The following is a 115,343-nucleotide window of genomic DNA, read 5'->3' on the forward strand; positions in this document are numbered from 1 at the left end:
CATGGCCCATGCATTTCTCAAGCAAGGCAAGCGCGTGGCTGTGTGGAACCGATCACCTGGCAAAGCGGCGGCGCTGGTCGCCGCTGGTGCTCAGCTGTGCGACTCGGCTCACGCCGCGCTCAGCGCAAGCCCGGTCACGGTCTTCGTGCTGCTGGACGACCAGGCGACCCATGGCGTGCTCGGCATGCCGGGGGTGATGGCGGCGCTCGCAGGTCGCACAGTGGTCGATTACACCACCAACGGCCGCGACGAGGGCCTGGCGCTCCAGGCGCTGGTCAACGCCGCTGGCGGCCTGTACGTCAAAGGGATGATCGTGGCCTACCCGCGCAACGTCGGTCATCGCCAGAGCCACACCCTGCATACCGGCGATCGTGAGGGTTTCGAGCAGCATCGGACGCTGCTCGAAGCGCTGGCCGGGCAAACGATGTTCCTGCCATGGGACGAAGCACTGGCCTTTGCCACCGTGCTCCACGCCCAGGCATTCGCCACGATGGTGGCGTTCTTCGAGGCCGTGGGCGCGAGCGAGCGCTTCGGCCTGCCGGTGGCGGAGACGGCCCGGCTGCTGCTCGACACGTCACGGTTTTTCATCAGCGATGCGCTCGAGGAAGCGGTACGCCGACTCGAAGCGCAGGACTTCGCAGGCGATCAGGCCAGGCTCGATGTGCATGCCGGCGCCTTCGCCCACATCGCCCAGGCGCTGCACGCACAAGGGGCCTGGACGCCGGTCTTCGACGCCGTATGCGGGGTCGTGCAACGGGCTGAATCCATGGGCTACGGCGATCAGGACATCGTGGCGGCCACCCAGGTGTTCGCAGCGACCAACCCTCCCGAAACGGCCGCACAAAGGACCATTTAATGGCGCGCTTTATCAGGCTTTAGCCAACGCCACGGACCAGACTCGACGGTAATTACAAAAACAAAGCTGGAGGTTCCCATGCGTCTTTTTGCCTTACTAGTTGCCAGCGTGACACTTGCCCTGTTCCTGACGGCGGTCTACACCCCACGGTCTGCCATGGCCAATCGATCGGGAGCGCACGCGGCGCACCCGATCGCGAGCATTGGCGATATCTTCCGGGGTTACTAGGGCCATCCCTTTCAAGGTCTTTGAGTGCGAGGGCTATTAAGTGCCCGCCGCATCTCTTGCAGCGCCTATGAGATCGAGCGCCGCCCGCGCGGCGCATCGCTGGCAAGCCAGCTCCCACATCTGTTTCGGGCCAGTTATGCCTGCGCCGCCGCGGCTGTACGCCTTGTGGGTACGACACGGTCTCAGCGTGGGCACCACTGGCGTCCCACTTGTCTCAAGACATGCACCAAGGCGGACAGCGACAACTTCACAGGACAGACTGGCCCGAAACAGATGTGGGAGCTGGCTTGCCAGCGATGCGCCGCGCGGGCGGCGCTCGATCTGCCAGGCGCTGCAGAACTTGCGGCGGACACCTGGTGGCCCTATCACACAGGGCTGCGCAAGCAGCGATGACTCGAATACCAGGGCTCACCCTTCCGGTCGATCGCTGGCTGCAGCGGCCGCTTGCCGAGCCCATTCGCGCAGGACGAATTTCTGGATCTTGCCGGTGGCCGTCTTGGGCAACGCCACCAACGACACATGCCGCGGCGCCTTGAAGTGCGCCAGGCGCTCGCGACACCAGCGGATCAGCTCTTCGCCGGTGATACCCGCCTGTGCCTCGGCACACAGGGTGACGAAGGCATGCGGGGTTTCGCCCCAGCGCGAATCGGGCCGCGCCACCACGGCGGCCTCGAGCACCTCGGGATGCTGGTAGAGCACCTCCTCGATCTCCAGCGAACTGATGTTCTCGCCGCCCGAAATGATGATGTCCTTGGCCCGGTCCTTGATCTCCACATAGCCATCGGGATGCAGCACGGCGAGGTCGCCCGTGTGCAGCCAGCCGCCAGCCAGGGCGCTGCGGGTGGCTTCGGGGTTGTGCAGGTAGCCTTTCATCACCGTGTTGCCGCGCACCACCAGCTCGCCCAGGGTCGCGCCGTCGGCGGGCACCGGCTGGCCGGTTTCGCTATCCAGCACCGTGGCTTCCTCGAGCATCGGATGGGCCACGCCCTGGCGGCTCATGAACCGCGCGCGAGCCTCCAGCGGCAGCTCATCGACGCCTGGCTGCCACAGGCACAAGGTACTGGGGCCATAGCTTTCGGTCATGCCATAGGCGTGGGTGATGCTGAAACCGCGCGCCTCCATGGCGGCGATCACCGCGCTGGGCGGTGCGGCGCCGCCGGTGATCACCGACACCGCCTGGGACGGCGCGGCGCCTGCCGGAGCATGGATCAGCATCGACATCACCACCGGCGCGGCGCTCAGGTGGGTCACGCCATGCGCGGCGATGGCGGCGTGAATCGCCTCGGGCTGCACCTTGCGCAGGCACACATGGCAGCCGCCCGACAGGGTCACTGCCCAGGTATGGCTCCAGCCGTTGCAGTGGAACATCGGCAGAGTCCACAGGTAGACGCTGCGCGGGCCGAGCTGGAAGATCAGCGCTCCGGCGCAGGCATTGAGGTAGGCGCCGCGGTGATGCAGCACCACGCCCTTGGGATCGCCGGTGGTGCCGGAGGTGTAGTTGATGGCGATCGACTGCCATTCGTTGTGCGGCGCGCTCAACGGCCGGTTGCCATCGCCCTGGGCCAGGAAACTTTCGTAGTCCAGGTTCGGCGCCAGGTCGGTGCCCTCGGCCTGGGCATCATCGATGCCAACCAGCAGCGGCGGCGTGTCCAGCATCGCCAGCGCCTGGTGGACCACCGCGCCGAATTCGCGATCGCACAACAGTACCCTGGCCGCGCAATGGCGCAGGATGAACGCGATGCTGCGCGCCTCCAGGCGGATATTGATGCACACCAGCACGGCACCCGCGCCGGGCACGCCATAGTGCGCCTCGAGCATCTCGGGGATGTTCGGCGCCAGGATCGCCACGCGCTCGCCCGGCTGCACGCCAACCCGCTCCAGGGCGCTGGCCAGGGCCCGGCTGCGCTGGTGCAACTGCTGGTAGGTGTAGCGACGGTTGCCGTACACCACTGCGTCGCGCTGCGGATAGACCTGCGCGGCGCGCTTGAGGAACGACAGTGGCGACAGCGGCACGTGGTTGGCCGCATTCGGGGCCAGTTCGTGTTCCAGGGTCGGGTTCATCATGACGGGTCCCTCGTCCATGGGCAGTTCAACGGTTGCACGCACATAACTACCTCTGTTTCTTGTTGTTCTTGACCGGCACAGCCGGTGCCATTCATCGCGGGATTTGCAAGGCTGGGCGGTGTGTCTACAGGCTGCTGCACAGGTGGCCGCCATCGACCACGATCTCGCTGCCGCTCATGCCGCGGCCGGCGTCACTGGCGAGCAGCAGCAAGGCGCCGTCCAGATCCGCCGGCTGGCTGAAGCGCCGGCTCGGAATACGCGCGCGCAATTTCTGCCCCGCGTCGCTGGCCAGGAACGCCTCGTTCAGGTCGGTCATCACGTATCCCGGCGCCAGGGCGTTCACGCGGATGCCATGGCGCGCCAGCTCCAGGGCCATGGCGCGGGTCAGGTGCGCCAGGCCGGCCTTGGCCGCCAGATAAGGGCCGACGGCGCCGGCCACCCGGCTGGCGAGGATCGAGGTGACGTTGATCAGGCTACCGCCCTGCCCTGCGGCGACCATGCGCCGCGCACTTTCCTGGGCCACCGTCCAGGCGCCCTTGAGGTTGGTGTCGAGCACGCGGTCCCAACTGCCATCGTCGCAGTCGAGCAGCGCCTGGCTGTCGCTCACCCCGGCATTGTTGACCAGTACATCCAGCGGGCCGGCGGCATCGAGCACCCGGCAGACATCGTCGCGGCTGGTCACATCGAGGGCAAAGGCGCGGGCACGGCCGCCGCTGGCCTGGATGGTCTCGACCAGGGCCAGCAACGGCGCCTCGCGCCGGGCGGTGACCAGCACCTCGGCGCCGGCGGCCGCCAGGGTCTGGGCAAAGTGCCGGCCCAGGCCACTGGAGGCCCCGGTCACCAGGGCGCGACGGCCATCGAGAGAGAACAGTCGAGCAAGCTGCGGCTGCATCAGTGACCTCCCGGGCGCTGGTCGAGAAGTTTTTTCGCCAGGCTCATGCGGTGCACTTCGCTCGGACCGTCATAGATGCGGAACGGCCGGATATCGCGGAAGATCCGCTCCACCACCGTGTCCCCGGTCACACCGCGCCCGCCCAGCACCTGCATCGAGCGATCGACCACCCGCCACAGCGCCTCGGAGCTGATCACCTTGGCCATGCTCGAGTCGACATTGCCCCGCTCGCCCTGGTCGAGTACCCAGGCGCAGTGCCATACCGCCAGGCGCACCACATGCAGGTCCATCTGGTTGTCGGCGAGCATGAAACCGACACCCTGGTGCTCGCCCAGCGATTTGCCGAAGGCGTCGCGGGTGCGCGCATGGTCGCAGGCAATGTCGTGGGCGCGACGCGCGGCGCCGAGCCAGCGCATGCAGTGGGTCAGCCGTGCCGGTGCCAGACGCACCTGGGCATAGCGGAAGCCCTTGCCGATCTCGCCGAGCACATCGCTCGCCGGGATGCGCAGGTTGTCGAAACGCAGTTGCCCGTGGCCACCGGTGAAGCAGCTGTCCAGCGAGTCCAGCTGCCGTTCGTGGACGATGCCCTCACGCCGCATGTCGCTCAGGAACATGGTCGCCGTGCCGTCTTCCATGCGCGCCATGATGATCGCGAAATCGGCGCCGTCAGCGCCGGTTATCAACCACTTGCGGCCGTTGATCAGGTAATCGTCGCCATCGCGGGTGGCGGTGGTGCGCAGCATCGACGGATCCGAGCCCGAGCCCGGCGCAGGCTCGGTCATGGCGAAGCACGAGCGCGCCCGGCCCTGGACCAGCGGGCGCAGCCAGCGGTCCTTCTGCGCCTCGGTGGCGACCACGTCCATCAGGTGGATATTGCCTTCGTCGGGTGCGTGGATGTTCAGCGCCACCGGCCCCAAGGGCGAATAGCCGGCCTCTTCGAAGACGATCGCCTTGGCCACATGGCTCAGGCCCATGCCGCCCATCTCGGGGCTGGCATGCGGGGTCAGCAGCCCGGCGATGCGGGCTTTTTCCAGCAGGTCCTGACGCAAGTCGTCGCTGGGGCCGTGGCGGTCCTGGCGCGGGTCTTTCTCGAACGGAATCACGTAGTTGGCGATGAAGTCTCGCGTTTTCGCCTGCAAGGCCAGCAGGTCGTCCGACAGGGTGAAGTTCATGGTTGTCCTTCTATGCGTTTTCAGTCTTGAAAATCGGGCAGTGGCTACCGGCGTTCAAGGCATGGCCTTGGGGTTGCTGATAGACAGGCGGGCAAGCGTCGTCTGGCGCAGCGCCTCGACCAGGGTGCGACGGGCCTGCGGCGCGTCGTAGCTACCTTCGCGGATGGCCTGGGCCAGCTGCTGTCGCGTGCCGGCCAGGGTCGCTGGCGGCGCCTCGAGCAAGGCGCCCAGACGGGCGTGCTCCTGGGCGTCCAGCTCGCCTTGCAGGCGGCTTTCACGCGCGGCGACGGCCATGGCGTTGGCGATCATCAGCGCCGGGTAGCGCAGCTCGCCGGACAGCGCGGGCAACACCTGCTCCAGCAAGGTCTGGCGGGCGATGTCGAGCAGTTGCGCGGCATTGGGTTGGGTCATGGCGCCTCGGCTCCGGTCATGTTCAGGATGTCGAGCTCCAGCTCCGGCAGCAGGCGCGCGGTCAGAGCCAGTTCGAGGGAGGGTTCTTCGCCGGACAGGTGGCGTTGCCCTTGTTGCAGGGCGATCACCGCCCAGCGCAGGGTGGCCATGACCTGCCAGTAGTGCAGTTGGCTGGGTTCGATGGCCAGGGTGGACACTTCGTGATAACCGCGCAGAAAGTCCGCGAGCAGGCCGATGCCGCCCGCTTCCAGGTCGGGGCGGGTGAAGCGCCAGCAACGGGCGCTGAACCAGCCGAGGTCCTCGCAGGGGTCGCCCCAGCCACTGAATTCCCAGTCGAGCACCGCCTCCAGCCCCTGTTCGCTGGCCAGGTAGTTGCCGGTGCGGTAGTCGCGGTGCAGCAGGCACAGGGCCTGACTGCGCGGCGCATGCAGCTCGCACCAGCGCAGGCCCCACTCCAGGGCCGGGTAGGCCTGGTCGAGGGTGTCGAGGTAGCGCCGGTAGGCCCTGAGGGTGGCCAGGGCGGGTGAGCCCTGGGGTATCGGCAAAAAATCCAGCGCCGCGCACGGGGGGCGCACCTGATGCAGGCGCGCCAGGTTGGCGCCCAACTGCGCCGCCAGCCCGCCCTGCCCTTGCGCACCAGCCTGGGCGCTGAGCAGGCGCCCGGCGGCGATGCCCGGCACGTACTCCATGAGGAAGAACACCCGCCCATGCACCCGCGTGTCACGGCATAGCCAGAGCGGTCGCGGTACCTTGACCCCGGCCTGGTAGACCACCTGCAGCACGGCGAACTCCTGTTCGCGACCGAGGCTGGCCGGCAGCGCCGACAGTGCGTCACTGCGCAGGACCCAGCGCCGGTTACCGGCCCAGGGACCACCCTCGATCAACAGGTCGAGCCGCCAGTTTTCCTGGATGGCGCCACCGCTCAAGCGCTTGCGCGCGGTGATGTGTACCCGCTCGGCGGCGGCGCGTTCGCGGATGAAGTCGACCAGCTGCTGGTCGTTGCCGCTGGCCGCGATCGGATCGCTGGCCAGGGACGTCGTGGAGGAGCTGCTCATGGGTCGATGGGCCCTGCCTTCGCTGTTGAATTGGCAACAGGGCCAGAGCAAAGCCTGGGCCAAGTGTCGACCATCCACCTGCGAGCCCCATGACGCCTGGGTTTGGGCATGTCCTGGCAGTGTCCGGTTGGACAATCTTCATTTCACTTGTGCAATGCGTTCATTCACTATTGAAACATTGCAACCATGAACAGGGTCCGCCATGCATTCCTCCGACTCCAAGGTCGTCGTGCTGATCAGCCACCTGCAACGCCCTCGGCAGCGCAGCCGTCTCGCCCAGGTCGTGAGCGGACTCACGGCGGATTACCCCGACACCCGTATCGAGGTGCTCGACACCTCGGTAGCCGAAGCGCTGCAGACCGCCCGCGAGCTGGAGCAGCGCGGCGAAGTCGATGTGTTCGTCTGCGCAGGGGCCACCGCCGCCTACCTGCGCAAGCACCTGGCCCGGCCGGTACTGGCAATGCGCGTCGGCGGCGGCGACTTGCTGCGCGCCCTGGGGCAGGCCAAGGCCCACGGCCGGCAAGTGGCCGTGCTCAGCTATGACCATATCAACCAGGACCTGCAGGCATTGGCAGCGCTGTTCACCGTGCAGATGCACCAGGCCGCCTACACCTCGCTGGAGCAAGCCCGCCAGGCCGTCGATCACGCCGCCCGGCTGGGCTGTGGCAGCATCATCGGCTCGTCTACCGTGGTGGAGCTGGCCGAACAGGCCGGGCTGCAGGGCGTGCTGTCGCTGAGCGAGGACACCGTGCGCAAGGCACTCGAAGAGGCCCTGGGCATCCTCGACAGCCAGCGCATCGAAATTGCCAAGCGCCGCCACCTCGATGCCGTGCTGCAACATATCCCCACCGGGGTCGCGGCCGTCGACAACCAAGGCCTGGTGCAGTCGCTCAACCCGGCCCTGGCACAGTTGCTGGGGTTGCCGGCCAGCGCGGCGCTCGGCCGCCCGTTGCAGGCCCTGTGCCCCGAGCTGGACCTGCAGCAGGCCTTGCAGGACGGCACGGGCGAGGACAACCGCGTCATCCGCCTGGGCGCGCAAGCCGTGGTCAGCAACCTGCTGCCGATCCTGGAGAGCGGCGAGCGCACCGGCCTGGTGCTGACCTGCCAGGACATCAGCGCCGTGCAGCGGGCCGACCAGCGCATCCGCGTCAGCCGTCGCCCCGGCGCCTTCACCGCGCGCTACCGACTGGAACAACTGAGCGGCAACAGCAGGGCCAACCGCGAGATGCTGCAGCTGGCCGAGCGCTTCGCCGCCAGCCACTCGACCATCCTGATCACCGGCGAGAGCGGTACCGGCAAGGAACTGCTGGCCCAGGGCATCCACAATGCAAGCCCGCGCCGGCAAGGCCCTTTCGTCGCCATCAACTGCGCGGCATTTCCCGAAACACTGCTGGAGAGTGAACTGTTCGGCTACGAGGAAGGCGCCTTCAGCGGTTCGCGCAAGGGCGGCAAGCCCGGTCTGTTCGAGGCCGCGCACCGCGGCACGCTGTTCCTCGATGAGATCGGTGACATGCCGGTGTCGTTGCAGACCCGCCTGCTGCGGGTGCTGCAGGAGCGCGAAGTGCTGCGCCTGGGCAGCACCGAACCGATCGCCATCGACGTGCGGATCATCGCCGCGACCCACCAGGACCTGGGCACGGCCATCGACCAAGGCAGGTTCCGCACCGACTTGTACTACCGGCTGAACATCCTCCGGCTGCAGACCACGCCCCTGCGCGAACGCCCCGAGGACATCGCCCTGATCTGCCGGAGCATCGGCCAGCGTCTGCTGGTCCAGGGGCAGCCACCAGGCGCCGCACAGGTGGTGACGGCGCTGCTGCCCTACCTGGTGCGCCATGCCTGGCCGGGCAATGTTCGTGAACTGGAGAACGTGATCGAGCGGGCGATGCTGTCGGCCCGCGAACTGCTGCGCGACGAGGGGCTGGACGAGCAGTACCTGGCGCGGGTGCTGCCCGAGCTGTGCCAGGAGGGCCAGTTGCCATCCCGGCGCGCCAAGGCGCCGCAAGCGTCCGACCTGCAAACGGTGGGCAAGGCCGCGCAACTGCGCCACGTGCGGGAAACCCTGGACAGTTGCCAGGGCGACCTCGACGAAGCCGCGCGCCGCCTCGGCATCAGCCGCACCACCTTGTGGCGGCGCCTGCGGGCTGCGCGTTGAGCCTCGCCATCCGCCACCGGCCAGCGCTGGCCGGGGCGGATAAGGGACAGATCAGAAATCGCGCTTGTAGAAGATATCCAGCGAACTGGCCAGGCCGCTGGCGGCCTCCAGGTAGACCTTCTTGCTGAGCTTGTAGCGCAAGGCGATGGTGTTGGCCGGCTCGAACACGCCCACGCCATAGCGCAGGCTCAGGCGCTCGGTGAGGTTGCCGCTGGCCACCACGCTGGTCTTGTTGCCCGTGCCCTGGGTGTCGAGCTGGAAATCGTCGATGCCCAGGTTCGAGGCCAGGCCGCCAGTCAGGCCGGCGCTGCCCATCAAGCCCAGCCCCAGCGCCGCCTCGGCGAGCATGTTGTTGTCCTCGCCGGAGCTATTCAGCGGCCGGCCCAGCACCAGGTAGGACAGAGCCTGCTCCTGGCTCATCGCCGGCTCCGAGAACACCTTGGTGGTCGGCTGTTCGGCGCTGCCGCTCAGGCGGATGCCGGCGATCACGTCGTCGACCTTGCGGATCGCCTCGATGTCCAGGTACGGCTGGTCGATGGGCCCGGCGAACAGCAGCCGCGCGCGGCGAATGGTCAGATTCTGCCCATACTGCCGATAGCGTCCGTCGGCCAGGCTGAGCTCGCCACGGGTGTCGAGGTTGTTGCCGATATGCACGTGGCCTAACAGGTTGGCGGTCAGGCCGAAGCCCTTGAACGACAGTTTTTCGCTGCCGACATCGACATCGATGTCCATCGCCACGGCCATCGGCGGCTTGCCCTGCTCGGTCTGGTGGCCGACGATCACCGTGTCGTCCGAGACCTTGACCGTCGACGGCGGCAGCTCGCGCACGGTGATCTTGCCCTTGGGCACCTGCACCTTGCCGGTCACCGCCAGTTTATCGTCCAGCAGGCGAATGCTCAGGTCGGGCGCCACTTCCAGCGCCGCGTAGGGCTCGACGTTGACCGGCAACTGCTGGCCTTGCAGGCGCAGGTCCATGCCCAGCGCCTGGCCCCAGGTCATGTGCCCGCTCAGTTGCCCACGCCCTGCCGCGCCACTGCGCCAGTTGCCGTTCAGTTGCACCTGTTCACCGGCGATCAGCGCCTGCAGCGACAGGTCCTCCAGGCTCACCGGCAACTCCGCGCCGCTGACCTCGCCACCGCTCAAGGCCAGGCTGCCATTGACCTGGGGCGCAATCAGGCTGCCGGACAGACGCCCGCTGCCGTTGAGCTGGCCAGCCAGGCGCTCGACCATCGGCAGGAACGGCCGGATGACCGAAAGCTCAAGCCCGGCCAGGCGGAAATCACCGGACAACGGCTTGTTGCGGCCCAGCGGATCAAGGCGGGTGTTCACATTCAACTCGCCCAGGCGCTCGCCCCGGAAGTCCAGGCGGGTATCGACCCGACGTGGCGCCAGGGTGCTGTCCAGGCGCAGCACCTGATAGGGAAAGTCGACCCAGCGGTCCTTGTCGCGTACCCGCAAGGTGCCGCCGCCGGCATCGACGCGGATGCTGCCCTTGGGGCCGCTGGCCGGGATGTCGAGGTTGATGTCGGCGTTGAGCAGGCCCTGCCAGGCGAAGTCCTTGGGCAACCACTGCGCCAGGCTGTCCAGCGGGAACTGCTTGAGGTGGTAGCGCAGACGCGGCTCTGGTGCCAAGCGCTGGTCCTCGCCGCACAGGCTGGCCTGGCCGGAACGCCAGCAATGGGCGCCGAAATCCAGCTGGCCGCTGGCCAGGCGCTGCAGGCGCGCCGGCGCCTGCAACTGCCAGTCCTGCCCGCCGGCCTGGATACGCCCGCTGGCCAGGCGACCGCGCCAGTCGCCCTTGGCCAAGGCGCCATCCAGCGCCAGGTCGAGCTTGAGTTGCGGGCCATCGAGGGCCAGGGTGGCAGCCTGCTGGCGAAGATCGCCCTTGCCTTGCACATCAAGGCTGCCCAGGGCGGTATCACCGACACGGATACCGCCGGCCTTGAGCGTCACCTGGCCGCGCTGGGCATTGTCCAGCCGGGCATCCAGGTCCAGCCGCTGCACGCGGTTGTCGGCCTGGCCCAGCTGTTGCCCCTGCAGGGTCAGGGTGCCTTGCGGCGCGGCCAGGGTGCCGGCCAGGTCCAAGCGCCCCTTGACCTGCCCTTGCAACTGCGGCCAGAGCTGGCCCAGGCGCGGCAGGTCGAGGTCGACACGCCCGGCCAGGCGCTGCTGCACGCTGGCGCTGCCATTGATGCGGTTGTCGCCCAGCTGCACCGCCAGGCTGCCCAGGGTCCAACGCTCGCCCGCGCCTTCGGCGTCGACCTTGACCAGCGCCGGCTGGCCGCGCAGGCGCCCTTTGAGGTCCAACTGAGCCTTGAGCGTCAGCTGCTCGTGCTTCAATTCGCCCTGGCTGCGCAGCGGGCCGGCCAGGGTGCCGGGCAGCTCCGCCAGCCAGTAGGCCGGGTCCAGGGCCGACAGTTGCAGGTCGACATCCCAGGCCAGGGTGTCGGCAAAACGCAGGGCGACACTACCGGCGGCCTTGCCCTGCCCGGCGTTGAGCACCAGCTGCGGCAGGCGTACCTGGCCGAGGTCGCCGTCGAACGGGCTGGCCAGGCTGAAGGCGCCGGCCGGGCCGTCCAGATCGCCGTTGAACACCCCTTTGTAGCTGCCGTCGCGGTACTGCACCTGGGCGTTGAAGCGCTTGAGCGTGACCTGCGGTGCCGTCTCCAGCGGGTACAGACGCAACCAGGGGAAGTCCAGCCAGTCGAGGCTGGCATCGGCGCTCAGACCCTGCTGCCAGTCGGCGTTGGCCTGCAGCTTGAGGCGCTGCTGGTCGCTGGCGTTCAGGTCCAGGGCGTCGAGCCGGGCGCCCTTGGCATCGACCTTGCCGGCCAGCACCAGGCCGATCGGCCCTTGTTCGGCGGGCAGCGTGGCCGAGCCGGACAGTTGATAACCCTTGAGCAAGTCACCCTGGGCATCGAGCCGCAGCTGGTCGAGTTGCAGGGTGTCGGGCAGCTCGGCGGCGGGTTTGAAGCTGTCCGCGCGAATGCTCAGATGGGCCGGCAGGTGCTCGGCCAGGGCCTGCAGCTCGCCGCTCAGGCGTGCGTCCAGGTAGCCACTGCTGGTGGCGTCGATGGCAAGCGACTTCTGTAACTCGCCCTTGGCGCTCAAGGCCAGCTGCCAGGGCTTGCCATCGACCGCGGGCAGTTGCAGCGTGCCTTGCAGCTGCAGCGGCCAGTCGCCCTGGGGCGTCAGGTCGCCCTGCACGTCCAGGTGCAGGTCGTCACGGCGCAGTTGCAGGCTGTCCACGCGCAGGCCGCTCGCGGTCCAGTGCGCGGCCAAGCTAAGGTCGCCCAGCAGGTCGCTGCCATCCAGGCGCAGTTGACCCAGCTTGACCTCGCCCAGCTCGATGGCCAACGGCAGATTCAGCGCCGGCAGTTGCAGCGGGCCGCTATCGGGCTTGTCCTCGCCCGGGGCGAAGGCCATGTCGATACGCTCGGCCTGCAGACGCTCGACGCACAAGGTGGCGCGCAGCAGGCAGGTTGGCGACCAGTCCAGTTGCGGGGCCTGCACCTCGACACGGTCTTCGCCCGCCGTCCAGCGCAGTTGACTGGCCTGCCAACTGCCGCCAAGTCGCCCGCTGAAATCGCTGACTTGCAGCCCCGGCACCAGGCCTAGCACCCAGCGGCTGCCGCCCTGGGTACCCAGCACCAGGCCCAGCGCCAGGACGATCAGCAACAGCAGGCCCAGCAGTGCCAGCAGGATGGGTTTGACTACACGCGTCACAGCTCAGGCCCCATGGAGAAGTGCAAACGAAAACCACCGTCGTCATCCAGGGCGCGGGCCAGGTCCAGGCGCAGCGGCCCCACCGGCGACACCCAGCGCACGCCGATGCCGACGCCGGTCTTGAGGCTAGGCAGTTCCAGCGAGTTGAACGAATTGCCCTGGTCGATAAAGGTCGCCAGGCGCCATTTTTCGGCAACCGAGTACTGGTACTCGGCGCTGCCGGCCACCAGGTAACGCCCACCGATGCGGTCGCCCTGGTTGTTCTTCGGCGACAGCGACTGGTAGTCGTAGCCGCGCACGCTCTGGTCGCCACCGGCAAAGAAGCGCAGTGACGGTGGGATGTTCTGCTGGTAGCCATTGGTGGCACTGCCGCCGAACTGCACGCGGCCAAGGAAGCGATGGTTCTGGCCCAGGGTGGTCAGGCCCTTGAGCAGCACGTTGCCGTGGATCAGGTTGGTGTCCGAGCCCAGGCCTTCCTTGGCCGCCTGCAGGTCGAACTGCAGACGGTAGCCATTGTGCGGGTCGATGCGGTTGTCGCTGCGCAGGTAGGAGAAGCTGACGCCCGGCATCAGCAGGTTGCTCAGCCCCGAGTCATCACCCAGGCGATACTCCTCGCGCTGGTACTTGAGCGAGATCACCCGCTGCCAGCCGCTGGGCAGCTTGCTGTGCCACTCCGGGCCGACGGTGAGCAGCTTACTCAAGGTATCGGTGCCGGAAATCTCCTCGTTCTGGTAGCCACCGGCGAAGCGCAGCTTATCGGTGAGCGGCGGATCCAGCGGGATGTCATACCACAAGCCGACGTTCTGCCGGGGTGCCGACAGCTCGGTTTCCCAGCCGTAGCTGTGCCCTTGCGGGTTGACCCAGTGGCGGGTCCAGTTGGCCTTGCCGCGCGCGCCGACGTCGGTGGAGAAACCCAGACCCAGGCCAAGGGTACGTGGCTTGCGGGTGTCGAGGTGGACGTCCACCGGGATGTCCTCGCCCACTGCGGCGGTGGGCGCGGCGTCCACGCGCACGCTGTCGAAGTAGCCGCTGGACTGCAGGTCGTTGTTAAGTTCGGCGATCAGTTCCGAGTCGTACGGGGTGCCGGGCTTGAACCCCACCATGCGCTGCAGCAGGTCGTTGTCCAGCGGCGCATCGCCACCGAAGCTCACCGCGCCAAGGCGGTAGCGCGGGCCACTCTGGTAGACCAGTTCGATGTCGGCCACACCGGCCTGCGGATCGACCGCCAGGCGCTGGCGCTCGAAGCGCCCGGCGAAGAAGCCGTAGCGCGAGGCCTGGTTCTGGATCAGCCGCTTGGCATCCTCGTAGGTGCCATGGTTGAGCTGCTCGCCCGGGCGCAGGGCCTTGCTGTCGGGAATGCGAAACAACCTGAGCTCGCTGGCCGGCCCCTCGATACGCACGGTCACGTTGCGCAGCCGCACCGGCTCGCCGGGCTCGACCTGGATGATCAGTTGCGGTGGTTTGTCTTTATCGGCCGGCGCCTTGACCTCGGTCTCGACCCGCGCCTGGTAATAGCCCAGGGCCTGGGCCGCCTTGCGCGCCTGCTCCTCGGCGCCCCGGCTGAAGCGCAGCAAGGCCTCTTCGTCGCGATCGCCCAGGCTGCCGATATACCCTTCGATATTGGACTTGAGCGCCTTGTTGGCGGGTTTGACCCGCACCAGCAATTCGCTCTGCGCCCATGCCATGGAGCTGGCGGCCAGCAACAGCAGGCCCCAGCCAAGTCTTCCTGAATACGTCATGGGCGGCATGCTACCAGAGCGCAAAGGTCAAGAGTGCTGCGAGTGAACACCTGTCACAGGTTCGCTACCCTCGACGAGCGCGGGTTGGGGTGGAAGAACACCCGCTCACGGATCGGCCCCACGGCGATCTCACCGATCTCTTCATAACCCTGGCGCTGGTAGAACGCCAGGTAGTGCGCATTACCGGTGTCCAGCACGACGCCCTCGGTGCCGGCGTCCTCGGCGCACCAGTCATGCACGGCCTGCAGCAATTGCTCGCCGTAGTGCTGCCCCTGGAACTGCGGATGCACACCCAACAGCGGCAGCACATGCACCTTGTCCCCCGGCAGGCACCCGGCCAGCGCGGCCTGGTAATCCAGGTAGCGGCGGGTGCAGCGCAGGCCGGTACCGAGGATCATGCGCAGACGCCAGGCCCAGCTGTCGGCCACGCCAAGCCGGCGCAACGGCGGCACGATCAGCGCCAGGCCGATCAGGCGATCCTCCAGCAACAGGCCGATCGCCGGCAGTTGCAGGTAGAAGTGCTGGCGTACCCACTCACGCACCATCACTCGCAGGCGGCGCTCATAGCCCGGGCGCTGGGCCTCGAACAGCCAGGCGAAGGTAGGCTCGTGGCGGTAGGCATGGTAGAGCAGCGAACGCGCCTCGCGGGCGTAGCCGGCGTCGAGCAGGCAGATCCGGGCCGGGGCGATGATGTCATCGGGCATTGCGGGCAGTCCTCCTGGAATGGGCGTACAGGGCCTTGGAACCAGATTCCGGCGCTGGGTTCACCTCCTCCAGCACGTTAGCAGCGCCCGTCACGCGGCGCCATGCTGGCCGTGGCCGGCGATGTCGGCTAGCATCCGTGGCTTTTACCAGGATCGTCTTTCCATGAAGATCGTCTCGTTCAACATCAACGGCCTGCGCGCCCGCCCGCACCAGCTGGCGGCGCTGATCGACAAACACCAGCCGGACGTGATCGGCCTGCAGGAAACCAAGGTCAGCGACGATCAGTTCCCGTTGGCCGACGTCGAGGCACTCGGCTACCACGTGCACTACCACGGCCAGAAGGGCCACTATGGCGTCGCCCTGCTCTCGCGACAAAAACCGCTGTCGCTGTCCAAGGGCTTCGCCAGTGACGAGGAAGACGCCCAGCGCCGCTTCATCTGGGGCACCTTCGCCGATGCCGACGGCACGCCGATCACCATCATGAACGGCTACTTCCCCCAAGGCGAAAGCCGCGACCACCCCACCAAGTTCCCGGCCAAGCAGCGCTTCTACAGCGACCTGCAGACCCTGCTCGAAGGGCAGTTCAAGAACGACCAGCCTGTGGTGGTGATGGGCGACCTGAACATCTCGCCCCAGGACTGCGATATCGGCATCGGCCCGGACAACGCCAAGCGCTGGCTGAAGACCGGCAAGTGCAGCTTCCTGCCCGAAGAGCGCGAGTGGATGGAGCGTCTCAAGGGCTGGGGCCTGGTCGACAGCTTCCGCCACCTGTACCCGGACGTGGCCGACCGCTTCAGCTGGTTCGACTACCGCAGCCGCGGTTTCGAGGACGAGCCCAAGCGCGGCCTGCGCATCGACCTGATTATGGCCTCCCATGGGCTGCTGCCGCGAGTCAAGGCTGCCGGGGTCGACTATGACCTGCGCGGGATGGAAAAGCCTTCGGATCATGCGCCGATCTGGCTTGAGTTGAGCTGATTGCGGGCGGGCTGCGCGATCACAGGCGCAGCCCTTGCCACACCCGGACACAAATCCCCTCTTAAACATCGCCTCGTTCAGTTCGTTCAACAGCACGAACTCCCGCTGTCTGCCCAGCAACCCTGAACAAGGCTTCCCCATGACCGCACCCCTGAATCGCCTCACCCTGGCCGCCCTGCTGGTCGCCTGCAGCCTGCCGGCCCTGGCCGCGGCGCCCGCGCACAAACCTGGCAGCGTGTTCCGCGACTGCGCCAAGACCTGCCCGGAAATGGTGGTGCTGCCCGCCGGCAGCTTCATGATGGGCACCCCGGAGGACGAAAAGGGCCGCCAGGACGATGAAGGCCCGCTGCACCAGGTCACCTTCAAAAATGCCTTTGCCGTCAGCCAATACCAGATCACCAATGGGGAGTGGAAGGCCTACCTCAAGGCCACCGGCTACAAGGTTCCCAACGGCGATACCCGCCCGGGCCGTGAGTGCATCGCTGGCGTGCCGCGCTACCAGCAAGGCGACCGCCAGCCCGCCGTGTGCCTGAACTTCCACGAAGCCGAGGCCTATGCCGGCTGGCTGTCGAAGAAGACCGGCAAGGTCTACAAGGTGCTCAGCGAATCCCAGCGCGAGTACGCCGTACGCGGCGGCAGCACCGGACCGTTCCCCTTCCCGCTCGATGACAACGACGAGCAGAAGTACCAGATCTCCAAGCACGCCAATACCTACGGTCCTACCGACGGTTTCTCCTTCACCTCGCCGGTCGGCAGCTTCCCGCCCAACGCCTTCGGCGTCTACGACGGCCACGGCAACGTCTACGAATGGACCCGCGACTGCTACGTCGACAGCTACGCCACCGCCCCAACCGACGGCAGCCCGCAGACCAACAGCAGCGAATGCGAGGATCGCCGGGTGATTCGCGGCAACGACTACACCGAGGCGCCGATCTTCTCGCGCTCGGGCAACCGCAACGAGCGCAGCTCCACCCTGCGCGGCGACTGGATCGGTTTCCGCGTCGCCCGCGAGCTGTAAGCCCTGCCCCGCCCCGGCGCCCTCGGCGCCGGGCGACTAAATCCGCGCAAAACCCTCTCGTCTACCAAGATCAGGACCTGCTCCTGCCCGGCGCCAACGAATACTCACGAGATGCCCCCATGACGCTCAAGACACCCAGCCTCGCCCAGGAAACCCTGCGCATACTCAAGCCGTTCTGGATGCTGGTCGCGCTTTCGGCGGCCCTTGGCGTGGTCAGCGGCCTGAGCGTCACCGCCCTGCTGGCCACCATCAACAGTGCGATGAATGCCGCCGGCGGGCCGGACACCCATACCGCCCTGCTTTTCGGCGGCCTATGCGTGCTGACCCTGGCCTGCTCCACCGGCTCGAACCTGCTGACCAACTACGTGGGCCAGAAGGTGGTGGCGCGGCTGCGCCGCGAATTGTCCGCCAAAGTGCTGGTGGCACCGATCGCGCAACTTGAGCGCTACCGTGCCCACCGCCTGATCCCGGTGCTGCTCAACGATGTCAGCACCATCAGCGCCTTCGCCCTGTCCGTGGCGCCGATGGTCATCGCCTTTACCGTCACCTTGGGCTGCCTCGCCTACCTGGCGCTGCTGTCCTGGCAGATCCTGCTGATTACCGCCCTGACCGTGGTGATCGGCACTGGCGCGCAGTTCCTCGCCCACCGCTTCGGCATGAAGAACATCCTCACCGCCCGCAACGGCGAAGACGAGTTGCAGAAGCACTACCAGGCCCTCTCCGGCGGCGCCAAGGAGCTGCGTATCCAGCGCAAGCGCCGCCAGCACATGCATGACCAGCTGATCCACGGTGCCACCGAGCGCATCTGCAAGGCCAACATCCGCGCGGCGAACATCTTTGTCAGCGCCGAGACCTTCGGTTCGATGCTGTTCTTCGCCGTCATCGGCGTGGCCATCGCCTTCCAGGCGCTGTGGCCGAGCACCGACCGCACCGTGCTCGGTGGTTTCGTGCTGGTGATGCTGTACATGAAGGGGCCGCTGGAGCAGTTGATCACCAACCTGCCGAGCATCAGCCGCGCGCAGATCGCCCTGCGCCGCATCGCCGAGCTGTCGGCGCGCTTCTCGTCGCCCGAGCCGCACCTGCTGGTGAGCGACCGCGCCCCGGCCGTGTCCAGCGTCGAGTCCATCGAGCTGCGCCAGCTGCGCTATGACTACCCGCAGGTCGAGGGCAGCCAGCCGTTCCACCTGGGGCCGGTGAACCTGAGCATCCGCCAGGGCGACATCGTCTTCATCGTCGGCGAGAACGGCTGCGGCAAGACCACCCTGATCAAGCTGCTGCTGGGCCTGTACAGCCCGCAACAGGGCGAAGTGCGGCTCAATGGCGAAACGGTCACCCCAGAGCGCCTGGACGACTACCGCCAGCTGTTCACCACCATCTTCGCCGACTACTACCTGTTCGACGAGCCGCTGCCCGGCCAGGCCGAACTGCCGCCCGAGGCCGGCAAGTACCTCGAACGCCTGGACATCGCCCACAAAGTGAGCATCCGCGACGGCAGCTTCACCACCACCGACCTGTCCACCGGCCAGCGCAAGCGCCTGGCGCTGATCAATGCCTGGCTCGACCAGCGCCCGGTGCTGGTGTTCGACGAGTGGGCCGCCGACCAGGACCCGGCCTTCCGCCGCGTGTTCTACACCGAACTGCTGCCGGAGCTGAAACAGCAGGGCAAGACCATCATCGTCATATCCCACGACGACCGCTACTTCCCGGTGGCCGACCAACTGGTGCGCATGCACGGCGGCCAGATCGTCGTCGAGCGCAACCAGGAACCCGCCCTGCCCGCCTGACCCCGCCTCACGGGCGGTGGCTCCGCGCCACCGCCCGCACTTGGTAAATTCCCCGCCGCATCGCTCGTTCCCCTATTGCCGCACGCTGAATCAACCCTGCCCACAGGGAAGTCGCAGGTCAGGCCTCTGCCAACCGAAAATATTTTTCCGGTTTTGGCATGCGCATGCGTCCTACTCGCAACGGAATAATTTTCATTTACTTTGCGTACCTTGAGCCAGAGCATAAAAATGCCAATACCAGCCAACACACTGACCCCTTTGAGCAAGGCGCTGATGCTGCGCCGGATGCTGCGTTCCTCGCCGGCCATGGCCACCCTCGGCTTCGCCCTGTCCCTGCCGCTCGCCGCCCAAGTGCAAGCCCAGGAGCAGGATTTCGACATCCCGGCACAATCGCTGAGCAGCGCGCTGCAAGAGCTGGGTCGCCAGGGCAACCTGCAGGTGCTGTTCAGCCCCGAGACCGTACAGGGCCTGCGCAGCAGCCCGGTCAAGGGTCGCTTCTCGCCAAGCCAGGCAGCTGGGGAGCTGCTGAAGAACAGCGGGATTCGCTACAGCGTGCAGGACAACACCCTGATCATCAGCGGCGCGGCTGAATCCGGCTCAGCCATGACCCTGGACGCCACCACCATCAATGGCCAGGTACTGGGTGCCACCACCGAGGGCAGCAACTCCTACACCACTGGCGCGGTGACCATCGGCAAGACCGCGCAATCGCTGCGTGAGACCCCACAGTCGGTCACCGTGGTCACCCGCAAGCTGATGGACGACAAGAACCTGGTCTCGCTGGACCAGGTGATGGCCCAGACCACCGGTATCACCCGCGCCAACCGCGGCTACGGCAACCACCACTTCAGCTCCCGTGGCTTCGACCTCACCGACGAAAGCTACATGGTCGACGGCGTGCCCGGTCAAGCCTACGCCTACACCGGCTGGATGACCCCGGACATGGCGATCTTCGACCGCGTCGAAGTGCTGCGCGGCGCCTCCGGCCTGCTGGTGGGCGCGGGCAACCCGGGCGGCGCGGTGAACCTGGTGCGCAAGCGCCCGACCGCCGACCCGCGTTTCTCCGTCATCACCCGCGCCGGCTCCTGGGACAACTACCGCCTGGACCTGGATGCCAGCGGCCGCCTCAACCCCCAGGGCACCCTGCGCGGACGCATGGTCGCCTCCTATGAAGACCGTGGCTACTTCACCGACGTCACCAAGTCCAAGCGGCCGCTGCTGTACGGCATCGTCGAAGCCGACCTCAACGATGCCACCACCGTCGCTGTCGGCCTGCGCCGCCAGACCTCGCGCATCGACGGCTACAGCGTGCTGGGTATCCCCAACAACCCCGACGGCAGCAACCCGCACCTGAAGCGCTCGACCTACCTCGGGCAGGACTGGACCAAGCTGCAGACCAACATGGACGAGGTGTTCGCCGACCTCACCCACCGCTTCAACGACAACTGGACCGGCAAGCTGGCGCTGTCTCACTCCGAAGGCGGCTACAACCGTAGCGCCATCGAGTGGGGCGTGGATTTCAGAAATAATCCCACGCTGGAATACGGCGCCCCAGGTGGCCCCAGAGTCAACACTGTCAGCTATCACAAGTTTGACGTTACCTCCGACGCCGTCGACGGCCACTTGGACGGCACCTTCGAGGCATTCGGCCTGACCCATCAGGTCACGCTCGGTGCCAACTGGTCCAAGCGCAAAATGAACGACAAGGACAACACCATAGATCTACCTAAATCTATTCCGCTTAATGTATTTGATCCCAACCATAGCAATATCCCTGAGTTGCAGCGTGACGGCTGGAAGTCCATGGATGACACCATCGACACCCGATATGGCACCTACGTGAGCACACGTCTGCACGCAACCGAAGACCTGAGCTTCGTCCTCGGTGGTCGCCTGAGCTGGTACAAGAACGAAGCCTGGAACGGCCCGAAGGTGACGACCAGCCGGCAGGACGAGGAATTCACACCCTTCGTCGGTGCGATCTACGACCTGAACGACCAGTGGTCCTGGTACGCCAGCTATGCCGACATCTTCCTACCGCAGTCCAACTACCGCACCGTCAGCGGCAGCGTGCTGGATCCATCAGTCGGTTCGAACTACGAAACCGGTATAAAGGGTGAGCTTTTCGACAAACGTCTAAACGTGTCCTTCGCAGTGTTCTACATCGAGCAGGAGGACGTAGCCAAGCAAGATCCTGATCCCGCAAACCGTGGCAAGTGCCCAACGGACTCTGCCGGCCGCTGCTGGGTCAACGGCGACGGCATCAACCGCAGCAAGGGCTTCGAAGCCGAGGCCACCGGCGAACTGCTGCCGGGCCTGCAAGTGGCGGCTGGCTACACCTACAACACCACAAGCTCCTCCGAAGGTGGCCCGATCTCGGCGCAGACCCCGAAACACATGGTGCGCGTGAACACCAACTACACCTTCCCGGGCGAGTGGAACCGTCTGAGCGTCGGTGGTGGCGTTTCGGCGCAGAACTCCTACGTCGATGCCTACAACGAGGCGTACAACAGCGGCCGGGCGATCTTCGACGCGCGTGCCGCCTACAAGCTCGACGAGCACTGGACCGTGGGCGTGGACGTCGAGAACCTGTTCGACCGCAAGTACTTCGACTCGATGGGCTACTGGACCCGCGGCACCACCTACGGTACTCCGCGTAGCTACATGTTCACCCTGCGCGGCGACTTCTAAGTCCCGCCTGGCAACAACCGGCGCCCCCTCTCGAGGGGGCGCTGTGTTTTCAGCGACATCCAACGCCCTGTTGTCTTTCCCCCCGCCCCACCGCACACTCGACCCCGCCAGCCAGGAAGCGGAGTCCGCAGTGCCCACGCCACGTCAGTTCAGCAAAAAGACCAGCACCAGCAACATGCTGCGGCTCAAGTCCGGCGACGCCGGCAACCAGCGCCCCTATCGCGTCGACTTCGTCCTGCTCGAGCACTTCTCCATGGCCAGCTTCACCGTGGCGATGGACGTGCTGGTCACCGCCAACCTGCTGCGCGCCGACAGCTTCACCTCCACCCCGCTGTCGCTGGGCGGCGATCGCGTGCTCAGCGACCTGGGCCTGGAACTGATCGCCAGCCCGCTCGATCCCCGCAGCCTGCAAGACCTCGACCTGCTGGTGGTGTGCGGCGGCCTGCGCACGCCATTGAAATACCCCGACCTCGACCGCCTGCTGGGCGACTGCGCCAACCACGGCATGACCCTCGGCGGGCTGTGGAACGGCGCCTGGTTCCTCGGCCGCGCCGGGGTGCTCGACGACTACGGCTGCAGCGTACATCCCGAGCAGCGCGCCAGCCTGGCCGAGATCAGCCCGCAGACGCGCATCACCCCAGCCAGCTTCACCCTCGACCGTGACCGTCTGAGCGCCGCCAGCCCCAATGGCGCCATGGAGCTGATGCTTGGGCTGGTGCGGCGCCTGTACGGCGATGCCCTGGCCGAAGGCGTCGAGGAGATTTTGTCGTTCTCCGGCGCGCGCTATCGCCAGGTCGGGCCTGGGGCGAAGAAGTCCATGAGCCTGCACCTGCGCACCATCGTCGAGCTGATGGAAAACAACCTCGAGGAAACCCTCAGCCTCGACCAGCTGGCCGCCTACTCCGGGCGCTCGCGCCGGCAGATAGATCGCTTGTTCCAGGCCCAGTTGGGCACCTCGCCCAGGCGCTACTACATGGAGCTGCGCATCACCAAGAGCCGGCGGCTATTGCAGTATTCAGACCTGTCGGTGATGGAGGTAGCGGTGGCCTGCGGCTTCGTTTCGGTATCGCATTTCAGCAAGTGCTATGCGGCGTACTTCGGCTATCCGCCGTCGCGGGAGCAGCGGCTAGGCGAATGATGCTGCCTGGGCTTGCCCCGCGATAGGGCCGGAGCGGTCAACGGGTCAGCCCTGCTCATCGAGCAATGCCTGGATCACCCGCTCCTGCCCTGCATAATCGCCTTCGCCAAAGTGCACATGGCGCACCTGCCCCTTGCGGTCGACGAAGTAGTGCGCCGGCCAGAACTGGTTGCCCCAGGCGTTCCAGATCCGGTAGCCGTTATCGACCGCCACCGGATAGGCAATGCCCAACTGCTGCACCTGCGCCCGCACACTGCCGATGTCATGCTCGTAGTCGTACTCCGGCGTATGCACCCCGACCACCACCAACCCCTGCTCGCCGTAGCGCCGCGCCCAGTCGTTGACATGCGGCAGGCTGCGCCGGCAGTTGATGCAGTCGTAGGTCCAGAAATCCACCAGCACCACCTTGCCCTTGAGGGCCGGGCCGTCCAGCGGCGGCGAGTTGAGCCACTGCTCGGCGCCGGCCAGCGAAGGCATGGGGCCATAGCTGTCACGGGCCAGCAGGTGGCCGGCCAGGCCCAGCCCGAGCAGGGCCAGGGCCACGCCGCCGGCCTTGAGCAGGCGGCGCTTGCCGCGCGCCTCAGTTGTCATGGCAGCCACTGGTGGCGTAGGAACGGTACTCGACGCTCTGCGGCTTGCCCTGGGAGTCGAGGTAGTCCATGCGGGTGTTGACCACGCCACAGGTGTTGCTGCGGTCATCCTTCACCGACAACACCTTCTTTACATCCAGCTTGTCGCCGTAGCGGTACTGCATCACGCTGGCGTCGTTGAGCGAGGTGCTGCTGGCCTGGGCGGTGATGGCGCCGAGGCCGAGAGCGGCGAACAGGGCGGCGCTGGCGAGGGTCTTGAAAGTCATGATGGTTCTCCTGATGCGAGGTCTTGGCTTGGGGAGACGTTGCTCCCCGGTCGAGAGCCATTTCACCCCTGCCAGGTATCGCGCTTGTGTCCACCCAGGCTGTGACGTGCTTCCTCCTGTATCCACGGCGGTGCCAGATACACTGCAATACAAAGCGTGGCAGGCAAGCCCGGATTCGCTCGGTACACTGCGCCCAACCCTCACCTACAAGGACACCCCGATGGAGCATGTCGATCACATCCTGGTCGTCGACGACGACCGCGAAATCCGCGAACTGGTCGGCAACTACCTGAAGAAGAACGGCCTGCGCACCAGCATCGTCGCCGATGGCCGGCAGATGCGCGCCTTCCTGGAAAACAACATGGTCGACCTGATCGTCCTCGACATCATGATGCCCGGCGACGACGGCCTGCTGCTGTGCCGCGAATTGCGCGCCGGGAAGCACCGCAACACGCCGGTGCTGATGCTGACCGCGCGCAACGACGAGACCGACCGCATCATCGGCCTGGAAATGGGCGCCGACGACTACCTGACCAAGCCGTTCTCCGCCCGTGAACTGCTGGCACGGATCAACGCCGTGCTACGCCGCACGCGCATGCTGCCGCCCAATCTGACCATCAGCGAAAGCGGGCGCCTGATCGCCTTCGGCCCCTGGCGCCTGGACACCACCGCGCGCCACCTGCTCGACAGCGAGGGCACCCTGGTGGCGCTGTCCGGCGCCGAGTACCGCCTGCTGCGGGTATTCCTCGACCATCCGCAGCGGGTACTCAGCCGTGAACAGCTGCTCAACCTCACCCAGGGCCGCGAGGCGGACATCTTCGACCGCTCCATCGACCTGCTGGTCAGCCGCCTGCGCCAGCGCCTGGGCGACGATGCCCGCGAACCCACCTGCATCAAGACCGTGCGCAGCGAGGGCTATGTATTCTCGCTGCCGGTGCAATTGCTGGAGTCGCCGGCATGAAGTGGCCGCGCACCCTGGCTTCACGCCTGGCGCTGATCTTCTTCACGGGATTGGTGCTGGCCTACGGCCTGTCGTTCAGCCTGCAGGCGTACGAGCGCTATGTCAGCAGCCGCTCGATGATGCTCAGCAACCTGGAGCTGGACGTGTCGACCTCTGTCGCCATCCTCGACCGCCTGCCCGCCGCCGAGCGCCCGGCCTGGCTGTCGCGCCTGGAGCGGCGCACCTACCGCTACCGGCTGGACGAGGGGCTGTCCGGCGAAGCCATGCCGAGCGAGAACCCGCCGATGGCCGCCGACTCGATCGTCAAGGCTATCGGCGACCGCTACCGTCTGACCTTCCAGGAAATTCCCGGCCCTAACGCGCATTTCCAGGCCCACCTGCGCCTCGCTGACGGCGCGCCGCTGACCATCGACGTCACCCCGGCCTCTATGCCTGTGGCTACCTGGCTGCCAGTGGTGCTGCTGATCCAATTGGCGGTGCTGCTGGCCTGCACCTGGCTCGCCGTGCGCCTGGCCATCGGCCCGCTGACCCGGCTGGTCCAGGCCGTGGACGACCTTGACCCGAACAGCCCCGGCCCGCTGCTCGACGAAAGCGGCCCACGCGAGGTGCGCTACGCCGCCGTGGCCTTCAATGCGCTGCAGGCGCGCATCGCTGCCTACCTCAAGGAACGCATGCAGTTGCTGGCCGCCATCTCCCACGACCTGCAAACGCCGATCACACGCATGAAGCTGCGCGTCGAGCAGATGGACGACGGGCTGGAGAAGGACAAGCTGTGGCACGACCTCGACGCCATGGAGCACCTGGTGCGCGAGGGCGTGGCCTATGCCCGCAGCATGGACAGCGGCACCGAGGCGCCGTGCCGGGTCAACCTCGACGCCTTCCTCGACAGCCTGGTGTTCGACTACCAGGACAGCGGCGCGCAGGTGAATCGCAGCGGCAGCGCCCAGACCACCTTGGAAACCCGCCCCCACGCCTTGCGCCGGGTGCTGGTGAACCTGGTGGACAATGCGCTGAAGTTCTCCGGTGCCGCGCAGCTGGAGGTCGGCTGCGAGCACGGCGTGACGCTGATCCGCGTGCTCGACGATGGCCCCGGGATCCCCGAGGCGGAGCTCGACGACGTGCTCAAGCCGTTCTACCGGGTCGAAAGCTCGCGCAACCGCAGCACCGGCGGCACCGGGCTGGGGCTGGCTATCGCCCAGCAGCTGACCCAGGCCATGGGCGGCAGTCTGACCTTGCACAACCGCGCCGAAGGCGGACTGTGCGCGCAGGTCGAGTTGCGTTGAATCGACAACCGCCGGGGCTGCCGTGCAGCCCTTTCGCCGGCACGGGCGGCAACGAAAGCAAGATCGTTCAAGCCACCTTCTGACCTGTCTGGCATGCTTGTCTGCCCTGTCGATTCGTTGCCGCTTCCATGCCCAGCCCACCCCTCGCCCGCCAAGCGTTCCTCCACGGCGCCATCGCCATCCTGCCGCTGTCCGTGGCCGTTGCCCCCTGGGGCCTGCTCGCAGGCAGCATGGCCATCGAGGCCAACCTCAGCGCCTGGCAAGGCCAGGGCCTGTCGGCCATCGTCTTCGCCGGCGCCGCGCAACTGGTGGCCATCGGCATGCTCAAGGGCGGTGCCAACCTGTTCTCGATCCTGCTCACCACCCTGCTGCTGACCTCACAGCACCTGCTCTACGGGCTGTCGATGCGCCCGGTGCTGTCGGGGCTGCCGACCCGCTGGCGGTTGGGCCTGGGCTTCCTGCTCACCGACGAGTTCTTCGCCCTCACCAGCCATCACGACCAGCAGCAGTTCAACCGCTGGTACGCCTTGGGCGTGGGCCTGACCTTCTACGTGGCGTGGAACCTGTTCACCCTGGCCGGCATCGTTCTCGGCCAGAACATCCCGCACCTGGACCAACTGGGCCTGGACTTCTCCATCGTCGCCACCTTCGTCGCACTGATCGCGCCGCTGGTGCGCAACCTGCCGACCGTGGTGTGCGTGGCGGTATCGCTGTTCTGCTCGGTGCTGTTCAGCTACTGGCACTGGGAAACCGCCTTGGTGGCTGCGGGCCTGCTGGGCATGGCCGCCGGCTTTATCTGCCAGAAATTCTCCGGGAGTCGCTCATGATCTGGCTGCTGATCTTCGCCATGGGCGCGGTGGTGTTCCTCAACCGCTACGCCTTCCTCGAACCGCGCCTGCCCCTGCGCCTTAGCTCCAACGCGCGACAGTTCCTCGGCTTTGCCGTGCCCGGCATGCTCACGGCGATCTGCGGGCCGATCATCTTCCTGCCCGAGCACCAGCTCGACCTAAGCCCGCTGAACCCCTACCTGCTCGGTTCGCTGGTGGCCATCGCCCTGGTGCTGTTGACCCGCAGCGTATTGCTGAGCATGCTGGCGAGCATGCTGATCTTCTTCCTCCTGCGCAGCTGGCTGGCATGACCACGCCCCTGCGCGAACAGGCCCACCTGTGGCAGGCGCCCGCCCTGGGCGACGTCGAGATGCTGCACGCCCGCTATATCCAGCAGCGCTTCGCCCCGCACGTTCACGAAGGCTATGTGTTCACCGTGATCGAGTCCGGCGCCCAGCGCTTCTGGCACCGAGGCAGCGAGCACCTGGCGCCGGTGGGCAGCATGGTGCTGATCAACCCCGACGAGCTGCACACCGGCGCCACCGCCCACGAGGCCGGCTGGCGCTACCGCGGCTTCTACCCTGAGCATGAACGGGTCACCGGCGTGCTCGACGAGCTGGAACTGGGCCGCCATGGCCTGCCCCGGTTCAAGGACAGCGTGATCCAAGACCCGGCCCTGGCCGCCTCGTTCAGCCACCTGCACCGGCTTTCGGAGTCCTGCGCCAGCGCCCTTGAGCAACAGACCGCCTGGCGCCAGGCGGTGCTGGCCCTGGTGCAGCGCCATGGTCATTGCGCCGAGCCCGTCGCCCCCGGCAACGAACCGCTGGCCGTGGCCCGCGCCCGCGAGCTGCTGGAGAGCCAGCTGGCCGATCCGCCATCGCTGGAGGCCTTGGCGGCTGCAGTAAACCTTTCGCCGTTCCATTTCGCCCGGGTCTTTCGCCAGGCCACCGGCCTGCCGCCCCATGCCTGGCTCAAGCAGCGCCGCCTGGCCCGCGCCCGGGAACTGCTCAAACGCGGTCAATCCGTCCTCGAAGTCGCCTTTACCCTGGGTTTTGCCGACCAGAGCCATCTGAGCCGGCAGTTCAAGCAGGCCTATGGTGTGCCCCCGGGCGCCTACCGCCAGGCCTGTCTCAACCTGGCGTAGCGGCGCGACTCCAGGCGCCCGGCGTCAGACCGGTCATGCCACGGAAAAACGCGATGAAGGCGCTGTCGCTGGCAAAGCCCAGCTCATCGGCTATCTCGCCCAGCGGCACGTTCAGCGCCAGGCGCTCGACCGCCCGCAGCAATCGCCACTGCTGGCGCCATTGCTGGTAGCTCATCCCGGTGTCGCGACGCAGCAGGCGGCCAATGGTCTTTTCACTGGCCCCGGCTTGTCGTGCCAATTCGCCCAGTACTGGCGGCAAGCGATCGAGGCCGTCCACCAGACGCGCCAGGCGTCGGTCGCGCGGCAGTGGGAGCAGCATCGGCTGGCGCTGCGCGCTTTGCAGTTCGGCGCGACACAAGCCCAGCAAATGATGATTGGCTCCATGTCGCCAGTCGCTGTCGAACGGTGCCTGGGCAATCCGCTCGAGCAGTTCGCGCAGCAATGGGTTGACGTCGAGGATGGTCACCTGCTCCGGCAGCCCCGCCGCCACCGTCGCATCCAGGTACACCGAGCGGTAATCCACCGTCTCGCGCATCCGCGCACGGTGCGCCAGGCCGCCCGGTATCCAGGCCGCGCGGCTCGGCGGCAACAGGCACAGCACACCGGGCGAGTCGATGCGCACACAGCCCTGGCGGGTGAACAGCACCTGGCCTCGGATATGCCAGTGGTTGCCGGAGTCATGGTCGCCCAGGGCCGAGCAGATGCCGATCACCGGTGCAGGGTAGGCGTCCGGGTCAAACGCGCTATCGGGTGCGAGCCATGCCATTGCAGCTTGTCCTGTTTCATTGGTTTTCTGGCCTGATCGCGATAATGGATCACGGCTGGCCAACCCTACCATGGGCCTCCAATAAACTGCAGAGGACAAGCCCATGCAAAATCGTTATTGGCTGGCTTTCGCCACTGCCATGCTCATGTTCCCGCAGATAGCCGAAACCCTGTACAGCCCGGCTCTGGTATCGCTGGCCGAAGGCTTCGCGGTTTCCGCTGCGCACGCTTCGTTGACCCTGTCGTTGTACTTCGTCGCATTCGCGGTCGGCGTGCTGTTCTGGGGTCGGTTGTGCGATATCAAAGGCCGGCGACCGACCATGCTCTTGGGCCTTGCCCTGTATACGCTAGCGGCACTGGCAGCACTACTGGCCAGCGACTTCAGCCAGTTGCTGGCGGCTCGGATGCTCGCCGCCTTCGCCGCCGCGGTCGGTTCGGTGGTGACCCAGACCGCATTGCGCGACCGCTACACCGGCGCGGAACTGGCCCGGGTGTTCTCGCTGATCGGCGCCTGCCTGGCCATCAGCCCCGCACTGGGCATGCTCGGTGGCGGCTGGCTGGACCAGGCATTCGGTTATCGCGGCGTGCTGGCCGCACAGCTGATCCTGGCCTCGATACTGCTGGCCTGGGGCTGGCAGGCGATGCCCGAGACCCAGGCCGCCGCGCCCACACTGACACCGTTGTGGCGGGTGCTGGCGCGCCTGCTGGCGGACCGCCGGGTGCTGCTGGCCAGTGCGCTGGTGGCCTTGTTCAATATCGCCGTGTTCGCCTGGTACGGCCTGGCACCGTTCGTCTTCGAACGCCTGGGGCAGGCACAGTGGATGGGCTATTCGGGTGTGGCACTGGCCTTCGGCTCGCTGGCTGGCGCCAGGCTCAACGCCCTGCTGCTCGGGCGCGCAGTCGCGGCCTCCACCCTGATGAAGGTTGCCACGCTGCTGCTCGTGCTCGGCGCGCTGGGCATGATGGCAATCGGTGAATCACCGTGGTTCGTCGCGCCAATGGCCTTGGTGATGGTCGCGTTCGCCATGGCCATCCCCTTGCTGCTCGGCTCGGCACTGGTGGCATACGCCGATTGCCGGGGTACGGCAGCAGCCTTGTTCGGCCTGTTGTATTACCTGCAGATCGGCGTGGGGCTGCTGCTGGTCGGCATGCTGCAGATGCTGGCGCCAGCGTTGCTGCTGATCGCGCTCGCCATCTGCGTGCTGAGCCTGGGCTATTTGCGCTATCTGCGCGGCTGACACCGTCGGGTGCAGGCGCTGCTACACTCACAAGGCTGAACGGAGGAACCCGCCATGTCCGAACGAGAAATCACCACGCTCCTGTCGCTGATGAGCCAGCGTCAGGCCTGCCTGAGCAGCGCCTGCAAGGAGATCGCCGACTGGATCGATCGCCAGGGCGACGTGCCCGCCGCCGGCAAGATCCGCGCCAGCCTCAAGGCACTCGAGGCCGAAGACGCCCAGGTGCGCAAGACGCTGACCTCGCTGAACATCGAACGGCCACTGCCACGTTTTCGTAGCTGATCGCCGAAAACCATCGCGGGCTTGCACCCGCGATGGGTGCTGTATCAGTGATTCATGTGCATGTGATCGTGGCCTGCGCCGGCCTCGGCATTGAGCGCACGCACCGGTGCCTGCACCTGCAGGGTTTCCTTGGCGCCCTTGGCATCCTCGATGGTCAGGGTCAGCGGTACCTGCTCACCCTCCTTCACCTGCTGGTTCAGACCCATCAGCATCACGTGGAAGCCGTTCGGGTCCAGCTTCACCGCCTTGCCGGCCGGCAACTCGACCGCCTTCACTTCGCGCATGCCCATCACGTCGCCGTTCATGGTCATCTCATGTACCTGCACGGTCTTGGCCACGGGCGAGGCGACGCTGACCAGCTTGCTGTCGCTGCTGGCGGTCAGGGTCATGAAGGCGCCGGTAGCGTGCTGTTGTGGCACGCTGGCGCGTACCCAAGCATCGCTTACGGTGGTCTGGGCCAGGGCTGGCAGGGCCAGGCTCATCAGCGCCAGGGCGGCCAGGCCGCGCTTGATCGGTTGCATCGACATTCAGCAAATCTCCATCAGGGTGACCAGGTCTTCGGCGCATTCCTGGGCGTTCAAGGAATGGCCCAGGCTCAGGCGCAGGGTGCCACGGGTATCGTAGACGTAGCTGGTGGACGAGTGAGAGATGGTGTAGGTATCGCCGGCCGGGACCTTCTCGTAGAACACCTTGAATTCACGGGCCACCGCGTCGATTTCCTCGGGGGTGCCGGTAAGGGCGACGATCGACGGGTCGAAGGCCTTGACGTAGGCGTCGAGCACCTCGGGGGTGTCGCGCTCCGGGTCCAGGGTGATGAACACCGGCTGGAACAGGTCGCGGTCACGGCCACGCAGGATCTTGCGGATCTGCGCCACACGCGCCATGGCAGTCGGACAGACAGCCGGGCACTGGGTAAAGCCGAAGAAGATCATCGGCATCGAGCCGTAGAAGCTCGACAAGGTGCGCTCGTTGCCTTGCGGATCCTTGAGCTTGAATTTGCGCCCGAGGATCTCGTTGCTCATGTTCTTGCCGTACTTGAAGTCCAGGCCCCGGGCCGGGCTGCAGCCCGCCAGCAGGCCAAGCCCCAGTACGCCCATCCCGGCGACAACCGCGCGCCGGGTCAACAGATCATTCATGGAACCGTCCTTTACAGGGAAGGTGCCGACCCCTGGGATGGGCCGGCCAGAAAACCGGGGCATTCTGTCACGCCACCCCCACCCCATCCACCCGACATCCGGCTGATCGGGCTGCAGCCCTTTGTTTACGGGGCGCGACCTGTTGTCGCAGGGGTTGAATTGGTAACAGTTTATTGCTACACGCCGATTCAGTTCTGCACTCTGTCCATGCGCCTGGCAATCGTGGGGCAGCCGTTGATGTCGACGGCCTTCTGCCAGAACTCCCGACGCAGCGGGCTGCGGCGATCAGCGGCAAAACCAAGCAGCCGGTAGAGTTCGGCCTGGTAGGACTGCGCGTCCCCCCGTTGCAACTGGATATCTTTGGGGTCCTGCTTTACACACTCCAGGGTCACCGACGGCTGCGGATAGTAGCCAGTGAACTGGGAAAAATCGGCAAGCGCCTTGCTCAACGCTGGCGCGTAGGCAGGCCCATCGACATAGCCAATGCATTGGTTGGCGATACGCAAAGCGGCTGGCGCGAAGCCTTGCTCCAGGCTCTTGACCAACAGCGTGCATTGGTCCGGGTCGTCGAGCACAGGCGCATCCGGCTGATAGGCGAACCGGTAGAGCGCCATTCGATACTGGGCCACGGCATGGCCTGCATCGACTGCGCGCTGCAACTGTTGCAGCGCCGGGCTCCATTCACCGCGCAATTGGCTCAGGCGGGGCTCCAGGTCCTGGGCGGCGGTGCCTTCGGCCAACTGTTGGATCATCCGCATCAGCTGTGGCTCGACCGCATCGAGACTGGCCACGGCCTGGCGGTAGTCGGCCTCGCTGTTGCCTGGGGGCTGGTAGGCCCCCAGGACGTGGGTCGAGAGCATCAGGGCAAACAGCGTGATACAGGAGCGGTTCATACCGAGCGTCCTTGTTCAGTCGAATGAAAGTAACCCAACGCATCGCGGGGCAAGCCCGCTCCCACATCTGGGCAGCAGCTGCATCCAGGCGTGGGAGCGGGCTTGCCCCGCGATGGCGTCACCACTGGCGATCAGTAGTACGCGTTTTCCTTCTGGCTGTGGTCGGTCACGTCACGCACGCCCTTGAGCTCGGGAATACGCTCGAGCAGGGTGCGCTCGATGCCTTCCTTCAGGGTCACGTCGGCCTGGCCGCAGCCCTGGCAGCCGCCGCCGAACTGCAGCACGGCGATGCCGTCGTCGACCACGTCCACCAGGCTCACGGCGCCGCCGTGGCTGGCCAGGCCCGGGTTGATCTCGGTCTGCAGGTAGTAGTTGATGCGCTCGTTGATCGGGCTGTCTTCGTTGACCATCGGCACCTTGGCGTTCGGCGCCTTGATGGTCAGCTGGCCGCCCATGCGGTCGGTGGCGTAGTCGACCAGCGCGTCCTCGAGGAACGGCACGCTGACCGCATCGAGGTAGGCGGTGAAGCTCTTCAGGCCCACCGGCTGGTCGTCGGGCTTTTCCTCGCCCGGCTTGCAGTAGGCAATGCAGGTCTCGGCGTAGGTAGTGCCCGGCTGGGTAATGAAAATACGGATGCCGATGCCAGGCGTGTTCTGCTTGGAGAGCAGATCGGCCAGGTAATCATGGGCGGCGTCGGTAATGGTTATAGCGCTCATGGAAGTTCCTCACAGACTTGCCGGCAGTGTACGCCAACCCGGCCGGGTAACAAAGTCCTAGCATTTGACTCGGGATAGCGCCAACGCCGGTTCCCGCGCCGCACCGGCGGCCAACCAGCCCTTGAGCCGCCAATACAGGCCACGTTCCAGCCATTGAAAGCTGAGCCACGACATTAGTCCGATTGACGGCACGCACAAGGCGAACACCAGGTAAGGGTTCAGGCGCAACCGTTCGCTGATGAACAGGCCGGCGTACAGCACCAGCACGTGTACCAGGTACACCGAATAGGAGCAGTCACCGAGTGCCTTGAGCACCTGGTTGCCCTTGAAGTACGGCTCCAGGGCAATGAACGCCAGCACCACCAGCGCGCTCGGCAGGCCCCAGTGCAACAGGCGCTGCGATGCGTCGAGGTGATAGAGCGCAAACCCTGCCAGGACGAGCAACCCCAGCGGCAACCACAGGCCTTCGCGGATCAGCCCGCGACGATAGAGCACGCCCAGGCCGATGCCCAGCAGGAACTCGTAGACGATGTCGTTGTTGTAGAAGCGGCTGAGCACACCCAGGCGCCCCAGCACTTCGCTCACCAGCAGCAATGCCGCCGTCACCAGCAACAGGTGATGTCGCTGGCGCACCAGGAAGGCCAGGCCGAACAGCAGGTAGAAGAACATCTCGAAATTCAGCGTCCAGCCGACGTTGAGCGTTGGATACAGCCCATAGCCACCGGGGTTTTCCGCCGGGATGAACAACAGCGACAGCAGCAGGTGCTGCCATTCGAACACCTGGTGCGGCATCCAGCGGCTGGCCGCCAGCATCAGCACTGCCATCAGCAGGGTGTAGAACCAATAGGCGGGCACGATGCGCAAGGCACGGTTGAGCAGGAACTGCCCTGGGGCGATGGTCTTGTCGCGGGTCGACAGGTAGATCACCAGGCCACTGATGACGAAGAAGATGTCCACCCCCACCGCGCCGCGATCAGCGAGCAGTTGGCCGATGGGGCCGGTGGCGTGGAAGTCGAAGAAGATCTGCCGGAAGTGGTGGCAGACCACCAGCCAGGCGGCGAATGCCCGGAGAGCCTGAAGCGAATACAGCATGAAATACCCTGTGATCGGCGGTGCATTGAGGCCCGGCGAGCCGGCTCCCACAGGGTTCGCGCACTTCTGTGGGAGCCGGCTTGCCGGCGATGGGCTGCAGAGCAGCCCAGGGCCTACCTACCGATTCCGACCGCAGGATGGCGGGAAAGTCCCAGCCAACCGATCAGAGGTTCTCGTAGCGGTTCATGTCCAGCACCCCGGCCTCCACCGGCTGGGTCTCCTTGATGTAGCTGTTCAGGTCATGGAAGTAGCGCCAGAACTCAGGATGGCTGCGGCGCACGCCCCAGCGCATGACGATGCGCTCGAACTTGTCGGTGTCGTCACGCGCCGCCTCCATGTCCTCGACGAACTCCGGCACATCGGCCGTCGGGATATTGAAGATGAAGTTGGGGTAGCTGCTGAGCACGCCCGGATACAAGGTCAGGGTGTCCAGCCCCGGCTGGTAGCGGTAGGCCTCGCCAAGCAGGAACGCCACGTTGCTGTGCGCACGGTTGCGCAGCAGGCTGTAGACCTGGCGCTGGCCGCCCTGCCCTTCGATGCGCAGCATGCTCGCCTCGGGCAGTTGGCCGATCACCTTAAGCCCCGCCGCCGGGCGCGACACCAGGCGGCTCAGCGACTGCTCGGCATCACGGAACTCTGCGGACAGGCCGGGCCGCGAGCAATAGGCGCCCTGGCAGCGGTTGATCGGGTCCGGCGCGGCGTTCAGGCTGCCGGTGCGTTGCAGCAGCTTGAGGCCGAAGTCACGCTTGGGGTCGTGCTTGTCCAGTTTCAGCGCGCTCGGAGTGCTGGTGTCGATGTCCTCGTAGTCCATCCACATCTTCACCTTGCCGCTGTTCTGGTACCAGTCGCCGAGGATCTCGCCACGCTTGCCCGCAGGCATCAGGCGCAGGAAGTTGACCTCGGCGCCATTGCGGATCAGGTCGAAGTACAGGCGCGTCTGCAACTGGTGCGAGACGTTGCCGAACACGTCGAAGTTCACCGCCAGCTGGTAGTAGGTGCGCTCGAACAGCGGGTAGTCGAACAGCCACATGGTCAGCGGCACGTCGCCAATCAGGCCCTTGGTTACCGAAGCGCTGTCGAAGTGGCGGAAGATGCTCAGCAACGCGTTGTCGTTGCCCGCCCACAGCGTCGACCAGCTCGGCGCCGGCTGTTCGGCATAGGCTTCACGGCGCAGCGCTTCGTACTCGTTGCGCTTGTCGCGGTAGGCGTGCCACAGGCTCAGCACGCTGCCCACGTCGTCGATCTGCCCCGGCATGGCCAGCAGCGGCGTGGCCTCACCCCGGTACTGGACATCGGTGATGTACAGGTCGTGAGCCGGCTCCTGGAACAGCGCCCAGAAGTTATCGCGGATCACGTCGGTGGCGATCTGCCCGCGGCACACCGGGCCACGGATGAAGGTACGGACGAAGTACTCGGCGTTGTCCAGCATGAACTGGTAGCGGGCCACCGCAGGGATCGCCTCGAAGGTCTCGAACGGGTTGGACCGGTGCCGCGGCCCATAGCCCGGCAATGCGCTGGCGTGCCAGTCGCCGCTGTAGAACAGCTGCTTGACCCGCTTGAGCTTCTGCGGCCCCATCGGGTAGGTGATGTGGGTCTTGTGCACGATCACGCCCTGCACCGGGATCAACCGATAGTAGAAGTCGGTGCCCGGCGGGTCGTTGGGGCGGCGGGTGGCGATCAGGTCCACCGGCTGGCCACTCGGGGTGCGCGAGCGCACCCACTGGAAGAAGTGGCCCTGCTCGCCGCCGACGAAATGGATGTGCGCCAGGAACAGGTGCTCGTACAGCCAACGGCCAACCAGTGCCTCGGTCGAACCGGGGCGATTGAGCAGTTCTTCCCAGTCGCCGATCTGCTTCACCTCTGCCGCGCTGGGCTGGATCGGGGTCTTCTCCACCGGCGCGCCAGCGGCCAGCCAGCGCTGCAGGGTCTGGTACTCCTGGTCGGTCAGCCCGGTGACCGCCAGCGGCATGCCCTCCTTGGGATGGGCGCCGGCATAGGCGTCGAATTCGTGCGGCAACGGGCACATGTTGTTGCGGTTGAGCCCCAGCACGATCTCTTCGGGCAGCTTGGCATTGGGCGTGAGCGGAGTCTTGTGGCCCAGCTCAAGCATGCGCGCCATCAGCGCCGCCTGGCTGCCCTGCTTGTCCAGCACCGAATAGAAGCCCTGCTTGCGCCAGCCCGCTTCGTCGCGGGCATCGTAGAACAGCCGTGTGGTGGGCACCGCCTGGCTGCGTTCGCCCTGGTAGACCGGCACCTTCGAGGCGCCGCGCTCGGCGCCCTCGGCGCTGCCCAGGTTGAGCTGGCAGGCAGCGTCGTTGCAGGCGTGGCAGGCCACGCACTTCTCGGTGAAGATCGGTTGGATATCCCGGGTGTATGAGATCGTCGGGCTCGATTGGGGGGCCTGCCCGAACGCCGCGCCACTGATGAGCAAGGCGAAGGCGCTGGCAAGTATGCGATGCAGCATGTGCCGAATGTCCTGGTTACTTGAAGCCATCACGATGTGCCTGGCGGGTCCTGAGGTGTTGGGGGCGCCGCACCAACATGAGGGAAATTCATGCAAATGGGCAGTACGCCTAAAATCCATGCAGCTTTGTTATTATTCGGCACCTTCTGATATTTGCCCGACCAGGTAGTTCCTATGTCCGACCGCAGCGCTCGTTACCAAGCACTCCAGAACGCACTCAAAGAGCGCATCCTGATCCTCGACGGCGGCATGGGTACTATGATCCAGAGTTACCGCCTCGAGGAACACGACTATCGTGGCACGCGCTTTGCCGATTGGCCAAGCGATGTCAAAGGCAACAACGATCTTTTGCTGCTCAGCCGCCCCGATGTAATCGCCGCGATCGAGAAAGCCTACCTGGACGCCGGCGCCGACATCCTCGAGACCAACACCTTCAACGCCACGCAGATTTCCCAGGCCGACTATGGCATGGAGGCACTGGTCTACGAGCTCAACGTCGAGGGCGCGCGCATCGCCCGCCAGGTGGCCGACGCCAAGACCCTGGAGACCCCGGACAAGCCGCGCTTCGTCGCCGGCGTGCTCGGCCCTACCAGTCGCACCTGCTCGATCTCCCCGGACGTCAACGACCCTGGCTACCGCAACGTCACCTTCGACGAGCTGGTGGAAAACTACATCGAGGCCACCCGCGGCCTGATCGAGGGCGGCGCCGACCTGATCCTGATCGAGACCATCTTCGACACCCTCAACGCCAAGGCGGCGATCTTCGCCGTGCAGCAGGTGTTCGAGGACGACGGCATCGAACTGCCGATCATGATCTCCGGCACCATCACCGACGCCTCCGGCCGCACCCTGTCGGGCCAGACCACCGAAGCGTTCTGGAACTCGGTACGCCACGCCAACCCGATTTCCGTGGGCCTGAACTGTGCCCTCGGCGCCAAGGACCTGCGCCCGTACCTGGAAGAGCTGTCGACCAAGGCCGACACCCACGTGTCCGCCCACCCCAACGCCGGCCTGCCCAACGCCTTCGGCGAATACGACGAGACCCCGGCCGAGATGGCCGCGGTGGTCGAGGAGTTCGCTGCCAGCGGCTTCCTCAACATCATCGGCGGCTGCTGCGGCACTACCCCGCCGCACATCCAGGCCATCGCCGAGGCCGTGGCCAAGTACAAGCCTCGGGCGATCCCGGACATCCCCAAGGCCTGCCGCCTGTCGGGCCTCGAGCCGTTCACCATCGATCGCCAGTCGCTGTTCGTCAACGTCGGCGAACGCACCAACATCACCGGTTCCGCCAAGTTCGCCCGGCTGATCCGCGAGGAAAACTACACCGAGGCGCTGGAAGTCGCCCTGCAGCAGGTCGAGGCCGGTGCCCAGGTGATCGACATCAACATGGACGAAGGGATGCTCGACTCCCAGGCCGCCATGGTCCGTTTCCTCAACCTGATCGCCGGCGAGCCGGACATCTCCCGGGTGCCGATCATGATCGACTCCTCCAAGTGGGAGGTGATCGAGGCGGGCCTGAAGTGCATCCAGGGCAAGGGCATCGTCAACTCCATCTCCATGAAGGAAGGCGTCGAGCCGTTCAAGCACCACGCCCGCCTGTGCAAGCGCTACGGCGCCGCCGTGGTGGTGATGGCCTTCGACGAGGTCGGCCAGGCCGATACCGCCGCGCGCAAGCGCGAGATCTGCCAGCGTAGCTACGACATCCTGGTCAACGAAGTCGGCTTCCCGCCGGAAGACATCATCTTTGACCCGAACATCTTCGCCGTCGCCACCGGCATCGAGGAGCACAACAACTACGCCGTCGACTTCATCGAGGCCTGCGCCTATATCCGCGACCACCTGCCCTACGCCCTGACCTCGGGCGGGGTGTCCAACGTGTCGTTCTCGTTCCGCGGCAACAACCCGGTACGCGAGGCGATCCACTCGGTGTTCCTCTACCACGCGATCAAGAACGGCCTGACCATGGGTATCGTCAACGCCGGCCAGCTGGAGATCTACGACGAGATCCCCGCCGCCCTGCGCGAAAAGGTCGAGGACGTGGTGCTCAACCGTACCCCGCATGGCACCGACGCCCTGCTGGCCATCGCCGATGACTACAAGGGCGGCGGCGCCACCAAGGAAGTCGAGAACGAAGAGTGGCGCTCGATGCCGGTCGACAAGCGCCTCGAGCATGCGCTGGTCAAGGGCATCACCGCCTACATCGTCGAAGACACCGAAGAGTGCCGCCAGCAGTCGGCGCGCCCCATCGAAGTCATCGAAGGCCCGCTGATGAGCGGCATGAACGTGGTCGGCGACCTGTTCGGCGCCGGCAAGATGTTCCTGCCCCAGGTGGTGAAGTCCGCCCGCGTGATGAAACAGGCCGTGGCCCACCTGATCCCGTTCATCGAGGCCGAGAAAGGCGACAAGCCCGAGGCCAAGGGCAAGATCCTCATGGCCACGGTCAAGGGCGACGTGCACGACATCGGCAAGAACATCGTCGGCGTGGTGCTCGGTTGCAACGGCTACGACATCGTCGACATGGGCGTGATGGTCCCGGCCGAAAAGATCCTACAGACCGCCCGTGAGCAGAAGTGCGACATCATCGGCCTGTCCGGGCTGATCACCCCATCGCTGGACGAAATGGTCCATGTCGCCCGCGAGATGCAGCGCCAGGACTTCCACCTGCCGCTGATGATCGGCGGCGCGACCACCTCCAAGGCGCACACGGCGGTGAAGATCGAACCCAAGTACTCCAACGATGCGGTGATCTACGTCACCGACGCCTCGCGCGCGGTGGGCGTGGCCACGCAGCTGCTGTCCAAGGAACTCAAGAGCGGTTTCGTCGAGAAGACCCGCCAGGAGTACGTCGAGGTGCGCGAGCGCACCGCCAACCGCAGCGCCCGCACCGAGCGCCTGAGCTACGCCCAGGCCATCGCCGCCAAGCCGCAGTACGACTGGGCCGCCTACCAGGCCGCGGTGCCCGCCTTCACCGGCGTCAAAGTGCTGGAGAACATCGACCTGCGCACCCTGGCCGAGTACATCGACTGGACGCCGTTCTTCATCTCCTGGGACCTGGCCGGCAAGTTCCCGCGCATCCTCACCGACGAAGTGGTCGGCGAGGCCGCCACGGCGCTGTACAAGGACGCCCGCGAGATGCTCGACAAGCTGATCGACGAGCAACTGATCAGCGCCCGCGCGGTGTTCGGCTTCTGGCCGGCCAACCAGGTGGCCGATGACGATATCGAGGTGTACGGCGACGCCGGCGAAACCCTGGCCACCCTGCACCACCTGCGCCAGCAGACCATCAAGCCCGACGGCAAGCCGAACTGGTCGCTGGCCGACTTCGTCGCGCCCAAGGCCAGCGGCGTGACCGACTATGTCGGCGGCTTCATCACCACCGCCGGCATCGGCGCCGAGGAAGTGGCCAAGGCCTACCAGGACAAGGGCGACGACTACAGCTCGATCATGGTCAAGGCCCTGGCCGACCGCCTGGCCGAGGCCTGCGCCGAGTGGCTGCACGAACAGGTGCGCAAGGAGCACTGGGGCTATGCCAAGGACGAGCACCTGGACAACGAGGCGCTGATCAAGGAGCAGTACAGCGGCATCCGCCCGGCGCCTGGCTACCCGGCGTGCCCGGACCACACCGAGAAGAAAACCCTGTTCCGCCTGCTCGACGGCACCGCGATCGGCGAGACCGGCCCCAGCGGCGTGTTCCTCACCGAGCACTTCGCCATGTTCCCGGCGGCGGCGGTCAGCGGTTGGTACTTCGCCCACCCCCAGGCGCAGTACTTCGCCGTGGGCAAGGTCGACAAGGACCAGATCGAGCAGTACAGCGCGCGCAAGGGCCAGGACATTGCCGTGAGCGAGCGCTGGCTGGCGCCGAACCTCGGCTACGACGCCTGACCCCACCGGGGCTGCCTTGCAGCCCATCGCCGCGGTTCGTCGCCACGACAAGCCGGCTCCCACAGGGTGACGACTGCACAGCACCTGTGGGAGCCGGCTTGCCGGCGATGGGCCGCAGAGCGGCCCCGCGTTCCCCCGACACATGCACAAGGACCCCAGCATGTCTCCCCGAATCCTGGTGATCGGCGCCTACGGCAACTTCGGCCGTATCATCTGCCGTCACCTGAGCCAGATGCCCGCCGTGCAACTGGTAATCGCCGGCCGCAATGCCGACAGCCTCGCGCAACTGGCCACCCAATTGAGCGGCAGCGAAAGCTGGTGCGGCGATGCGCTGGCCACAGGCTTTGCCGATGCCCTGCGTGCGCTGCGCATCGACTGGGTGATCCACACCGGCGGCCCGTTCCAGGGCCAGCCCTACCGCGTGGCCGAGGCCTGCATCGAAGCCGGCGTACACTACTGCGACCTGTCCGACTGCCGGCTGTTCGTCAATGGCATCGCCCAACTCGACGAGCGCGCCCGCCAGGCCCAGGTCACCCTGCTCAGTGGCTGCAGTTCGGTGCCGAGCCTGTCGTCGGCGATTCTCGACGAGCAGCGCCATCACTTCGGCCGTATCGACCGCATCGAGCACGGCATTTCTTCCTCGGCGAAGATGCCCGGCCTGTCCACCATCGAAGGCGTGCTGGCCTATGCCGGCAGGCCGATCCGTCAGTGGCGCGACGGCCGTCCGTACAGCGTGGACGGCTGGCTCGGCCTGCAGCTGCGCCATCTGCCCGGGCTCGGCTGGCGCTTGCTGAACAACGTCGACGTGCCGGACATGGACATCTTCGCCGAGCGCTACGGCGCCCGTGACCTGGCGTTCAAGGCCGGCTCCGGGCTGATGCTCGGCGGCCTGGCCAATGCGGCACTGGCGCGGTTGGTCAAGTTGGGCCTGGTGCGCGACCCGCTGCCCTGGGCGCGACGCCTGCATCGGCTGGGCAGCCGTTGCGAACGCTGGGGCGATGGCAAGAGCGCGATGTACCTCGACGTTCGCGGCCTGGACCCGCAAGGCCAGCCACTGCGCCTGCAGGCCCTGGTCAGCGCCAGCGACGACAAGGGCCCGGAGATCCCCAGCTGCGCGGCGGTGGCGCTGATGGCCAGGGTTGTCGAAGGTTACCGCCCTGCCCCGGGCGCCCGCCCCTGCGTCGGCGAGATCAGCGTCGAACAGTACCTGGCGGCCATCGGCGAGCCGGACAAGGTGAACTACAGCGTCGATTTAAGGTACGGGCGAGGCTGAGATGAGCTACCTGCTGCTCAAGTACCTGCACATCATCGCCGCGGTGTTTCTCTTCGGCTTCGGCATGGGCTCGTACCTGTACCTGATTGCCGCCAATCGCAGCCGCGACCCACGGGTAATCGCCGCGGTGGCGCGGATGGTGGTGCGCTTCGACGCCTGGATCACCACGCCGGCGGGGGTGCTGCAGCTGCTGACCGGCTACGCCATGGTCAGCATGGCCGGCATGCCGTGGTCCGCCGACTGGCTACGTGCCGCGCTGCTGATCTTTGTCGCGGTCGGCGCCTTGTGGCTGCCAGTGCTGCTGTTGCAAAAACGCCTGCACAGCCTCGCCGCCCACGCAGCCGAGAGCGGCACGGCGCTGGGGCAGGCCTACCAGCGGCTGTATCGCCCATGGTTGTGGATGGGAGTGGCGGGGTTCGCCGGGATGTTCCTGATCGTGCTGGTGATGGTCACCAAGCAGGCGCCGTGGCAGTGGTTCTGATCCATCGGGAAAATATTTCTACCTCTACGCACTTTATGCGTAGGATTTTTTTCCGCATTCCCGACAGATCGCGAAAAAGGGAAAACATTCATGTCGGCAGTTCCCTAGGATGATCTCCATGGATGCCGACAGGCGGCATCCACGCACGGACCCGCCCTCGATCATGCCCAGCACCCCGCTCTACTTCGACTACGCCGCCACTACCCCGGTCGATGACCAGGTCATCGCCGCCATGCTCACCTGCCTGGGCCGCGAGGCGAACTTCGGCAACCCGGCCTCCAGCGGCCATGCCCACGGCCAGGCGGCCCGCGAAGCCGTCGAGCAGGCCCGTTGCCAGGTGGCCGAACAAGTCGGCGCGCAGCCCGGCGACCTGGTCTGGACCTCCGGCGCCACCGAATCCAACAACCTCGCGCTCAAGGGCATCGCCCAAGGCTGCGCGCAGCCGGGGCATGTGATTACCAGTCAGCTCGAGCACAAGGCCATCCTCGACACCGCCACCGAACTGGAGCGCCTGGGCTGGGCGGTGACCCGCCTGGCCCCGGATGCCCAAGGGTTGATCCAGCCCGAAGCGGTCAGGGCCGCACTGCGCCCCGATACGCGCCTGGTGTCGCTGATGGCGGTGAACAACGAACTGGGCACGGTGACCGACTTTGCCGCTATCGGTGACATCGTCCGCGAGCACGGTGCGCTTCTGCACGTGGACGCGGCGCAGGCAGTGGGCAAGGTTCGGATCGACCTGGCGCAGCAGGCGGTCGACCTGATGTCGTTCTCGGCGCACAAGGTCTACGGCCCCAAGGGTATCGGTGCCCTCTACGTCGGTTCGCGCGCGCGCCCGGCGATGCGTGCGCAGATGCACGGCGGCGGCCATGAGCGCGGCCTGCGCTCTGGCACCCTGGCCACCCACCAGATCGTCGGCATGGGCAGCGCCTTCGCCCTGGCCGGCCAGCCCGGCGCGGCGGAGTATCAACGCCTGGAGCAACTCGCCTGGCGCTTGCGCGACGGCCTGCTGGCAATGCCCGGGGTCACGCTCAACGGCTGTGCGGTGCAGCGCATTCCTCACACCCTCAACCTGTGTATCGACGCCAAGGGCTTCAACAGCCTGGCCTTGGCCGGCGAGCTGGCGTTGTCCACCACTTCGGCATGCAACTCGGCGAGCAACGCCGCGTCCCACGTGCTGCTGGCCCTCGGCCTCGACGAGCGCCAGGCGCGCAACAGCGTGCGCCTGAGCATCGGGCGCTACACCAGCGAAGCGGACGTGGATACGGCGCTGGCGGTGTTTGGTCGGGTGATCGGCGCGGCGGCAGTAGCGCTCTGGTAGGGCAGCACTTTCGCAGGCGGGAACGGCGCCGCTGACGCGCCGCATCGCCGGCAAGCCGGCTCCCACAGATCTATGCATTCCCCTGTGGGAGCCGGCTTGCCGGCGATGAGGCCCGCACAGCCGACACACGTACCGTCTAGACCTCAGAAATCAATGCTCCCCGAGAACTTCACCAGCCTCGGGTCGCCTTGGGTCAAATACCCCCCATTGGCCGACGCCCAGTAGTTCTTGTCCGTCAGGTTCTCCACATTGACCCGCAGGGTCACCGCCTTTTCCTGCACCTTGAAGCGATAGCGCGCACCAACGTCGAAACGGTTCCAGGTCGGCAGGCTCAGGGTATTGGCCGGGTTGGCGTACTGCCCGCCGGTGCGCAGCATGCGCGCATTGAGCGCCACGCCTTCCAGCCCCGGCACATCCCAGTCGACACTGGCATTGAGCTGGAAGGTCGGCACGCCTACCGCGTGGTTGCCATCGGCCGTGCCGCCCTGGGTGTTCTTCAGCTCGGTGTCCATGCGCGTGCCACCGGCCATCAACCGCAGCCCCGGCAGCGGCTCGCCGAACACACTGAGCTCAAGCCCCTTGTTGACCTGCTCGCCATCCTGGACGAACACATTGCCGTCGACGAAGCCATCGGTAGGCCGTTCGATACGGAACACCGCCAGGTTGGCGCCGAAGGTCTGGTAATCGAGCTTGACCCCCGCCTCCACCTGCTTGGTCTTGGCCGGCGGGAACACTTCGCCGACGTTGATCACCTGCCCCGACGCCGTGGCGCCCTGGGCCAGGCCTTCGATACGGTTGGCATACAACGAGACCGATGGGTTTAGCTTGTAGACGATGCCGTACACCGGTGTGGTGACCGCTTCGTCATAGAAAGCGTTGCGCCCCAGGTCCGGGCCCGGCCCGTCGTAGGCATAGCCTTCCACCCGCAGTTGCTGGCGCCGCACACCCACGGTGAGTAGCAGGGTGTCATCGAACAGGCCCACGGTGTCGGACAGCGCGATGCTGCGGTTGCGAGTCTTGCCGGTCACGCCGGGGTCGTCCAGCTTGCCGCCGACGAAGGTCGGCGTGGTCGGCTTGGGCAACGGGTCGGTGCGGTAGATATTGGTGGCCTGCGAGTTGTAGAAGACGAAGGCGTTTTCCTGCTGGGTCCAGATGCTCGCCGCGCCGATGTTCAGCTGATGGCTGACCGGCCCGGTCTGGAAGCGGCCATTGATGCCGCCCATGAAGGTGGTGTTGTCTTCGTTGTGGGGGATTTTCGAGCCGCCGATGGTGGCGTCGCCGCTGGCCGCGTCGGTGAGGATCGGCGTGCCGTAGAAGCCGTTCTCGTGGGTGTGCTTGACGCCCCCGGCCAGGTAGCCGCTCCAGTTGTCGTTGAAGTCGTAGTCGCCGCGGAGCATGCCGAAGGTATCCTCGGTCTCGGTCCAGGCCCAGTCCTGGCCGTAGTTGTGGTCGGCGTCCGGCGCATGAGGGATATCGGTCAGGCCGGCACCCAGGCGCACTGAGTTGCGCATATGGTTGACCCTCTGCTTCTGGTAGCCAAAATCGCCCGACACCCGGAAGTTGTCGCCACGGTAGTCGAGCCCGGCGACGAACAGCTTGCTGCGCTGGTCCTGGTCGTCGACCGCCGTCTCGCCCTCGCGCTGCGAGAGGTTCAGGCGCACGCCGAAGCGATTGTCCGCGCCGAAGCGCTGGCCAATGTCCAGGTGCTCGCCAATGCGCCCGTCACTGCTGATGTCCTGGGTGTAGCGGCGGGTAGGTGTGTCGCCAGCGCGCTTGGGTTGCAGGTTGACGTTGCCGCCCAGGCCGGTGCCGGTCGGGCTGGCGCCGTTGAGAAAGGCATTGGGCCCCTTGAACACCTCGACCCGCTCCACCGCATCGGTGGAAATCATCTGCCGCGGCAGCACGCCGTACAGGCCATTGAACGCCACGTCGTCGCCATTGAGCGGCAGGCCACGGATGACGAAGACCTGGGACTGGTTGCCAAAACCGAACGACTGGCGCACCGACGGGTCATTGAGCAGCACATCGCCGATGTCCTCGGCCTGCTGCTCCTCGATCAGCTGCGCGGTATAGCTGGTCATGGTGAACGGCACGTCCATCATGTCCTGGTTGCCCAGCACGCCCATCTGCCCGCCACGGGCCACCTGGCCGCCGGCATAGGGTTCGGGCAGTTCGCCGGCAGGCGCCTTGAGCGCCTCGGCATTGATGGCGGTGGCATCCAACTCGATGGCGCCATCTGCGCCATGGGCGCTGACGGCAACGGAACAGCACAGCGCAAGGAGGGTCGATTGATACGGGCAGGCACGTGTCATGGAGGGCTCCCGGGGAGGATCAGGGCCGTCCTGGCGGATGAGAAACTTGAGGTGACTGAGTAGTGTTTCTAGCCGATAGTGCGAATTATTACCAAACAACCGCACTTTTTTACCGACCAGCGGTCTACCTCCTCTTTTGCCGACTGCAAGCGATTGCCAAGGCTTGGTTTTCATAGCGCACAGGGCCGGGCCAAAAGCCTTGCGCTTGTGTAGGATGGGCAGCGCAGATCCAGACGCTGCCAGTTACAGGGAGATCCACATGCGCGTCCCATCCGTTGCCTGCCTCGGCCTGACGCTGGGCCTGCTTGCCGCCACCGGCAGCCAGGCGTATGCCGGCGAAGAAGCGCAACTGATCGATACGATCAACGTCTACCGCAGCCAGGCCCAGCGCTGCGGTGGCGAGGCTTCGCTGGAGCTGCCGCCGCTCAACAGCGACACCCGCCTGGCGCTGTCGCCGGAGGGCACCCGCGATCTGCAGCAGGCCATGACCCGCGCGGCCTACCCGATGGTCAACGTGCAGGCCATCAGCCTGTCCGGCCCACGGGATGCCAAGTCGGCGATGAAAGCCATCGAAGAGAGCTTCTGCCAGGTGGTGCTCGACCCGCAGTTCGTCGATATCGGTGTCAGCCAGGAGGGTCGCGACTGGCGCATCGTCCTGGCCCGCCCGCTGCTCAGCGGGCGCCTGGGCGACTGGCAGGCCGAAGGGCAGAAGCTGTTGCAGGAGATCAACGCCGCGCGCAACCTGCCGCGCCAGTGCGGCGGCCAGCCCTACCCCGCCGCACCGGCGCTGGCCTGGAGCGCGACCCTGGCCGGCGTCGCCGCCAACCACACCCGGGCCATGGCCAACCAGAACTTCTTCGACCATATCGACCGCGATGGCCGCACCCCAGGCGACCGTGCGGAGCTGGCCGGCTACCTGTATCGGCAGATCGGCGAGAACATCGCCGCCGGGCGCGACACCGCGCGCAAGGTGGTCGATGGCTGGCTGGCCAGCCCTGGACACTGCGCCACACTGATGAACGCGGATTTCCGCGAGCTGGGGGCGGCGTATGCGGTGGACCCGAAGAGCGACGCGGGGATCTACTGGACGGGGTTGTTCGGTACGCCACAGTAGAGCGCTTCAGGCGGGCTACTGCCCTGCAGGAACAACTTACTTGTATTGGGGCCGCGCTGCGGCCCATCGCTGGCAAGCCAGCTCCCACAGGTACAGCGCAAGGCTTGAGGTCTGCGCGGCCCCGCGATCTCACGATCTGCGCAGCGCCAGCGCCGTGCAGCCAAACCGCCGCCGCACCCACTTGCCCAGGTAACTGGCATCGCCCATGCCCACTTCATCGGCGATCTGCGCCAGGCTGTGGCTGGAGTTGAGCAGCCGCCAACGCGCCTGCTGCAGGCGCAGCTCCTGCCACCAGGCCTTGGCGCTCATGCCATGGCAGGCCTGGAACTGACGGTCGAGCTGGCGCCGGCTGATCCCCAGCTCCGCTGCCAGCGCCTCCACCGGCAGCCGCGCCGCCAGGTGATGGCGCATCAGCGCCGTGGCCCGTTGCACCTGGCGCCCCTCCCCGGCGCCGGCCTCCAGCGAACGCAAGGCGTGGCGACTGTCGCGACTTTCGTCCACCAGCATGTCGGCCAGGCCCTTGAGCGCCCGGGCGCGGCCGCTGGCGCGGGCGATCAGCTCCACCGCCAGGTCGATGGCCGCCGTGCCACCGGCGCAGGTCACCCGGCTGCCGTCGAAGCAATACAACTGGCCGGTCAGCAGCCGCACACGGGGAAACGCCACACGAAACTCGGCCTCATGGCGCCAGTGCACCACCACCTGATGACCGTCCAGCAGGCCACAGGCCGCCAGCAGGAAGGCCGCATTGTCGACACAGACCAGCTTCACCCCCGCCTTGGCCGCCTGTTTCAGCAAGGCCCGGTAGCGCGGCGCCAAGGCCGCCGTGGCGCTGGCATTGCGCCCGCCGAACAGCACCAGATGGTCGTAGGCGCTCCAGTCGACCTGCGCGGGCGTCGCCTCCACCTGCACCATGGCCCCGCTGCTCGACGGCACAGGCGCCAGGTCCAGGCCGATCACGGTCCAGCGGCAGTAGCGCTGGCGACTGTAGTCCTCGTCGTCGGCGGAAAAGCGCAACTTGTCGAGGAAGGCGCCGAAGGGCAGCAAGGCGAATTCCGGCAGCGGCAGGATCAGCAGGCGCAGGTCGGGTGTCATGGCAATGTCCGGATATGACCATCGTTTGTCCGAATACTACCCTGTATTCCCACCACCCTGCCCTACACTGGCGCCCTCACCACCGACAAGGCACTTCCATGGCACTCGACACCTGGCTCATCTACCTGCTCGCGAGCATCGGCCTGTCGCTGACCCCAGGCCCCAACAGCCTGCTGGCCCTGACCCATGGCGCGCTGTACGGCGCCCGGCGCACGCTGTTCACCATTTGCGGCGGGGTGTTCGGTTTCTGCGCCCTGATCGCCCTGACCATGTTCGGCCTGAGCGCCCTGCTGCAGGCCTCGGCCTCGGTGCTGACGGTGCTCAAGTGGGTCGGCGGGGCCTATCTGGTCTGGCTGGGGATCCAGCTGTGGCGCACCCCGGCGCTGCATCTCGAGTTGCCCCGCGGCAGTACCGCGCTGAGCAATGCCGGGCTGTTCCGCCAGGGCTGCCTGTCGGCGCTGGCCAACCCTAAGGTGCTGTTGTTCTATGGCGCGTTCCTGCCGCAATTCATCGACCCACAGCGCGGCCTGCTGCTGCAGTTCGTGGTGATGGCGGCGACCTTCGCCAGTGTCGAGTGCCTGGTGGAATACCTGCTGGCGCGCCTGGCATTTCGCATACGGCCATGGCTGGCCAAGGGTGGCCGGGGGTTCAACCGCGCCTGTGGCGGCCTGTTCGCGCTGATCGGCGTGGCCCTGCCGTGGGGGCGATAAGCGAATCCACGGCAGCGGCCTTGCACCAGGCGCCAACACCTCGATCGCCGCAGCTTGTCGATCGCAGGTTCGCCTGGGGCAAGGCCGGGCACCTGCCTACAATGTCTCTGTGCAACCATCTGCCTGCGAGAACCTCATGCTCGACAACCTGTTCTCCGCCCTGCCCGCCTTGAACCCTCAAGCCGACGAGCAATTCGACGACCTGTTGCGCCGCCCCGGCCTGCGAATCGAGCGCATCGTCTCCAGCGGCCAGGCCAGTGCTCCAGGTTTCTGGTACGACCAGGCCGAAGGCGAATGGATAGTGCTGCTGGCCGGCAGCGCCGACGTGCGTCTGGAGCACGAGGCCCAGGCGCGTCGGCTCGCCGCCGGCGATTGCCTCGACATTGCGCCGCACTGCCGACACCGCGTCGAATGGACCGCCGCCGACGAGCCAACCATCTGGCTTGCCGTGTTCTATGACGCCGGGGCAACTACGACGCGCGACTGAAGCGAACGCACCGACACAACCATGGACCTGGCAATTCTGCCAGTTGCCCAGGCCTGCGCCGTTCGTCGAGAGTGCTGGTCAGCCTCCGAACAGCTACGGACAGCCCCAGATGAACCTTGTTCGCCATAGCCCACTCATCATCGCCGCGGTCGCGCTGGCAGGCTGCGCGACCGACAACGCCGATCATTCCGCCGCCGCCAGTACGCCACCGGCACAATTGAACATCGTCCAGCAACGCCTCGGGCCCTCGACGCTGCCCGCTAACCTGGGCACCCGCGGCCCTGAAGCCGCGCGCCAGCTCAAGGCCTGGTACGACGCCACCCCCAGCGACTGCGGCGGCGCCGACAAACCTTCACATATGTGCAGCGGCATCATGCTGCGCGGCACCGCGAGCAGGCCGGACTATCCCTCCTGGGATCCCAGCGAAAGTGCCATCGAACTGGGCGGCGTGTCGTTCTCGTGGTTGCGCCGCGACCACACCTTCGACAGCATCTGGGAGAATCGCAACGGACTGATCTTCTACCCCCACCAGCAGATTCCCGCCGGCAAGCTGCGCAACGTCCAGGTGCTGTGCTCGTTCCCGAGCAACGCCGACAGCTGGCGCCGTCCCACCCAGCAAGGGTGCGGGCCGATCGAGCACGACAGCCCGCTGACCGATCCCTGCGAGACTCAGGGTATCGTCAGCGCCGATGCCTGGCTGGACAAGTACACCGACCTGGTCACCACCAACCGCATCTGTGGCTGGAACCAACGCCCAGGCAGCGGCGCCGTCGCCGACTGGTTCGCTACGTCTGTCGATGCGCACCAACGGCTGCCCACCGTACGCTGGAGGATCTTCGACGAGCTGCTGCTGTCCGCCTGGCAACGTGGCCAGGGCGCCATCCTGCCAATCCAGTCGTTCTTCTATCCCGCCGACCAGCTGGAGTCGCGAGCCAAGGCTCAGCGCGACCAGACGACCTACTACGCGCAATACGGCCAGCTTCTGCCGCTGATTCGCCTGGCGTTGCCGAAAAGCAAGGATCATCCAGCGGTGATCAGTTACCTGGAGGGCGATCAGGCGGTAGGCCCTGGGGTGCCCAACTACCACGTCGGCTTCGAAGACCTGCCAACCGGGCCGCTGATCGATCTGGTTTCCGCTGGCCTGGGCTTCAATGTGCGCCATTCCACGCTCAAGGAAATCCGCGACAAGCCTGACAGCGATCACTTCACCGGCCGCTACCTGGCGGTGAACCTGCAGGCGGAGTTCCCGGTGGACGTCGCCGCCAATGCCCGACAGCCCCGCCGCGTGACATTGTCCTGGGGCTGCAATACCTATTGCATGGTTCGCCAGGCCAACAGCGGCGAGGTGATCGAGCTGGTCAGCGACGATGGCATCGGCCCGATGCGCCACGGGCGGTTGACACTCCAGGTACAGGCCCCGGAGGTGATCCAGCTGAATACAACGGGCGAAGACGGCTCACTGCTGTTGCTGGACAACCTGGACATCGACTGAGCACGCCCCTGGCGCAACGCGCTGCGGACGCTGCAGCCGGTAGAAGCGCCAGGGCAGCAACACCGCCGCCACCGCCAGGCCGCTGGCAAAGCCGACCCATACCCCCACCGCGCCCAGTGGCGAGTGGAAGGCCAGCCAGTAGCTCAGCGGCAAAGCCAGCAGCCAATAGCTGACCAAGGTCACCCCAACCGGCCAGCGGTAGTCCTGCAGACCACGCAAGGCGCCCAGCGCGGTGGACTGCAGGCCGTCGGCCACCTGCATCGCCGCGACCACCACGAACATCGGCACGGCGATGGCGATCACCTGCGGGTCGTCGCTCATGGCTTCGGCTATGCGCTGCCCGAACAGCGCCAGCAGCACGGTGGCCACCAGCATCCAGGCGGTAACGCTGGCGAAGGTGGCGCTACCGATGGCGCGGATGCGCGCCGTCTCGCCGCGGCCCTGGGCCTGGCTGATGCGAATGCTCACCGCCGCGGCCATGCCCAGCGGCAGCATGTACAGCAGCGCGCCGATCGACTGCACCACCTGGTTGGCCGCCAATGCGGCGTTGCCCAGCCAGCCGAGCATCCACGCCGCGACTACCACCGCGCCGGCCTCGGCCAGGTAGCCAAGACCCAGCGGCCACCCCTCGCCCAGCAGCGTGCGCCACCCCAACCGCCGCCCCTGTGGCGCCTGGCGATAGCGCGCCAAGGACGGCGCCATCCGCCAATAGGCCAGGGCCAGCACCACCGCCAGCGACTCGGCGATCACCCCAGCAACGCCCGCCCCCAGCAGGCCCAGCGCCGGCAAGCCGAAATGCCCATGGATCAGGCCGTAGGTCAGCGGCAGGTTGAACAGCACCGCGCTCATCACCAGCAGCACGGCCACCCAGGGCCGGCCGATGGCCTCCAGCACGTCCTTGAACACCACCGCCAGGCAGTACGGAATCAGAAACACCGCCATGGTCTGCCAGTACGGCGTCAACAGGGCCACGTCCGGCAGCGGCACGCCCAGCCATTGCACCAGCGGCAGCGTGGCAAGCATGGCCAGACAGCCGAGGATACCGACCAGCAGCCCATAGCCCAGGCCACCACGCAGCGTGCGCGCCACTTCGCCCGGATCGTCGGCGCCGAAGGCATGGCCGACGCGCACGCTGAGGGTGGCGAGCATGCCGTACAGCCCGGCATGGAAAATCAGCCCGGCGCTGCTGGTCAGCGCGACACAGGCCAGCACCAGCGTCCCCAACGATGCCAGCAGCATGGTGTCGGTCAGGCTGATCAGCCCGGCCGCCGACAGGCCCAACACCAGCGGCAGCGCCAGGCGCAGCAAGCCCGGCAGCTCGCCCAGCCAGGCAGTGGGTTTACGCGAAACGAGGGCAGACACGGTGACAATCTCCAATTGACATACGCTGCGTATGCTAATGCCATTTATTGACATACGCAACGTATGCTAATTTGCGCCCATCGTCTTTTTTCATCGGAGCCTCAATGCCCACCCCTCGCCGCAGCCGCGCCGCCATGAGCGCGGACACCACCGAACGGCTCATCGCTGTCGCCCGCCGCCAATTCGCCGAAAAAGGTTTTGCCGCCGTGGTGATGGACGAATTGTGCGCCGCAGCCGACCTCACCCGCGGTGCCCTGCACCACCACTTCGGCGGCAAGGCCGGGTTGTTCACTGCCGTGGTGCAACACCTGCTCGACGAGATCAACCAGGCCATCGACGCCCGCTACGCCACCCACACCGATCCGTGGGAGGGCTATATCGACACCTGCCTGCACTACTACGACCTGCTGCATGAACCGGCGCTGCGGCGCATCCTGCTGCAGGACGCCCCCGCGGTGCTCGGCCCGCGCCTGCGCGAGCTGGAAGAGGCCAGCTACATCGGTCCCATGGCCCAGGGCCTGGTCGAGCTGCAGCAGGCCGGCAGGTTGCGCGCGTTCGATGCCGTGGCCATGGCCCACCTGCTCAACGGCGCGATGGGCGACAGCGGGATCTGGGTGATTGCCCAGGACGATCCGCAGGCGGCCGCCGAGCGCGTGAAGGGTGCGTTGCGCTGCCTGTTGGAGGGGTTGCAGGCCTGAGTCCATTTTGTCGCGTGGCTGCGGATGGTTAATCACTTTCTGGACCTGCGACAGTCGGTCCCGATTTAAAATGTACTAACTTGTTAATTAGCTTGCTAAGGGACTAAACTGCCGGCATTCCACCTGCGAGATCCCTGGCATGAAAGACTCACCCCGCGCCTCTGGCGCCTCAACCTTCATCCTGGTCGGCCTGGGCGTTGTCATCGCCCTGCTCGGTCTGCTCCTGGCCGCCGGCGGCCTCAAGCTGGCCGGCCTGGGCGGTTCCTGGTACTTCCTGACCGGCGGCCTGGCCATGGCCCTCGCCGGCGTGCTCATCGCCCGAGGCAAACCCCTCGGCGCCTGGCTGTACGCCCTGTTCCTCGCCGGCACCGCGATCTGGGCCGTGGCCGACGCCGGGCTGGTGTTCTGGCCGCTGTTCTCGCGCCTGTTCATGTTCGCCGCCATCGGCCTGGTGGTCGCGCTGGTTTACCCGCAACTGGTACGCCGCAAGGCGCGTGGCGCCTATGGCATCGCCGGCTTGCTGGCCGTGGCCCTGGCCATTGCCGCCGGCAACATGTTCGTCGCCCACCCCAGCGTCGCCCCCACCGGCAACGGCCCGGGCCTGACCCCGGTCGAGCCAAGCCAGCAGCAGAAAGACTGGGCCCACTACGGCAACACCGAAGGCGGCAGCCGTTTCGCCGCCCTGGACCAGATCAACCGTGGCAACGTCGACAAGCTCAAGGTCGCCTGGACCTACCACACCGGCGACGTCGCCCTCAGCGACGGCAATGGCGCCGAAGACCAGCTCACCCCGCTGCAGGTCGGCGACAAGGTGTTCATCTGCACCCCGCACAACAACCTGATCGCGCTGGACGCCGACACCGGCAAGCAGCTGTGGAAGAACGCCATCAACGCCCAGTCCAAGGTCTGGCAGCGTTGCCGTGGCATGGCCTACTTCGACGCTACCACGCCAATCGCCCAGCCGAGCCAGCCGAACAGTTCACCGATCACCCTGGCCAGCGTGCCGGCCGGCGCCAACTGCCAGCGCCGCCTGCTGACCAACACCATCGATGGCCGCCTGATCGCCGTCGACGCCGACACCGGCGCGTTCTGCCAGGGCTTCGGTGACAATGGCCAGGTCGACCTGAAAGCCGGCCTGGGCGCTGTGCCCGACTCGTACTACCAGCTGTCCTCGGCACCGCTGATGGCCGGTACCACCGTGGTGGTCGGTGGCCGCGTGGCCGACAACGTGCAGACCGACATGCCCGGCGGTGTCATCCGTGGCTTCGACGTGATCAGCGGGGCCCAGCGCTGGGCCTTCGACCCCGGCAACCCAGAAGACCGCGCCGCCCCCCAAGGCGACGGCACCTACGTGCGCAGCACCCCGAACAGCTGGGCGCCGATGTCGTACGATCCGGCGATGAACACCGTGTTCCTGCCGATGGGTTCCTCGTCCACCGATATCTACGGCGTGGAGCGCAACAAGCTCGACCACACCTACGGCGCCTCGGTGCTGGCCCTGGACGCCACCACGGGCAATCAGAAGTGGGTCTACCAGACCGTGCATAACGACCTCTGGGACTTCGACCTGCCGATGCAGCCGAGCCTGATCGACTTCATCAAGGACGACGGCAGCAGCGTGCCAGCCGTGGTGATCGGCACCAAGGCCGGGCAGATCTACGTGCTCGACCGCGCCACCGGCAAGCCGCTCACGCAAGTCGATGAAGTGCCGGTCAAGCCAAGCAATATCCCCAACGAACCCTACTCGCCGACCCAGCCGAAATCGGTGGGCATGCCGCAGATCGGCGCGCAGACCCTGACCGAGTCGGACATGTGGGGCGCCACGCCCTATGACCAGCTGCTGTGCCGCATCGACTTCAAGAAGATGCGCTACGACGGCCTGTACACCGCACCCGGCACCGACCTGTCGCTGAGCTTCCCGGGCTCGCTGGGCGGGATGAACTGGGGCAGCATTTCCACCGACCCGGTACATGGTTTCATCTTCGTCAACGACATGCGCCTGGGCCTGTGGATCCAGATGATCCCGTCGCAGAACAAGGGTGATGCCGCCGCCGGTGGCGAAGCACTGAACACCGGCATGGGCGCGGTGCCGCTCAAGGGCACCCCGTATGCGGTGAACAAGAACCGCTTCCTGTCGGTGGCCGGCATCCCGTGCCAGGCGCCGCCGTTCGGCACCCTGACCGCCATCGACATGAAGACCCGCCAGGTCGCCTGGCAGGTGCCGGTCGGCACCGTCGAGGACACCGGCCCCCTGGGCATCCGCATGCACCTGCCAATCAAGATCGGCCTGCCGACCCTCGGCGGCACCCTGTCCACCCAGGGCGGCCTGGTGTTCATCGCCGGCACCCAGGACTTCTACCTGCGCGCCTACGACAGCAGCAACGGCAGCGAGATCTGGAAAGCCCGCCTGCCGGTCGGCAGCCAGGGCGGCCCGATGACCTATGTGTCGCCCAGGACCGGCAAGCAGTACGTGGTGATCACCGCCGGCGGTGCGCGCCAGTCGACCGACCGCGGTGACTATGTGATGGCGTACGCACTGCCATAAATCGCGTCGCCTGTATCGCCGGCAAGCCGGCTCCCACAGGGTCCGTGCCCTCACTGTGGGAGCCGGCTTGCCGGCGATGGGGCCCTTTCAGACCACCCGAGACTTCGCAATGTCATCCGTTTCACGCCTTACCCCCACCCTGTTTCTTGCCCTTGCCAGCACCACTGCATTCGCCGCCGACAACACCCTGACCGGTGACTGGGGCGGCCTGCGCCAGCAACTCGCGGCAGACGGCATCACCTTCACCGGCGACTACAGCGGCGAGACCGCCTATAACGCCCACGGCGGCCTGCACCGTTCGGCCCGCTACTCGCAGAACCTCAAGCTGGGCGCGCAGTTCGACCTGTCGAAACTGTACGGCCTCGACAACGGTGGCAAGGTCCAGCTGACCATCAACGACCGCCGCGGCAACAGCGCCTCGGAGGACCTGGTGGGCAACCGCCTGCCGATCCAGGAAAACTACGGCGGCCTCTACACCCGCCTCACCGAACTGAGCTACGAGCGCAACCTGTCGCCTGCGCTGAACCTCAAGCTCGGCTACATGGCCATGGGCAACGACCTCGGCGGGCTGGACAGCGGCATCCTGTGCAACTTCATGAACGCCGGCTTCTGCGGCCACCCGTTGAACATGTCCGGCGGCAGCGGCTGGACCAACTACCCCAACGCACACCTAGGTGCGCGGCTCAAGTACGACCTGGCGCCGGACTGGCAACTGCGCGTGGCGGCGTTCAACGTCGACCCCGAGAGCAACGGCAACTCCAGCCGTGCCTGGCACCTGGGGCCCAAGCACAGCACCGGCACCGTGCTCCCGCTGGAGCTGGTGTACAAGCTGCGTGGCGAGCTGCCGGGCGAGTACAAGGTCGGTTACTACTACGACAGCTCGAACGTGAAACGCATCGGCAGCAGCGAGGAAGTCGCCGGTCGCGGTGGCCATTACCTGCTGGTAGACCAGGCCGTGTGGAACGACCCGGCATTGCCGGGGCGCAGCCTGCACGCCTTCGGCCAGTACTCGGCGTCGAGAAAGGCCGCCTCGCCATTCACCAGGTGGTACGGTGCCGGCGTGGTGCTGTACCAGCCGTTCGCGAGCCGGCCTCGGGACACCGTGGCGCTGGGTTACGGGCGCGCAGTGCCGAACCCGCGCAGCCGCGACGTGCTCGAGGCTGCCGCATTCGATGCCGGCCAGCCATTCCCCGACATCGACAGCGCCGAGCAACTGATCGAGCTGAGCTACGGCTACCAGGCCACGCCGTGGCTGAACCTGCGCCCGGACGTGCAGTACATCGTCGAGCCAGGGGCGTTCTCCGGGAAGGATATCGACAACGCGCTGGTGCTTGGATTGCAGGTCAAGGCGACGTTCTGAAGCCCTGGGGCTGCGTGACAGCCCCAGTGTCGCTAACGGCTACGCATCAAGGTTAACCGCGCTTCTTTTTCACCCCACCCTGCCTTGCCTTGAAGCGCGGATTGGACTTGCAGATCACATAGATCCGGCCGCGGCGCTTGACCACCTGGCAATCACGATGACGGCGCTTGGCCTGCTTGAGTGAGGACAGTACTTGCATGAGAACCTCCAGATACGTAATAACATAACGTTAACGCAAATCATTCCCATCGCGCAACCGCCCCACCGCAGCTTCTTCTAGCGATGACTGGAACGATAATGTAATGTTATTACATATTTAACGGAGATCCCCCTTGAACCCTCGCGCTCCCCTTCTGGCCGGCCTTACCCTGGGCTTGTTCGGCCAACCGTTCGCTGCCGCCCAACCCCTGGTGCTGGACGAAACCTCGATCACCGACGCCTACCTCGAAGAGCGCGCCGACGGCCCGGTCCAGGGTTATCGAGCCACCCGCTCGGCCACCGCCACGCGCACCGACAGCGATATCCGCGACACCCCGCAGAGCATCGAAGTGGTGCCGGCCCAGGTACTCAAGGACCTCAACAGCACCCGCATCGACCGCGCCCTGGACTTTGCCGGCGGCGTGTCGCGGCAGAACAACTTCGGCGGCCTGACCTTTCTCAACTACAGCGTGCGCGGCTTCACCACGGGGGAGCTGTACAAGAACGGCTTCGCCGTCAACCGCGGCAGCTACAGCGCGCCCGACACCTCCAGCATCGAGCGCATCGAGGTGCTCAAGGGCCCGGCCGCGAGCCTCTATGGCCGCGGCGATCCCGGCGGCCTGGTCAACATCGTCAGCAAGCGACCCCAGGCCGAGACGTTCAGCACCGTGAACCTGAGCGCCGGCAGCTGGGACCGCTACCGCGGCACGCTGGACGCCAACGCGCCGCTGGACAGCCAAGGCAACCTGCTGGGCCGGGTCAACCTGGCGGTGGAGGACAACGGCAGCTTCCGCGATCACGTCAACAGCGAGCGACGGATCGTCAGCCCGTCGCTGAGCTGGCAGCTGTCGCCCGACACCCGCCTGCTGCTGGACACCGAGTTCTCTCGCACCGAATCGGTGTTCGACCGTGGCATCCCCGCGGTCAATGGCCAGATGGGCTCGGTGCAGCGCTCGGCGTTCATGGGCGAGCCCAACGACGGCAAGATCCGCAACGACAACCAGACCGTCGACCTGGCCCTGGAGCACTTCCTCGACGACAACTGGAAGCTGCGCCTGGCCACCCACTACACCCAGGGCACACTGAAGGGCAACAGCTCCGAGCCCCAGGCCCTGGTCGGCAACACCCTCACGCGCTTCTACCGCGAGCGCGACTTCGAGTGGAACGACAACATCACCCAAGCCGAACTGCACGGCCAGTTCGAGCTGCTTGGCTGGCAGCACCAGAGCCTGATCGGCCTGGAATACGAGAACTACCGCAACAGCCAGAAGTACCCGCAGAGCGCGACCCTGGCCAGCTACGGCCTGGACATCCGCAACCCGGTATACGGCAAGCCCAAGCCGGCCCTCACCCGCGCCAATGACTTCTTCGAACGCACCGAAAGCCATGCCCTCAACCTGCAGGACCAGATCGCCTTCAGCGAACGCCTGCGCGGCCTGCTCGGGGTACGCCTGGAGCGCATCGAGCAGACCTCGCAGAACCGCAGCAGCGGCATCAGCAACAGCCAGGCCAAGGATGTCGCCACGCCCCGCGTCGGCCTGCTGTACCAGCTGACGCCACAGGTCGGCGTGTTCGCCAACGCCTCGACCTCGTTCAAGCCCAACACCATCGGCACCCAGGGGCAGGTGTACAAGCCCGAGAAAGGCATCGGCTACGAGACCGGCCTGAAGCTCGACCTGTTCGACAGCCGCCTGGGCGCCACGATGGCGCTGTTCCATATCGACAAGGAAAACGTCATCACCACCGATGCCCTGGGCGAGAGCATCGCGGCCGGCAAGGCGCGCAGCCAGGGCCTGGACCTGCAGTTCAGCGGCCAGCTCAGCGAGGCGGTGCGGGTGATCGGCGCCTATGCCTACATCGATGCCGAGGTCACCAAGGGCGATGCCAGCCTGCCCAAGGGCAGCGACCTGCTGGGCATTGCCCGTAACAGCGGCAGCGTGATGGGCGTGTATGAGTTCCAGAATGGCGCCCTGCGCGGTTCGGACCTGGGCGCGGCGTTCAACTATGTCGGCGAGCGCTCCGGCCAGGCCGGCAGCGCCTTCACCCTGCCCTCGTACAGCACGGTCGACCTGCTGGCGCACTACAAGGCCAGCGAGCAGGTCACCGTGGGCCTGAACCTCAACAACCTGTTCGATCGCAAGTACTACGAGCGTTCATACAACAGTTCATGGGTGCTGCCGGGCGAGCCGCGCAATGTCAGTGTCAGCCTGACGCTCAGTCTCTGAGGCCAACGCAGTGGCGCGCGATGCCCCACGCACCGGGGCATCGCGATACACTGTGCGGACACCACCCAAGCAGCCCCTGGCATGATCCAGTCCGATCTCGATCTGTTCGACGCACACCCCCAGCAGCTGGCCGCGCACACCACGCTGCTGCCAGGTTTCGCCCTGGCGGAGCTCGAGCCCCTGCTCGATGCCTTGCGCCCGGTGCTCCGCGCGGCGCCGTTTCGCCATATGCAGACCCCCGGTGGCCTGCGCATGGCCGTGGCGCTGAGCAATTGCGGCGCGCTGGGTTGGGTCAGCGACGCAAGCGGCTATCGTTACTCCGCCACCGACCCGGTCAGTGGCAAGCCCTGGCCCGCCCTGCCCCGGGTGCTGGTCGAGCTGGCCTCACGCGCCGCCGCCCAGGCCGGTTTCGACGGCTTCGTGGCGGATGCCTGCCTGATCAACCACTACCTGCCGGGTACCCGCCTGAGCCTGCATCAGGACCGCGACGAGCAGGACTACGCCCATCCGATCGTCTCGATCTCGCTGGGCCTGCCCGCGGTGTTCCTGTTCGGCGGGCTGCAGCGCTCGGACCGTACCCGGCGCATCCCGCTGAACCACGGCGACGTGCTGGTGTGGGGCGGCGAGGACCGTCTGCGCTTCCATGGCGTGCTGCCGATCAAGCCTGGCGTGCATCCGCGCATGGGCGAGCGGCGGATCAATCTGACGCTACGCAAGGCCGGGTGATCGGTTAACGGCTGATAAACCATTCGCGGCGTTCCTCGAACGCGGCCCGGATCGCCCCCACCATCACCTGCACCAACGGATCGGCTTCGGTGCGCCCATCGACCGCCAGCCACACGCGCCGGCGCATCGGCTCGCGGAACAACCCCGGCAAGGCCAGCAGGCCACGATCCAGATGCGCTGCGTAGTGCGGCAGCAAACCGACACTGGCGCTGCACTTGATCAACTGGCAGTACATCTCGTAGTCCTGGATCTGCGTCACGCCGGCCGAGCGGGAGTTCAACAGCGCCTGCCAGGGCGTCAACGCCTGCACGCCAACCTCGCCTTGCCATTGCACCAGCATGTAGTCCTGCAGGTGCGCCAGGCTGGTCGGGCGGTTGGCCTCGCGGGCATAGCGCTTGGCGATATGCGGCAAGTACTCGAGGGTGGCCAGGGCTTCGGCGGTGCTGTCGGCAAAGCTGCCAACGCGGGCACCCTGGTCAAGGTCGCCCAGCCATAGCGCCACATCCGCGGCCTGCTCGGGTACCTGGCGACCATCGAGCGTGGCCACCTCCAAGCGCATGCCGGCATGCTGGCGCACGAAGTTGATCAGGTTGCGGCCCAGCAGGTCCTGCAACAGTGGTTCGGCCACGGCCAGGCGCACACTGGCGCTGGCTTCCCGCGGCGCTGGCACCACTGGTTCGCGGGCCTGGAGCACCTGCTGCAGGCGCTCGCCCTGCTGGCTGAGCACCGGGTTGTTGTTGCGGTTGACGAACAGGCTGTAGCCCAGGCGTGCCTCCAGCGCCGCCAGGCGCTTGCGCAAGGCTACCGGCTTGAGGTTGAGCCGCCGCGCCGCCTGCATGAAACAACCGCAGCGCGCGGTGACCAGAAAACAGTTCAGGGTCTGTTCGTCCAGGGCCAGCGGCACCTGGGGGCGAACGACGTGTACGCTGGTATCCGGGACTCGCCCCCGGGACAGATCGATAGGCATCCCTCGCCTCCTGCGGGCCTGACTGGGCAGGCCCGCTTCTTCCATGGTTGTTGGCGACTAGCGGCTGCTTTCCAGCACCTGGTTGAGCGCCGCGCCGTCGATGCTCAAGGTGGCAGTGTCGAACATGCCCTCGACATAGGCCTTGGCCACCTGCTCCTGGCGCTGGGCGCGCAGCACCTGGCGCAGGCGCGGGGCCACCTCGTCGAAGGTCGCCGCCCGGGCCGGCTGCTGTTCCACCAGCTTGATGATGTGATAGCCCGCCGCGCTCTGCACCGGTTCGCTGACGCTGCCCACCTTGAGTTTCGGCACCACCCCGCGCACCTCCGGCAACAGTTGCGCCAAGGCCTGCAGGCCGGTATCCCCGCCGTTGGCGGCGGTGCCGGCATCCTGCGAATGCTCGCGGGCCAATGCGCCAAAGTCCGCATCCGCGGCCTGGGCCTGCTTGGACAGGGCCGCGGCCTGCTTGCGCACGGCCTCGTCATCCTTGGGATTCTCCACCCGCAGGAATATCTGGCTCAGGCGATAGCGTGCCGGCAGTTGCAAACCAGCCTTGCCTGCCTCGTAGGCCTGCTTGAGCTCGGCATCAGTGGGGTAGTCATCGGGCACCTTGCTCACCGAGTCGAGGTAGTCGCGCAGGACGATCTGCTCGGTGGCTGCGCGGGTCTGCACCTGGATCTCCGGACGCTGCAGCCAGCCTTGGGCCTCGGCCTGCTGGTACAGGGCCTTTTCCGCCAAGCGGGCGCGGATCCAGGCCTCCAGTGCTGGCCGGTCGCCGCGCAGGCTGGCGCGGGACTCTTCGGGCAACTGGGCGAACAGCGCCTTGAGTTCGCCACTGCCCACCTGTTGCTCGCCCAGGCGCGCCAGCACCGGGCCGTTATCGGTGGCCACCAGGGTGGCGGGCGAAGCCGGGCGCGCCGCCGCCACCGGCTCGTCGCCCGGGCGCAAGGCCAGGGCGACCGCCACTGCGACAACGGCCAACGCGCCAGCGCCGGCCCACAGGGTTCGCGCCGTCACGAGGCGCTTACCGCATCGCTGCCGACTTGTTCGGGCGCGGTTTCGGCGACATTGCGGCTGTAGTCGCGCAGGTAGACGATGAACTCCTGCAGCAGGCGGTCCCACAACAACAGGCTGCCAAGCAGGTGTTTCTCGCTGACGCCGTCGGCAACCACCACGTCCTTTTCCATCACCAGGAACTCGCCCTGCACCGACAGGCGGGCGAAACGCCGCGTGGCATTCCAGCGCTCGGCCAGGCCCGCGGGCAGCTCGCCCTGGATACGCAGCGCGCAACTGAAGGTGAAATCGAGGAACTCGCCTTCCTGGTTCAGCGCCCGGTTACCGAAACGTACGGCGTAACCCACGCCCTGGCTGGCGCTGAGCAACTGCACCACGGCATTCTGCTCGGTGCGATTGACCCGGCAGCCGGCATCCTGCAGCAGCTTGGTCAGGGAGTCGGCGCTAACGGTTTCGATCAGGGTGACTTCGGTCATGTGCTTACTTCCTTGCGTTGAGAAAACGTCACTGGGTCACGCCCGTGGGGGCGTCGAACTGGCTTTCGTAGAGTCTGTCGCCATAGGCCTGGGCCAGCTCCTCGAAGCGGACCCGGGCCGAGCCGGCAAAGGGCTGGCGCATCTTCATCACATCGGCGATATCGACCTTCTCGTAGGCGGCCAGCATCTCCTTGGCCACCCCGTACATCTGCTGGTTGCGCGCCTGGCACTGCTGCACCTGGCCATCGCGCTCGGCCAGTTGTGCCTGCAGGCCGGCACGCTCGCTTTCCTTGGCGCGCGCCATGCCCAGCATTTCGTCATAGGCCTGCCTGTACTTGTGCAGTTGTTCGTTGCTGCTGGCCACCAGCGCCTGGGCCTGGCTATGCACGGCCTGCTGCTGGCCGGCGAGCTGTTCGCTCTGGCCGCGCGCCTTGGCCAGTTGCGCGGTCAGCTCGCGCACCTGGCCCAGGGCCGCGTCACGTTGCTGTTCCGCCGCCTGGCGGGCGGCGCTGGCCTGGGCCTGCTCGCTCTGCAGGGCCTGCAGCTGTTGGGTGGTGCTGCGCAGTTGGGTGCGCAGGCGCTCTTCGAGGGTTTCGGCCGACGCCGAGGCGGCCAGGCTTGCGCCCAGCGCCAGCATCAACCAGGCGCAACGCTGGCGATAGACTCCCTTGTTCATGCCCGTGCTCCTTCCCTAGAACCGCGTGTTGACTTCAAGTTGTAGCACATCGATGTCAAACGGCGCGCCGTAGACTGCCTCGCTGCTCAACCAACGGGCTGTAGCGTAGACGTTGTCGGCCAGGCCGTAGTTGCCACCGAGGAAATAGCCCTTGGCGTTGGTGCCGCCGAGGTGGAAGCTCGAGTCGTTGAAGCCGTCCGGCAGTGCGTCAGGCTCGATGCGCTTGTAACCGGCGAACAGGTTCCAGTCGCCGGCCTTGCGCATGTCCAGGGCGTTGCCCAGGGTGAACTGCAACATCCAGGCGTCGGCGCCGCTCTTGATGTTGCCGTTCTCGTCGATGTTGTTGGCCAACTGGCCGGCCGAACGCTTGCGCATGTCGCCCTCGTCGTAGGCCAGGTTGTGGATGTAGTTGGCCTGGCTGCGCAGCTTGAAGTCATGGGGCAGGTCGGCGTCCCATACCAGGTTCAGGTCGAGCAGCTCGAACTCCGAGGCGATGCCGACGAACTGCGGCTGCGGCGTCGCCGCCGGGTTGGCCGGATTGGGCGTGATATCGCGCAGCAGGAACACCGTGTTGCCCTTCTGCATGAAGGTCGGCCGGGTTTCGTCGCTGTCACAGGCCGGCTGGCCATCCCAGGGCGCGCAGGGGCTGGAGCGCTCGCCGGCGATGTCGTCGAAGCGGTAGTAGGCCATCGCGCCCTTGAGGCGGTGATGGTCGTTGAGCGCCCATTTCGCGCCCAGCTGCGCGCCGTACAGCCACTTGTTGTCGCTGTCCTCCTTGTCCAGGCCATTGCTGCTGGCGCTGTCGTCGCTGTACTGCACAGGGAACGCGCCAACGGTGCCGAACAGGCTGAGGTCGCGGTTCAGCGGCTGGTCGAAGATCGCCGCCACGCCATCGAAGTTGAGGTCATGGGAATAGAGGATATCGGTGGACATGAACGGATTGGCGATGCGCCCGCCGGTCAACGTCAGTCGCTCGCTGGGCGTCCAGGTGACATAGCCCTGGTCGAGCCAGATGTCCTTCTTGCCGAAGCCGCCACCGAGGTTCTGGGTGGTCGACACCGGATTGTTGTTGGAGCCGGTGGCGACGCGGATGCCGGCCACCCAGTTGTCCGCCAGCTGGGCCTTGAGGCCGAAGCGCGCGCGCAGGCGCAGGAGGCTGTCGCGGTCCTCGCGGGTGTTGAGCAGCGGCGGCAGGCTCGAGCCGCTGTTGGCGTTGACGTCGTACGGGCCCTTGTCGTTGAGCTTGGCGAAGTCGACGATCTCGTTGCTGTTGCCGTCGGCGTAGCCGCGCGATTCGTAGCGCAGGCGCAGGTCGCCGTCGAAGCTGATGCGCGAGGCCCAGTCGGGGAAGGTGTTGGGCGCGGCCCAGTTTTCCTGCTTGGCGGTGTTCATCACCTCGGCCTTGATTTCGTCGCGGATCTGCTGGCGGACGATGGCCGGCACATACTGCACGCGCACTTCACCGTTGGCCGCGGGGGCCTGAGCGACGATCGGCGCGGCGCTGCCAGCCCGCGCCTGCTGGGCCTCGCGCTCGGCCTGGGCGATCAGCGCGTCGGCCTTGTCCTGCTTGAGCACGCCCTGTTCCACCAGCAGGCGGATCAGGTTGACGGTCGCGTTCTCCGACGGCGCGGCGTGGGCGACGGCCGGACCGACCGCGGTGGCGGCGGCCAGCAGGCCGAGCGCCAGGGTCAATCGGTTGACTGGGCACTTCATGGGTTTGCAGCTCCTGTGGGTCAGTCGTGCTTCGTTGTTCATGGCCGGCGCCCCTGCAGGGCGATCTTCACCGGCAAGGTCAGGTTGGCCGGGGGGCGCTGGTCGAGGGCGCGGGCGCCGCGCAGGGCGGCGAGCACCTGGGCGTCCACCTCCGGCTCGCCGCTGCCGCGCAGCAGCTCGACCCGGGTGATCTCGCCGGCGGCGCTGAGCCAGATCTCGGCCTGCAGGTTGAACACCAGGTTGCGCAGCTCGGGGTTGTCGCGCAGCAGGCGCTGGAAGGCATAGGCCAGGTACTGGCTGTAGGTGCCGCTGCCCAGGCCGCCACCGCCGCCACCGGCCATGCCGCCGCCCTTGCCGGCCCCGACGTTGAAGCTGTCGCCGCCCGCTTGGGCGTCGCCGTCCATCTGCATGGGGTCGGCCAGGTCCTGGGCTGGGTCCGGCGCGTCCTCGGCGGGCTTGACCTCCTCGGCCTCGGGTACCGGCTGCGGCTCGACGATCTTTTCCTCGACCGGCGGTTCGGGCTCCTTGGGCGGCTCGGGCGGAGGCGGTGGTGGAGGCGGCGGCAGCGGGATGATCGCCGGCACCTTGGGCGCCTCGCGGCGCACCCCGGCCATGTCGTTGGCCCACTGCCACAGCAGCCAGGCCAGGCCCGCGCCAGCGACGGCGAGCACGGCCCAGGTCAGCAGGCGGCGCAAGTTGGCTTTAGGTTCCATGCCTGCCCTCACCCCTGGTTCGGCTTGCCGGTGACCAGCCCGACCTGGGCCAGTTCGAGACGGCGCAGCAGGTCGAGCACCTCGACCACCTTCTGGTACTGCACGCCCGCGTCACCGCGCACGATCAACGGGAAATCCGGGCTGCGCGCCTTTTCGCTGCGCAGGCGGTCCTCCAGCTCCTGCAGCGTCACCGGGTAGGCATCGAGGAATACCTGGCCGGCATCGTTGATCGAGATCGCCTTGGTCTTGGGCTGGGCCAGCGACACCGTGGCGCTGGCCTTGGGCAGTTGCACCTGGATCCCGGAGACCTGCGCGGTGGCGGTGAGGATGAACATCACCAGCACCACCATCAGCACATCCACCAGCGGGGTGATGTTGATGCTGTCGACTGCGGCGTCGGCGTCGTCGTCTTGGGCGTTGTTCACGGATGCCATGGCTGCGCCCTCACGCCGGAACCGATGGGTTGACAGTGCGCCCGGCAGTGCGGTGCGCCGCTTCACCGGCCTGGCCCTCGCCGTGCAGCTCGGCCAGGCGGGTGATGAACTCGTCGACGAACACCCGCATGTCGGCGCTGACTTCGCGGTTGCGCGTGGTCAGGCGGTTGTAGCCGAACAACGCGGGGATGGCGACGAACAGGCCCATGGCGGTGGCCAGCAGCGCCGCGGCCATGCCCGGGGCGATGGCATTGATGTTGACGTCGCCGGCCATGGCGGTGCCGAGGAACACCACCATGATCCCCAGCACCGTGCCCAGCAGGCCGATGTAGGGGCCGCCGGCGATGGCGTTGGACAGGGTCGACAGTTTCGCCGACAGCGCCTGGTTCTCGCGGGTACGCACGCCGTCCATGGAGCAGCGGATGGCTTCGATGGTGGCCGCGGACACTTCACTGGTGTCGGCGCCCTGGGCGCGGCGGGTGCGGATTTCCTGCACCGCCACCAGGTACAGACGCCACAGCGAGGAGTCGGTCAGCCGCTGATGCAGAACCTGATCATCGGCGAACTGCTCCAGGCGTGTACCGACCGTGGCGAAGTGCTCGCGGAACTGGGTGTTGGCGGCGGTGACGCGGTTGAGGGTGCGCTGCTTGCGCAGCATGATCACCCACGACTGCACCATCATCAGCACCAGGATGGCGATGATCACCCAGGCGTCCACCGGCACCGCCTTGAGCAGGAAGCCCAGGCCACCGAAGCCGAAGCCGGATTGTTCCTCGTCGACGCCATAGACCACCAGCCGCGACTCGGCACCCTGGGCCAGCACGTCGGCCTGCAGGCTGGCCTGGCTGCGGGCGACGCGGGAAACACGCAGCTCGTCCAGGGCACCGACAAAGGTCGCGTAGTGGCCGGCAGCCTCGCCCTCGCCCGCGGGAAGGTCGCCACCGATGCCGATGGCGCCGCTGAAAGCCGCCAGGCTCGCGGCCAGTCGCGCGACCGGCTGGCCTTCGACCAGCAGCGTGAGGTTGCCGCCCTCGCCCACCAGCGCCAGGTGCTGCCATTGGCCGGCGCCGAGCGCCTGATTGGCGCCGGCGCGCTGGCCGTCCACCTCGATGAAGGGCACGCCTTCGGCCAGGCCGAGCAGCAGGCTGTGGCCGGCCTCGCGGCGCGCCAGCAGCAGTTGCTCACCCACCGCCTGGTCCTGGCGCAGCCAGGTGCTGAAGCTGAACGCCGCGCCCGCCGGCAGTTGCAGCGAGGCGCTGGCGGGCAGTTGCAAGGCTTGGCCACCGATCTGGATGGCCCGGCCAATCACACCATCGACGCTGACCGTCGGCCCTTGCAGCTGGTTGCCATAAGGGCTGGCGTCGCGGGCGGTGGCACCGTCGAAGTGGTAGAGCGCGGTGTAGTCGGCATCGAAGCTCGGCTGCCCGGCAGGTGCCTGGGCCTTGGGGTTGCCGTAGTACATCCACAGGTCCTGGCGCTGGCCCGCTTCTATACGGGGTACGTCGACCCAGATCAGCGCCATGCCCATCAGTGGATCGAACTGCTCGACATGGTGGTTGAGCACCGTCTTGTCGTCGGCAGCGACGAAGCGGATATCCGCGCCGGTTTCGCTGACGCCGTCGAAGCTGAAGTTGCCGGTGTGCAGACGCACCAGCAGCGCGGTGCGGCCCAGGGCCTGGGTCAGGCCGGCGCCCTGGGGCGTGGTGTCCACGGCGATCTGCTTGCGGTACATCCAGTCGTCCTGCCACCAGGCACTGGCGCTGCCCGGCAGGGCGAAGCCCAGGCACAGCAGCAAGGTCAATATCAGGCGTTGCATGAGAGGTCTCCAGGCCGATGCCGGTCAGTAGGTCAATCGTTCAGAAAGTCGCCTGCACGCTGAAGTGCACGCGGGAAGCGTTCTTGTCGGTGTTGGGGCCGTCCTTGAGCGGCACGGCCCAGTCGAGGCTGCCGGACAACCAGTCGTTGAGCGTGGCGCGGGTACCGACGCCGACGCTGGCCAGGCTGTAGCTGTCGTCCTGTTCGGGCAGTGCGTCCTGCAGGCGCAACTGGGCGCCCTCGGCGAACAGGTAGAAGCGCCAGTCGCTGATGTAGCTGCCGACGTAGCGGCCAATGGAGGGGGTGCGCAGTTCCTGGGAGAACAGCAGGCCGTCGTCCCCGGTGCGTTCGGCGGCGAGATAGCCGCGTACCGAGGTGGCGCCACCGGCGGCGAACTGCTCGTTCGACACCAGCGGCCCCGAGGCCAGTTGGAAGGCCAATTTGGAAGCGCTCTGCCAGGCGCCGGCGAAGTCGAAGGTGTAGCTGCCGTCGCCCTTGAGCGCGGCGAAGCTGGAGTCGGCGCGGTAGCGCTTGTAATCGAACTCGGTATCGTCGCTGCCATAGCCCAGCAGGCTGCGCGTTCCGGCCACCAGGCTCAGGCCGAGGCTCAACTGGTCCTGTTCGGTAAAGCGGTAGCCGGTATAGCCCAGGGTGATCGGGGCGTACTTGAGCGGGACTTTGTCGCTACTGCCGCCCAGGCCGACCTGCTCGTCGAAGTCCTTGAAGTCCACGCCGATCGACAGGGCGTTGGCCCAGGCGCCGACGCCCGGCAGGTTGTAGATCGCCGAAACGCCGTAGGAATGGCCCTTGCCCAGCACATTGGTGCCGCCCACCGTGGCGACATTGCTGTCGGAGTGGTAGCCGGAGAACTGCACGGTCCAGCGCTCGTTCAGCGGCGCGGCGTAGGACCCGGACCAGACCTCGGCGTTGTCACGGTCCTGGGGCGCGGTGAACCAGGTCAGCGAGACGCTGTGGCCGGCCTGCCAGAGGTTGTTGTAGCCCAGGCTGACGACACTGCGCAGCTTCTCGGTGTCGGCGCTGTGGTCGTTGTTCAGGCCCAGGCTCAGGTTCCAGGGCTGCTTGTCCTCGACCTGCAGGTCGACGTCCATGGTGCCCGGGCGCTGGCCTTCGCGCACCAGCGGCATGACCTGTCGCCCTGGGGCACGGTTGAGGGTGGCCAGCTCGTTCTGTACCTGGGCGAAATCGGGCACCTTGCCCTCCTCCAGGGCCGGCACCTGTTCGCGGATCTCCAGTGGCGAATAGTGTTTGGCGCCGACCACGCGTACACGTCCGACCTTGGTTTCGCTGACTTGCAGGTAGACCACGCCACCTTCGACCTTCTGTTCGGGCAGCTCGACGAATACCGATTGGTAGCCACGGGCCTGATAGCTTTTCTGCAATGCCTCGCGGGCGCCTTCGAGGTCGGCCAGGGTCTTGTCCGGCCCCAGGTAGGGATAGACCGCCTCTTCGATGGCCTGGGCATCGAGCACGGTGTTGCCGCGCACCACGTACTCGTTGATCTCGACCCGGCGCTGCGCCTCGTCCGCGGCCACCTCGACCGCCAGCAGGCACAGCAGCGCCCCTGCGCCCATGCCGCATCGCTTGAAGAAAAAATGCTCCACACCGCCCCCTTGAGCGCCAGGAATTCGTTGGTTTGCTAGTGGTTGTCGCTGGTTGCGGGCTGGCCTTGGTGGCGGGCCAGCCAGCTGTGCAACAGGGCCAGGTTGAGGCTGAACTCGGGCATGGCCTGCAGGCTTGCGCCGAGTACCTCGTCGACCATGCGCTGCAACAGCGAAACGGCCATGGCGCTGCTCAGCAGGACGCCGAGGTCATGGCTGAACAGGCTGAAGTTCCACACCCGCGATTTCAGTTCGAGGCCTGCGAACCAGCGGAACAGCAGGTTGTAGTTGAGCTGCTCGTAGAGCTGCTTCTCGCTGGGCACCGAATACAGCAGCTGTAGCAGCAGCACGTGCATCAGCGTGCATGGGGCGATGATCATGCCCTGCTGCTCGGCCAGCAGCGCCAGGGCTGGCTGGTGCGCTTCCAGCAATGCCTCGATGCGCGGCTTGAGCAGCGCCAGCGAATGGCCGGGCGGCACGCAGCTGGCCACCTCGCGCAGGGCGCCCTGCCAGTCGTCCTGGGAGACGATCCATACCCAGGGGGCGCCGTAGCGGTAGACCGAGACGGGCTGCTTGCGCGCGGCCTCGACGATCTTGGCCAGACGCTGGTCGAGCTCCTGCATTCCCACTTTCGTGTAGCGTTCCATAGTGCCCATTGCCCCGCTCCCAGGCCGGTTCTCAAGGCTTGATTGGCCTGATGGCCAGGTGCCTTGTTGGTGTCCTTGGCTTTGACGGGGGTGGCGGATTGCTACCGAAGTTTTGTCATGAAAGGTTCATCAGGAGGGGGGTTCGAGGGGGCGGAGTCGGAGTGGGAGTCGGAAGTGATTGTTTGGATTTTTGTTTGCGCATTCGCAGAAGATGTCGACATTTAGTCACCCTTTCGCCCTTACGGCGACCTACTTTTGTCTTGACAAAAGTAGGCAAAACCGTTCGGCTCCGTTCATACGGCCCCTGCGCTTCGCTCCGGGGTTCCCTCGCTCCGGGCTTGCTCCGGGAGGACGCGCCGACGGGCCATCCATGGCCTGATCGGCGCTTGACGGGCATCCATGCCCGTCACCTCCCTGCGCAAGCCCTGCGCTCGGCCTCCTGAAGTCGCAATTTGTGTCGCCTGAACTATCGCGCACTTAGAAGCAAGAGCAAGAGCAAGAGCAAGAGCAAGAGCAAGAGCAAGAGCAGATATTTTGGTTTGGCATTGGGTGAATTATTGTTCTTCATTACACCATCGCGGGACAAGCCCGTTCCCAAGATGGTTTGACTACATGATCCAACATGGAAGCGGACTTGCCCGCGATGTTGATCTAGAGCTCCCACGATGGCAACTAGCGACTAGCTGCGTTAGTGCAGGCGCCGCCCGTAACTTCGCGACTTCAGGAGGCCGAACGCAGGTCTTGCGGAGGGAGGTGACGGGCATGGATGCCCGTCAAGCGCTGCGCCCCAGGATGGGGCGTTCAGCGCGGTCCTCCCGGGAGCAAGGCCGGAGTGAGGGAACCCGGAGCGAAGCGGAGGGCCGGATGAATGGAGCGCAACGGCTTTGGTTACTTTGGCCAAGATGTATGGACTTGAGACATCGCTGACACATGTGCGGGGACATGGTGGACACATTATCGCTTACCGTCGGGGTTGTTGAAGTCGATGGTTCGCAGCTTGTGCTGGCAGAAGTAAACATCAAAATGGTCAGGCCCTTGATCGCTGCGGCGGAGCGCCAACACATAGCCTGCTAGCGCCTTGGCTATCCGAAATGAGCGTTTCTTGAAGCGGAACTGACTGCTGTAGGGTTTCACCAAAATATCATCGGGACCGTATTCAACGGGCGGTAGACGGCTTGGGAAAGCCCGCCTGCTCATCTGGTAGCGATCTGCCGGTACTTTGTAGCCCAACTGCTGATGAGGACGCTTGTAGTTGTAAATGCCCCGCCAGAGGTCGAAAGCTTCTTGCGCTTCTCGCAGATCCCGAAAACTGCGCCCGGTTAGTACCTCGGCCTTGAGCGTCCGGTGGAATCGCTCATCCTTGCCATTGGTTTGTGGGTGGCCTGGCCTGCTGAAAGTCAGTCGAATTCCCAGACGAACCAGCCAGATACCTAGCGGTGTGAGTTCTCCGGGATTTCTTGGCGCCCCCCAGGGCGAGCCATTATCCGCGTTGATCTGCACGGGCAGTCCATACCGGCTGAACAGATCGGTCAGGTGCTCCATGACCAACCCTGTGCGCTGATGTGTGCAGGCCTGTATCACAAGGTTAAAGCGTGAGTGGTCATCAATCAGCGTCAGCGGATAACAAGGTCCCTGAGCCGTTTGGAAGAAACCTTTAAAATCGATCTGCCACAGATCATTCGGGGCTTCGCGCTCAAAGCGTGTCCATGGTTTAGCCGCCTCGGAGGCCTCCGCGGTGATCAATCCATGCCGATGCAGGACATTGGTTACGGTACTGGCACAGATGCGCTGATCAAGCAGGTGACTGATCTTTCGGCCACCCCACGTGGAGTGCTCCTTACGGATGGCAATCACTTCCTCTTCTAGCCCAGGCTGAGTCTTGCGAGGGCTGACGGCTGGCTTTCGAGAGCGCTCCTTCAAGCCGAGCAAGCCCTCCTGTCGAAATCGATTGAGCCATTTGTAACCCGTCTGAGGGCTAATGCCGAACCGGCGGCATAGCTCCCTCATATTGGCGCCCGGGTGATTGGCCAGGCTAACGAACTCTTCTCTTAAGCTCATGGCATCTCTCGCGTTCCAAGGCATGGTCGTATTCCCGGCAGATTGCTTGCCGAAAAGTGTCAACCATGTCTCCGCACACGTGTCCACCATGTGTCCGGTCCATACACCAAGACCAAAGTAACCCGCCGTAAGGGCGGAAAGGTGAATAAGCGTCGCCATCGCAAATGAATGCGCATACAACTTTCAAAACCACCCAACAACAACAACAACAACAACAACAACAACAACAACAACAACAAACATCACAAACTTTCAAATTTCTGACAACTTAGACGCCATCGCAAAACGAATCCACACACGCACAGACAAAACCACAAGATTCGCAAGAAAAGAACGGGGGAACCTAACGCCCCACCCGCTCTCCCCCGACCTCAATCCTTGTCAGCAAGCCTCCCCACCAGCCCCTCGATAAACGCACCGGCATTGATAACCCCCTCATGCCCATCGGCAATCACCGTCGAACTGCCCAGCCCATTGACCGAAGCCTGCGCCAGCAACCCCGCCTCCCCCACGCGTACACGCTCGGCACTGCGGCTTTCACTGGCCCACCAGCAATCCACCTGGACCACCAGCGGCCGCAGGCGAAACGCCTGGCTCAGCTCGGCGTTGCGGTCGAGCACGGCGAAGCCATCGACGATCTCCCGCTGCAGATGTACATCCTCGTGGATGCTGCGCAGGCGTTCGGCGCTGACATTACCCGCGGCGGCCACCTGTTCGATGACCCACTCGGTCCTGTCGACCCCGGCCGGCAGACGCTCGGCCTCGTCGATGAAACCTGCGATCCGCACCTCGCCGACGCCCGGCGCAAAGGCCAGCAGGCCACGCAGCAGGCTCTCGTCCGCCCGCGCCACCTGCACCACCTCGGCGGGCTCGGCGTCGAGGCCAGACACATCACGCGGCAGCAGGGTGTCGACCAGGCCAACGAAACCAACCTCCTGGCCGGCCTGCTCGAGGGCGTGGGCCACTTCCAGCGCCAGGGCGCCGCCCATGGACCAGCCCAGCAGATGGTACGGGCCGCTGGCCTGGGTACGGCGGATCTGCTCGACGTAATAGCCGACCATCGCCTCCCAGGATGCGTCCACCCAGCCCGGCTCGGCGTAGCACCGGTTGACCAGGCCATATACCGGACGCTCATCGGCCAGGCGGCTGGCCAGCGGGTAGTAGGCGTAGGCAGCGCCGCCACCCGGCGGCAGGCAGAACAGCGCCGGGCGCTGGCGCTGGCAACCGTTGAGATTGATCACCGGCGATTTCAGGCGATCCTTGCCGCCACCGATGAAGTTGGCCAGCTCCTCGAAGCTGGCCATCAGCATGAACTCATGCAGGCTGATGTTGATGGCGAAGGCTTCACGCACCTTGTTTACCAGGGTGATCACCAGCAGCGAGTGGCCGCCGAGCTCGAAGAAGTTGTCGTGCAGACCCACCTGCTCGACCTTCAGCACCTCGGACCAGATCGCCGCCAGTTGCTGTTCGAGTTCCGTACGTGGAGCTACGTAGCCCTGTTGCAGCTGGCTGGCATCCGGTTTTGGCAGGGCCTTGCGGTCCAGCTTGCCGTTGGCGGTCAGTGGCCACTGATCCAAGACCAGGAAGTGCGTCGGCACCATGTAGTCCGGCAGGTTGGCTTTCAGGTGTTGTTTCAGCGCGTCACGCAGGGTTGCGTGGTCTGCTGATGGATCTTGAGCGATCAGGTAGGCCGCCAATTGCTTGCCCCCTGCCCCGTCGATATCCAGCACCAGCACTTCGCGCACCGCCGCATGTTCTTGCAAGCGGGCTTCAATCTCGCCCAGTTCGATACGGAACCCGCGGATCTTCACCTGATGGTCGATCCGGCCCACGTACTCGATCACGCCCTGTTCGCGGTAACGCGCCAGGTCGCCAGTGCGGTACAAGCGTCCGCCTTCGCTGGAGAATGGATCCGGCACAAAGCGTTCGGCGGTCAGCGAGGCGCGGTTGTGGTAACCCCGCGCCAGGCCGGCGTGGCCGACATGCAGTTCACCCGTGCAGCCCTTGGCCACCGGATTGAAATCGGCGTCCAGCACGTACATCGACAGGTCCGGAATCGCCGCACCGATCGGGCTGCCCGACTGCTGGGTATCAGCGAAGCGGATCGGCCGGTAGGTCACGTGGACCGTGGTCTCGGTGATGCCGTACATGTTGATCAGGTTGTTGCACTCTTCGCCGAAGCGCTCGAACCATGGCTGCAGTGCAGCTACGTCCAGCGCTTCGCCGCCGAAGATCACGTAGCGCAGCGCAAGGTCGGAAGCACTGTCACAGGCCACGCGCATCAGCGGCTTGAACGCCGATGGAGTCTGGTTGAGCACAGTGACGCCCTGCTCCACCAGCAACTGGTGGAAATCTTCCGGCGAGCGCGTGGTTTCACGCGGCACGATCACCAGGCGGCCACCGTGCAGCAGCGCGCCGAAGATCTCCCATACCGAGAAGTCGAAGGCGTACGAGTGGAACAGCGTCCAGACATCCTGCGGGCCGAAGCCAAACCAGGCGTCCGTCGCCTTGAACAGGCGCAGCAGGTTGTGGTGCGGCAGCAGCGTACCTTTCGGCTTGCCGGTGGAACCGGAGGTGTAGATCACATAGGCCAGGTTGTCCGGCTGGGTCAGGTGCTCGGGGTTTTCGTCACTGTAATCAGCCAGATCATCTTCGAGAGACAGGCTGCGCACATGCGCCGGCACCGGCAAGGCCAGCAAATGGCCTTGCGTCAGCAGCAGTTGAATGCCGCTGTCTTCCATCATGTAGCTCAGGCGGTCCTGCGGGTATTCCGGATCCAGCGGCACATAGGCGCCACCGGCCTTGAGGATCGCCAGCAGGCCGACGATCATCTCGAAACCACGCTCCACCGCGATACCCACCAGCACATCCGGCCCCACGCCCTGCGCACGCAGCTTGTGCGCCAGGCGGTTGGCGCGGCGGTTGAGCTGGTCATAGCTCAACGCCTGCCCGGCGAAGGTCACGGCGATCGCTTCAGGCGTGCGCGCCGCTTGCTGCTCGATCAGCGCGTGCGCGCAGGCCATGCTCGGATAGCTGTCGATCACTTGTAGCGGCGCGGTGCTCAGCACCAGTTCACCCAAAGCCCGCTGCGACGAGTCCGCCAACCCTTCCAACAGTTCGACGAAATGTGCCGCGATCTGCCCAACAGCCGATTCGGCATAGCTGGCGCGGTCGAACTTGAAGTTGGCCAACAGTTTTTCGCCCACCTGGGCCACCAGCGTCAGCGGATAGTTGGTCTGCTCCTGGCTGGCCACCTCACCGAAGACCAGCCCCTGTGGTGCGTCTGCCTGCAACGCCTCCGAAACCGGGTAGTTCTCGAACACCAGGATATTGTCGAACAGCGCCTCGCCGCTCCAACCGGCCCAACGCTGGATCTCGTACAGCGGTGTGTGCTCGTGCTCGCGCAGGGCCAGGTTCAACCCTTGCACGTGCTGTACCCAGTCGCCCACGGTCTGCTCGGGGCGCGGGCTGGCGACCACCGGCAAGGTGTTGATGAACAGCCCCAGCTGCTCCTCGACGCCCGGCAGCTCGGCCGGGCGGCCTGCCACGGTGGCGCCGAAGGTCACGCTGGCCTGCCCGGTGTAGCGCTGCAACAGCAACAGCCACGCGGCCTGAACCAGTGTATTGAGGGTGATCCGCTGCTCCCGGGCAAACTCGCCCAGGCGCTGGGTCCGTTGCCAATCGAGCAGCACTGGGTATTCAGCCTGGCCCTCACCGTTCGCCTCAGACCTGAAGGCCTGGGCCAACCGCGTAGGCTCGTCCAGTTCCGCCGTACGCTCGCGCCAGAAGCGCTCGCTGGCGGCCTGGTCCTGGCGTTGCAGCCACTGGATATAGTCGCGATAACGGCTGTTCTTGCCTGCCGGGGTGACACCGGCGTAACGCTGCAGCACCTCGCCGAACAGGCGCGAGCTGCTCCAGCCGTCGAGCAGGATATGGTGGTTGGTCAGCACCAGCTGGTGCTGCTGTTCGGCGCTGCGGATCACCGCCAGGCGCAGCAGCGGACCGCTGGCCAGGTCGAAACCGGCACGCAGGTCGGCCTCGGTCCAGGCTTGCAACGCCCTCGGCAAATCGGCCTGGTCACGCCAGTCCAGCTCGACCAGCGGCAGCCGCGCCTGGCGCTGCACCACTTGCAGTGACTGGTCGTAGCCACTGAAGAAACTGCTGCGCAGCACTTCGTGGTTGTCCACGGTGGCCTGCAAGGCCGCGATGAAGCGCGGTACGTCCAGCCCCTGCACTTCGACGCGTGTCTGGTTGATGTAGTTGCCCGCTTCCTGCTGATACAGGCTGTGGAACAGCATGCCCTGCTGCATCGGCGACAGCGGGTAGATGTCTTCGATGTTGCCCGCCGCCACCGGCAGTGCCGCCAGCTGGTGCTGGTCGAGGCTGGCCAGCGGGAAGTCCGAAGGCGTCACCCCCGCCACGCCCGGAGTAGTGCAGTGGCCGATCAACAGGCGCAGCTCCTCGGCGTACTCGTCGGCCAGGCGCTGGATCTGCCCACGTTCGAACACGGCGCTGCTGAAGCTCCAGTCCAGCGCCAGTTCACCGGCGTAGACCTGGCCATCGATGCTGAGCAGGCTGCCCAGCGGCGCCTCCGGGCTTTGTCCCTGCCCCGCGCCTTCCGGCGCCGGGGTGAACAGCCCTTGCTCGCTGTCGAAGCTGCCGTCGAACTGCCCCAGGTAGTTGAACACGATGCTGCCCTGGGCCAGGGCGCCGAGGGTTTCGCGGGCCTGCTCATCGCCCAGGTAACGCAGCACACCGTAGCCGATGCCCTTGGCCGGCACGGCGCGCAGCTGCTCCTTGACCGCCATGAGCGACGCGCCCAGGTCATCGGCGGGGGTCAGCTTCAACGGGTACAGGCTGCTGAACCAGCCGACCGTGCGGGTGATGTCGAGGTCATCGAACAGGTCTTCGCGGCCATGACCTTCCAGGCGGATCAGCGCGTGCGCCTCGCCGGTCCAGCGGCGGATGACCCGCGCCAGCGCCGTCAGCAGCAAATCATTGACCTGCGTGCGGTAGGCAGCCGGTGCCTCCTGCAGCAGTTGCCGGGTCAGTTCGGCGTTCAGGTGGGTGCGCACCGAAATTTCATGCTTGCGCTGCTGGCCACCCTGCGGGTTCGCCCCAGGCAAGACGTCGCTGACGCCCTGCAACTGCGCCTGCCAGTAGGCCAGCTCGGCCACCAGCGCGGGGCTGCGGGCGTGCTCGCGCAGGTGCTCGGCCCATGCCTTGAGCGAACTGCTCTTGGCCGGCAGCACCGGCGCCTTGCCGGCCAGCAGTGCCTGGCAGGCCAGCTGCAGGTCTTCGAGCAGGACGCGCCAGGACACGCCGTCGACCACCAGGTGGTGGATCACCACCAGCAGGCGCTGTTGCCCCGCGGGCAGGTCGATCAGCACCACGCGCAGCAGCGGGCCATTTTTCAGGTCCAGGCTGCGCTGGGCCTCATCGGCCAGCTCCGGCAGGCGCGCGGCATCGTCCAACTGATGTGCCCACAGCAACTGCTGCGCGTCGACCGGCGCGAACTGGCCTTGCCACTGGCCCTGCTCTTCGCTGAAACGCAGGCGCAGGGCGTCGTGCTGTTCCAGCAGCAGCTTGAGCGCAGGTTGCAGCAAGGCCACCGTCAACGGTTGGCGCGGGGTCAGCAGCACCGCCTGGTTCCAGTGGTGACGCTGGGGAATAGCGGTTTCGAAGAAACGCGCCTGGATTGGCAGCAACGGCAGGTTGCCGCTGACCGGCTCGACCACTTCGGCCGCCGGCTTCTTCTCGATCAGCTTGGCCACCGCCGCCAGTTGGCCGATGGTCTGTTTCTCGAAAAGCTGCTTAGGGCTGAGCTTGATGCCCTGGCGCTTGGCGCGGGCAATGATCTGCAGGCTGAGGATCGAGTCGCCGCCCAGTTCGAAGAAGTTGTCGGTGCTGCCCACTTGCTCACGCTTGAGCACCTCGCACCAGATCGCCGCGAGTTTCTCCTCGATTTCACCCACCGGCGCGACAAAGCGCTGCTTGGCCACCACCCCAGGCCTGGGCAGGGCACGCTTGTCCAGCTTGCCGTTGGCGGTCAGCGGCAGGCGCTCGAGCAGCAGCACCTGCGCCGGCACCAGGTACTCTGGCAGGCGCTCCAGCAAGGCCTGGCGCAGGGCCTCGGCTTGCAGCTCGACACCCGCCGTCGGCACGGCCCAGGCCACCAGCTGCAGGCGCGTGGGGTCGCTGTCCAGAGGGAGTGCCAGCACCACGGCCTCGGCCACGCCGGGCAGGCCTTGCAGCACCTGGCCGACTTCGCCCGGCTCGACCCGGTAACCGCGGATCTTCACCTGGTCGTCGCCACGGCCCAGGTATTCCAGCACGCCCTGGTCCAGGCGCGCGCGGTCACCGGCACGGTACAGCCGCTGGCCGTTGTCACCGAACGGATCGGGGACGAAGCGCTCGGCGGTCAGGCCCGGCTGGCCGACATAACCCTGGGCCAGGCCCTGGCCGCCCAGGTACAGCTCGCCGGCCACGCGCTCGGGCAGCGGATTGAGGTAGGCGTCCAGCACCCGCGCCTGGCCGTTGTCCAGCGGCCGGCCAACCGGCACGCTGCGCCAGCCGGGCAGGCGCGCGCCGACTTCGTGGGTGAGGATGCCCACGGTGGTCTCGGTCGGGCCGTAGTGGTTGATGATCCGGCAGCCGGGCTTCAGGCGGCGGATCTGCTCGATCAGCGCCCAGGAACTGGCCTCGCCACCGAGGATCAGCAATTGCTCGGGCAGCACCCGCTCCGGCTGCGCGGCCTGCAACAGGCCCTGCAGGTGGCTCGGCACGATCTTCAGCACGTCGACGCGGTGCTCGGCCATGTAGCTGGCGAAGGCATCAGGGTCGAAGCCCTGGTCGTGGCCCAGCAGGTGCAGCAGCCGGCCCGAGGCCAGCGCGCCGAACAGCACGGTATGGCCAAGGTCGGCGGCCACGGTGGAGACCATCGCCAGGCTTGCGCCGGGCTGCAGGTCGAGGCGTTGCAGCACGCCCTGCAGGTAGTTGGCCAGCGCCCCGTGGCTGACCACCACACCCTTGGGCTGCCCGGTGGAGCCCGAGGTGTAGATGATGTAGGCCGCCTGCTGCGGCAAGAGACGCACCGCCGGTGGCTGCTCATCGCAGTCGCCATACAGTGAAGCGTCATAGGCCACGGCGCGGCACACGCCCAGCCCCGCCGCCTGGGCATCGCCCTGGGCATGCACCAAAATCTGCGCAGAGCTGGCCTGCAGCAACTGCTGCAGGCGCTCGGCAGGCTGGCGGCTGTCCAGCGGCAGGTACACCGCGCCCAGCTTGAGCACCGCCAACAGGCTGGTCACCCACTCGATGGAGCGCTCCTGGCACAGCGCCACGGTCATGCCCGGGGCGATGCCCTGCGCCTTGAGGTAATGTGCGAAACGGTTGGCCTGTTGCTCCAGCTCGGCGTAGGTGAGCGTGCGATCCCCCGCGCGCAATGCCGGCTGCGCGGCACCGGCTTGCAGGCCCTGACGCCACAGGGCGAGGAAGTCTTGCTGCGGCCAGTCTTGGGCAGCGGTTTCGACCTGCTCAGCCTGGGCGTCCGGGTGATCGAGCAACGCCGCGTCGGGATGCTCGACAAGCGTACGCAACACGGCCTGGAACGAAGCGGCCATGCGCTCGATGGTCGCGGCTTCGAACAGGTCGGTGCTGTAGGTAAAGTAGCCTTGCAGGCCGTCGGGGGTCTCGGTGAAGTCGTAGGCCAGGTCGAAGCGCGCATCGCTGCCCTCGACCGCGAACCCGCTGACACTCAGCTCACCCAGCGTCTGCCGGGCCTGGGCGCCGGCCTCGGTATCGGCCATGTTCTGGTTGATCTTCACCTGGAACAGCGGGTTGTGGCCCAGGTTGCGCTCCGGCGCGAGGGCGTCGACCAGGTGCTCGAACGGCAGTTCCTGGTGCGACTGCGCGCCACTGACCACCTGCTTCACCTGTTCCAGCAGCGCCGCGCCGCTGTGGCGCTCGTCCACCTGCACCCGCAGCACCTGGGTGTTGATGAAGAAGCCGATCAGGCCTTCGACTTCCTTGCGGTTACGCCCGGCGTTGGGCGCGCCGATGCGGATGTCGGCCTGGCCGCTGTAGCGCGCCAGAGTCACGGCCAGCGCCGCCAGGGTCAGCATGAACACGGTCTGGCCCTGGCTGCGCGCCTGGGCCTTGAGCTGCGCCGACAGCGCCGCCGGCACATCGCTGCGCAGGGTCGCGCCGCGGAAGCTGGGGTGCGCCGGGCGCTCGTGGTCCAACGGTAAATCCAGCACCGGGTGTTCGTCGCCCAGTTGCTGCTTCCAGTACTGCAACTGGCGCTCGCCCTCGCCAGCCTCGAGCCACGCACGTTGCCAGATCGCGTAGTCGGCGTACTGCACCTCCAGCGGCGGCAGGTTGGCGTCTCGGCCTTGCGACAGTGCTTCGTACAGGTGGACGAACTCCTGCACCATCAGCTCGCCCGACCAGCCGTCGGAGACGATATGGTGCATGCACACCGTCAGCACGTGCTCGGTCGGTGCCAGGCGCAACAGCCGGACCCGCAGCAACGGGCCTTCGAGCAGGTCGAATGGCGCATCCAGCGCCTCGCGCACCGCAGTACGCAGGCACTGCTCGATATCCTCGCCCGGCCCGGCCTGCACCTCGCGCACCTCCAGGCCGACGCCCGGCTGTTCGAGGATCTGCTGGTGGAACTCGCCCTGCTCGGAGACAAAGCGCGTGCGCAGGCTCTCATGACGCTGCACCAGCGCGTCCAGGGCCTGGGCCAACGCCTGTTGGTTCAGCGAACCGCTCAGGCGCACCGCCATCGGCACGTTGTAGAAGCTGCTGTGCGGCTCCAGCTGCCAGAGGAACAGCATGCGCTGCTGGGCATAGGACAGCGGGATGCGCGGGCTGTCGTGACGGGTCACGGCGATGGGCAGCAAGCGGAAGCTCTGCCCGGTTTCGCGCATCTTGTCGAGGATCTGCCGACGCTGCTCCAGGGCAAGGCCGACAAAGCGCTTGGCGATACGTTCTGCTGTGCTCTTGTCCATCTCAGACGCCCGCCATTTCATTCATCATTCTTTCGATATCGGACAAGCCGTCCTCGCTCAACGACAAGCCGGTGCTGGCACAGGCCTGGGCAAAATCATTCAATTGCGGTTTCTCGAATAGCAGGCGCAGGGGGATGTCGATGCCCAGGCCAGAGTTGATCTTGGAAATCAGCTGGGCCGCCAGCAGCGAGTGCCCGCCCAGCTCGAAGAAGTCATCGCCCAGGCCCACCCGCTCGACCTGCAGCACCTCGGCCCACAGTGCCGCCAGCTGCTGCTCCAGTTCACTGACCGGGGCCACATAGGCCGGCTGCGACTGGCGGGTATCGGGGGTCGGCAGTGCCTTGCGGTCGAGCTTGCCGTTGGGCAGCAGCGGCATACGCTCAAGCAGCACCAGGTACATCGGCACCATGTAGTCCGGCAGGCTGGCGCCCAGGTGCGCCTTCAGCTCGGCGCGCAGGCCGTCCTCGGCCTCGGGCATGGCGTTTGGCACCAGGTAGGCCGCCAGTTGCTTGCCGCCCGGGCCATCGATATCGACCACCAGCACCTCGCGCACCGCCGGGTGCTCGCGCAGGCGCGCCTCGATCTCGCCCAGCTCGATACGGAAGCCGCGGATCTTCACCTGATGGTCGATACGCCCGGCGTACTCGACCACGCCGTGCTCGCGATAGCGTGCCAGGTCGCCGGTGCGGTACAGGCGCCCGCCCGGCGTCGTCGCGAACGGGTCGGGGATAAAGCGTTCGGCGGTCAGCCCCGGACGATTGTGATAGCCGCGGGCGAGCAGCTCGCCACCGACCAGCAGTTCACCGATGGCGCCCGGCAGGGCCAGGTCGGCATCGGCATCCACCAGGTGAATCGAACGCCCACCCAGGGCCTTGCCGATCGGGATCTGCACCGGCAGGGGTTGCTCGCCGGTGACATAGGCGCTGCAGTCGTGGCTCATGACGCTGACGGTGGCCTCGGTCGGCCCATAGGTATTGAGCAGGCGCACATGGCCGAGCCCGGCCTGTTGCCAAGCCAGCACGCCATCGGCGGCCATGGCCTCGCCCCCCATGTGGATGCGCCGCAGCGAACCATAGTCGCGCGGCCCCTTGGCCGCGAAGTCCTTGGCCAGCAGGTACCAGTAGGCGGTCGGCAGGTCGGCGAAGGTGATGCCCTGGGTCACCACTTCACGGTAGAAGGTTTCGCTGTCCCACAGCGTCGGGCCGCGCAGCACCACGCTGGCGCCGCAGATCAGCGCCGGGTACAGCTGCTCGACGAAGGCGTCGAAGTTGAAGGTGGAGAACTGCAGCACCCGGTCGGCCGCCGACAGTTCGCAGAAGCCCTGGGCGACATGGGCGTGCCGGCTCAGGGCCGCGGCGCTGATGCCGACGCCCTTGGGGCGCCCGGTGGAGCCGGAGGTATACATGATGTACGCCAGGTTGTCGGGGTCGCCCAGCGCTGGCAGAGCATGGCTCGGCCAGGCATCGAGCGGCTCGCTGTCCAGGCACAGGCTGCGCACCTGCGGCGCCACGGCCAGGTCTTGCAGCTGGGCGCTGTGGCCGAGCAACAGGGCGATGCCACTGTCCTCCATCATGTAGGCCAGGCGCTCGTGCGGGTAGTCGGGGTCCAGCGGCACATAGGCGCCGCCGGCCTTGAGCACGCCCAGCAGGCCGACCACCATGTCCAGGCTGCGCGGCAGGGCGATGCCCACGCGCACGTCCGGACCGATGCCCAGGTCGCGCAGGCGGTGGGCCAGCTGGTTGGCGCGCAGGTCCAACGCTTGGTAGCTGAGCTGCTGCCCTTCGCAGATCAGCGCCGTGGCGTGCGGGGTACGCGCGGCCTGGTCGGCGATCAGCTGCTGCACGGTGCGCTGGTCAGGGTAGATCGCCTCGTGGCGGCTCCACTGCCCGAGGATGACCTGGCGCTGTGCCTCATCCAGCAGCGGCAGCTCGACGATCCGCTGGGCCGGCTGGGTGCTGACTGCCTGCAACAGGTTGAGCCAGTGCGCGGCCATGCGCTCGATGGTGGCGTGCTCGAACAGGTCGCTGACGTAGGTCAGGGTCGCGCCGAGGCCGTGTTCGCTTTCGAAAGTATCCAGGGCCAGGTCGAGGTGCGCCGTAGGGTTGCCCCAGCTCAGGCCTTCGATGCTCAGCCCAGGCAGTTCGCGTCCCTGGTCCGGGCGCTGGGCCTGGTGGTTGAACATCACCTGGAACAGCGGGTTGTGGCTCAGGCTGCGCTCCGGCTGCAGCGCTTCGACCAGTTGCTCGAACGGCAGATCCTGGTGCGCCTGGGCCTGCAAGGCGGCGTGCTTGACCTGTTGCAGTAGCTCGCTGAAGGTCGTGTGCAGCTCGAACTGCGCCTTGAGCACCTGGGTGTTGACGAAGAAGCCGATCAAGCCTTCGGTCTCGGCCCGGGTGCGGTTGGCGATCGGCACGCCGACACGGATGTCGGCCTGGCCAGTCTGGCGATGCAGCAGGCTCTGGAACGAAGCCAGCAGCAGCATGAACAGCGTCACCCCTTGCTGGCGCGCCTGCGCCTTCAAAGCCTGAACCAGCGGTGCCGGCACCTCGATGGCGAGGCTGCGACCGGCGTGGCTTTGCACAGTGGGCCGTGGATGATCGGTGGGCAGTTGCAGCACATAGTGCTCGCCGCCCAGCTGCGCCAGCCAGTAGTCCAGCTGGCGGGCCTGCTCGCCGGCCTCCATCCACTGGCGCTGCCAGACGGCATAGTCGGCGTACTGCACCGGCAAGGCCGGCTGCTCGGGTTGCCGGCCCTGGCTCAAGGCCAGGTAGGCGTCGACCACTTCATCGACCATGATCGGCATCGACCAGCCATCGGCGACGATGTGATGCAGGGTCAGCACCAGCACGTGATCGTCCTCGGCCAGACGCAGCAGGCGCACCCGCAGCAGCGGCCCCTGGGTCAGGTCGAACGGGCGCTGGATCTCACGTGCCACACGCTCGCGGACCGCCTCGGTGGAGGTGTCCTGCAGCGATTCCATGACCAGGGTGAACGTCGCGGGCGCGTGGATACGCTGCTGCGCCTCGCCACCTTGCTGATCGAAGGTGGTGCGCAGGCTCTCATGGCGAGCGATCAGGGTCTCGAAGGCCTGACGCAACGCCTCCGGGTTCAGTCGCCCCTTCAGTTGCAAGGCTGCAGGGATGTGGTAGGCGGCGCTATCCGGCTCCAGTTGCCAGAGGAACCACTGGCGCTGCTGGGCGTACGACAGCACCAGCGGCTGGTTACGGTCCGCCACGGTAATGGCGGGGGCCTGGCTGGCCGCACCCTCGCCTGCGGCCTGGGCGAAGGCCTGCAGGTCGGCGGATTCGAACAGGCTGCGCAGCGACACTTCCACATTCAGGCGCTGGCGGATCCGCGAAGTCACCTGGGTGGCCAGCAACGAGTGGCCGCCGAGTTCGAAGAAGTTGTCGTGCAAGCCGACTTGCTCGACCTTCAGCACCTCGCTCCAGATCGCCGCCAGTTGCTGCTCCAGCGCCGTGCGCGGGGCCACGTAGCCCTGCTGCAGCTGGCTGGCGTCCGGCTTGGGCAGGGCCTTGCGGTCCAGCTTGCCGTTGGCGGTCAATGGCCACTGCTCCAAGACCAGGAAGTGCGTCGGCACCATGTAGTCCGGCAGGTTGGCTTTGAGGTGCTGTTTCAGCGTATCGCGCAGGCTTGCATGGTCGACAGCTGGATCATTTGCGATCAGGTAGGCCGCCAGTTGCTTACCCCCTGCCCCATCGATATCCAGCACCAGCACTTCGCGCACCGCCGCATGCTCTTGCAGGCGCGCTTCGATCTCGCCCAGCTCAATACGGAAACCGCGGATCTTCACCTGATGGTCGATCCGGCCCACGTACTCGATCACGCCCTGTTCGCGGTAACGCGCCAGGTCGCCGGTGCGGTACAGGCGTCCGCCTTCGCTGGAGAATGGATCCGGCACAAAGCGTTCGGCGGTCAGCGAGGCGCGGTTGTGGTAACCCCGCGCCAGGCCGGCGTGGCCGACATGCAGTTCACCCGTGCAGCCCTTGGCCACCGGATTGAAATCGGCGTCCAGCACGTACATCGACAGGTCCGGAATCGCCGCACCGATCGGGCTGCCCGGCTGCTGGGTATCAGCGAAGCGGATCGGCCGGTAGGTCACGTGGACCGTGGTCTCGGTGATGCCGTACATGTTGATCAGGTTGTCGCAGTCTTCACCGAAGCGCTCGAACCACGGCTGCAATGCGGCCACATCCAGGGCTTCGCCACCGAAGATCACGTAGCGCAGCGAGAGGTCGGATGCACTGTCACAGGCCACGCGCATCAGCGGCTTGAACGCCGATGGGGTCTGGTTGAGCACAGTGACGCCCTGCTCCACCAGCAACTGGTGGAAGTCTTCCGGCGAACGCGTGGTTTCACGCGGCACGATCACCAAACGACCGCCGTGCAGCAGCGCACCGAAGATCTCCCACACCGAGAAATCGAAGGCGTACGAGTGGAACAGCGTCCAGGCATCCTGCGGGCCGAAGCCAAACCAGGCGTCCGTCGCCTTGAACAGGCGCAGCAGGTTGTGGTGCGGCAGCAGCGTACCTTTCGGTTTGCCGGTCGAGCCCGAGGTGTAGATCACATAGGCCAGGTTGTCCGGCTGGGTCAGGTGCTCGGGGTTTTCGTCGCTGTAGCCGGCCAGATCATCTTCCAGCTTCAGACTACGCACCTGCGCAGGCACCGGTAGGCCGGCCAGCAAATGGCCTTGTGTCAGCAGCAGTTGAATGCCGCTGTCTTCCATCATGTAGCTCAGGCGGTCCTGCGGGTATTCCGGGTCCAGCGGCACATAGGCGCCACCGGCCTTGAGGATCGCCAGCAGGCCGACAATCATCTCGAACCCACGCTCCACCGCGATGCCCACCAGCACATCTGGCCCCACGCCCTGCGCGCGCAGTTTATGCGCCAAGCGGTTGGCACGGCGGTTGAGCTGGTCATAGCTCAACGCCTGCCCGGCGAAGGTCACGGCGATCGCTTCAGGCGTGCGCGCCGCCTGCTGCTCGATCAGCGCGTGAGCGCATTCGGAGCTTGGGTAACGTTGTACATGCGCTTGCCACTCATCCAACTCGAGCGCATCGAGCAATGGCAACTGCGCCACGCGTTGAGCGCTGTCCTGGCAGATGCCCTGCAACAGATTGCGCCAGTACCTGCCCAGACGCTCGGCAGTGGCCGGATCGAACAATGCAGTGGCGTAGGTCAGGATGGCGCTCAACCCCGCGTCGTGCTCGACCGTGTTCAGGACCAGGTCGAACTGGGTGCTGCGGTCTTCCCATCCCAGCCCCTCGATCCGCAGCCCGGCCAGTTCCTGGGCCATGCCGGAATTTTCCGCCTTGTGGTTGAACAGCACCTGGAACAGTGGGCTGTGGCTCATGCTGCGCTCGGGCTGCAGCGCCTCGACCAGTTGCTCGAACGGCAGGTCCTGGTGCGCCTGGGCCTGCACGGCGGTGTGCCGGACCTGTTGCAGCAACCCGGCGAAGGTGGTTTGCGGCGCGAACTCAGCCTTGAGCACCTGGGTGTTGACGAAGAAGCCGATCAGGCCTTCGGTCTCGGCCCGGTTGCGGTTGGCGACCGGAACGCCGACGCGCACCTGCGATTGACCACTTAGGCGGTGCAGCAGCACCTGGAATGAGGCCAGCAACAGCATGAACAGGGTCACGCCCTGTTGCCGTGCGGTGGCTTTCAACGCCTCGGCGAGTTCCGGCTCCAGGTGGATATCCAGGCGTGCCCCGGCATGACTTAGCTGCAACGGGCGTGGGCGGTCGGCAGGCAACTCCAGCAGCGGTTGCTCGTCGCCCAGTTGCTGGCGCCAGTAGTCGAGCTGGCGAGCTTGTTCGCCCGCCGCCATCCACTGGCGCTGCCAGGCGGCGTAATCGGCGTACTGGAACGCCAGGGTCGGCAGCTGCGCCTCGGCGCCCTGACGGTACCCGGCATACAGACGCACCACTTCATCGACCATGATCGGCATCGACCAACCATCGGCGACGATATGGTGCAAGGTCAGCACCAGCACATGCTCGTCGGCGGCCAGGCGCAGCAGCCGAGCGCGCAGCAACGGACCGTGCTCCAGGTCGAACGGCTGCGCGATCTCTTGCGCGACCCGCGCCTGAAGCGCCTCGCTTGTTACCGGTTCGACAGGCAGGTCGAAGTCACCTGCAGCATGGATGCGTTGCCAGGCCTGTTCACCTTCCTGATGGAAGGTAGTACGCAGGGTTTCGTGACGGGCGATCAGCGCGGCGAAGCTGCTACGCAGTGCATCGATGTCCAGCTCGCCCTGCAGGCGCAGGGCCGAAGGGATGTTGTAGGCGGCACTGGCCGGCTCCAGTTGCCAGAGGAACCACTGGCGTTGCTGGGCGTAGGACAAGGCCAGCGGCTGGTTGCGGTCCACGACGCTGAACGCCGGAGCCTGGCTGGCCGCACCTTGGCCGGCGGCCTGGGCGAAGGCTTGCAGGTCGGCGGACTCGAACAGGCTGCGCAGCGACACTTCCACATTCAGGCGCTGGCGGATGCGCGAGGTGACCTGGGTGGCCAGCAACGAGTGGCCGCCGAGCTCGAAGAAGTTGTCGTGCAGGCCCACCTGCTCGACCTTCAGCACCTCGGCCCAGATCGCCGCCAGTTGCTGCTCCAGTTCCGTGCGTGGCGCCACGTAGCCTTGTTGCAGCTGGCTGGCGTCCGGCTTGGGCAGGGCCTTGCGGTCCAGCTTGCCGTTGGCGGTCAATGGCCACTGCTCCAAGACCAGGAAGTGCGTCGGCACCATGTAGTCCGGCAGGTTGGCTTTGAGGTGCTGTTTCAGCGTATCGCGCAAGGTTGCGTGATCTACATTCGCGTCCTGGGCAATCAGGTAGGCGGCCAGTTGCTTGCCCCCTGCCCCGTCGATATCCAGCACCAGCACTTCACGCACGGCGGCGTGCTCTTGCAGGCGCGCTTCGATCTCGCCCAGCTCGATACGGAAACCGCGGATCTTCACCTGGTGATCGATCCGGCCCACGTACTCGATCACGTCCTGTTCGCGGTAACGCGCCAGGTCGCCAGTGCGGTACAGGCGCCCGCCTTCGCTGGAGAACGGGTCCGGTACGAAGCGTTCGGCGGTCAGCGAGGCGCGGTTGTGGTAACCCCGTGCCAGGCCGGCGTGGCCGACATGCAGTTCACCCGTGCAGCCCTTGGCCACCGGATTGAAATCTGCGTCCAGCACGTACATCGACAGGTCCGGAATCGCTGCACCGATTGGGCTGCCCGCTTGTTGCGTGTCGGAGAAGCGGATCGGCCGGTAGGTCACGTGGACCGTGGTCTCGGTGATGCCGTACATGTTGATCAGGTTGTCGCAGTCTTCACCGAAGCGCTCGAACCACGGCTGCAATGCGGCCACATCCAGGGCTTCGCCACCGAAGATCACGTAGCGCAGCGAGAGGTCGGATGCACTGTCACAGGCCACGCGCATCAGCGGTTTGAACGCCGACGGGGTCTGGTTCAACACGGTCACGCCCTGCTCCACCAGCAACTGGTGGAAGTCTTCCGGCGAACGCGTGGTTTCACGCGGCACGATCACCAGGCGGCCACCGTGCAGCAGCGCACCGAAGATCTCCCATACCGAGAAGTCGAAGGCGTACGAGTGGAACAGCGTCCACACATCCTGCGGGCCGAAGCCGAACCAGGCGTCGGTGGCCTTGAACAGGCGCAGCAGGTTGTGGTGCGGCAGCAGCGTACCTTTCGGCTTGCCGGTCGAGCCCGAGGTGTAGATCACATAGGCCAGGTTATCCGGCTGGGTCAGGTGCTCCGGATTCGCGTCGCTGTAGCCAGCCAGATCATCTTCGAGAGACAGGCTGCGCACATGCGCCGGTACCGGCAGGCCGGCCAGCAAATGGCCTTGTGTCAGCAGCAGTTGAATGCCGCTGTCTTCCATCATGTAGCTCAGGCGGTCCTGCGGGTACTCCGGATCCAGCGGCACATAGGCGCCCCCAGCCTTGAGGATCGCCAACAGGCCGACGATCATCTCGAACCCGCGCTCCACCGCGATGCCCACCAGCACATCTGGCCCCACGCCCTGCGCACGCAACTTGTGCGCCAGGCGGTTGGCGCGGCGGTTGAGCTGGTCGTAGCTCAGCGCCTGCCCGGCGAAGGTCACGGCGATCGCTTCAGGCGTGCGTGCCGCCTGCTGCTCGATCAGCGCGTGGGCGCACTCGGTGCTCGGGTAGCGCTGCACATCAGCCGTCCACGCCCCCAGCTCAGCCGCATCGAGCAACGGCAACTGCGCCACGCGCTGGGCGTAATCCGCGCAGATGCCCTGCAACAGGTTGCGCCAATGCCGGCCAATGCGCTCGACCGTGGCCGCATCGAACAGCGAGGTGGCGTAGGTAAACGCCGCAATCAGCCCACCCTCGTGCTCGGCCGTGTTGAGGATCAGGTCGAACTGGGTGGTCTGCCCTTCCCAGCTCAAGCCCTCGACCTGCAGCCCGCCCAGCTCACGGACCATGCCCGGGCTTTCGGCCTGGTGGTTGAACAGCACCTGGAACAACGGGTTGTGGCTCATGCTGCGTTCGGGCTGCAGCGCCTCGACCAGTTGCTCGAACGGCAGATCCTGGTGCGCCTGGGCCTGCAGCGAGGCTTCACGCACCTGCTGCAGCAACGCGGCGAAGGTGGTCTGCGGCGCGAACTCGGCCTTGAGCACCTGGGTGTTGACGAAGAAGCCGATCAGCCCCTGGGTTTCGGCGCGGGTACGGTTGGCCACCGGTACACCGACACGGATGTCGGCCTGCCCACTGTAGCGGTGCAGCAGGGTCTGGAAGGAGGCCAGCAATAGCATGAACAGGGTCACCCCCTGCTGGCGCGCCAGGGCCTTGAGCCCCTGCGCCAGGGAGGCATCGATATCGATGGCCAGGCGTGCGCCCTCGAAGGTCTGCACCGACGGCCGCGGGCGGTCGACAGGCAGCTCCAGCAGTGGCTGCTCGCCCGCCAGCTGCTCGCGCCAGTAACCGAGCTGGCGCTCCTGCTCGCCCGCCTCCATCCAGTCGCGCTGCCACAGGGCGTAGTCGGCGTACTGAATCGGCAGCTCGGCCAGGGTCACCGGCGCGCCGAGGCGCAAGCCCTCGTACAGGCGGATCAGCTCGTCCACCAGGATCGGCGTGGACCAGCCATCGGAAACGATATGGTGCACGGTCAGGATCAGCACATGCTCTTCAGGCCCCAGCACCAACAGCCTGACCCGCAGCAACGGCCCATGCTCCAGGTCGAACGGCTGCTGCACCTCGGCCTCCACCCGCGCGCGGATGGCTGCCTGCAGGTCCGTCGAATCCGCAGGCACGAAGGGCTCCACCGCCAGCGCCACGGGCATTGGCGGATGGACGATCTGCACCGCCCCGTCACCCTCCTGGCGGAAGGTGGTGCGCAGGGTTTCGTGGCGCGCCACCAGGCTGTCGAAGCTGCGCTGCAACGCCTCGACATCCAGCGTGCCCTTGAGCCGCAGCGCCGCCGGGATGTTGTAGGCGGCGCTGTGCGGGTCGAGCTGCCAGAGGAACCACTGGCGCTGCTGTGCATAGGAAAGCGCTGCCCCGTCCGCCGAGTCCCTTCTGAAGATCGGGGTGACCCCGTAGAGGTTGACACCCTGGCGCTTGAGCAAGGCTGCCAATGCCTTGCGCTCCCTGGTGGACAGCGACTTTACGGAGTCGAGCAGCTCTTGCACTTTGAATGTCTCCCGCTAAGCGATCAGATTATCTATTTCCTGTGCAGTAAGACGTTTCAAGGCCTCCAAGGATTTAGTCAGCTCGTCATGGGCGTTGGCGACGTGCCCCTTCTTGCGCTCCACCACCTGGCTGAAGTCGCCCAGCGTGGCCTGTTCGAACAGCTCGTTGAGGCTCAGGTCGACGCCCAGTTGCTCGCGCACCCGGCCGATCACCTGGACGATCAGCAGCGAATGCCCGCCGAGGTCGAAGAAGTTGTCCTGCAGGCCCACCCGCTCGACCTGCAGCACCTCGGCCCAGATCGCCGCCAGCTTGCGCTCCAGCTCCGTGACCGGTGCCACGTGGGCTGCCTGCAGCTGGCTCGCGTCCGGCAGCGGCAGGGCCTTGCGGTCGAGCTTGCCGTTGGGGGTCTGCGGCATGCGCGCCAGGCCGACCAGATGGCTCGGCACCATGTAGTCCGGCAGGCCGGCCTTCAAGTGCGCACGCAGCTCGCCGCGCAGCGCTTCCACGCTTTGCTGCGCATCGTGCAGCACCAGGTAGGCCGCCAATTGCTTGCCGGCGGGGCCGTCGATATCGATCACCGCTGCCTCGCGGATCGCCGGATGCAGCAGCAGGCGTTCCTCGATTTCGCCCAGTTCGATACGGAAGCCACGGATCTTCACCTGATGGTCCAGGCGCCCGACGTACTCGATCACCCCGTCCTCGCGGTAGCGGGTCAGGTCGCCGGTGCGATACAGGCGCGCGCCCGGCTCGCTGGCGAACGGATCCGGCACGAAACGCTCGGCGGTCAAGCCCGGGCGGTTGTGGTAGCCCCGCGCCAGGCCGTCGCCGCCGATCAGCAACTCGCCGCGCGCGCCTTGCGGCAGCACGTCGAGCTCGTCGCTGACCACGTGCAGGCGGGTGTTGGCCAATGGCCGTCCCAGCCACACGTCATCGCTGTCGGTCAGGTAATGGCAGGCCGACCAGATGGTGGTCTCGGTCGGGCCATAGACGTTCCACACATGCCCGGCCTGGGCGATCAGGCGCTGGGCCAGCTCGGCGCTCAGCGCCTCGCCGCCGCACAGTACCTTCTTGCCGGCAAAGGCTCCGGGCGCCGCGGCGTCCAGCAGCATGCGCCAGGTCGACGGGGTGGCCTGAACGACGCTGACCGCCTGGGCCTGGATCACCGCCAGCAACGCCTGCGGGTCCTTGTTCACCTGTTCGCCCAGCAGCACCACGCAGGCACCGCGCAGCAACGGCAGGTACAGCTCGAGGCCGGCGATATCGAACGACAGCGAGGTCAGCGACAGCACCTTGTCATGAGCATCGATACCCGGCTGGCGCGCCATGCTGCAGAGGAAGTTGACCAGCGCGTCGTGGCGGATGGTCACGCCCTTGGGCTTGCCGGTGGAACCGGAGGTGTAGATCACATAGGCAAGGTTTTCCGGCTGTGCCAGCGGGCGCGGGTTGTCCTGGCTGTACTCGCCTGGCAGCGCCTGGTCGAGGCACAGGCTGCGCACCTGCGGCGGGATCGGCAGGCGTTGCACCAGGCTGGACTGAGTCAGCAGCAGGGCGATGCCGCTGTCCTCCATCATGTAGGCCAGGCGATCCTCGGGGAACTGCGGGTCCAGCGGCACGTAGGCGCCACCGGCCTTGAGCACCGCCAGCAGGCCGACGAGCATGTCCAGGCTGCGCTCCACCGCGATCCCCACCAGCACATCGGGGCCGACGCCCAGGCTGCGCAGGTGGTGGGCCAAGGCGTTGGCGCGCTGGTTCAGTTGCGCGTAGCTCAGCGACTGCTCGCCCAGCACTGCGGCGACGGCTTGCGGCGTGCGGGCAGCCTGAGCCTCGATCAGTTGCTGGACGGTCTGCCCGCGCGGGTAGTCGGCGGCGCTGTCGTTCCAGGCGTACAGGGTGCGCTCGCGCTCCTCGCGGCTCAGCAGCGGCAGTTCGGCGACGCGCTGCCCGGCGTCCTGGCAGATGCCCTGCAACAGGTTGCGCCAGTGCTCGGCCATGCGCGCCACGGTCGCCGGCTCGAACAGGCTGGTGGCGTAGGTCAGGGTCGCGCTCAGGCCGCCTTCGTGCTCGGCGGTGTCCAGGGTCAGGTCGAACTGTGCGGTTTGCTTGTCCGACACCAGCCCCTGCAGGCTGAGGCCCGCAAGTACGCGGGATTCACCCAGCACCTGGGTCTGGTGGTTGAACATCACCTGGAACAGCGGGCTGTGGCTCAGGCTGCGCTCGGGTTGCAGGGCTTCGACCAGTTGCTCGAACGGCAGCTCCTGGTGCGCCTGGGCGCCCAGGGCGGTGTGCTTGACCTGTTGCAGCAGTTCGTCGAAACGAATCTGCGGCTGGAAGCGCGCATCCAGCACCTGGGTGTTGACGAAGAAGCCGATCAGGCCTTCGGTCTCGGCCCGGGTGCGGTTGGCCACCGGCACGCCGACGCGGATGTCCGACTGGCCGCTGTGGCGATGCAGCAAGGCCTGGAACGAGGCCAGCAGGAGCATGAACAGGGTCACGTCATGCTGCCCGGCCAGCGTCTTGAGCTGGGCAACCAGGCTTGGCTCGAGGTCCACCGGCAGCCGCGCGCCCTCATACTGCTGCACCACAGGGCGCGGGCGATCGGTGGCCAGTTCGAGGATCGGCTGGGTGCTGCCCAGGCGTGCCTGCCAGTAATCGAGCTGACGCTGTTGCTCGCCAGCTTCCATCCAATGGCGCTGCCAGGCCGCGTAGTCGGCGTACTGGAAGGCCAGCGCCGGCAGTTGCAGGGCCTGGCCTTGCAGATGGCTTTCATAACCGCGCACCAGTTCATCGACCATGATCGGCATCGACCAGCCGTCGGCAACGATATGGTGCAGCACCAGTACCAGCACATGCTCGTCGGCGGCCAGGCGCAGCAAGCGGGCGCGCAGCAGCGGGCCGTGTTCCAGGTCGAACGGCTGGCGCACCTGGGTCTCGACCCAGGCCTGCACGCCGGCTTCGTCCAAGCCTGCCGTGGTGATGTCCAGCGGCGTTTCCAGCCGCGCATGCAGCACCTGCTCGGCACTGTCGCCCTGCTGGCGGAAGGTGGTACGCAGGGTTTCGTGACGGGCGATCAGCGCGGCGAAGCTGCTGCGCAGCGCCTCGATATCCAGCTCGCCCTGCAGGCGCAGGGCCGACGGGATGTTGTAGGCGGCACTGGCCGGCTCCAGCTGCCAGAGGAACCACTGGCGCTGCTGGGCGTAGGACAAGGCCAGCGGCTGGTTGCGGTCCACGACGCTGAACGCCGGCGCCTGGCTGGCCGCGCCTTGGCCGGCGGCCTGGGCGAAGGTTTGCAGGTCGGCGGATTCGAACAGGCTGCGCAGCGACACTTCCACATTCAGGCGCTGGCGGATCCGCGAAGTCACCTGGGTGGCCAGCAACGAGTGGCCGCCGAGCTCGAAGAAGTTGTCGTGCAGGCCCACCTGCTCGACCTTCAGCACCTCGGCCCAGATCGCCGCCAGTTGCTGCTCCAGTTCCGTGCGTGGCGCCACGTAGCCTTGTTGCAGCTGGCTGGCGTCCGGCTTCGGCAGGGCCTTGCGGTCCAGCTTGCCGTTGGCGGTCAATGGCCACTGCTCCAAGACCAGGAAGTGCGTCGGCACCATGTAGTCCGGCAGGTTGGCTTTGAGGTGCTGTTTCAGCGTATCGCGCAAGGTTGCGTGATCTACATTCGCGTCCTGGGCAATCAGGTAGGCGGCCAGTTGCTTGCCCCCTGCCCCGTCGATATCCAGCACCAGCACTTCACGCACGGTCGCATGCTCTTGCAGGCGTGCTTCGATCTCGCCCAGCTCGATACGGAAACCACGGATCTTCACCTGATGGTCGATCCGGCCCACGTACTCGATCACGCCCTGTTCGCGGTAACGCGCCAGGTCGCCAGTGCGGTACAGGCGCCCGCCTTCGCTGGAGAATGGATCCGGCACAAAGCGTTCGGCGGTCAGCGAGGCGCGGTTGTGGTAACCCCGCGCCAGGCCGGCGTGTCCGACATGCAGCTCGCCGGTGCAGCCCTTGGCCACCGGATTGAAATCGGCGTCCAGCACGTACATCGACAGGTCCGGAATCGCCGCACCGATCGGGCTGCCCGACTGCTGGGTATCAGCGAAGCGGATCGGCCGGTAGGTCACGTGGACCGTGGTCTCGGTGATGCCGTACATGTTGATCAGGTTGTCGCAGTCTTCACCGAAGCGCTCGAACCACGGCTGCAACGCGGCCACATCCAGGGCTTCGCCACCGAAGATCACGTAGCGCAGCGAGAGATCAGCAGTGCTGTCACAGGCCACGCGCATCAGCGGTTTGAACGCCGACGGGGTCTGGTTCAACACGGTCACGCCCTGCTCCACCAGCAACTGGTGGAAGTCTTCCGGCGAACGCGTGGTTTCACGCGGCACGATCACCAGGCGGCCACCGTGCAGCAGCGCACCGAAGATCTCCCATACCGAGAAGTCGAAGGCGTACGAGTGGAACAGCGTCCACACATCCTGCGGGCCGAAGCCAAACCAGGCGTCCGTCGCCTTGAACAGGCGCAGCAGGTTGTGGTGCGGCAGCAGCGTACCTTTCGGTTTGCCGGTCGAGCCCGAGGTGTAGATCACATAGGCCAGGTTGTCCGGCTGGGTCAGGTGCTCGGGGTTTTCGTCGCTGTAGCCGGCCAGATCATCTTCCAGTTTCAGACTACGCACATGCGCCGGTACCGGCAGGCCGGCCAGCAAATGGTCTTGCGTCAGCAGCAACTGAATGCCGCTGTCTTCCATCATGTAGCTCAGGCGATCCTGCGGGTATTCCGGGTCCAGCGGCACATAGGCGCCACCGGCCTTGAGGATCGCCAGCAGGCCGACGATCATCTCGAAACCACGCTCCACCGCGATACCCACCAGCACATCCGGCCCCACGCCCTGCGCACGCAGCTTGTGCGCCAGGCGGTTGGCGCGGCGGTTGAGCTGGTCATAGCTCAACGCCTGCCCGGCGAAGGTTACGGCGATCGCTTCAGGCGTGCGCGCCGCCTGCGCTTCGATCAGCTCCTGGGTACAAGCCATGCTTGGATAGCTGGCAACCACCTGCTGGTCTTCCACCGGCAGGCTGAGCGCACCCAGCGCACGCTGACCATCAGCCGCCAACTGCGCGAGCAGGTGCTGGAAGTGTCCCGCCAACTGGTCGATGGCCAGCTCGCTGAAGCACTGGCGATCGAAACTGAAGCTCGCCTCCAGGCGCTCGCCCACCTGCACCACCAGGGTCAACGGGTAGTTGGTCTGCTCTTGGTTCTGCACCTCGCCGAACTGCAGGCCTTGCGGCGCGCCCTGTTGCAGCGCCTCGGCGACCGGGTAGTTCTCGAACACCAGAATGTTGTCGAACAGCGCTTCGCCGCTCCAACCGGCCCAGCGCTGGATCTCGTACAGCGGTGTGTGCTCGTGCTCGCGCAGGGCCAGGTTCAACCCTTGCACGTGCTGCACCCAGTCGCCCACGGTCTGCTCGGGGCGCGGGCTGGCGACCACCGGCAAGGTGTTGATGAACAGCCCCAGCTGCTCCTCGACGCCCACCAGCTCCGCCGGGCGGCCGGCCACGGTGGCGCCGAAGGTCACGCTGGCCTGGCCGGTGTAGCGTTGCAACAGCAACAGCCACGCGGCCTGGACCAAGGTGTTGAGGGTGACCCGCTGTTCCCGGGCGAAGTCCGCCAATTGCTGGGTCTGCTGCGGCTCGAAGCGCAGCGCCAGGCTGCCATGGCCTCGCCCCTGGGTCGAGGACTTGAACGCCTGTACCAGTCGCGTTGGCTCGTCCAGCTCGGCCACCTGGGCGCGCCAGAAGGTTTCGCTGGCCTGCTGGTCCTGGCCCTGCAGCCACTGGATATAGTCGCGGTAGCGGCTGGTCCTGGCGCTCGGGGCGACGCCGCTGTAACGCTGCAGCACCTCGCCGAGCAGGCGCGAGCTGCTCCAGCCGTCCATCAGGATATGGTGGCTGGTGTAGATCAGGTGATGGCCGCCGTCAGCCGTGCGGATCAATGTCAGGCGCAGCAGCGGGCCGCTGGCCAGGTCGAAGCCGGCCTGGCGCTCGGCCTGGGCCACGGCGTCCGGATCCTGGGCCTGGTCGAGTTCGACAAACGGCACCTGCACCTGGCGCCGCACTACTTGCACGGGCAACGGCAGATCCTGCGGGAAGCAGCTGCGCAGCACTTCGTGATTGTCCACCACCGCCTGCCAGGCCGCGCGGAAGCGCGCCACGTCCAGGCCCCGCACATTCACGCGCAGTTGGTTGATGTAGTTGCCCGCCTCCTGCTCATAGAGGCTATGGAACAACATGCCCTGCTGCATCGGCGACAGCGGATAGAGGTCTTCGATGTCCCCCGCAGCCAGCGGCAGGCTGTCCAGTTGCGCCTGGGTCAGCTCGGCCAGCGGGAAGTCCGATGGCGTGACGCCCTGGTGCGGCGCCTGGGCGCAGTGTTCGATCAGCTCGGCCAGCACCTGCTCGTAACGGCGCGCCAGGGCCTCGATGGTCTCTGGATGGAACACCTCGCGGCTGAAGCTCCAGTCCAGCTCCAGCTCGCCCTGGTAGACCTGGCCGTTGATACCGAGCCAGTTGCCCAATGGGCTGTCCAGGTCCTGGGTGGTGCCGCTGCCCTCGCTGGCCGGGGTGAACAGGGCACCCTCGGCCTCGGCGAAGCTGCCGTCGAACTGGCCGAGGTAGTTGAAGGTGACCCGTGGCTGCGGCAATGCCGCCAGACGCTCACGCATGTCGGGCTCGCCAAGGTAGCGCAGCACACCATAGCCGATGCCTTTGTTCGGCACCGCACGCAGTTGTTCCTTGATCGCGCACAGCCCCGCGCCAAGCCCTTGGGCCGGCGTCAGGCGTACCGGGAACAGGCTGCTGAACCAGCCCAGGGTGCGGCTGAGGTCCAGCTCCGGGAACAGATCCTCGCGGCCATGGCCTTCGAGCTGGATCAGTACCGAATCCGCTCGGGCCCAGTCGCACAGTACCCGTGCCAGGGCCGCCAGCAGCAGGTCGTTGACCTGGGTACGGTAGGCGGCGGGTGCCACTTGCAGTAGTTTGCGGGTCAGCGTGGCGTCCAGGCGTGACGAGGCATGGGCGACATGACGATTGGTCTGGGCACCCGCCGGGTTATCGCGGGGCAACTCGCCGTCAGCGGTTTCGAGGCCGTGCAGCCAGTGGTCGGCCTCGGCCAGCAGCTCCGGGCTGCGGGCATAGGCGCCAAGGCGCTCGGCCCAGGCCTTGAGCGAGCTGCTCTTGGCTGCCAGTGTCACGGCCTTGCCGGCGGCCAGGGCCGTGTAGGCCAGTTGCAGGTCTTCCAGCAGTACCCGCCAGGACACGCCGTCGACCACCAGGTGGTGGATCACCAGCAGCAAGCGCTGCTGGCCTTCGGGTAGTTCTACCAGCAGCGCCCGCAGCAGCGGTCCCTGGGCCAGGTCGAGGCTGCGCTGGGCCTGCTCGGCCAACGCCGGCAGCTCGGCCAGGTCGCTCAGTTGACGAACCCAGAGGATATCGTCGGCCTTGGCAGGCTGGAATTCGGCCTGCCAGGCCTCGCCCTGGGTGAAGCGCAGGCGCAAGGCGTCGTGCTGAGCGACCAGCGCCTGCAATGCGCCTTGCAAGTGGTTAGCGCCAAGGGCCTGGGTCGGCTTGAGCAGCAGGGCCTGGTTCCAGTGCTGGCGCTCGGGGATAGCGGTTTCGAAGAAGCGTGCCTGGATCGGCAGCAATGGCATCAAGCCACTGACCTGCTCGGCCGCCACGGCCTTTTTCTCGATGCGCTTGGCCACCGCCGCCAGCTGGCCGATGGTCTGTTTCTCGAACAGCTGCTTGGGGCTGAGCTTGATGCCCTGGCGCTTGGCCCGGGCGATGATCTGCAGGCTGAGGATCGAGTCGCCGCCCAGCTCGAAGAAGTTGTCGGTGCTGCCGACCTGGTCGAGCTTGAGCACCTCGGCCCAGATGGCGGCCAGGGCCTGTTCGATCTCGCCGACCGGCGCGGTGTACTGGCGCCGGGCGACACCCGGTGCCGGCAGGGCGCGCTTGTCCAGCTTGCCGTTGGCAGTCAGCGGCAGGCGGTCCAGGACCAGGACCTGCGCCGGCACCATGTAGTCCGGCAGCATATCCTGCAGTTGCTGGCGCAAGGCTTCACCCTGCAGCCCCTGCCCTACGCACCAGCCGACCAGCTGCAGACGGCTTTCGTCGCCTTCCACCGGCTGCGCCAGGACCACCGCTTCGGCGACCCCGTCCAGCCCCCGCAGCACCCGCGCCACCTCGGCCGGCTCGACGCGATAACCGCGCACCTTGACCTGGTCGTCGGCGCGACCGATGAATTCCACTTGGCCCGAACGATTGCGCCGCACCCGGTCGCCGCTGCGGTACAGGCGCTGGCCAGGCCGCGTCGGGTCCGGCAGGAAGCGTTCGGCGGTCAGGCCTGGCTGGCCCAGGTAGCCCTGGGCCACGCTGGCGCCACCGATGTACAGCTCACCGGCGACCTGGTCGGCTACCGGGTTGAGCACATCGTCGAGCAGCAGCACATGGGCGCCCGGCAAGGGCTCGCCCACCGGCACGGCGCGGGCGCCCTCGGCGAGCGCGGCCACTTCATGGGTCAGCACGCCGACCGTGGTCTCGCTCGGGCCATAGTGGTTGATCAGGCGGCAGCCCGGCTTGAGCCGGCGTACCTGCTCCACCAGGGCTGGCGTGCAGGCCTCGCCACCGACGATCAGTGCATGCTGGGGCAGCACATCGGCGGGGTTCCCGGCTTGCAGCAACGCCGCCAGGTGCCCGGGGACGATCTTCAGCACGCCGACCTGGTGTTCGGCCACGTAGCGGGCGAAGGCGTCCGGATCGAAGCCCAGCGCCTCGGGCAATACATGCAGCAGGCGCCCGGCACACAGGGCACCGAACAGCACGGTGTGGCCGAGGTCGGCGGCGATGGTCGAGACCAGCGCCATGCTCGCCCCCGGCGCAGGCGCCAGGCGTTCGAGCAGGCCGGCGACATAGCTGGCCAGGGCGCCATGGCTGACCAGCACGCCCTTGGGCTGGCCGGTGGAGCCGGAGGTGTGGATCACGTAGGCCGGCGATTCGGCCCACAGCGTGATGGCCGGTGCGTTGGCCGGCAGGTCCTGCCATTGCTCGGGGTCATAGGCCAAGGGCAGGCGATCGGCGGCGGCCAGGCTGGCCAGTCGTGCATCGCCAGCGGCACACAGCAGCACCTTGGCTTGCGCGGCGTCGAGCATCTGCCGCAGGCGCGTTTCAGGCGCCTTGGTGTCCAGCGGCATGTACACGGCGCCAGCCTTGAGGATACCGAGCATGCAGGTCAGCCAGTCCAGCGAACGCTCCATCAGCACCGCAACCGGTTGGCCGCTGACCACACCCTGCTGTTGCAGGTGATGGGCCAGGCGGTTGGCGGCCTGGTCCAGAGCGGCGAAGCTCAGGCTGTGCCCAAGACTGCAAGCGGCAAGCGCCTCGGGCTGCCGATGTACCTGCTGCTGCCACTGCTCCAGCACCAGCGCCGGCACTTCACGCTGCGGCGCCTGCTCGCTGCGCAGCGGCGCGGCCAGGCGGTGCAGCGGCAGCTGCGGGGCGTCGAGCAGTTGACCCAGCAGCTCGATGAAGGCCGGGATGAAGGCTTCGACGGTCGAACGCTGATAGAGGTCGCTGGCGAAGGTCATCTCGCCATGGATCAGTTGGCCGTCGTCGGTGATGTCCAACGCCAGGTCGAAGTGGGTGCCGACCTTGTCCAGCGGGTACTCGGCGACACTCAGGCCCGGCAAGGCCAGCGAGCGCTGGCGCTGCATACCGACGTTCTGGTTGAACTTGACCTGGAACAGCGGGTTGTGACCGAGGTTGCGCTCCGGCACCAGTGCGTCAACCAGTTGCTCGAACGGCAGCTCCTGGTGCGCCTGGGCGCCGAGCACCGCTTCGCGCACCTGGGCCAGCAGGTCATCGAAGCTCAGCCGCTCGTCCACCTGGCAGCGCAGCACCTGGGTGTTGACGAAGAAGCCGATCAGCCCCTCGACCTCGGCACGGCCACGGTTGGCGTTGGGCACGCCGATGCGGATATCGCGTTGCCCGGCCTGGCGCGACAGGAACAGCGAGAAACCGGTCAGCACCAGCATGAACAGGGTCATGCCCTGGGCGCGGGCGTAGCCGCCCAGGCGTCGGGACAGCTCGACGCCGAAGTCGAAGACCAGGGTCTGGCCGTCGAAACTCTGGGTCAGTGGCCGCGGGTAGTCTGCGGCGACCTCGAGCAGCGGTTGCTCATCGCCCAACTGCTGGCGCCAGTAGTCGAGCTGGCGCGCGCCCTCGCCGGCCTCCAGCCAGCTGCGCTGCCAGATGGCGTAGTCGGCGTACTGCACCGCCAACGCCGGCAACTGCGGCGCCTGGCCCTGGGTGAACGCCTGGTAGCTGTGCACGAACTCCTTGACCATCACGTCCATCGACCAGCCGTCGGAGACGATGTGGTGCATGCATACCAGCAGCACATAGTCCTCGGCCGCCAGCCGGTACAGGGTGGCGCGCAGCAGCGGGCCGTGCAGCAGGTCGAACGGCTGGTGACTGGCCTCGCGCACCCGCGTGGCCAGCTCGGCCTCACGCTGGTCGCTGGCGATGGCAGTGAGGTCGACCTGTTCCAGGGGCACGGCCAGATGATCGAGGATCACCTGGCGCGGCTGTTCACCCTCGACCTGGAACACCGTGCGCAGCGCCTCGTGGCGCATCGCCAGGTAGTCGAATGAGCGCTGCAGCGCCGACACATCGAGCCGACCGTTCAGGCGCAGGCCAGCAGCCATGTTGTAGGCCGCGCTGTGCGGCTCCAGCTGCCAGAGAAACAGCAGGCGCTGTTGGGCGAAGGACAAGGGGATGCTGGCGAAGTCGTGCCGCGACTCGACCACCGGCAACAGGCTGAAGTCCTTGCCGTCGTCATGCAGCTTGGCGAGAAACTGCCGGCGCTGCTCCAGGGGCAGGCTGACGAACCGTTTCGCAATGCGTACCGCCATGTTGCCACTCATGCCTCAACCCCTTCCAAGGAACCCAGGAACGCGTCCATATCCGACCAGTCGTCATCCGTATCGCCGCCCTGCAGCCGGGCCAGCTCGGCGGCCAGGTCACCCAGCGCCGGTTGTTCGAACAGGCTGCGCAATGGCAGCACCAGGCCCAGCTGATCCTTGATCCGCGCCAGCACCTGGGCGGCCAGCAACGAGTGCCCGCCGAGTTCGAAGAAGTGATCGTCCAGGCCGACCTTCGGCACGTTCAGCACCTGCATCCAGATCTGCGCCAGTTGTTGCTCGACGGCGCTCTGCGGCGCCCGGTACTCGGCCTGCAAAGCACTCGGGTCCGGCGCCGGCAGGGCCTTGCGGTCGAGCTTGCCGCTGGGTGTGAGGGGCAGGCGTGGCAACAGCAGCAGGTGGCCGGGCACCATGTACTCGGGCAGGCGCGCCTTGAGCAGGCTGCGTATCTGCTGGCGCAAGCGCGCCTGTTCGGCGGCATCCTGCTCGGCGGCGTCAGGCACCACATAGGCCACCAGTTGCAGGCCACCGGCCATCGGCAGGGCCAGCACCACTGCCTCGCGAACCCCTGGGCACTGTTGCAGGCGCGCCTCGATCTCGCCGAGCTCGATGCGGAAACCGCGCACCTTGACCTGGTGATCGACGCGACCGATGTATTCGATGGCGCCATCGGCGCCCAGGCGCGCGCGGTCACCGGTGCGGTACAGGCGTTCGCCCTGGGCGAACGGATCGGCGACGAAACGCTGGGCAGTCAGTGATGGCTGGCCGTGGTAGCCACGGGCCAGGCCCGGGCCGCCGATGTACAGCTCGCCCACCGCGCCCTGGGGCAGCAGTTCGAGGTCATCGTCGAGGATGTACAGGCGGCGCTGCGCCAGGCCCTGGCCAATGGGGATGCCACGCCAGGACACTGCCTCATGGCCAAGCCCGGTGCAGTCGTGAATGGTCGAGACCACCGTGGCCTCGGTCGGACCATAGGTGTTGAGCAGGCGCACATGGCCGAGCCCGGCCAGTTGCCACAGGCGCAGCCCGTCCACCGCCATCGCCTCGCCGCCGACGTGGATCTGGCGCAGCGCGCCGTAGCTGGCCGGCGGACGCGCGGCGAAGTCCTGCACCAGCCAGTACCAGTAGGCGGCCGGCAGGTCGGCGAGGGTCACACCGTGCTCTATCAGCACTTCGTGCAGCGCGGCGCTGTCCCACAGGCGGGTATCGCGCAGCACCACGCAGGCGCCATGGCACAGCGGCGGGAAGAACTGCTCGACGAAACCATCGAAGCTGCTGGTAGCAAACTGCAGCACCCGATCGCCTTCGCGCAGGTCGCTGTAGTCGATGGCGCGGGCGATGAACTCGCTCAGGGCGCCGTGGCTGATCGCCACGCCCTTGGGCCGGCCGGTGGAGCCGGAGGTGTAGATCACATAGGCCAGGTTGTCGGGCACGACGGTCAGCGGCAGGTCACTGGCCGGCTCGTCCGCCAGTGGCAGCTGGTCCAGGCACAGGCAGCGCACTGCCTCCCGCGCCGGCAGGCCGGGCAACTGCGCGGAGGTGGTCAACAGCCATTGCAGGCCGCTGTCCTCGAGCACATGGCCCAGGCGCTCGGATGGGGCCTGCAGGTCCAGTGGCACATAGGCGCCACCAGCCTTGAGCACGGCCAGCAGGGCCACGGCGAGGTCCAGCGAACGATCCAGGGCCACGCCGACCAGGCTGTCGGGGCCAACGCCCTGGCGGCGCAGGTAATGGGCCAGGCGATTGCTCCGGGCGTTGAGCTCGGCATAGCGCATCGACGGCGCCTCGGCGCCATTGGCCAGGATCAGCGCCAGCGCCTCGCCGCTGCGCGCGGCCTGGGTTTCGAACAGGCGCTGCACCGGCTCCCACGGCGCCACATCGGCCACCGGGCACAGCAACGCCTGGCGCTCGGCCTCGGCCAGCATCGGCAGCTCGCCCAGGCGCTGGCGCGGATCGTTGCACACCGCGCGCAGCAGGTTGCGCCAGTGCCCGGCCAGCGCACTGATGGTGGCTTCATCGAAGATATCGGTGGCATAGGTGAAGGCGGCGAACACCTGCTCGCCCTCCTCCCGGGTATCGAGCATCAGGTCGCTGGTGGCGGCATGCTGGCGGCGGCTGCCGGCCAGTTGCTCGGCACTCAGGTAGCCCACGCGCAGGCCGCAGTCCAGGCGCACGTCCTTGAGGTCGGTGACCAGCGGCTGGTGGTTGAACATCACCTGGAACAGCGGCGTGTGGCTCTGGCTGCGCTGGGGCTGCAAGGCTTCGATCAGCGCGTCGAACGGCAGGTCCTGGTGCGCCTGGGCGCCGACCGAGGCCTGGTGCAGGCTACGCAGCAGGTCGCTGAACGGCGTCTGCGCACTGAACTGGCTGCGCAGCACCTGGGTGTTGACGAAGAAACCGACCAGCCCCTCGGTTTCACTGCGGTTGCGATTGGCGATCAGGCCGCCGACGCGGATGTCGGCCTGCCCGCTGTAGCGGTGCAGCAAGGTCTTGAACACCGCCAACAGCACCGTGGACAGGGTCACGCCGTGCTGCTGGGCCAGTTGCTTGAGATCTTCGCGCAGACCACTGTCCAGCACCAGTTCCAGGCGCTCGCCCAGATGACTGGGCTGGGCCGGATAAGGACGGTCGGTCGGCAGCTCCAGCAACGGATGCTCGTCGCCCAGCTGTTCGCGCCAGTAGTCCAGCTGGCGCTCGCGCTCACCGGCCTCCAGCCAGCTGCGCTGCCACAGTGCGTAGTCGCGGTAATGCACCTTGATTTCCGCCAGCGCAGGCTCGCGCCCCGCCACCAGAGCGTCGTAGCTGCGCATGAATTCGTCGATCAGGACGTTCATCGACCAGCCGTCGGCGATGATGTGATGCAGGGTCAGCAGCAGCACATGCTCCTGGGGCGCCAGACGCAGCAGGGCAATGCCGAACAGCGGCCCACGCTCAAGATCGAAGGCCTGGGTGGCCTGGGCCGCCATTTGCTGGTGGGCGCGCTCCCAGCGCGTGGCCTCGGGCAGGTCGGCCAGGTCGAACAGTTGGATGCCTACCTGCGTTGGCTCGGCCACCCGCTGCACGGCGCGCTCGCCGTCCTGGGCGAAGGTGGTGCGCAGGCATTCGTGGCGAGCGACCAGCACGGTGAAGGCCTGCTCCAGCGCCTGCACTTGCAGCTCGCCTTCCAGACGCACGGCCATCGGCAGGTTGTAGGCGGCGCTTTGCGGCTCCAGCTGCCAGAGGAACCACATGCGCTGCTGGGCGTAGGACAGGCCGTCGCGCTCGCTCAGGCCAACACAGGACGACATGGGCAACTGCGCGAAATCGATACCCTCGCGTCGCATCCCTTCAAGGAACAAGCGACGCTTGTCCTGGGGCAACTCGATGAAACGGCGGGAAAGTTTCTGGGCGTCTGCGGCATTCATGTGTGGGGTCCTTGCTGATCGGCGGCGCGACCGGATGGTCCGGGCGCATCAACAAGAACGAATGGGCGGGGGGATGATTTAGCGGGTATCGAGCCTGAAAAGCCTGGGGCTGCGCGGCAGCCCCAGCCTCGACAGGTCAGGCCTGGTCCAGCGAGTGCCCCTCGGCCATCGCCACGATCACCTTGCGCGGGCCCTCGAACGGCGCGCGGGCATGGGCGGCAAGCATGTTGTCGAGCATCATCACGTCGCCTTCCTGCCAGAGGAAGCTGATCTTGCAGTCCTCGAGCACCGCACGGATCTCGTCGAGCACTTCATCCTCGATGGGCGAACCATCACCGTAGTAGACGTTACGCGGCAGGTCTTCCTCGTCGACGATGTCCAGCAGGCTTTCCCGCACCTCGGGCGGCAGGTTGGAAATATGGAACAGGTGCGCCTGGTTGAACCAGACCTTGTCGCCCGTGACCGGGTGCTCGGCCACCGCCTGGCATACCTGGCGGGTGCGCAGCTCACCGTCATCCTTCCATTCACAGGTGATGCCGTGGGCCTTGCAGTAGGCTTCCACCTCCTGCGGGTCCTCGGTATTGAATACATCCTCCCACGACACATCCAGGCCGTTGCCGAAGTTGCGCACGTACATCAGGCCCTTGCTGACGAAACGCTCGCGAATATGCGCCGGCACCTTGCGGTAAACCTCGCGACTGTCGGCAATCGGCGTCTGCCCACCGGATTTCGCGGCGATCATGCTGTAGAACCAGATTTTCATCGGCCAGTCGCGGGAGTAGGCCTGCTCGTTGTGCAACGGAATGTGCTGGTGCGCCGGGTACTCGGTGGAGGTGTAGACCCCCTGGGTGACGTTGGTGCGCGGCGTCGAGCCAAACTCATAGTTGAGCAGCGGATGGCCGAAACTGGCGGCGAACTGACGGAACTGCTCGGCGCCCTGCAGGCGGAAACCGCGGAACAGGATGCCGCCATCGCGCAGCAGGTGCTCGTCCACCAGCGCCTTGAGCTCATCGAACACGTCCAGCAGGCTGGTGTCGTCGTCACCTGCCTCCACCAACAATGGCAAACGTCCCTGCTCCGGCAATAGCGGACGCACTGTAAATCCCACAGCAACACCCATGACGGGCCTCCTGTACACACCTAAGGAAAAGGGAGCGACGGCCCAGGGGCACGCTCGCATCCGGTGATAGGGGGACGTTTCGGGAAGCAGGCAAATTAGTCCCTGCGCAGGAACCCGCAGCAACCGGCAGGGCAACCTGGAAACACTTGCTTGCAATTGATCCATCAGGTTTTGCCCTGCTCATGCGTCTCTTTCTGATACGGCCGGGCAGTCCGCCCCTGAATTCGCCATTGACACTGCGTACCCCATGTCGAAAAAGTCCCGCTCGAAAATCTGGTTCCTCGTGCATAGCTGGCTGGCGCTGCCCATCTGGTTCTTCGTGCTTATCGTCTGCGTCACCGGCACCCTGGCGGTGATCAGCAAAGAGATCGTCTGGCTGGCCAACCCGGAAACCCGCGCCAATCCGCCTTCGGATGACGCCCGGCGGTTGTCCTATGACGAGCTGCTGGTGGCCATGCAACGCGACGAGCCCGGTATCGCCGTGGCCAGCCTGATGACCCTGAGCGAGTCGCACTTCGCCATGCTGTCGGATGTCACCTACCCTGACGGCCGTACGCTGAGGGTCTACGTCAACCCCTACACCGGGCATATCCAGGGCGTCCCTCCGCAGTTCAACTTCGAGGAGTTCACCCGCGCCCTGCACGGCTGGTGGTTGGTGCCGCACACCAATGGCTACAGCTGGGGCTGGTACCTGGTGTCACTGCTCGGGCTGCCGATGCTGGCTTCGCTGATCACCGGGCTGGTGATCTACAAACGTTTCTGGAAGGGCTTTTTCAAGCCGACCCTGCGCTTCAACCAGGGCGCGCGGATCTTCTGGGGCGATTTCCACCGCCTGAGCGGCATCTGGTCGATCTGGTTCATCGCGGTGATCTCCATCACCGGCACCTGGTTCCTAATCAAGGCCCTGCTCGCCGACAACCATATCGCCATCTCCAGCCAGCCCATCGTGCCAGTGGTGGCACGGGAGACGGTGCCGCTGACCGCCGACGGCAGCCCGACGCCGATGATCAGCCCGGACGAGGCCGTCAGGATCACCCAGCGCGAAATCCCGGGCTTCACCGTCGACTACGTCGGTTTCCCCAGCAACGCCTATGCCCATCTGAGCATCGGCGGCATGAGTTGGTATCCACTGGTGTACCAGAAAGCCGAGATCAACCCCTATACCGGCAAGATGGAGGCCAGCCGCCTGCTGGGCGATCGCAAGGCGGTTGAAATCGTCACCGAGTCCATGCGCCCGTTGCACACCGGCGAGTTCGCCGGCCTGACCACCAAGCTGATCTGGTTCTTCTTCGGCCTGCTGCTGAGCATGATGGTGCTCAGCGGCCTGCTGATCTGGAGCAAACGTACCGCACTGGCTACCGCCAACGCCCTGAAGCGCAGCAAGAAGCAGGCGCGCACGGGGAAGGTGTCGGTTGCATCGGAGGCCACCCCCTAATCTTGAAACATTTTCTTTCATTTGCGCTGGCAGCTTTCTGATTCTCATTCGTCCTTACTTATGCAGCCCTCCCGGTTGAGCACAGACTCGACCGTTTTTTTATATGCAGAAGACCGACCGATGGCCCGACAATCGAGAAAGAAATCCACTTCCAAGCTGTGGTTCCTGGTCCACAGCTGGCTTGCCCTGCCGATCTGGTTCTTCGTCCTGATCGTCTGCTTCACCGGCATGCTCGCGGTGGTCAGCCAGGAAATCGTCTGGCTGGCCAATGCCGATGTGCGCGCCAGCAAGCCCGACGACGACAGCCAGCGCCTGAGCTACCAGCAGGTGCTCGACGCCATGCACAAGGCCGAACCGGACCTGGCGGTGCGTTTCTTCAGCCAGCCGGACGGTTCGCACTTCGCCCTGCAGGCCTCGGTGACCCGCGCCGACGGCACCAACGCGCTGCTCTACGTCAACCCGTACAGCGGGGCCATCCAGGGGCAGCGCCCAGACTTCGACTTCGAGGCCTTCACCCGCGCCCTGCACGGCTGGTGGCTGGTGCCCTTCACCAACGGCTACAGCTGGGGCTGGTACCTGGTGTCGCTGCTCGGGTTGCCGATGCTCGCCTCGCTGGTCACTGGGCTGGTGGTATACAAGAAGTTCTGGCGCGGCTTCTTCAAGCCCGTGCGCACCGGCCATGGCCGGCGGATCTTCTGGGGCGACCTGCACCGCCTGGCCGGGGTGTGGTCGATCTGGTTCATCGCAGTGATCTCCATCACCGGCACCTGGTTCCTGATCCAGGCGATCCTCGGCGACAACCACGTGACCATTTCCAGCGAGCCCGTCACCCCGGTGATCGCCCGCCAGCAAGTCCCGCAAACCCCCGATGGCAGCCCGGCACCCCGCATCGACCTGGACGAGGCGGCGCGCATCGCCACCCAGTCGGTCCCGGGCCTGGACGTCAGCTTCATCTCGCTGCCCGCCACCGCCTACAGCCACTACAGCATGGGCGGCCGCGGCTGGTACCCGCTGATGTTCCAGACCGCCGAGGTCAACCCCTACACGCGCAACGTCGACGCCCAGTTCCTGCTCGGCGACCGCTCGGCCCTGGAGTTCGTCACCGAATCCATGCGCCCGCTGCACACCGGTGACTTCGGTGGCCTGGCGATCAAGCTGATCTGGTTCTTCTTCGGCCTGGTGCTGACCCTGATGGTATTCAGCGGCCTGCTGATCTGGACCAAACGCACCGCCCAGGCCACCCGCGCTACCCTCAAGCGCGGCAAACGCCCGGCGCGCCCAATCACCCTGGAGGCCCACTCTTGAGCCAGACCGACACCCTGCCGCCCAGCGGCCTGAAGCAGCTGTGGCTGAAATGGCGCTTCCACCTGAACATCCTGCTGATCCTCGTGCCGCTGGGCTTCATGCCCAAGTATTTCGCCGACGCCAGCCTGTTCCGCGGCGACAGCGGCCTGGGCGCCAACATCATCCAGGGCGTCCAGGTCGGGCGCTGGACTTTGGACCTGGCCGAACTGCGCGACGAAGCCCCGCGCGCCGAGGGCCCGGCCGGCTACTTCAAGGCTTTCAATGCCGCCTGCGGTAACTGCAACGACGGCGCCAAGGCCATCTACCTGCGGGTGGGCAAGCCGCGCAGCCTGCGCGCCGCCGGCACGATCTTCTTCGGCGCGCCGGCGCGCATGGGCACCTCGCTGCCGATCCCGCCACGCACCCGCCCCGACGCCGACATCTGGATCACCATCGAAGGCTGGGACGGCAAGATGTACCAGGCCTCGGTGCCGCTGGCCAAGGCATCCCCCGCCACCGCGGCCTGGCTTGAAAAACAAGGAGGCAACAAATGAAACAGCTGATGCGCAGGCTGGCCCTGCCCCTCTTGGCCCTGGCCGCCACCCCGGCGCTGGCGCACAACCCCATGTGCGAATGCACCGAGCATGGCGAGCAGATCACCTGCAAGGGCGGTTTCTCCGACGGCAGCGGCGCACCGGGGGTGACCCTGGACGTGATCGGCTACGACGAACAGGTGCTGGTGGCGAGCAAGCTCGGCGACGATTCGACCCTGACCTTCAAGCGCCCCGACGGCGAGTTCTACGTGCTGTTCGACGCCGGCCCCGGCCACGTGGTGGAAGTCGACCACGCCGACATTGGTGCGCCATGAGCCGCGCCCAGTTGGTGCGCCCGGCCGGCGCCGGGCACGAGACGCTCTACGTGCTGCTGGCCGCCGTGCTGATCGTGGTGCTGGCCGCAAGCGTGGTGGCCGTGCGCGGCGAACGCGAGGATGAACAGGCCATCGCCGCCCACCAGCTCGATGCCCGCCGCGACCTCAATGCCGCCGAACAGGGCATCCACACCGACCTGTGGGTGGCCGTCGAGGAGATCCGCGCACTGCGCGAGGACAATGGCGTCGCCCCGGATGCCCAGGCCCTGGCCGACGAGGGGCTGCCCCCCTTCGTCAGCGACGCCAGCAGCCAGAGCCGCGGCAGCCACCAGTGGTCGTTGCTGGCCAACGGCGCCTACCTGGGACGCAGCCAGGACGCCCAGGTGGCTGGCAGCTTCCTGGTGATCCTGCCCGTCGCCAGCGATGCCCAGCCGGATGTCTGGCTGCGCCGCGACAGCACCGCCCTGCCGCCGGACGCGCTGGACAGCGATGCGCTGATCGCCGCCGGCTGGCAGCAGATCGTCACCCACTACGACGCCGGGGTCACCCGCCAACACCGTCACTAAGGACCTGCCCATGCTCCGCTTCGCCCGCCGCACCCTGGCGCTGCTCCTGGCCTGCGCCCTGCCCGCCCTGGCCCTCGCCGACAACGGCAAGCCCCTGCGCATCGGCATCACCCTGCACCCCTACTACAGCTACGTGAGCAACATCGTCGGCGACAAGGCCGAAGTGGTGCCGCTGATCCCGGCCGGCTTCAACCCGCATGCCTACGAGCCGCGCGCCGAGGACATCAAGCGCATCGGCAGCCTCGACGTGATCGTGCTCAACGGCGTCGGCCACGACGACTTCGCCGACCGCATGATCGCCGCCAGCGAAAAGCCCGATATCAGAACCATCGAGTCCAACGCCAACGTGCCGCTGCTGGCGGCCACCGGCATCGCCGCCCGCGGCGCTGGCAAGGTGGTCAACCCGCACACCTTCCTGTCGATCAGCGCCACCATCGCCCAGGTCAACAACATCGCCCGCGAACTGGGCAAGCTCGACCCGGACAACGCCAAGTTCTACACGCAGAATGCCCGTGCCTATGCCAAGCGCCTGCGTGGCTTGCGTGCCGAGGCCCTGGCCAAGGTCACCCAGGCGCCGGACGCGACCTTCCGCGTGGCCACCATCCACGCCGCCTACGACTACCTGGTGCGCGACTTCGGCCTGGAGGTCACCGCCGTGGTGGAGCCTGCCCATGGCATCGAGCCGAGCCCGGCACAGCTGAAGAAGACCATCGACCAGCTCAAGGCGCTGGACGTGAAGGTGATCTTCTCGGAGATGGACTTCCCCTCGGCCTATGTCGACACCATCCACCGCGAGTCCGGCGTGCGCATCTACCCGCTCACGCACATTTCCTACGGCGACTACACCAAGGAGAAGTACGAGGTGGAGATGAAGCGCAACCTCGACACCGTGGTCCAGGCCATCCAGGAAAACCGCACATGACCGCCGCCGCCAACCTTACCGCCGCGTCCGGGCCACGCATCGAGTTCGACGGCATCGACCTCACCCTCGGCCGCACGCGCATCCTCGAGAACGTGCGTTTCAGTGTCGCCCCGGGCAGCGTGCATGCCATCGTCGGCCCCAATGGCGGCGGCAAGAGCTCGTTGATCAAGACCCTGCTCGGGCAGATGCCGCACCAGGGCCAGCTGACCCTGCACTGGCCCGCCGAGCGCGAGGTGATCGGCTACGTGCCCCAGGCCCTGGAGTTCGACCGCGGCCTGCCGATGACCGTGGACGACTTCATGGCCGCCATGTGCCAGCGCCGCCCGGCGTTCCTCGGCCTGTCGCGGCGCGTGCGCCCGCAAATCGACGCGGCGCTGCAACGGGTGGGCATGCTCGACAAGCGCAAGCGGCGCATGGGCGCCCTCTCCGGTGGTGAGCGCCAGCGCGTGCTGCTGGCCCAGGGGCTGATCCCCGAACCGCAGTTGCTGGTGCTGGACGAACCGATGTCGGCCCTCGACGAGGCTGGCATCCAGGTGTTCGAGCAACTGCTGCACGGCTGGCGCCAGGCCGGCACCACCGTGCTGTGGATCGAGCACGACCTCGAAGCGGTGCTGCGCCTGGCCGACCGCGTCACCGGGCTGAGCCGCCAGGTGCTGTTCGACGCCCCGCCGGCCCAGGCCTTGACTCCCGAGCGCCTGCTCGGGCTGTTCTCCGTTCACCCGCGCAGCGAGAGCCTTGCCTGATGAGTTTCGAAACCTTGCGCCAGCTGGTCCAGGACTGGGCCACGGCTGGCTATCTGCCGGAGGCACTGGCCTACGGCTTCGTGGTCAACGCCCTGCTGGCGGGCCTGATGATCGGCCCGGTGCTCGGCGGCCTGGGCACCCTGGTGGTGGTCAAGCGCTTTGCCTTCTTCTCCGAGGCGGTCGGCCATGCGGCGCTCACCGGGGTGGCCATCGGCATCCTGCTCGGCGAGCCCTACACCGGCCCGTACGGCAGCCTGTTCGGCTATTGCCTGCTGTTCGGCATCCTGCTCAACTTCCTGCGCAACCGCACCGGCCTGTCGCCGGACACCCTGATCGGCGTGTTCCTCTCGGTGTCGCTGGCCCTGGGCGCGAGCCTGTTGCTGATGCTGGCCGGCAAGATCAACGTACACATCCTCGAGAACGTGCTGTTCGGCTCGGTGCTCACCGTCAGCGCCCACGACCTGCTGGTGCTGGGCATCGTCGCGGTGCTGGTGCTGGCCCTGGCCCTGCCGTTGTACAACCGCATCATGCTGGCCAGTTTCAACCCGCAACTGGCGGCGGTGCGCGGGGTGGCGGTGAAGACCCTCGACTACCTGTTCGTGGTGCTGGTGACCCTGGTCACCGTGGCCTCGGTCAAGGTGATCGGCGCGATCCTGGTCGGCGCCCTGCTGGTGATCCCGGCGGCGGCGGCGCGGCTGGTCAGCCAGTCGCTCAAGGGCTTCTTCTTCGTCTCGGTGATCATCGCCACCCTGAGCACGTTGCTCGGCATCCTGCTGCCGATCGTCTTCGACCTGCCGGTGCCCTCGGGCGCGGCGATCATCCTGGTCGCCGGGATCTGCTTCGCCCTCGCCGCCCTGGCCCGCGCCCTCGTCCCACGCCTGCAAGGAAACCCGGCATGACCCTGAACAAACTGCCCCTGGTCCTGGCTCTGAGCGGCCTGCCGCTACTGGCCAATGCCACCGAAGTGCTGACCACCCTGCCGGTGACCCACAGCCTGGCCAGCGCCTTGCTCGACGGCACCTCGGTGCAGCTCAAGCGCGCCGCGCCGGCAAACCTGCCGGCCAGCCGCCAACCTTCGTATTTCAGTGGCCGTGGCGGCGCCAGCCTGCACAAGGTGGCGCAACAGGCCGACGCGGTGATCGGCGTGCGCTCGATCTGGCGCGACGACCCGCTCTACCCCATGGCCCGGCGCAGCAACATCCGCATCGTCGAGATCGACGCCGCGCGCCCGGTGGACGGCGCCCTGCCCGGTATCGCGGTCAAGGGCGACGAAGCCTTCGCCGCCTACCCCTGGCTCAACCCGACCAACCTGGGGCGCATGGCCGACGTGGTGGCCAATGACCTCGAGCGCCTCTCGCCAGCGGACAAAGCGAAGATCCAGGCCAACCTGGCCGGCATCAAGCGGCAGATGCTGGAACTGACCGCCAACAGCCAGACGCGCCTGGCCGAGGTCGACAACCTGACCGTGGTCAGCCTGTCCGAACGCCTGGGCTACCTGGCCAGCGGGCTGAACCTGGACGTGGTCGAGCAGGCGCTGCCGGCCGACGACAAGTGGGACGAGGCGGCGCTCAAGGCGCTGGGGGACAACCTCAAGGCCCAGGACGTGGCGTTGGTGCTGCACCATCGCCAGCCGGATGCCAAGGTGGCTGAAACAATCGCTGGCTCGGGCGCCAAGCTGCTGGTGCTAGAGAGCGACGCCGACGATACCGTGGCCGGGCTCAAGGCCAGTGTCGAACAGGTGGTCAAGGCGCTCGGCGACAGCTGAAGCTTTTGCAGGAGCGGCGCTGCCGCTCCTGCATGAACCACGTCAACGCTTCATGCAACGCTGATAACGCTCATCCACCCTGCCGGCAAACCAGGCCGTAGTCAGCTTGCGGGTAATTTTCGGGCTCTTCAGCTCGATCCCCGGCAGCACCGCCCTTGGCAAGGGCTTGCCGGCCTTTGCTTCGGCCAGGGCGAAGACCTTGCGGTAAAGCTCGGTCTCCTCCAGCGCCAGGTCGTTCTCTTTCTCCAACTGCGCCCTGATCTGCGGATTGCGCAGCCCCAGCTTCGCCCCCAGCTTGCGCGCCGCCTGCTCGGTGGTGCCGGGCATGATCGCGCCGGGGGCGATCAGGTCGCCGTCGAGCGCCAGCGGCGCCCCACTGGCCCGGCTCAGCGCCGCCTGGAACGCGGCGTTGCGGCTGGCGTACCAACCGGCGTTGAAGTCGGCGAAGCGATACAGCTGGCGCTGGTAATGGGTGGGGTAGCCCAGCAGATGGGCTATACCGAAGTACATCCCGCCACGGCGGCTGAACACCTCCTGGCGAATGCTGCCCGGATGGTCGTAGGGATAGCCCTTGGCGTGCTGCTCGGCGAAATCCACGCTGACCTGCATCGGCCCGCCGGTGCGTACCGGATTCAGCCCACCCAGCAGCGAACGCCCCAGCGGCAGGCCGCCGATCACCTCGTCGTACAGGGCGCTGAGTTGCTTTTCACTGCGCACGGCGAGCAGCCGTTGCTGGTAGGTCTTGCCGTTGGCCGAAGGCGTGCTCAGGGCGCCGTCGACCAGCAGCCGGGGCACATGCAGCCGCGCCGCCCTACGGTCGATCTCTTCCCGGGCGATGCGCCCCAGGTTTGGCACTTGAGGGTCGGCATTGAAGGTGGACTCCTGCTCGGTCACTGCCAGCACGGCGCACAGGTTGCTCTTGCTCGGGCTGATGCCCTGGGCCTGGAACGCCACCTGAATATCCTCGGCCCAGCCCTGACGGTCCTTGACCTGGGCCGGTAGCAGGCGCATGAGCTGGGCGCGGACCTTGGCCGGGTCGGCCTCCGGCGCCTCATCGCGGCGCCCGGCGCAGCCCTGCAGCAGGCCCAGCCCCAGCAGCCCGAAGGCCAACAGCCGCCCGTTCAGGGTTGCTCCCCCACCAGGTAGGTCTTGCTGATCTGGCGGAACAGCGGATGGCTGGAACTGCCCAGCAATTCGAACAGCACCATCTCGCGGGTGACCACCTGCGCCCCGGCATCGCGCATGCGCGCCAGGCCCGCCGCCTTGCTGGCCGGGGTGCGGCTGTCGCAGGCATCCTCGACCACGAACACCTGCTTGCCCAAGGCCAGCAGGCCAAGCACGGTCTGCAGCACGCAGACATGGGTTTCCATGCCACAGACGATGACCTGCTCGCGCGCCATCAGGCTGGGCGGCAGGCATTCGGCAGCGACACAGGAGAAATGCATTTTCTCGACAATCTCGGCGGCTGGCGCCGCGGCCTTGAGGCCGGCCAGCGTGTGGCCCAGACCCTTGGGGTACTGCTCGGAGATCACGGTGGGCAACTCGAGTTCGGCGGTTGCCGCCAGCAGCCAGCGGGCGCGGGCCACGGTGCCCTCGGGATCGCTCATGGCGCCGATGAGCTTTTCCTGGATATCGACGACCAGCAGCGTGGCCTTGCGAGGATCGATCAGCATTGTCAGCCTCATGCCTGGGAAAAGGCTAGCCTTGCCCAGGCGCGGGATGGAGTCAATCAGAGCAGCGCCTGGGAACGTTGCCGATCATGATTCCGGCCCAGGAGCCGCCCGTACCTTCGCGACTTCAAAGCCAAATCCAACACGACAACGAGAACATTCAGCTCAAACCACCCCAACGCCCCGCCAGGAACAGATAGTCAACCCAGAAAAGCTGGTGCGCCAAGACGATCCCCCAACACAC

75 protein-coding genes and 1 pseudogene (2 of these 76 cut by a window edge) are annotated in these 115,343 nt (G+C 66.4%); 36 read left to right on the forward strand and 40 right to left on the reverse strand.

Annotated features, from left to right (window positions below; all coding sequences use genetic code 11):
- Positions 1 to 856, forward strand: the 3' portion of a protein-coding gene (locus tag KSS90_RS14240; protein WP_217866068.1) for an NAD(P)-dependent oxidoreductase. The gene continues 71 nt to the left of window position 1, outside the view; the window shows 856 of its 927 coding nt (coding positions 72-927); its start codon lies off the left edge, out of view; the stop codon is at positions 854 to 856.
- 636 nt (positions 857 to 1,492) lie between these two features.
- On the opposite strand, the gene KSS90_RS14245 is transcribed toward KSS90_RS14240, so the two are convergent.
- The 5 genes from KSS90_RS14245 to KSS90_RS14265 form a co-directional block, all read right to left on the reverse strand.
- Positions 1,493 to 3,166, reverse strand: a complete 1,674-nt coding sequence (locus KSS90_RS14245) for a long-chain-fatty-acid--CoA ligase (protein ID WP_437180034.1) — start codon at positions 3,164 to 3,166, stop codon at positions 1,493 to 1,495.
- 106 nt (positions 3,167 to 3,272) lie between these two features.
- Positions 3,273 to 4,040, reverse strand: coding sequence for an SDR family NAD(P)-dependent oxidoreductase (locus tag KSS90_RS14250; RefSeq protein ID WP_217866069.1), 768 nt, complete (start codon positions 4,038 to 4,040; stop codon positions 3,273 to 3,275).
- On the reverse strand, positions 4,040 to 5,212 hold the full coding sequence (locus tag KSS90_RS14255; protein WP_217866070.1) for an acyl-CoA dehydrogenase family protein: 1,173 nt from the start codon (positions 5,210 to 5,212) through the stop codon (positions 4,040 to 4,042). Before KSS90_RS14255 ends, KSS90_RS14250 begins: the two co-directional genes overlap by 1 nt.
- A gap of 54 nt (positions 5,213 to 5,266) precedes the next feature.
- The gene (locus KSS90_RS14260) at positions 5,267 to 5,623 is read right to left on the reverse strand and encodes a DUF6285 domain-containing protein (protein ID WP_217866071.1); all 357 of its coding nucleotides are present in this window, start codon (positions 5,621 to 5,623) and stop codon (positions 5,267 to 5,269) included.
- The gene (locus KSS90_RS14265; protein ID WP_217866072.1) at positions 5,620 to 6,678 is read right to left on the reverse strand and encodes a phosphotransferase family protein; all 1,059 of its coding nucleotides are present in this window, start codon (positions 6,676 to 6,678) and stop codon (positions 5,620 to 5,622) included. Before KSS90_RS14265 ends, KSS90_RS14260 begins: the two co-directional genes overlap by 4 nt.
- A 202-nt stretch (positions 6,679 to 6,880) precedes the next feature.
- Between KSS90_RS14265 and prpR the strand changes: the two genes are divergently transcribed.
- Positions 6,881 to 8,833 carry a propionate catabolism operon regulatory protein PrpR gene (gene prpR, locus KSS90_RS14270; protein ID WP_217866073.1) on the forward strand — a complete coding sequence of 651 codons (1,953 nt, stop codon included), beginning with the start codon at positions 6,881 to 6,883 and terminating at the stop codon, positions 8,831 to 8,833.
- 51 nt (positions 8,834 to 8,884) lie between these two features.
- On the opposite strand, the gene KSS90_RS14275 is transcribed toward prpR, so the two are convergent.
- From KSS90_RS14275 to KSS90_RS14285, 3 genes are read right to left on the reverse strand one after another with little or no spacing between them, the layout of a single operon-like run.
- Entirely contained in the window at positions 8,885 to 12,559 is a 3,675-nt protein-coding gene (locus tag KSS90_RS14275; protein WP_217866074.1) for a translocation/assembly module TamB domain-containing protein, read from the reverse strand.
- The gene (locus tag KSS90_RS14280; RefSeq protein ID WP_217866075.1) at positions 12,556 to 14,298 is read right to left on the reverse strand and encodes an autotransporter assembly complex protein TamA; all 1,743 of its coding nucleotides are present in this window, start codon (positions 14,296 to 14,298) and stop codon (positions 12,556 to 12,558) included. The genes KSS90_RS14275 and KSS90_RS14280 overlap by 4 nt, the downstream gene beginning before the upstream one ends.
- A gap of 53 nt (positions 14,299 to 14,351) precedes the next feature.
- Positions 14,352 to 15,002, reverse strand: a complete 651-nt coding sequence (locus tag KSS90_RS14285) for a GNAT family N-acetyltransferase (protein WP_217866076.1) — start codon at positions 15,000 to 15,002, stop codon at positions 14,352 to 14,354.
- 163 nt (positions 15,003 to 15,165) lie between these two features.
- Here KSS90_RS14285 and xthA point away from each other — a divergent pair, with 163 nt between their 5' ends.
- From xthA to KSS90_RS14310, 5 genes are all read left to right on the forward strand, one after another.
- Positions 15,166 to 15,978, forward strand: a complete 813-nt coding sequence (xthA, locus tag KSS90_RS14290) for an exodeoxyribonuclease III (protein WP_217866077.1) — start codon at positions 15,166 to 15,168, stop codon at positions 15,976 to 15,978.
- 139 nt (positions 15,979 to 16,117) lie between these two features.
- Entirely contained in the window at positions 16,118 to 16,996 is an 879-nt protein-coding gene (locus tag KSS90_RS14295) for a formylglycine-generating enzyme family protein (RefSeq protein WP_217866078.1), read from the forward strand.
- A gap of 119 nt (positions 16,997 to 17,115) precedes the next feature.
- The gene (locus tag KSS90_RS14300; RefSeq protein WP_217866079.1) at positions 17,116 to 18,780 is read left to right on the forward strand and encodes a cyclic peptide export ABC transporter; all 1,665 of its coding nucleotides are present in this window, start codon (positions 17,116 to 17,118) and stop codon (positions 18,778 to 18,780) included.
- Positions 18,781 to 19,008: 228 nt separating this feature from the next.
- On the forward strand, positions 19,009 to 21,471 hold the full coding sequence (locus tag KSS90_RS14305; protein ID WP_217866080.1) for a TonB-dependent siderophore receptor: 2,463 nt from the start codon (positions 19,009 to 19,011) through the stop codon (positions 21,469 to 21,471).
- Positions 21,472 to 21,601: 130 nt separating this feature from the next.
- Positions 21,602 to 22,609 (forward strand): GlxA family transcriptional regulator, encoded by a 1,008-nt coding sequence (locus tag KSS90_RS14310; protein WP_217866081.1) that lies wholly within the window; start codon positions 21,602 to 21,604, stop codon positions 22,607 to 22,609.
- A gap of 45 nt (positions 22,610 to 22,654) precedes the next feature.
- Here KSS90_RS14310 and KSS90_RS14315 read toward each other — a convergent pair whose 3' ends face one another.
- Both KSS90_RS14315 and KSS90_RS14320 read right to left on the reverse strand, forming a co-directional pair.
- Positions 22,655 to 23,200, reverse strand: coding sequence for a thioredoxin family protein (locus tag KSS90_RS14315; protein WP_172670895.1), 546 nt, complete (start codon positions 23,198 to 23,200; stop codon positions 22,655 to 22,657).
- Entirely contained in the window at positions 23,190 to 23,465 is a 276-nt protein-coding gene (locus KSS90_RS14320) for a DUF2790 domain-containing protein (RefSeq protein WP_217866082.1), read from the reverse strand. The genes KSS90_RS14315 and KSS90_RS14320 overlap by 11 nt, the downstream gene beginning before the upstream one ends.
- Before the next feature lie 220 nt (positions 23,466 to 23,685).
- On the opposite strand from KSS90_RS14320, the gene KSS90_RS14325 reads away from it, so the two are divergent.
- From KSS90_RS14325 to KSS90_RS14345, 5 genes are all read left to right on the forward strand, one after another.
- Entirely contained in the window at positions 23,686 to 24,426 is a 741-nt protein-coding gene (locus KSS90_RS14325) for a response regulator (RefSeq protein ID WP_217866083.1), read from the forward strand.
- Positions 24,423 to 25,709 carry a sensor histidine kinase gene (locus KSS90_RS14330; RefSeq protein ID WP_217866084.1) on the forward strand — a complete coding sequence of 429 codons (1,287 nt, stop codon included), beginning with the start codon at positions 24,423 to 24,425 and terminating at the stop codon, positions 25,707 to 25,709. Before KSS90_RS14325 ends, KSS90_RS14330 begins: the two co-directional genes overlap by 4 nt.
- A 128-nt stretch (positions 25,710 to 25,837) precedes the next feature.
- A complete protein-coding gene (locus tag KSS90_RS14335) occupies positions 25,838 to 26,536 on the forward strand; it encodes an AzlC family ABC transporter permease (protein WP_217866085.1) in 699 nt (232 codons plus the stop codon).
- Positions 26,533 to 26,847, forward strand: a complete 315-nt coding sequence (locus tag KSS90_RS14340) for an AzlD domain-containing protein (protein ID WP_023632701.1) — start codon at positions 26,533 to 26,535, stop codon at positions 26,845 to 26,847. Before KSS90_RS14335 ends, KSS90_RS14340 begins: the two co-directional genes overlap by 4 nt.
- Complete coding sequence (locus KSS90_RS14345; RefSeq protein WP_217866086.1) at positions 26,844 to 27,680, forward strand: AraC family transcriptional regulator; 837 nt, start codon at positions 26,844 to 26,846, stop codon at positions 27,678 to 27,680. Before KSS90_RS14340 ends, KSS90_RS14345 begins: the two co-directional genes overlap by 4 nt.
- On the opposite strand, the gene KSS90_RS14350 is transcribed toward KSS90_RS14345, so the two are convergent.
- Complete coding sequence (locus KSS90_RS14350; protein ID WP_217866087.1) at positions 27,667 to 28,446, reverse strand: AraC family transcriptional regulator; 780 nt, start codon at positions 28,444 to 28,446, stop codon at positions 27,667 to 27,669. The two genes, KSS90_RS14345 and KSS90_RS14350, sit on opposite strands and share 14 nt — an antisense overlap.
- Before the next feature lie 103 nt (positions 28,447 to 28,549).
- Here KSS90_RS14350 and KSS90_RS14355 point away from each other — a divergent pair, with 103 nt between their 5' ends.
- A complete protein-coding gene (locus tag KSS90_RS14355) occupies positions 28,550 to 29,683 on the forward strand; it encodes an MFS transporter (protein ID WP_217866088.1) in 1,134 nt (377 codons plus the stop codon).
- Between the two features lie 54 nt (positions 29,684 to 29,737).
- Positions 29,738 to 29,965, forward strand: a complete 228-nt coding sequence (locus tag KSS90_RS14360) for a hypothetical protein (RefSeq protein WP_023630605.1) — start codon at positions 29,738 to 29,740, stop codon at positions 29,963 to 29,965.
- 44 nt (positions 29,966 to 30,009) lie between these two features.
- Here KSS90_RS14360 and KSS90_RS14365 read toward each other — a convergent pair whose 3' ends face one another.
- The 6 genes from KSS90_RS14365 to KSS90_RS14390 form a co-directional block, all read right to left on the reverse strand.
- A complete protein-coding gene (locus KSS90_RS14365; protein ID WP_217866089.1) occupies positions 30,010 to 30,492 on the reverse strand; it encodes a copper chaperone PCu(A)C in 483 nt (160 codons plus the stop codon).
- Entirely contained in the window at positions 30,493 to 31,101 is a 609-nt protein-coding gene (locus KSS90_RS14370; protein WP_031315095.1) for an SCO family protein, read from the reverse strand.
- Between the two features lie 188 nt (positions 31,102 to 31,289).
- The gene (locus tag KSS90_RS14375; protein ID WP_217866090.1) at positions 31,290 to 31,994 is read right to left on the reverse strand and encodes a hypothetical protein; all 705 of its coding nucleotides are present in this window, start codon (positions 31,992 to 31,994) and stop codon (positions 31,290 to 31,292) included.
- Positions 31,995 to 32,125: 131 nt separating this feature from the next.
- Positions 32,126 to 32,710 (reverse strand): Fe-S biogenesis protein NfuA, encoded by a 585-nt coding sequence (gene nfuA / locus KSS90_RS14380; protein WP_023630602.1) that lies wholly within the window; start codon positions 32,708 to 32,710, stop codon positions 32,126 to 32,128.
- A gap of 57 nt (positions 32,711 to 32,767) precedes the next feature.
- Complete coding sequence (locus KSS90_RS14385) at positions 32,768 to 33,802, reverse strand: acyltransferase family protein (protein ID WP_217866091.1); 1,035 nt, start codon at positions 33,800 to 33,802, stop codon at positions 32,768 to 32,770.
- Positions 33,803 to 33,965: 163 nt separating this feature from the next.
- Complete coding sequence (locus KSS90_RS14390) at positions 33,966 to 36,266, reverse strand: fatty acid cis/trans isomerase (RefSeq protein WP_217866092.1); 2,301 nt, start codon at positions 36,264 to 36,266, stop codon at positions 33,966 to 33,968.
- A 174-nt stretch (positions 36,267 to 36,440) separates the two neighbouring features.
- Here KSS90_RS14390 and metH point away from each other — a divergent pair, with 174 nt between their 5' ends.
- The 4 genes from metH (at position 36,441) to KSS90_RS14410 (ending at position 43,220) form a co-directional block, all read left to right on the forward strand.
- Positions 36,441 to 40,148, forward strand: a complete 3,708-nt coding sequence (gene metH, locus KSS90_RS14395; RefSeq protein ID WP_217866093.1) for a methionine synthase — start codon at positions 36,441 to 36,443, stop codon at positions 40,146 to 40,148.
- 160 nt (positions 40,149 to 40,308) lie between these two features.
- Positions 40,309 to 41,421, forward strand: coding sequence for a saccharopine dehydrogenase family protein (locus KSS90_RS14400; protein ID WP_217866094.1), 1,113 nt, complete (start codon positions 40,309 to 40,311; stop codon positions 41,419 to 41,421).
- A gap of 1 nt (position 41,422) precedes the next feature.
- The gene (locus KSS90_RS14405) at positions 41,423 to 41,902 is read left to right on the forward strand and encodes a DUF2269 family protein (RefSeq protein ID WP_217866095.1); all 480 of its coding nucleotides are present in this window, start codon (positions 41,423 to 41,425) and stop codon (positions 41,900 to 41,902) included.
- A 163-nt stretch (positions 41,903 to 42,065) separates the two neighbouring features.
- Complete coding sequence (locus KSS90_RS14410; RefSeq protein WP_217869797.1) at positions 42,066 to 43,220, forward strand: cysteine desulfurase family protein; 1,155 nt, start codon at positions 42,066 to 42,068, stop codon at positions 43,218 to 43,220.
- Between the two features lie 143 nt (positions 43,221 to 43,363).
- Here the strand turns inward: KSS90_RS14410 and KSS90_RS14415 are convergent, their stop codons facing one another.
- Positions 43,364 to 45,532 (reverse strand): TonB-dependent receptor, encoded by a 2,169-nt coding sequence (locus KSS90_RS14415; RefSeq protein ID WP_217866096.1) that lies wholly within the window; start codon positions 45,530 to 45,532, stop codon positions 43,364 to 43,366.
- Between the two features lie 259 nt (positions 45,533 to 45,791).
- Here KSS90_RS14415 and KSS90_RS14420 point away from each other — a divergent pair, with 259 nt between their 5' ends.
- On the forward strand, positions 45,792 to 46,646 hold the full coding sequence (locus tag KSS90_RS14420) for a CAP domain-containing protein (RefSeq protein ID WP_217866097.1): 855 nt from the start codon (positions 45,792 to 45,794) through the stop codon (positions 46,644 to 46,646).
- Positions 46,647 to 46,775: 129 nt separating this feature from the next.
- Here the strand turns inward: KSS90_RS14420 and KSS90_RS14425 are convergent, their stop codons facing one another.
- On the reverse strand, positions 46,776 to 47,738 hold the full coding sequence (locus KSS90_RS14425; RefSeq protein WP_217866098.1) for a GlxA family transcriptional regulator: 963 nt from the start codon (positions 47,736 to 47,738) through the stop codon (positions 46,776 to 46,778).
- A 98-nt stretch (positions 47,739 to 47,836) separates the two neighbouring features.
- On the opposite strand from KSS90_RS14425, the gene KSS90_RS14430 reads away from it, so the two are divergent.
- The 3 genes from KSS90_RS14430 (at position 47,837) to KSS90_RS14440 (ending at position 50,427) form a co-directional block, all read left to right on the forward strand.
- A complete protein-coding gene (locus KSS90_RS14430) occupies positions 47,837 to 48,448 on the forward strand; it encodes a LysE family translocator (RefSeq protein ID WP_217866099.1) in 612 nt (203 codons plus the stop codon).
- A 136-nt stretch (positions 48,449 to 48,584) separates the two neighbouring features.
- The gene (locus KSS90_RS14435; protein WP_217869798.1) at positions 48,585 to 48,935 is read left to right on the forward strand and encodes a cupin domain-containing protein; all 351 of its coding nucleotides are present in this window, start codon (positions 48,585 to 48,587) and stop codon (positions 48,933 to 48,935) included.
- A gap of 109 nt (positions 48,936 to 49,044) precedes the next feature.
- On the forward strand, positions 49,045 to 50,427 hold the full coding sequence (locus KSS90_RS14440; protein ID WP_217866100.1) for a hypothetical protein: 1,383 nt from the start codon (positions 49,045 to 49,047) through the stop codon (positions 50,425 to 50,427).
- Here the strand turns inward: KSS90_RS14440 and KSS90_RS14445 are convergent.
- The gene (locus tag KSS90_RS14445; protein ID WP_217866101.1) at positions 50,392 to 51,789 is read right to left on the reverse strand and encodes an MATE family efflux transporter; all 1,398 of its coding nucleotides are present in this window, start codon (positions 51,787 to 51,789) and stop codon (positions 50,392 to 50,394) included. The genes KSS90_RS14440 and KSS90_RS14445 overlap by 36 nt on opposite strands.
- Before the next feature lie 104 nt (positions 51,790 to 51,893).
- On the opposite strand from KSS90_RS14445, the gene KSS90_RS14450 reads away from it, so the two are divergent.
- From KSS90_RS14450 to KSS90_RS14460, 3 genes are all read left to right on the forward strand, one after another.
- Positions 51,894 to 52,487: a TetR/AcrR family transcriptional regulator gene (locus KSS90_RS14450; RefSeq protein ID WP_217866102.1), complete on the forward strand. Its 594-nt coding sequence runs from the start codon at positions 51,894 to 51,896 to the stop codon at positions 52,485 to 52,487.
- 139 nt (positions 52,488 to 52,626) lie between these two features.
- The gene (locus KSS90_RS14455) at positions 52,627 to 55,032 is read left to right on the forward strand and encodes a glucose/quinate/shikimate family membrane-bound PQQ-dependent dehydrogenase (protein ID WP_217866103.1); all 2,406 of its coding nucleotides are present in this window, start codon (positions 52,627 to 52,629) and stop codon (positions 55,030 to 55,032) included.
- Between the two features lie 109 nt (positions 55,033 to 55,141).
- Positions 55,142 to 56,392, forward strand: a complete 1,251-nt coding sequence (locus tag KSS90_RS14460; RefSeq protein ID WP_217866104.1) for a carbohydrate porin — start codon at positions 55,142 to 55,144, stop codon at positions 56,390 to 56,392.
- A gap of 52 nt (positions 56,393 to 56,444) precedes the next feature.
- Here KSS90_RS14460 and ykgO read toward each other — a convergent pair whose 3' ends face one another.
- The gene (gene ykgO, locus KSS90_RS14465) at positions 56,445 to 56,591 is read right to left on the reverse strand and encodes a type B 50S ribosomal protein L36 (RefSeq protein WP_023632134.1); all 147 of its coding nucleotides are present in this window, start codon (positions 56,589 to 56,591) and stop codon (positions 56,445 to 56,447) included.
- 133 nt (positions 56,592 to 56,724) lie between these two features.
- On the opposite strand from ykgO, the gene KSS90_RS14470 reads away from it, so the two are divergent.
- Positions 56,725 to 58,815 (forward strand): TonB-dependent siderophore receptor, encoded by a 2,091-nt coding sequence (locus KSS90_RS14470; RefSeq protein ID WP_217866105.1) that lies wholly within the window; start codon positions 56,725 to 56,727, stop codon positions 58,813 to 58,815.
- An 81-nt stretch (positions 58,816 to 58,896) separates the two neighbouring features.
- Positions 58,897 to 59,541 (forward strand): DNA oxidative demethylase AlkB, encoded by a 645-nt coding sequence (gene alkB, locus KSS90_RS14475; RefSeq protein WP_046855398.1) that lies wholly within the window; start codon positions 58,897 to 58,899, stop codon positions 59,539 to 59,541.
- A 4-nt stretch (positions 59,542 to 59,545) separates the two neighbouring features.
- On the opposite strand, the gene KSS90_RS14480 is transcribed toward alkB, so the two are convergent.
- From KSS90_RS14480 to KSS90_RS14555, 16 genes and pseudogenes are all read right to left on the reverse strand, one after another.
- Positions 59,546 to 60,508, reverse strand: coding sequence for a LysR substrate-binding domain-containing protein (locus KSS90_RS14480; RefSeq protein WP_217866106.1), 963 nt, complete (start codon positions 60,506 to 60,508; stop codon positions 59,546 to 59,548).
- 57 nt (positions 60,509 to 60,565) lie between these two features.
- On the reverse strand, positions 60,566 to 61,522 hold the full coding sequence (locus KSS90_RS14485) for a peptidylprolyl isomerase (RefSeq protein WP_217866107.1): 957 nt from the start codon (positions 61,520 to 61,522) through the stop codon (positions 60,566 to 60,568).
- The gene (locus KSS90_RS14490) at positions 61,519 to 61,995 is read right to left on the reverse strand and encodes a YbjN domain-containing protein (RefSeq protein WP_217866108.1); all 477 of its coding nucleotides are present in this window, start codon (positions 61,993 to 61,995) and stop codon (positions 61,519 to 61,521) included. Before KSS90_RS14490 ends, KSS90_RS14485 begins: the two co-directional genes overlap by 4 nt.
- A gap of 28 nt (positions 61,996 to 62,023) precedes the next feature.
- Positions 62,024 to 62,671 (reverse strand): DNA repair protein, encoded by a 648-nt coding sequence (locus KSS90_RS14495; protein WP_217866109.1) that lies wholly within the window; start codon positions 62,669 to 62,671, stop codon positions 62,024 to 62,026.
- A gap of 15 nt (positions 62,672 to 62,686) precedes the next feature.
- The gene (locus KSS90_RS14500) at positions 62,687 to 64,384 is read right to left on the reverse strand and encodes a putative porin (RefSeq protein WP_217866110.1); all 1,698 of its coding nucleotides are present in this window, start codon (positions 64,382 to 64,384) and stop codon (positions 62,687 to 62,689) included.
- Positions 64,385 to 64,422: 38 nt separating this feature from the next.
- A complete protein-coding gene (locus tag KSS90_RS14505; RefSeq protein WP_217866111.1) occupies positions 64,423 to 65,097 on the reverse strand; it encodes an energy transducer TonB family protein in 675 nt (224 codons plus the stop codon).
- Between the two features lie 8 nt (positions 65,098 to 65,105).
- The gene (locus tag KSS90_RS14510; protein WP_046855393.1) at positions 65,106 to 65,531 is read right to left on the reverse strand and encodes an ExbD/TolR family protein; all 426 of its coding nucleotides are present in this window, start codon (positions 65,529 to 65,531) and stop codon (positions 65,106 to 65,108) included.
- Positions 65,532 to 65,541: 10 nt separating this feature from the next.
- Positions 65,542 to 67,347 (reverse strand): DUF2341 domain-containing protein, encoded by a 1,806-nt coding sequence (locus KSS90_RS14515; RefSeq protein ID WP_217866112.1) that lies wholly within the window; start codon positions 67,345 to 67,347, stop codon positions 65,542 to 65,544.
- Positions 67,348 to 67,387: 40 nt separating this feature from the next.
- Positions 67,388 to 68,938: a ShlB/FhaC/HecB family hemolysin secretion/activation protein gene (locus KSS90_RS14520; RefSeq protein ID WP_225933189.1), complete on the reverse strand. Its 1,551-nt coding sequence runs from the start codon at positions 68,936 to 68,938 to the stop codon at positions 67,388 to 67,390.
- Between the two features lie 65 nt (positions 68,939 to 69,003).
- The gene (locus KSS90_RS14525; RefSeq protein ID WP_217866114.1) at positions 69,004 to 69,621 is read right to left on the reverse strand and encodes a transposase; all 618 of its coding nucleotides are present in this window, start codon (positions 69,619 to 69,621) and stop codon (positions 69,004 to 69,006) included.
- A 945-nt stretch (positions 69,622 to 70,566) separates the two neighbouring features.
- On the reverse strand, positions 70,567 to 71,694 hold the full coding sequence (locus KSS90_RS14530; protein ID WP_217869717.1) for an IS481 family transposase: 1,128 nt from the start codon (positions 71,692 to 71,694) through the stop codon (positions 70,567 to 70,569).
- A gap of 347 nt (positions 71,695 to 72,041) precedes the next feature.
- Positions 72,042 to 80,684: a non-ribosomal peptide synthetase gene (locus KSS90_RS14535; protein WP_217866115.1), complete on the reverse strand. Its 8,643-nt coding sequence runs from the start codon at positions 80,682 to 80,684 to the stop codon at positions 72,042 to 72,044.
- A 1-nt stretch (position 80,685) separates the two neighbouring features.
- Positions 80,686 to 90,219: pseudogene (locus KSS90_RS14540) on the reverse strand (amino acid adenylation domain-containing protein); the annotation flags it as partial.
- A gap of 153 nt (positions 90,220 to 90,372) precedes the next feature.
- Positions 90,373 to 101,325: a non-ribosomal peptide synthetase gene (locus KSS90_RS14545; protein WP_217866117.1), complete on the reverse strand. Its 10,953-nt coding sequence runs from the start codon at positions 101,323 to 101,325 to the stop codon at positions 90,373 to 90,375.
- Positions 101,322 to 104,726 (reverse strand): non-ribosomal peptide synthetase, encoded by a 3,405-nt coding sequence (locus KSS90_RS14550; protein WP_217866118.1) that lies wholly within the window; start codon positions 104,724 to 104,726, stop codon positions 101,322 to 101,324. Before KSS90_RS14550 ends, KSS90_RS14545 begins: the two co-directional genes overlap by 4 nt.
- A 136-nt stretch (positions 104,727 to 104,862) precedes the next feature.
- On the reverse strand, positions 104,863 to 105,846 hold the full coding sequence (locus KSS90_RS14555) for a TauD/TfdA family dioxygenase (RefSeq protein ID WP_217866119.1): 984 nt from the start codon (positions 105,844 to 105,846) through the stop codon (positions 104,863 to 104,865).
- A 247-nt stretch (positions 105,847 to 106,093) separates the two neighbouring features.
- On the opposite strand from KSS90_RS14555, the gene KSS90_RS14560 reads away from it, so the two are divergent.
- The 9 genes from KSS90_RS14560 (at position 106,094) to KSS90_RS14600 (ending at position 113,429) form a co-directional block, all read left to right on the forward strand.
- A complete protein-coding gene (locus tag KSS90_RS14560) occupies positions 106,094 to 107,281 on the forward strand; it encodes a PepSY-associated TM helix domain-containing protein (protein WP_217866120.1) in 1,188 nt (395 codons plus the stop codon).
- Between the two features lie 120 nt (positions 107,282 to 107,401).
- Positions 107,402 to 108,586 carry a PepSY-associated TM helix domain-containing protein gene (locus tag KSS90_RS14565; RefSeq protein ID WP_217866121.1) on the forward strand — a complete coding sequence of 395 codons (1,185 nt, stop codon included), beginning with the start codon at positions 107,402 to 107,404 and terminating at the stop codon, positions 108,584 to 108,586.
- Positions 108,583 to 109,119, forward strand: a complete 537-nt coding sequence (locus tag KSS90_RS14570; RefSeq protein ID WP_217866122.1) for a PA2404 family protein — start codon at positions 108,583 to 108,585, stop codon at positions 109,117 to 109,119. Before KSS90_RS14565 ends, KSS90_RS14570 begins: the two co-directional genes overlap by 4 nt.
- Positions 109,116 to 109,433 (forward strand): hypothetical protein, encoded by a 318-nt coding sequence (locus KSS90_RS14575; protein ID WP_028692195.1) that lies wholly within the window; start codon positions 109,116 to 109,118, stop codon positions 109,431 to 109,433. Before KSS90_RS14570 ends, KSS90_RS14575 begins: the two co-directional genes overlap by 4 nt.
- The gene (locus KSS90_RS14580; RefSeq protein WP_217866123.1) at positions 109,430 to 109,999 is read left to right on the forward strand and encodes a DUF6162 family protein; all 570 of its coding nucleotides are present in this window, start codon (positions 109,430 to 109,432) and stop codon (positions 109,997 to 109,999) included. Before KSS90_RS14575 ends, KSS90_RS14580 begins: the two co-directional genes overlap by 4 nt.
- Positions 110,000 to 110,009: 10 nt before the next feature.
- Positions 110,010 to 110,921, forward strand: a complete 912-nt coding sequence (locus tag KSS90_RS14585; protein WP_038706328.1) for a metal ABC transporter substrate-binding protein — start codon at positions 110,010 to 110,012, stop codon at positions 110,919 to 110,921.
- Positions 110,918 to 111,664: a metal ABC transporter ATP-binding protein gene (locus KSS90_RS14590; RefSeq protein WP_217866124.1), complete on the forward strand. Its 747-nt coding sequence runs from the start codon at positions 110,918 to 110,920 to the stop codon at positions 111,662 to 111,664. The genes KSS90_RS14585 and KSS90_RS14590 overlap by 4 nt, the downstream gene beginning before the upstream one ends.
- Entirely contained in the window at positions 111,664 to 112,563 is a 900-nt protein-coding gene (locus KSS90_RS14595) for a metal ABC transporter permease (RefSeq protein ID WP_102685288.1), read from the forward strand. Before KSS90_RS14590 ends, KSS90_RS14595 begins: the two co-directional genes overlap by 1 nt.
- Positions 112,560 to 113,429, forward strand: coding sequence for a metal ABC transporter substrate-binding protein (locus KSS90_RS14600; RefSeq protein WP_217866125.1), 870 nt, complete (start codon positions 112,560 to 112,562; stop codon positions 113,427 to 113,429). The genes KSS90_RS14595 and KSS90_RS14600 overlap by 4 nt, the downstream gene beginning before the upstream one ends.
- Positions 113,430 to 113,471: 42 nt before the next feature.
- Here KSS90_RS14600 and KSS90_RS14605 read toward each other — a convergent pair whose 3' ends face one another.
- The 3 genes from KSS90_RS14605 to KSS90_RS14615 form a co-directional block, all read right to left on the reverse strand.
- The gene (locus tag KSS90_RS14605) at positions 113,472 to 114,542 is read right to left on the reverse strand and encodes a DUF1615 domain-containing protein (RefSeq protein ID WP_437180092.1); all 1,071 of its coding nucleotides are present in this window, start codon (positions 114,540 to 114,542) and stop codon (positions 113,472 to 113,474) included.
- A gap of 8 nt (positions 114,543 to 114,550) precedes the next feature.
- Entirely contained in the window at positions 114,551 to 115,102 is a 552-nt protein-coding gene (locus KSS90_RS14610) for a hydrolase (RefSeq protein WP_217866126.1), read from the reverse strand.
- Between the two features lie 157 nt (positions 115,103 to 115,259).
- On the reverse strand, positions 115,260 to 115,343 hold the 3' end of the coding sequence (locus tag KSS90_RS14615; RefSeq protein WP_217866127.1) for a DUF1294 domain-containing protein. It continues 294 nt past the right edge of the window; 84 of the gene's 378 nt are visible here — the last part of the coding sequence; the start codon falls outside the window, past its right edge; the stop codon is at positions 115,260 to 115,262.

The sequence above is a fragment of the Pseudomonas maumuensis genome (genome assembly GCF_019139675.1).
Lineage (GTDB): Bacteria > Pseudomonadota > Gammaproteobacteria > Pseudomonadales > Pseudomonadaceae > Aquipseudomonas > Aquipseudomonas maumuensis.

Excerpts from the sequence above, each read along its gene's own strand:
- KSS90_RS14435 (WP_217869798.1), top strand. The coding sequence starts at position 48,585 with ATGCTCGACAACCTGTTCTCCGCCCTGCCCGCCTTGAACCCTCAAGCC.
- KSS90_RS14560 (WP_217866120.1), top strand. The coding sequence starts at position 106,094 with ATGTCGAAAAAGTCCCGCTCGAAAATCTGGTTCCTCGTGCATAGCTGG.
- KSS90_RS14335 (WP_217866085.1), top strand. The coding sequence starts at position 25,838 with ATGCCCAGCCCACCCCTCGCCCGCCAAGCGTTCCTCCACGGCGCCATC.
- KSS90_RS14280 (WP_217866075.1), bottom strand. The coding sequence starts at position 14,298 with ATGACGTATTCAGGAAGACTTGGCTGGGGCCTGCTGTTGCTGGCCGCC.
- prpR (WP_217866073.1), top strand. The coding sequence starts at position 6,881 with ATGCATTCCTCCGACTCCAAGGTCGTCGTGCTGATCAGCCACCTGCAA.
- KSS90_RS14565 (WP_217866121.1), top strand. The coding sequence starts at position 107,402 with ATGGCCCGACAATCGAGAAAGAAATCCACTTCCAAGCTGTGGTTCCTG.
- KSS90_RS14305 (WP_217866080.1), top strand. The coding sequence starts at position 19,009 with ATGCCAATACCAGCCAACACACTGACCCCTTTGAGCAAGGCGCTGATG.
- KSS90_RS14315 (WP_172670895.1), bottom strand. The coding sequence starts at position 23,200 with ATGACAACTGAGGCGCGCGGCAAGCGCCGCCTGCTCAAGGCCGGCGGC.
- KSS90_RS14420 (WP_217866097.1), top strand. The coding sequence starts at position 45,792 with ATGCGCGTCCCATCCGTTGCCTGCCTCGGCCTGACGCTGGGCCTGCTT.
- KSS90_RS14480 (WP_217866106.1), bottom strand. The coding sequence starts at position 60,508 with ATGCCTATCGATCTGTCCCGGGGGCGAGTCCCGGATACCAGCGTACAC.
- KSS90_RS14410 (WP_217869797.1), top strand. The coding sequence starts at position 42,066 with ATGCCCAGCACCCCGCTCTACTTCGACTACGCCGCCACTACCCCGGTC.
- KSS90_RS14585 (WP_038706328.1), top strand. The coding sequence starts at position 110,010 with ATGCTCCGCTTCGCCCGCCGCACCCTGGCGCTGCTCCTGGCCTGCGCC.
- KSS90_RS14245 (WP_437180034.1), bottom strand. The coding sequence starts at position 3,166 with ATGGACGAGGGACCCGTCATGATGAACCCGACCCTGGAACACGAACTG.
- KSS90_RS14385 (WP_217866091.1), bottom strand. The coding sequence starts at position 33,802 with ATGCTGTATTCGCTTCAGGCTCTCCGGGCATTCGCCGCCTGGCTGGTG.
- KSS90_RS14545 (WP_217866117.1), bottom strand. The coding sequence starts at position 101,325 with ATGAGTGGCAACATGGCGGTACGCATTGCGAAACGGTTCGTCAGCCTG.
- alkB (WP_046855398.1), top strand. The coding sequence starts at position 58,897 with ATGATCCAGTCCGATCTCGATCTGTTCGACGCACACCCCCAGCAGCTG.
- KSS90_RS14530 (WP_217869717.1), bottom strand. The coding sequence starts at position 71,694 with ATGCCTTGGAACGCGAGAGATGCCATGAGCTTAAGAGAAGAGTTCGTT.
- KSS90_RS14295 (WP_217866078.1), top strand. The coding sequence starts at position 16,118 with ATGACCGCACCCCTGAATCGCCTCACCCTGGCCGCCCTGCTGGTCGCC.
- KSS90_RS14285 (WP_217866076.1), bottom strand. The coding sequence starts at position 15,002 with ATGCCCGATGACATCATCGCCCCGGCCCGGATCTGCCTGCTCGACGCC.
- KSS90_RS14370 (WP_031315095.1), bottom strand. The coding sequence starts at position 31,101 with ATGAATGATCTGTTGACCCGGCGCGCGGTTGTCGCCGGGATGGGCGTA.
- KSS90_RS14495 (WP_217866109.1), bottom strand. The coding sequence starts at position 62,671 with ATGAACAAGGGAGTCTATCGCCAGCGTTGCGCCTGGTTGATGCTGGCG.
- nfuA (WP_023630602.1), bottom strand. The coding sequence starts at position 32,710 with ATGAGCGCTATAACCATTACCGACGCCGCCCATGATTACCTGGCCGAT.
- KSS90_RS14500 (WP_217866110.1), bottom strand. The coding sequence starts at position 64,384 with ATGAAGTGCCCAGTCAACCGATTGACCCTGGCGCTCGGCCTGCTGGCC.
- KSS90_RS14340 (WP_023632701.1), top strand. The coding sequence starts at position 26,533 with ATGATCTGGCTGCTGATCTTCGCCATGGGCGCGGTGGTGTTCCTCAAC.
- KSS90_RS14610 (WP_217866126.1), bottom strand. The coding sequence starts at position 115,102 with ATGCTGATCGATCCTCGCAAGGCCACGCTGCTGGTCGTCGATATCCAG.
- KSS90_RS14250 (WP_217866069.1), bottom strand. The coding sequence starts at position 4,040 with ATGCAGCCGCAGCTTGCTCGACTGTTCTCTCTCGATGGCCGTCGCGCC.
- KSS90_RS14460 (WP_217866104.1), top strand. The coding sequence starts at position 55,142 with ATGTCATCCGTTTCACGCCTTACCCCCACCCTGTTTCTTGCCCTTGCC.
- KSS90_RS14450 (WP_217866102.1), top strand. The coding sequence starts at position 51,894 with ATGCCCACCCCTCGCCGCAGCCGCGCCGCCATGAGCGCGGACACCACC.
- KSS90_RS14440 (WP_217866100.1), top strand. The coding sequence starts at position 49,045 with ATGAACCTTGTTCGCCATAGCCCACTCATCATCGCCGCGGTCGCGCTG.
- KSS90_RS14265 (WP_217866072.1), bottom strand. The coding sequence starts at position 6,678 with ATGAGCAGCTCCTCCACGACGTCCCTGGCCAGCGATCCGATCGCGGCC.
- KSS90_RS14490 (WP_217866108.1), bottom strand. The coding sequence starts at position 61,995 with ATGACCGAAGTCACCCTGATCGAAACCGTTAGCGCCGACTCCCTGACC.
- metH (WP_217866093.1), top strand. The coding sequence starts at position 36,441 with ATGTCCGACCGCAGCGCTCGTTACCAAGCACTCCAGAACGCACTCAAA.
- KSS90_RS14365 (WP_217866089.1), bottom strand. The coding sequence starts at position 30,492 with ATGTCGATGCAACCGATCAAGCGCGGCCTGGCCGCCCTGGCGCTGATG.
- KSS90_RS14390 (WP_217866092.1), bottom strand. The coding sequence starts at position 36,266 with ATGCTGCATCGCATACTTGCCAGCGCCTTCGCCTTGCTCATCAGTGGC.
- KSS90_RS14255 (WP_217866070.1), bottom strand. The coding sequence starts at position 5,212 with ATGAACTTCACCCTGTCGGACGACCTGCTGGCCTTGCAGGCGAAAACG.
- KSS90_RS14425 (WP_217866098.1), bottom strand. The coding sequence starts at position 47,738 with ATGACACCCGACCTGCGCCTGCTGATCCTGCCGCTGCCGGAATTCGCC.
- KSS90_RS14300 (WP_217866079.1), top strand. The coding sequence starts at position 17,116 with ATGACGCTCAAGACACCCAGCCTCGCCCAGGAAACCCTGCGCATACTC.
- KSS90_RS14320 (WP_217866082.1), bottom strand. The coding sequence starts at position 23,465 with ATGACTTTCAAGACCCTCGCCAGCGCCGCCCTGTTCGCCGCTCTCGGC.
- KSS90_RS14505 (WP_217866111.1), bottom strand. The coding sequence starts at position 65,097 with ATGGAACCTAAAGCCAACTTGCGCCGCCTGCTGACCTGGGCCGTGCTC.
- KSS90_RS14580 (WP_217866123.1), top strand. The coding sequence starts at position 109,430 with ATGAGCCGCGCCCAGTTGGTGCGCCCGGCCGGCGCCGGGCACGAGACG.
- KSS90_RS14430 (WP_217866099.1), top strand. The coding sequence starts at position 47,837 with ATGGCACTCGACACCTGGCTCATCTACCTGCTCGCGAGCATCGGCCTG.
- KSS90_RS14400 (WP_217866094.1), top strand. The coding sequence starts at position 40,309 with ATGTCTCCCCGAATCCTGGTGATCGGCGCCTACGGCAACTTCGGCCGT.
- KSS90_RS14525 (WP_217866114.1), bottom strand. The coding sequence starts at position 69,621 with ATGGGCACTATGGAACGCTACACGAAAGTGGGAATGCAGGAGCTCGAC.
- KSS90_RS14360 (WP_023630605.1), top strand. The coding sequence starts at position 29,738 with ATGTCCGAACGAGAAATCACCACGCTCCTGTCGCTGATGAGCCAGCGT.
- KSS90_RS14350 (WP_217866087.1), bottom strand. The coding sequence starts at position 28,446 with ATGGCATGGCTCGCACCCGATAGCGCGTTTGACCCGGACGCCTACCCT.
- KSS90_RS14510 (WP_046855393.1), bottom strand. The coding sequence starts at position 65,531 with ATGGCATCCGTGAACAACGCCCAAGACGACGACGCCGACGCCGCAGTC.
- KSS90_RS14550 (WP_217866118.1), bottom strand. The coding sequence starts at position 104,726 with ATGAATGCCGCAGACGCCCAGAAACTTTCCCGCCGTTTCATCGAGTTG.
- KSS90_RS14455 (WP_217866103.1), top strand. The coding sequence starts at position 52,627 with ATGAAAGACTCACCCCGCGCCTCTGGCGCCTCAACCTTCATCCTGGTC.
- KSS90_RS14325 (WP_217866083.1), top strand. The coding sequence starts at position 23,686 with ATGGAGCATGTCGATCACATCCTGGTCGTCGACGACGACCGCGAAATC.
- KSS90_RS14375 (WP_217866090.1), bottom strand. The coding sequence starts at position 31,994 with ATGAACCGCTCCTGTATCACGCTGTTTGCCCTGATGCTCTCGACCCAC.
- KSS90_RS14330 (WP_217866084.1), top strand. The coding sequence starts at position 24,423 with ATGAAGTGGCCGCGCACCCTGGCTTCACGCCTGGCGCTGATCTTCTTC.
- KSS90_RS14555 (WP_217866119.1), bottom strand. The coding sequence starts at position 105,846 with ATGGGTGTTGCTGTGGGATTTACAGTGCGTCCGCTATTGCCGGAGCAG.
- KSS90_RS14260 (WP_217866071.1), bottom strand. The coding sequence starts at position 5,623 with ATGACCCAACCCAATGCCGCGCAACTGCTCGACATCGCCCGCCAGACC.
- KSS90_RS14575 (WP_028692195.1), top strand. The coding sequence starts at position 109,116 with ATGAAACAGCTGATGCGCAGGCTGGCCCTGCCCCTCTTGGCCCTGGCC.
- KSS90_RS14595 (WP_102685288.1), top strand. The coding sequence starts at position 111,664 with ATGAGTTTCGAAACCTTGCGCCAGCTGGTCCAGGACTGGGCCACGGCT.
- KSS90_RS14405 (WP_217866095.1), top strand. The coding sequence starts at position 41,423 with ATGAGCTACCTGCTGCTCAAGTACCTGCACATCATCGCCGCGGTGTTT.
- KSS90_RS14590 (WP_217866124.1), top strand. The coding sequence starts at position 110,918 with ATGACCGCCGCCGCCAACCTTACCGCCGCGTCCGGGCCACGCATCGAG.
- KSS90_RS14515 (WP_217866112.1), bottom strand. The coding sequence starts at position 67,347 with ATGCAACGCCTGATATTGACCTTGCTGCTGTGCCTGGGCTTCGCCCTG.
- ykgO (WP_023632134.1), bottom strand. The coding sequence starts at position 56,591 with ATGCAAGTACTGTCCTCACTCAAGCAGGCCAAGCGCCGTCATCGTGAT.
- xthA (WP_217866077.1), top strand. The coding sequence starts at position 15,166 with ATGAAGATCGTCTCGTTCAACATCAACGGCCTGCGCGCCCGCCCGCAC.
- KSS90_RS14415 (WP_217866096.1), bottom strand. The coding sequence starts at position 45,532 with ATGACACGTGCCTGCCCGTATCAATCGACCCTCCTTGCGCTGTGCTGT.
- KSS90_RS14600 (WP_217866125.1), top strand. The coding sequence starts at position 112,560 with ATGACCCTGAACAAACTGCCCCTGGTCCTGGCTCTGAGCGGCCTGCCG.
- KSS90_RS14535 (WP_217866115.1), bottom strand. The coding sequence starts at position 80,684 with ATGGACAAGAGCACAGCAGAACGTATCGCCAAGCGCTTTGTCGGCCTT.
- KSS90_RS14345 (WP_217866086.1), top strand. The coding sequence starts at position 26,844 with ATGACCACGCCCCTGCGCGAACAGGCCCACCTGTGGCAGGCGCCCGCC.
- KSS90_RS14355 (WP_217866088.1), top strand. The coding sequence starts at position 28,550 with ATGCAAAATCGTTATTGGCTGGCTTTCGCCACTGCCATGCTCATGTTC.
- KSS90_RS14520 (WP_225933189.1), bottom strand. The coding sequence starts at position 68,938 with ATGGGCGCAGGGGCGCTGCTGTGCCTGCTGGCGGTCGAGGTGGCCGCG.